Source organism: Proteus sp. PR00208 (assembly GCF_016238545.1).
In the GTDB taxonomy this organism is placed as follows: Bacteria; Pseudomonadota; Gammaproteobacteria; order Enterobacterales; family Enterobacteriaceae; genus Proteus.
The window spans coordinates 57,672-155,724 of sequence record NZ_JAEHQE010000006.1 but is presented as its reverse complement, the minus strand read 5'-3'; the positions used below and the strand labels follow the sequence as shown (position 1 = coordinate 155,724).

93 protein-coding genes and 1 tRNA gene (1 of these 94 running past the window's edge) are annotated in these 98,053 nt (G+C 36.9%); 46 read left to right on the top strand and 48 right to left on the bottom strand.

Features of this window, described 5'->3' with window-relative positions:
• The 3 genes from JEP36_RS06770 to JEP36_RS06760 all read left to right on the top strand — a co-directional run.
• The coding region (locus tag JEP36_RS06770) for a fimbrial biogenesis chaperone (RefSeq protein WP_198630009.1) at positions 1–669 on the top strand (669 nt) is incomplete at its 5' end.
• A complete protein-coding gene (locus tag JEP36_RS06765; RefSeq protein ID WP_198630008.1) occupies positions 659–3,028 on the top strand; it encodes a fimbria/pilus outer membrane usher protein in 2,370 nt (789 codons plus the stop codon). The genes JEP36_RS06770 and JEP36_RS06765, both read left to right, overlap by 11 nt.
• Before the next feature lie 21 nt (positions 3,029–3,049).
• Positions 3,050–3,613, top strand: coding sequence for a fimbrial protein (locus tag JEP36_RS06760; protein ID WP_198625665.1), 564 nt, complete (start codon positions 3,050–3,052; stop codon positions 3,611–3,613).
• A 97-nt stretch (positions 3,614–3,710) separates the two neighbouring features.
• Here JEP36_RS06760 and JEP36_RS06755 read toward each other — a convergent pair whose 3' ends face one another.
• The 3 genes from JEP36_RS06755 to JEP36_RS06745 are packed head-to-tail and all read right to left on the bottom strand — an operon-like array spanning position 3,711 to position 6,893.
• Positions 3,711–4,043 carry a YdbL family protein gene (locus JEP36_RS06755; RefSeq protein WP_198620009.1) on the bottom strand — a complete coding sequence of 111 codons (333 nt, stop codon included), beginning with the start codon at positions 4,041–4,043 and terminating at the stop codon, positions 3,711–3,713.
• Between the two features lie 10 nt (positions 4,044–4,053).
• Entirely contained in the window at positions 4,054–4,260 is a 207-nt protein-coding gene (locus tag JEP36_RS06750; RefSeq protein ID WP_100159376.1) for a YnbE family lipoprotein, read from the bottom strand.
• The gene (locus tag JEP36_RS06745; protein WP_198630007.1) at positions 4,257–6,893 is read right to left on the bottom strand and encodes a YdbH family protein; all 2,637 of its coding nucleotides are present in this window, start codon (positions 6,891–6,893) and stop codon (positions 4,257–4,259) included. Before JEP36_RS06745 ends, JEP36_RS06750 begins: the two co-directional genes overlap by 4 nt.
• A gap of 149 nt (positions 6,894–7,042) precedes the next feature.
• Between JEP36_RS06745 and JEP36_RS06740 the strand changes: the two genes are divergently transcribed.
• Positions 7,043–8,041, top strand: coding sequence for a 2-hydroxyacid dehydrogenase (locus JEP36_RS06740; RefSeq protein WP_109372260.1), 999 nt, complete (start codon positions 7,043–7,045; stop codon positions 8,039–8,041).
• 89 nt (positions 8,042–8,130) lie between these two features.
• Here the strand turns inward: JEP36_RS06740 and JEP36_RS06735 are convergent, their stop codons facing one another.
• From JEP36_RS06735 to JEP36_RS06725, 3 genes are all read right to left on the bottom strand, one after another.
• Positions 8,131–9,729: a methyl-accepting chemotaxis protein gene (locus JEP36_RS06735; RefSeq protein WP_198620007.1), complete on the bottom strand. Its 1,599-nt coding sequence runs from the start codon at positions 9,727–9,729 to the stop codon at positions 8,131–8,133.
• Positions 9,730–10,249: 520 nt separating this feature from the next.
• Entirely contained in the window at positions 10,250–10,726 is a 477-nt protein-coding gene (locus tag JEP36_RS06730) for an NUDIX hydrolase (RefSeq protein WP_198620006.1), read from the bottom strand.
• Positions 10,727–10,792: 66 nt separating this feature from the next.
• On the bottom strand, positions 10,793–11,413 hold the full coding sequence (locus tag JEP36_RS06725; RefSeq protein WP_198620005.1) for a TetR family transcriptional regulator: 621 nt from the start codon (positions 11,411–11,413) through the stop codon (positions 10,793–10,795).
• 90 nt (positions 11,414–11,503) lie between these two features.
• Between JEP36_RS06725 and JEP36_RS17840 the strand changes: the two genes are divergently transcribed.
• The 4 genes from JEP36_RS17840 to fetB all read left to right on the top strand — a co-directional run bounded on the left by JEP36_RS17840 (position 11,504) and on the right by fetB (position 15,140).
• Positions 11,504–12,418: a helix-turn-helix domain-containing protein gene (locus JEP36_RS17840; RefSeq protein WP_109372256.1), complete on the top strand. Its 915-nt coding sequence runs from the start codon at positions 11,504–11,506 to the stop codon at positions 12,416–12,418.
• A gap of 182 nt (positions 12,419–12,600) precedes the next feature.
• Complete coding sequence (locus JEP36_RS06715) at positions 12,601–13,521, top strand: alpha/beta hydrolase family protein (RefSeq protein WP_198630006.1); 921 nt, start codon at positions 12,601–12,603, stop codon at positions 13,519–13,521.
• 144 nt (positions 13,522–13,665) lie between these two features.
• Positions 13,666–14,316, top strand: coding sequence for an iron efflux ABC transporter ATP-binding subunit FetA (fetA, locus tag JEP36_RS06710; protein ID WP_198630005.1), 651 nt, complete (start codon positions 13,666–13,668; stop codon positions 14,314–14,316).
• 50 nt (positions 14,317–14,366) lie between these two features.
• Positions 14,367–15,140 carry an iron efflux ABC transporter permease subunit FetB gene (fetB, locus tag JEP36_RS06705; protein ID WP_109372253.1) on the top strand — a complete coding sequence of 258 codons (774 nt, stop codon included), beginning with the start codon at positions 14,367–14,369 and terminating at the stop codon, positions 15,138–15,140.
• An 83-nt stretch (positions 15,141–15,223) separates the two neighbouring features.
• Here the strand turns inward: fetB and JEP36_RS06700 are convergent, their stop codons facing one another.
• The 5 genes from JEP36_RS06700 to JEP36_RS06680 form a co-directional block, all read right to left on the bottom strand.
• Positions 15,224–15,955 carry a DNA/RNA non-specific endonuclease gene (locus JEP36_RS06700; protein ID WP_232797488.1) on the bottom strand — a complete coding sequence of 244 codons (732 nt, stop codon included), beginning with the start codon at positions 15,953–15,955 and terminating at the stop codon, positions 15,224–15,226.
• A 620-nt stretch (positions 15,956–16,575) separates the two neighbouring features.
• Positions 16,576–17,019 carry a YcgN family cysteine cluster protein gene (locus JEP36_RS06695; protein ID WP_088495473.1) on the bottom strand — a complete coding sequence of 148 codons (444 nt, stop codon included), beginning with the start codon at positions 17,017–17,019 and terminating at the stop codon, positions 16,576–16,578.
• Between the two features lie 36 nt (positions 17,020–17,055).
• Positions 17,056–17,712, bottom strand: a complete 657-nt coding sequence (locus JEP36_RS06690) for a fumarylacetoacetate hydrolase family protein (protein ID WP_100159367.1) — start codon at positions 17,710–17,712, stop codon at positions 17,056–17,058.
• 53 nt (positions 17,713–17,765) lie between these two features.
• Positions 17,766–18,893 (bottom strand): lytic murein transglycosylase, encoded by a 1,128-nt coding sequence (locus JEP36_RS06685; RefSeq protein WP_109372251.1) that lies wholly within the window; start codon positions 18,891–18,893, stop codon positions 17,766–17,768.
• A gap of 24 nt (positions 18,894–18,917) precedes the next feature.
• A complete protein-coding gene (locus JEP36_RS06680) occupies positions 18,918–19,205 on the bottom strand; it encodes a YcgL domain-containing protein (RefSeq protein WP_069369136.1) in 288 nt (95 codons plus the stop codon).
• Positions 19,206–19,338: 133 nt separating this feature from the next.
• Between JEP36_RS06680 and minC the strand changes: the two genes are divergently transcribed.
• From minC to minE, 3 genes are read left to right on the top strand one after another with little or no spacing between them, the layout of a single operon-like run.
• Positions 19,339–20,040 (top strand): septum site-determining protein MinC, encoded by a 702-nt coding sequence (gene minC / locus JEP36_RS06675; RefSeq protein WP_109372250.1) that lies wholly within the window; start codon positions 19,339–19,341, stop codon positions 20,038–20,040.
• Positions 20,041–20,062: 22 nt separating this feature from the next.
• Entirely contained in the window at positions 20,063–20,875 is an 813-nt protein-coding gene (gene minD / locus JEP36_RS06670; RefSeq protein ID WP_109372249.1) for a septum site-determining protein MinD, read from the top strand.
• Between the two features lie 3 nt (positions 20,876–20,878).
• Entirely contained in the window at positions 20,879–21,148 is a 270-nt protein-coding gene (gene minE, locus JEP36_RS06665; protein WP_023582089.1) for a cell division topological specificity factor MinE, read from the top strand.
• Between the two features lie 356 nt (positions 21,149–21,504).
• Here the strand turns inward: minE and rnd are convergent, their stop codons facing one another.
• The 5 genes from rnd to JEP36_RS06640 all read right to left on the bottom strand — a co-directional run bounded on the left by rnd (position 21,505) and on the right by JEP36_RS06640 (position 28,134).
• Positions 21,505–22,623 (bottom strand): ribonuclease D, encoded by a 1,119-nt coding sequence (gene rnd, locus JEP36_RS06660; protein WP_198619999.1) that lies wholly within the window; start codon positions 22,621–22,623, stop codon positions 21,505–21,507.
• 99 nt (positions 22,624–22,722) lie between these two features.
• On the bottom strand, positions 22,723–24,411 hold the full coding sequence (fadD, locus tag JEP36_RS06655; RefSeq protein ID WP_109372247.1) for a long-chain-fatty-acid--CoA ligase FadD: 1,689 nt from the start codon (positions 24,409–24,411) through the stop codon (positions 22,723–22,725).
• A 301-nt stretch (positions 24,412–24,712) separates the two neighbouring features.
• On the bottom strand, positions 24,713–25,309 hold the full coding sequence (locus JEP36_RS06650) for a Slp family lipoprotein (RefSeq protein WP_198630004.1): 597 nt from the start codon (positions 25,307–25,309) through the stop codon (positions 24,713–24,715).
• An 87-nt stretch (positions 25,310–25,396) separates the two neighbouring features.
• The gene (gene tsaB / locus JEP36_RS06645) at positions 25,397–26,098 is read right to left on the bottom strand and encodes a tRNA (adenosine(37)-N6)-threonylcarbamoyltransferase complex dimerization subunit type 1 TsaB (protein WP_109372245.1); all 702 of its coding nucleotides are present in this window, start codon (positions 26,096–26,098) and stop codon (positions 25,397–25,399) included.
• A gap of 92 nt (positions 26,099–26,190) precedes the next feature.
• Positions 26,191–28,134, bottom strand: coding sequence for an ATP-dependent DNA helicase (locus JEP36_RS06640; protein ID WP_198625670.1), 1,944 nt, complete (start codon positions 28,132–28,134; stop codon positions 26,191–26,193).
• Between the two features lie 85 nt (positions 28,135–28,219).
• Here JEP36_RS06640 and JEP36_RS06635 point away from each other — a divergent pair, with 85 nt between their 5' ends.
• A complete protein-coding gene (locus tag JEP36_RS06635; protein ID WP_109372243.1) occupies positions 28,220–28,564 on the top strand; it encodes a RidA family protein in 345 nt (114 codons plus the stop codon).
• A gap of 138 nt (positions 28,565–28,702) precedes the next feature.
• Here JEP36_RS06635 and mdtI read toward each other — a convergent pair whose 3' ends face one another.
• From mdtI to zwf, 3 genes are all read right to left on the bottom strand, one after another.
• Positions 28,703–29,035 (bottom strand): multidrug/spermidine efflux SMR transporter subunit MdtI, encoded by a 333-nt coding sequence (gene mdtI / locus JEP36_RS06630; protein WP_198619995.1) that lies wholly within the window; start codon positions 29,033–29,035, stop codon positions 28,703–28,705.
• A gap of 2 nt (positions 29,036–29,037) precedes the next feature.
• Complete coding sequence (gene mdtJ, locus JEP36_RS06625; RefSeq protein ID WP_198630003.1) at positions 29,038–29,478, bottom strand: multidrug/spermidine efflux SMR transporter subunit MdtJ; 441 nt, start codon at positions 29,476–29,478, stop codon at positions 29,038–29,040.
• Between the two features lie 567 nt (positions 29,479–30,045).
• Positions 30,046–31,521 carry a glucose-6-phosphate dehydrogenase gene (gene zwf, locus JEP36_RS06620; protein WP_088495462.1) on the bottom strand — a complete coding sequence of 492 codons (1,476 nt, stop codon included), beginning with the start codon at positions 31,519–31,521 and terminating at the stop codon, positions 30,046–30,048.
• Between the two features lie 351 nt (positions 31,522–31,872).
• Here zwf and JEP36_RS06615 point away from each other — a divergent pair, with 351 nt between their 5' ends.
• Both JEP36_RS06615 and pyk read left to right on the top strand, forming a co-directional pair.
• Complete coding sequence (locus tag JEP36_RS06615) at positions 31,873–32,715, top strand: MurR/RpiR family transcriptional regulator (RefSeq protein WP_099075468.1); 843 nt, start codon at positions 31,873–31,875, stop codon at positions 32,713–32,715.
• Between the two features lie 231 nt (positions 32,716–32,946).
• Positions 32,947–34,389, top strand: a complete 1,443-nt coding sequence (gene pyk / locus JEP36_RS06610) for a pyruvate kinase (RefSeq protein WP_088495460.1) — start codon at positions 32,947–32,949, stop codon at positions 34,387–34,389.
• Positions 34,390–34,469: 80 nt separating this feature from the next.
• Here the strand turns inward: pyk and lpxM are convergent, their stop codons facing one another.
• The 3 genes from lpxM to znuA all read right to left on the bottom strand — a co-directional run bounded on the left by lpxM (position 34,470) and on the right by znuA (position 37,832).
• Entirely contained in the window at positions 34,470–35,444 is a 975-nt protein-coding gene (lpxM, locus tag JEP36_RS06605) for a lauroyl-Kdo(2)-lipid IV(A) myristoyltransferase (protein WP_198619994.1), read from the bottom strand.
• A 105-nt stretch (positions 35,445–35,549) separates the two neighbouring features.
• A complete protein-coding gene (gene mepM / locus JEP36_RS06600) occupies positions 35,550–36,875 on the bottom strand; it encodes a murein DD-endopeptidase MepM (RefSeq protein ID WP_198630002.1) in 1,326 nt (441 codons plus the stop codon).
• A gap of 12 nt (positions 36,876–36,887) precedes the next feature.
• A complete protein-coding gene (gene znuA, locus JEP36_RS06595) occupies positions 36,888–37,832 on the bottom strand; it encodes a zinc ABC transporter substrate-binding protein ZnuA (RefSeq protein WP_198630001.1) in 945 nt (314 codons plus the stop codon).
• A 74-nt stretch (positions 37,833–37,906) separates the two neighbouring features.
• Between znuA and znuC the strand changes: the two genes are divergently transcribed.
• Both znuC and znuB read left to right on the top strand, forming a co-directional pair.
• A complete protein-coding gene (gene znuC, locus JEP36_RS06590) occupies positions 37,907–38,632 on the top strand; it encodes a zinc ABC transporter ATP-binding protein ZnuC (protein ID WP_088495457.1) in 726 nt (241 codons plus the stop codon).
• Positions 38,625–39,410 (top strand): zinc ABC transporter permease subunit ZnuB, encoded by a 786-nt coding sequence (gene znuB, locus JEP36_RS06585; RefSeq protein WP_196532616.1) that lies wholly within the window; start codon positions 38,625–38,627, stop codon positions 39,408–39,410. The genes znuC and znuB overlap by 8 nt, the downstream gene beginning before the upstream one ends.
• Positions 39,411–39,504: 94 nt before the next feature.
• Here znuB and ruvB read toward each other — a convergent pair whose 3' ends face one another.
• The 6 genes from ruvB to aspS form a co-directional block, all read right to left on the bottom strand.
• Entirely contained in the window at positions 39,505–40,512 is a 1,008-nt protein-coding gene (ruvB, locus tag JEP36_RS06580; protein ID WP_099075472.1) for a Holliday junction branch migration DNA helicase RuvB, read from the bottom strand.
• Between the two features lie 12 nt (positions 40,513–40,524).
• Positions 40,525–41,145, bottom strand: coding sequence for a Holliday junction branch migration protein RuvA (ruvA, locus tag JEP36_RS06575; protein WP_075671063.1), 621 nt, complete (start codon positions 41,143–41,145; stop codon positions 40,525–40,527).
• Positions 41,146–41,248: 103 nt separating this feature from the next.
• Positions 41,249–41,770 carry a crossover junction endodeoxyribonuclease RuvC gene (ruvC, locus tag JEP36_RS06570; RefSeq protein WP_006536599.1) on the bottom strand — a complete coding sequence of 174 codons (522 nt, stop codon included), beginning with the start codon at positions 41,768–41,770 and terminating at the stop codon, positions 41,249–41,251.
• 124 nt (positions 41,771–41,894) lie between these two features.
• The gene (locus JEP36_RS06565; protein WP_023582074.1) at positions 41,895–42,650 is read right to left on the bottom strand and encodes a YebC/PmpR family DNA-binding transcriptional regulator; all 756 of its coding nucleotides are present in this window, start codon (positions 42,648–42,650) and stop codon (positions 41,895–41,897) included.
• A gap of 27 nt (positions 42,651–42,677) precedes the next feature.
• Complete coding sequence (gene nudB / locus JEP36_RS06560; protein ID WP_196532615.1) at positions 42,678–43,112, bottom strand: dihydroneopterin triphosphate diphosphatase; 435 nt, start codon at positions 43,110–43,112, stop codon at positions 42,678–42,680.
• Positions 43,113–43,115: 3 nt separating this feature from the next.
• A complete protein-coding gene (gene aspS / locus JEP36_RS06555) occupies positions 43,116–44,900 on the bottom strand; it encodes an aspartate--tRNA ligase (protein WP_109372234.1) in 1,785 nt (594 codons plus the stop codon).
• A gap of 267 nt (positions 44,901–45,167) precedes the next feature.
• On the opposite strand from aspS, the gene JEP36_RS06550 reads away from it, so the two are divergent.
• From JEP36_RS06550 to JEP36_RS06530, 5 genes are all read left to right on the top strand, one after another.
• Positions 45,168–45,566: an MAPEG family protein gene (locus tag JEP36_RS06550; RefSeq protein WP_023582071.1), complete on the top strand. Its 399-nt coding sequence runs from the start codon at positions 45,168–45,170 to the stop codon at positions 45,564–45,566.
• A gap of 187 nt (positions 45,567–45,753) precedes the next feature.
• Entirely contained in the window at positions 45,754–46,506 is a 753-nt protein-coding gene (gene cmoA / locus JEP36_RS06545) for a carboxy-S-adenosyl-L-methionine synthase CmoA (RefSeq protein ID WP_198625673.1), read from the top strand.
• Complete coding sequence (gene cmoB / locus JEP36_RS06540; RefSeq protein ID WP_109372232.1) at positions 46,506–47,480, top strand: tRNA 5-methoxyuridine(34)/uridine 5-oxyacetic acid(34) synthase CmoB; 975 nt, start codon at positions 46,506–46,508, stop codon at positions 47,478–47,480. The genes cmoA and cmoB overlap by 1 nt, the downstream gene beginning before the upstream one ends.
• Before the next feature lie 126 nt (positions 47,481–47,606).
• Entirely contained in the window at positions 47,607–48,422 is an 816-nt protein-coding gene (locus tag JEP36_RS06535) for a hypothetical protein (RefSeq protein ID WP_198619988.1), read from the top strand.
• Between the two features lie 235 nt (positions 48,423–48,657).
• Positions 48,658–50,232: an ATP-binding cassette domain-containing protein gene (locus tag JEP36_RS06530; protein WP_198630013.1), complete on the top strand. Its 1,575-nt coding sequence runs from the start codon at positions 48,658–48,660 to the stop codon at positions 50,230–50,232.
• 50 nt (positions 50,233–50,282) lie between these two features.
• On the opposite strand, the gene cutC is transcribed toward JEP36_RS06530, so the two are convergent.
• Positions 50,283–51,035 carry a copper homeostasis protein CutC gene (gene cutC, locus JEP36_RS06525; protein WP_109372229.1) on the bottom strand — a complete coding sequence of 251 codons (753 nt, stop codon included), beginning with the start codon at positions 51,033–51,035 and terminating at the stop codon, positions 50,283–50,285.
• A gap of 91 nt (positions 51,036–51,126) precedes the next feature.
• Positions 51,127–51,744, bottom strand: coding sequence for a VOC family protein (locus JEP36_RS06520; protein ID WP_198619986.1), 618 nt, complete (start codon positions 51,742–51,744; stop codon positions 51,127–51,129).
• 172 nt (positions 51,745–51,916) lie between these two features.
• Here JEP36_RS06520 and argS point away from each other — a divergent pair, with 172 nt between their 5' ends.
• Positions 51,917–53,647, top strand: a complete 1,731-nt coding sequence (gene argS, locus JEP36_RS06515; RefSeq protein ID WP_160230397.1) for an arginine--tRNA ligase — start codon at positions 51,917–51,919, stop codon at positions 53,645–53,647.
• Between the two features lie 142 nt (positions 53,648–53,789).
• Here the strand turns inward: argS and JEP36_RS06510 are convergent, their stop codons facing one another.
• The 3 genes from JEP36_RS06510 to JEP36_RS06500 all read right to left on the bottom strand — a co-directional run bounded on the left by JEP36_RS06510 (position 53,790) and on the right by JEP36_RS06500 (position 57,362).
• The gene (locus JEP36_RS06510) at positions 53,790–54,062 is read right to left on the bottom strand and encodes a hypothetical protein (RefSeq protein ID WP_198619984.1); all 273 of its coding nucleotides are present in this window, start codon (positions 54,060–54,062) and stop codon (positions 53,790–53,792) included.
• 1,023 nt (positions 54,063–55,085) lie between these two features.
• A complete protein-coding gene (murJ, locus tag JEP36_RS06505; protein WP_198619983.1) occupies positions 55,086–56,621 on the bottom strand; it encodes a murein biosynthesis integral membrane protein MurJ in 1,536 nt (511 codons plus the stop codon).
• A gap of 144 nt (positions 56,622–56,765) precedes the next feature.
• Positions 56,766–57,362: a TetR/AcrR family transcriptional regulator gene (locus JEP36_RS06500; protein WP_196532607.1), complete on the bottom strand. Its 597-nt coding sequence runs from the start codon at positions 57,360–57,362 to the stop codon at positions 56,766–56,768.
• A 104-nt stretch (positions 57,363–57,466) separates the two neighbouring features.
• Here JEP36_RS06500 and JEP36_RS06495 point away from each other — a divergent pair, with 104 nt between their 5' ends.
• Positions 57,467–58,114, top strand: a complete 648-nt coding sequence (locus tag JEP36_RS06495; RefSeq protein ID WP_198630000.1) for a GNAT family N-acetyltransferase — start codon at positions 57,467–57,469, stop codon at positions 58,112–58,114.
• Positions 58,115–58,209: 95 nt separating this feature from the next.
• Here JEP36_RS06495 and rimJ read toward each other — a convergent pair whose 3' ends face one another.
• Positions 58,210–58,791 carry a ribosomal protein S5-alanine N-acetyltransferase gene (gene rimJ, locus JEP36_RS06490; RefSeq protein WP_109372222.1) on the bottom strand — a complete coding sequence of 194 codons (582 nt, stop codon included), beginning with the start codon at positions 58,789–58,791 and terminating at the stop codon, positions 58,210–58,212.
• 197 nt (positions 58,792–58,988) lie between these two features.
• On the opposite strand from rimJ, the gene mdtH reads away from it, so the two are divergent.
• Both mdtH and JEP36_RS06480 read left to right on the top strand, forming a co-directional pair.
• Positions 58,989–60,191 (top strand): multidrug efflux MFS transporter MdtH, encoded by a 1,203-nt coding sequence (mdtH, locus tag JEP36_RS06485; protein ID WP_198619981.1) that lies wholly within the window; start codon positions 58,989–58,991, stop codon positions 60,189–60,191.
• A gap of 42 nt (positions 60,192–60,233) precedes the next feature.
• Positions 60,234–60,788, top strand: a complete 555-nt coding sequence (locus JEP36_RS06480) for a lipoprotein (RefSeq protein ID WP_198619980.1) — start codon at positions 60,234–60,236, stop codon at positions 60,786–60,788.
• A 109-nt stretch (positions 60,789–60,897) separates the two neighbouring features.
• Here the strand turns inward: JEP36_RS06480 and JEP36_RS06475 are convergent, their stop codons facing one another.
• The 4 genes from JEP36_RS06475 to ghrA form a co-directional block, all read right to left on the bottom strand.
• The gene (locus tag JEP36_RS06475; RefSeq protein ID WP_198629999.1) at positions 60,898–61,470 is read right to left on the bottom strand and encodes a TorD/DmsD family molecular chaperone; all 573 of its coding nucleotides are present in this window, start codon (positions 61,468–61,470) and stop codon (positions 60,898–60,900) included.
• 215 nt (positions 61,471–61,685) lie between these two features.
• A complete protein-coding gene (locus JEP36_RS06470; protein WP_198619978.1) occupies positions 61,686–62,294 on the bottom strand; it encodes a 2OG-Fe(II) oxygenase in 609 nt (202 codons plus the stop codon).
• A 237-nt stretch (positions 62,295–62,531) separates the two neighbouring features.
• Entirely contained in the window at positions 62,532–65,441 is a 2,910-nt protein-coding gene (locus JEP36_RS06465; protein ID WP_198629998.1) for a hypothetical protein, read from the bottom strand.
• Between the two features lie 197 nt (positions 65,442–65,638).
• Positions 65,639–66,580, bottom strand: a complete 942-nt coding sequence (gene ghrA, locus JEP36_RS06460; RefSeq protein WP_198629997.1) for a glyoxylate/hydroxypyruvate reductase GhrA — start codon at positions 66,578–66,580, stop codon at positions 65,639–65,641.
• Between the two features lie 317 nt (positions 66,581–66,897).
• Here ghrA and JEP36_RS06455 point away from each other — a divergent pair.
• Positions 66,898–66,985, top strand: a tRNA-Ser gene (locus tag JEP36_RS06455).
• A gap of 579 nt (positions 66,986–67,564) precedes the next feature.
• Positions 67,565–69,265, top strand: a complete 1,701-nt coding sequence (dauA, locus tag JEP36_RS06450) for a C4-dicarboxylic acid transporter DauA (RefSeq protein ID WP_196532601.1) — start codon at positions 67,565–67,567, stop codon at positions 69,263–69,265.
• Positions 69,266–69,351: 86 nt separating this feature from the next.
• On the opposite strand, the gene JEP36_RS06445 is transcribed toward dauA, so the two are convergent.
• From JEP36_RS06445 to hemA, 6 genes are read right to left on the bottom strand one after another with little or no spacing between them, the layout of a single operon-like run.
• The gene (locus tag JEP36_RS06445) at positions 69,352–70,275 is read right to left on the bottom strand and encodes a TIGR01212 family radical SAM protein (RefSeq protein ID WP_198619974.1); all 924 of its coding nucleotides are present in this window, start codon (positions 70,273–70,275) and stop codon (positions 69,352–69,354) included.
• An 8-nt stretch (positions 70,276–70,283) separates the two neighbouring features.
• Positions 70,284–71,138 carry a 3-deoxy-8-phosphooctulonate synthase gene (gene kdsA / locus JEP36_RS06440; RefSeq protein WP_109372214.1) on the bottom strand — a complete coding sequence of 285 codons (855 nt, stop codon included), beginning with the start codon at positions 71,136–71,138 and terminating at the stop codon, positions 70,284–70,286.
• Positions 71,139–71,195: 57 nt separating this feature from the next.
• A complete protein-coding gene (sirB1, locus tag JEP36_RS06435) occupies positions 71,196–72,005 on the bottom strand; it encodes an invasion regulator SirB1 (protein WP_036913468.1) in 810 nt (269 codons plus the stop codon).
• Positions 71,989–72,837: a peptide chain release factor N(5)-glutamine methyltransferase gene (gene prmC / locus JEP36_RS06430; RefSeq protein WP_198629996.1), complete on the bottom strand. Its 849-nt coding sequence runs from the start codon at positions 72,835–72,837 to the stop codon at positions 71,989–71,991. Before prmC ends, sirB1 begins: the two co-directional genes overlap by 17 nt.
• Positions 72,837–73,919: a peptide chain release factor 1 gene (gene prfA, locus JEP36_RS06425; protein ID WP_109372211.1), complete on the bottom strand. Its 1,083-nt coding sequence runs from the start codon at positions 73,917–73,919 to the stop codon at positions 72,837–72,839. The genes prmC and prfA overlap by 1 nt, the downstream gene beginning before the upstream one ends.
• Positions 73,920–73,947: 28 nt before the next feature.
• Positions 73,948–75,210 carry a glutamyl-tRNA reductase gene (hemA, locus tag JEP36_RS06420; RefSeq protein ID WP_109372210.1) on the bottom strand — a complete coding sequence of 421 codons (1,263 nt, stop codon included), beginning with the start codon at positions 75,208–75,210 and terminating at the stop codon, positions 73,948–73,950.
• Positions 75,211–75,450: 240 nt separating this feature from the next.
• On the opposite strand from hemA, the gene lolB reads away from it, so the two are divergent.
• The 3 genes from lolB (at position 75,451) to prs (ending at position 77,996) form a co-directional block, all read left to right on the top strand.
• The gene (lolB, locus tag JEP36_RS06415) at positions 75,451–76,089 is read left to right on the top strand and encodes a lipoprotein insertase outer membrane protein LolB (RefSeq protein WP_109372209.1); all 639 of its coding nucleotides are present in this window, start codon (positions 75,451–75,453) and stop codon (positions 76,087–76,089) included.
• Positions 76,086–76,961, top strand: coding sequence for a 4-(cytidine 5'-diphospho)-2-C-methyl-D-erythritol kinase (ispE, locus tag JEP36_RS06410; protein WP_198629995.1), 876 nt, complete (start codon positions 76,086–76,088; stop codon positions 76,959–76,961). Before lolB ends, ispE begins: the two co-directional genes overlap by 4 nt.
• Before the next feature lie 87 nt (positions 76,962–77,048).
• On the top strand, positions 77,049–77,996 hold the full coding sequence (prs, locus tag JEP36_RS06405) for a ribose-phosphate diphosphokinase (protein ID WP_036912921.1): 948 nt from the start codon (positions 77,049–77,051) through the stop codon (positions 77,994–77,996).
• A gap of 238 nt (positions 77,997–78,234) precedes the next feature.
• Here prs and ychH read toward each other — a convergent pair whose 3' ends face one another.
• On the bottom strand, positions 78,235–78,513 hold the full coding sequence (ychH, locus tag JEP36_RS06400; RefSeq protein ID WP_072068239.1) for a stress-induced protein YchH: 279 nt from the start codon (positions 78,511–78,513) through the stop codon (positions 78,235–78,237).
• Positions 78,514–78,857: 344 nt separating this feature from the next.
• Between ychH and pth the strand changes: the two genes are divergently transcribed.
• Positions 78,858–79,442, top strand: coding sequence for an aminoacyl-tRNA hydrolase (gene pth / locus JEP36_RS06395; protein WP_198619972.1), 585 nt, complete (start codon positions 78,858–78,860; stop codon positions 79,440–79,442).
• A 189-nt stretch (positions 79,443–79,631) separates the two neighbouring features.
• Positions 79,632–80,723, top strand: coding sequence for a redox-regulated ATPase YchF (gene ychF, locus JEP36_RS06390; RefSeq protein ID WP_023582042.1), 1,092 nt, complete (start codon positions 79,632–79,634; stop codon positions 80,721–80,723).
• A 93-nt stretch (positions 80,724–80,816) separates the two neighbouring features.
• On the opposite strand, the gene JEP36_RS06385 is transcribed toward ychF, so the two are convergent.
• Positions 80,817–82,634 carry a pentapeptide repeat-containing protein gene (locus JEP36_RS06385; protein WP_198629994.1) on the bottom strand — a complete coding sequence of 606 codons (1,818 nt, stop codon included), beginning with the start codon at positions 82,632–82,634 and terminating at the stop codon, positions 80,817–80,819.
• A gap of 271 nt (positions 82,635–82,905) precedes the next feature.
• On the opposite strand from JEP36_RS06385, the gene budA reads away from it, so the two are divergent.
• The 12 genes from budA (at position 82,906) to lhgO (ending at position 95,119) form a co-directional block, all read left to right on the top strand.
• The gene (budA, locus tag JEP36_RS06380) at positions 82,906–83,733 is read left to right on the top strand and encodes an acetolactate decarboxylase (protein ID WP_198629993.1); all 828 of its coding nucleotides are present in this window, start codon (positions 82,906–82,908) and stop codon (positions 83,731–83,733) included.
• A gap of 66 nt (positions 83,734–83,799) precedes the next feature.
• A complete protein-coding gene (gene alsS / locus JEP36_RS06375; RefSeq protein ID WP_198629992.1) occupies positions 83,800–85,473 on the top strand; it encodes an acetolactate synthase AlsS in 1,674 nt (557 codons plus the stop codon).
• A 305-nt stretch (positions 85,474–85,778) separates the two neighbouring features.
• Positions 85,779–86,207 carry a PPC domain-containing DNA-binding protein gene (locus tag JEP36_RS06370; RefSeq protein WP_198619967.1) on the top strand — a complete coding sequence of 143 codons (429 nt, stop codon included), beginning with the start codon at positions 85,779–85,781 and terminating at the stop codon, positions 86,205–86,207.
• A gap of 77 nt (positions 86,208–86,284) precedes the next feature.
• Complete coding sequence (locus JEP36_RS06365) at positions 86,285–86,866, top strand: ECF transporter S component (RefSeq protein ID WP_109372201.1); 582 nt, start codon at positions 86,285–86,287, stop codon at positions 86,864–86,866.
• Between the two features lie 2 nt (positions 86,867–86,868).
• Positions 86,869–87,570, top strand: a complete 702-nt coding sequence (locus JEP36_RS06360; RefSeq protein ID WP_198629991.1) for an energy-coupling factor transporter transmembrane component T — start codon at positions 86,869–86,871, stop codon at positions 87,568–87,570.
• The gene (locus tag JEP36_RS06355) at positions 87,564–88,406 is read left to right on the top strand and encodes an energy-coupling factor ABC transporter ATP-binding protein (RefSeq protein ID WP_198619965.1); all 843 of its coding nucleotides are present in this window, start codon (positions 87,564–87,566) and stop codon (positions 88,404–88,406) included. Before JEP36_RS06360 ends, JEP36_RS06355 begins: the two co-directional genes overlap by 7 nt.
• Positions 88,393–89,193 carry an energy-coupling factor ABC transporter ATP-binding protein gene (locus tag JEP36_RS06350; RefSeq protein WP_198619964.1) on the top strand — a complete coding sequence of 267 codons (801 nt, stop codon included), beginning with the start codon at positions 88,393–88,395 and terminating at the stop codon, positions 89,191–89,193. The genes JEP36_RS06355 and JEP36_RS06350 overlap by 14 nt, the downstream gene beginning before the upstream one ends.
• 78 nt (positions 89,194–89,271) lie before the next feature.
• Complete coding sequence (locus JEP36_RS06345; RefSeq protein ID WP_198619963.1) at positions 89,272–89,784, top strand: DedA family protein; 513 nt, start codon at positions 89,272–89,274, stop codon at positions 89,782–89,784.
• Positions 89,785–90,172: 388 nt separating this feature from the next.
• The gene (locus JEP36_RS06340) at positions 90,173–91,207 is read left to right on the top strand and encodes a TAXI family TRAP transporter solute-binding subunit (RefSeq protein WP_109372195.1); all 1,035 of its coding nucleotides are present in this window, start codon (positions 90,173–90,175) and stop codon (positions 91,205–91,207) included.
• A 12-nt stretch (positions 91,208–91,219) separates the two neighbouring features.
• Positions 91,220–93,187 carry a TRAP transporter permease gene (locus JEP36_RS06335; RefSeq protein ID WP_109372193.1) on the top strand — a complete coding sequence of 656 codons (1,968 nt, stop codon included), beginning with the start codon at positions 91,220–91,222 and terminating at the stop codon, positions 93,185–93,187.
• The gene (locus JEP36_RS06330) at positions 93,188–93,901 is read left to right on the top strand and encodes a FadR/GntR family transcriptional regulator (RefSeq protein ID WP_109372191.1); all 714 of its coding nucleotides are present in this window, start codon (positions 93,188–93,190) and stop codon (positions 93,899–93,901) included.
• 15 nt (positions 93,902–93,916) lie between these two features.
• Entirely contained in the window at positions 93,917–95,119 is a 1,203-nt protein-coding gene (gene lhgO, locus JEP36_RS06325) for an L-2-hydroxyglutarate oxidase (protein WP_109372189.1), read from the top strand.
• Positions 95,120–95,188: 69 nt separating this feature from the next.
• Here lhgO and JEP36_RS06320 read toward each other — a convergent pair whose 3' ends face one another.
• Entirely contained in the window at positions 95,189–96,067 is an 879-nt protein-coding gene (locus JEP36_RS06320) for a LysR substrate-binding domain-containing protein (RefSeq protein ID WP_198630012.1), read from the bottom strand.
• 171 nt (positions 96,068–96,238) lie between these two features.
• Here JEP36_RS06320 and bla point away from each other — a divergent pair, with 171 nt between their 5' ends.
• Both bla and JEP36_RS06310 read left to right on the top strand, forming a co-directional pair.
• Entirely contained in the window at positions 96,239–97,135 is an 897-nt protein-coding gene (gene bla, locus JEP36_RS06315) for a class A beta-lactamase (protein WP_198630011.1), read from the top strand.
• Positions 97,136–97,314: 179 nt separating this feature from the next.
• On the top strand, positions 97,315–97,539 hold the full coding sequence (locus JEP36_RS06310) for a hypothetical protein (protein WP_198629990.1): 225 nt from the start codon (positions 97,315–97,317) through the stop codon (positions 97,537–97,539).
• A gap of 103 nt (positions 97,540–97,642) precedes the next feature.
• Here the strand turns inward: JEP36_RS06310 and JEP36_RS06305 are convergent, their stop codons facing one another.
• Positions 97,643–98,053, bottom strand: partial view of an Lrp/AsnC family transcriptional regulator gene (locus JEP36_RS06305; RefSeq protein ID WP_023582027.1) — the 3' portion only. 54 nt of this gene lie beyond the right edge of the window; 411 of the gene's 465 nt are visible here — the last part of the coding sequence; the start codon falls outside the window, past its right edge; the stop codon is at positions 97,643–97,645.

The following is a 98,053-nucleotide window of genomic DNA, read 5'->3' as shown; positions in this document are numbered from 1 at the left end:
CTATTTATAATCATCCCTACTTATGGTTACGCATCAATAGAAATAAATAAGGATAAATTTATTTTTATTGAAAGTAAAGGTCAGGAGATTATTGAAATAAAAAATAACACAAATAATGATTATTTTATACAAAGCTGGATTTCTCATTATGATGAAAATAATGATACAGAATTACCTTTTATTATCACTCCCCCACTTTTTAAAATAGAAAAAAATGAAAACTATTCTTTAAAAATTTTTAAAACAGATGAAATAGAAAAAAAAGATCGAGAAACACTATATAAAATAAACATTAAGAGAATACCATTGCTATCTAATTCAGATGAAAATAGAAATTTATTACATATATCAATGAATTCTGTCTATAATTTAATATATAGACCAATATCAATAGAAAAAGGTGCAAAAGATGCTTATAAAAGAATTGAGTTTTTAAAAAATAAAAATAATGAATTTATTGTAAACAATCCCACACCCTACTTTATTACTTTGCTTAATGTTAGTTACAATGGTGTACTACTGATGAATAAAAGCAAAACCATACCTCCATTAAAAAAATACAATACAAAAAATATAATTAAAGAAGATGGATTAATTAAATGGAAAACAATTAATCAATATGGCGTGGAAATAAATGCAACAGATAAGGCCATAATAAATGAAGATTAAATATAAAAAAATGGAGTTCACTTTCTTTATTTTTATAATTATTTGCACCAAAGATGCTATCGCTCAGAATAATTTCCTCTCTCTTTATTCTAATTCATTTTCTAATATTAATGATGAAACGATTAAACTACTTCTTGAAGATAAAAAACCTGAAGGGTTTTATCATTCGATTATTCATATTAATAATAGAAAGAAAATGGCAAAGCTCCTTTATTTTAAAAATGTAGATAACAAGTTAACTCCTTGTCTTTCTATCAATGATTTAACTTCTCTTGGTATTGATACTTATTTTTATAAAATAACAAAAGAAAATCAGGAAATAACTCCTTTAAGCGATTATTCGATAGATTTTAAATACCAATTTTCCAATCAAAAATTAAATTTAATCATTCCGCAAAAAGCATTAATAAAAAAAACAGACTATGTCATCAATGAACAAGATTGGGATGACGGAATTACCGCATTATTCACTCAATATTCCTATTGGATTAAATATCACCAAAAAAAATCGACTGAGCAAAAACTTAATTTACACTCAGGTATTAACATGGGAGCTTGGCGTGTACGTAGTCAAAGTGGATTTAATTGGAATAAAGATCGTTATCAATCTAAGCTTTCATCAATTTACACCTATCGACAAATTAATTCTTTTTCTTCTCTTTTTTATGGAGGTAAATTTTCACCTACGACACGAATATTATCAAATGATAAAATTATTGGCTTTCAATTAATATCCAATAATTTAATTTCGAACAAAAGTCTTTATGCTAATAGCCCGATTATTGAAGGTATTGCTGATACACAAGCTCAAATTATCATAAAACAGGGTGATAAGATCATCTATGAAACAACGGTTCCTCCTGGCCCCTTTCTTTTAAATTCATTACCTTCAATAGGAAGTGAAAAACTCACTTTGGAGATCAAAGAAGCAGATGGAAGAGTAAAAATTTCGACACACTATTTTGCATCATTACCGAATCAATTAAATAAAGGAAGTTATCAATATAATATCATCTCAGGCACATTATCTGATCATCCAAATAACAAAAAATCTCTTTTTCTTTTAGGCGAATTTTCATATGGTCTAAGCCAAAAAATCACTTCTTACAGTGCAATAAAAAAACATGATAAAAGACAAACCTATTTATCTGGACTATCTCTAGATTTAGGTATTTTAGGTGGTTTAGCGACAAATATAAGTTATGAAAAAAATAACAATAATAAAATTAAATATCAATTTCGTTATCAGAAAAGTATTCCCATGACACAAACTCACTTTACTTCGGGAATGTCTTTCTATCATTATTTAGGTAATTCATTATCAAAAAACAATATTAAAAAAAACCATTCACTATCTTTATCTCAAAATATTAATGAGTTAGGCTACTTCTCTTTGCATTATCACGGTAAAACATACCATGATTCATCGAAAGAATTTGAAATTGGAGCATCCTTTTCATCCTCATTTAATAGGGTAAATTATCATTTAAAGTATGATTTAAAAAAAGAGAAATATTTTTCGGATCATTATTTTTCATTTAATTTTCATATTCCTATAGGTAATATTGAACATCATCATTGGATGAACAATCAAACAAGCTATCAAGTCAATAATAAACGTTATACAAATAGTACAAATATAGGCGGAGCATTGCTTAATAATAATTTAGGATATTCGATAAACTATCAACATACACATCACCCTAAAAGAAAATATAATCAATTTTCTGCTAATACACGCTATCAAAATAATTATCAATCTTATAGTTTCTCTGGAAATAAATCAGAAAATAATTATAATCTTAATTTTTCAATTAATGGTGCATTAGTACTTCATTCAGAAGGTATTACTCTGACACCCCGTTTAGGAAAAACCTTTGCATTAGTGAGTACACAGGGTATTACTGGTATTAAAACATCATTTTCATCTAATTTAGAAACAGATATCTTTGGTAACCTAATTTTAAATAACATCACACCTTATCGAATAAATAAAATCAAACTAAATGCGACTACACTCCCCCAATCCGTTGAAACCGAATATTACAGTAAGAGTATTATTCCTACATTAGGTGCAATATCTAAAATTACTTTTCCAATGAAAACAGGTTATCGTATTATTTTCAAATCAATAACGCCACTTCCTTTTGCTTCAACAGTTACCGTACTAGATAAAGAGGATAATATTATTTCCCAAGGATTGGTGACAGAAAATAATGTTATTTTTCTTTCTGGTATTCCTGATCATGGATTAATAAAAGTAAAATGGGGAGAAGATAAACAGTGTCAATTTAATTATAATTTGAGTTCCGATGAAAAGAAAAAAAACCTGATAAAAAAAGAAGTTAATTGTCTTTAATTCAAAACAAAAGTACTAAATATGAAAAATAAAAAACATTTCTTCTATTTAATTATAATTTTACTCTATTCATCATTTTCATTTTCATCAATACCAAGACGTGGTGATCACGATATTCCTCTAAGCTGTGATATAGATCATATTTATGAAAATACAAGTGATAGATTTTCTATTAACGGAAATGACTTTTCTTCATATGAGAAAGGAGAATTAGCGAATATTGATCCTCACATTATCCTTATTAATATAAAAGATTGTTCTAAGAGTAATGGGAATATTCGCTTAAAAATTGAAAATACGAGTATTGATAATACAACAGGTTACTTGAAAAATATGATTAGTGCTCCCGATGCAAGTAATAATATTGCTTTTCAATTATTGTACAATGAGGAAGAAAGACCCATCAATCTTAATAAAAAGAGCGAATTTACTGAAGAACTGACTGATGGAGAAGCTGAATTTTATTTTTTAGTTAACTATGTTAAAAAAGATAATATGCCTCCTGCATCCGGTTATATACGCTCAAACATTAATTTCATTGTCATGATCAATGACGATATTGTTAATTTTAGTGGTAATGATTAATTAGTCATAAAAATTAGCTACAAAAAAGCACGATAGAAATTTATAATATATCGTGCTTTAAAAATAAAATGAGGTTAAGTCTGTATTTAAGATTTAACTACTTCTTTACCCATTTTCCATTAATCCCCTTTACAAACTCACCTTCATTAGCTCTTGCGACTAATTTTTCACCTGCTAGTCGAGCAACAGAATCAGGTGTTACTTGGTTAGTTTTAGCAATTTCAGCATATTTTGCTTTTCTTGCTTGATTTATTTCATCAGCAAGTTGTTGAGCCTGCTTATTATTAGTTTGCACAAGCTCAATATAACCACTAAAGGTTTCCCCTACTAATCCTTGTGATCTTGCTTCATCAAGCGTTAATGCTATGGCATTTGCACTGCCTAAAGCTATCATTAGCGCAAAACTTAAGAAATATTTTTTATAATTCATCATTTATCCTTTAAAAAATGGCGCTGTTATTTTTTAAGAGATCTTCAACTTGTCGGTCTATTTTTACATTAATTTCATGTTCAATTTTTACATTCATATTAATGTTAATGGGCTTATCCGGTGTGGCGACTTCTAACCGAATACATCCTGTTAATGCTGATATTCCCATCATCAAAGCTGTTAGTAAGAATAGTTTTCTTAAGAATAATGGTTTCACTCTGACTCACTCCCTAAATCTGATAAGCTCTTTTCTAACCACTCTTCCAATTGTGAACCAAATCGTAAACTTCGCCATAATTGGAAGACATTTTCTTCATGTCGATAATTTAAATTAACTTGTCGACGTTTATCTTCTAGAGGATTCGTTCCATTGATTTCTGCTTCTAATACCAACTCACCCAAATTACTTAAATTAACGCGAGTCCAAGAACGGCTGATCTCTAAATAGCGTAACCATGCCATAGCAACGCCCGCAGACATATTATTTTCATCAATAGAATCCACAAAATCCTTATCAAGTCTTAACGTTAAATAAGATGAATTAGCCAGCCAACCATCTTTAATAATCCATTGGTTATTATTAATAAAAAACGGAAATTCACCACTAACTTTACCTGATGCCGCAAACTGCGTCACTTTTAACAAAGTAAAAAGATGACTTAATTGAATGTTATCAAGAGAAATAATCGCTGCATCATGTTGTGGAATTGTGAGTTTTGCCAATGAAATGGTTCCATCAAGCATAGCAACATTCACATTAGATAGAACTAACGGTTTATTTTCTGTTGCAGGGTAAAAACCTTGAAGATCAGCCGTAATATCCGTCATGTCAAAAAGATTATTAACACGCTTTATCCGTAACTGGACAGGCTGTTTAACACCTAATTGCCATTCGTCGCCATTTAAACGCCAAGGCAAAATAAAATCTAAACCTTCTAAAACACCATCTTTAAGCCACATTCCACCTTGTTTAACAACAAGATGCCCTCCTGCTATTAATCCTTGTTCTGGTGCAATAGAAAAATCTGCTTGTGTGTAAAGTTCACCTTTATCAAGAGTGATCCCTAAATCTTCAGGCAAGAGCGATTGAAAAACATTAATAGGTTGTGAAGGCCAACGCATTTGACCTCTTAATCTTGCGCCATCCCAACGCGTATTTATTGCAATAGGTCCTATATTGGGTTTAGCACTTAATTCGCCTTTTACATTAAAATTAAAAGGGGAATCACCATTAACTGTGGCAATAAAATCGGCCTTATCTAAAAAACCACCAGCAGGAAAATCAATACGTTGACTCGTTAATTTTAGTTTTCCATTAAATACAGGCTTTTTATCATCTCTTACCCAACGAAACGGACTTTCTAAAGATAATCGAGGAGCAGTCATCGTAGTATTTTGATATTTTAAAACATCAAAACCTGTATTGAGTTTCTCAAAACTAACCACTTTATCAGCCCAGTACCCTGTTCCTGCGATATCCCAACGTGCTTTTAAAGGTAATAAATCCCCTTCTCCCCAATAGCGCCATTGCCAAGTCCCATTGTCAGGTAAAAAATCAATCGCCTTACCTTGAAAATGAATACGGTAATCCCCCCAAATGCTATCTTGGGCAACGACTATCGCATTTAAACGACCATTAAAACCATTTGATGAAAGTGTGGTTCCAGCTAAAGGTAAACGAGCATCTGTGATGGTAAGCGTTTCAGTGAGTGGTCCTTTAAAACGAAACAAAGAGCCAGATTGAAATTCAACAGTAGGATCGGTCAACATGCCAGTGACTTTAACAGGTAATTGCGCACTGGCTTGCATTAATTCTTTATTAACAATACCAGTGATTTGAATAGGGATTTGTGCATCTAACCAATTTACTGCGGTTTCAGGGATCGATATTACTAAATTCCCTTTTCCCGCTTTGCCTTCTGTCATCACGTTTAATCGTGCAGTTAGTCTTAAATCCGCCAATCCTTTTTGCCATTGAGCGATATTAATATTTACACCGCCTCGCAAAGGTTGATCCAATCCAAACCATTCCCAACGACCTTGTTCAATCACTATATTTTCGGGTGTCACTTTCCAAGGTAATAAAGCCAATGCATGGCCACCACCTTGTTCAGCAAGCGAAATCGTGCCAGATTTTTCTACCCATTCAAGAATAATAACCAATGGGTGAGCGTAGTGAGACGTCAATAGTGTCGCATCAATGGTTCCTTTTTCTGGTAATGAAGCAACATCAAGAGGAAGCGCTATTTCAGCAGCAAGTTCAATGTTATTGTTATCAGGCAAATTCACTTTGAACCGTTTAATATCAAGCCATTGGTTATCTCTAATAAAAATACCAAGTTGTACATTTTCTCCTTGGTAAGTCATTAATCTTCCATTATTTTGTGTTCTTAATTGCAAAGAACCTTGATAACGCGCATTTTCTTTTAAGAGTACATTTTCGATGTTGACAAATAAATGAGGTATTGAAGTCAGTAGTGAATTTATCTCAAGAGGAACGGTTGCAGTTTCTTCTTGCTTACTTACAGGCATCATTGAAAAACATTGTTCATCAATGGCAAGTTGCTGGCTATTAAATTGCAGTTTATCAATCTGTTCTTTTTGATAAGAGAAAACAAAGTTATCAAGATTAGCTAAAGTGCAACTCTCTGTCTTTAATACGATGTTTTCAATTGAAACACCCATACGCTGTAATTTGGGCTGTGATAAAGAAAGAGTTACACCTTCAGGTAAGTAATAATGAGCAACAACAGGTAACCAACGAGGAATAGCCCCCCATAAAGCAGTGCCTATTAGGCCGGCGCCTAGTAGTATCGTCCCTGTCCATTTGATTGTTTTTCTTAACAACACATTATATTCCTTTTAAACAAACCTGAATCATCCACTTACCTCGTTAAATTGTTTATAATGATAGTATTAATTTCTTTCATATTGGGGCTGGATAATTCTTGTTTTTCCAGCCTCTGAATAAAAATTTAATCGAGAGTAGAGAAGACTGGATGAAAATCGTTTCCTATAGTACTAAACATTATGATCGTAAGCACATGGAATGGGTCAATCAACATAATGGATATCATTATGATATTGAATATTTCGATTTTAATTTAACAGAACAAACTGCAAAAAATGCCGTTGGCGCTGATGCTGTCTGTATTTTCGTCAATGACGATGCAAATCGTGCGGTTTTACAAGAACTTGCTAGCCTTAATATACGTATTCTCGCATTACGTTGCGCGGGCTTTAATAATGTTGACTTAGAAGCCGCCGCTGAATTAGGCATTACTGTTGTTCGTGTTCCTGCTTACTCACCAGAGGCTATTGCAGAACATGCTGTTGGTATGATGCTGTCACTTAATCGTCGTATACACAGAGCTTATCAACGTACTCGTGATGCTAACTTCTCATTAGAAGGCTTAACTGGCTTTAATATGCATAATCGTACTGCCGGTATTATTGGTACAGGTAAAATAGGATTAGCAACATTACGCATATTAAAGGGTTTTGGCATGAAGTTACTTGCCTATGATCCTTACCCAAACCAAGCTGTACTTGATTTAGGTGCCGAATATGTTGATTTGGCGACGATTTACGCAAACTCCCATGTAATTTCATTACATTGCCCATTAACCGCAGATAATCATCATCTATTGAATGAAACTGCTTTTTCACAGATGAAAGATGGTGTGATGATTATTAACACCAGTCGCGGTGCATTGATTGACTCTGCGGCTGCGATTAATGCATTGAAACAAGGCAAAATTGGTGCACTGGGAATGGACGTTTATGAAAATGAACGCGATCTTTTCTTTGAAGATAAATCAAATGACGTTATTCAGGATGATATTTTCCGTCGTCTTTCTTCTTGCCATAACGTGTTATTTACTGGGCATCAAGCATTTTTAACAGAAGAAGCCTTAATCAGTATTAGTGAAACAACTCTGCACAATATTAAAGAGATTGCTTCAGGTAATGAGTGCGTTAATCAGATCAAAGCTTAATTCTAGGCATTAAGAATAAATGTAATAAAAAGCCCCCTTCGCCATAGATTAGCCAAGGGGGCTTATTTTATTTATCATCGATACGACACTTATTTTCCTTGAGTGTCGATAACTTCTGTTGATTGTGTTGAATCAAAACGTGAAAGAATTTCGTTCTCTTCATCTACTGTAAATTGTGAAACCAATTTAGCTAATTGATGAGCTTCATCATCCATATTTGCTGTGATAGCTGCTGATTCTTCAACCAATGCTGCATTTTGCTGAGTAACGGTATCCATTTCACTGACGGCCAACGCTATTTGGTTAATACCCATGCTTTGTTCATTAGAAGCAAGGGCAATCTGTTGCATAAAGTCATTTACCTGATTAATGGTTGTAACGATCTCTGACATTGAACGTCCAGCTTGAGCAACCTGTTGCGAACCAACATGCACTTTATTAACAGAGTGCGTAATCAACTCATTGATCTCTTTTGCAGCTTCGGCACTGCGGCTAGCTAAACTGCGCACTTCAGACGCAACAACGGTAAATCCTCTACCTTGCTCACCTGCTCTTGCTGCTTCAACTGCCGCATTCAGTGACAAAATATTCGTTTGATTGGCTATGCTGTTAATAATGTCATTGATATCTGCAATTTTTTTCGCACTTTCAGAGATTGAAGACATGGTCTCTACCACGCTATCCATCACATTTTCGCCATTTTGAGCAGATGCCGTTGCTGTTAGTGCTAATTTGCTAGCTTCACGCGAGTTATCCGCATTTTTCTCAACTGTTGTTTTAATTTGCTCCATGCTCGCAACAGTTTCTTGTAATGCACTAGCCTGCTCCTCAGTACGGGAAGATAAATCAGTATTTCCTGTCGCAATTTCACTTGCACTTACACTGATGGTATTCACTGCATTTTTGACAGATGCGATCATATGGCTTAATGAATTTTTCATCTTATTCATTTCATTGAATAACTGACCAAATTCATTAGTACCATGATTCTCTACACGCATACTTAAATCGCCTTGGCTCATCTTACTAAATATGTTGATTAAGATTTTAATATTGCCAATAAACGTATGAGAGAACCAACGTAATATAAAGATAAATAAGAGAATAACGACAGTGCCAATAGAAATCGACACCAACATCAAGCGTTCTTGGGATGTTTTTGCAATATCGATATAGCTATTCTCAATGCCATTAGCAACAGCATAATATTGCATAGTAATATCATTTAGCTCATCCATTTTAACACTGGCAGAGTGTGTTGTTAGCTCACCTTTACGCAGTTTATCTAGTGCGCCAGTGAAGATATCCAGCAGTTCATCAAAACGCTTTGTCATATCATCGGCTAATTCTCGCCCTTCTTGGGTGAGTTTTTCCGTATCTGACCAACGATGGATCTCTTCACGCGTTATTTCAATATATTCCGCAGTTTGGTGAAAGTATTTTGCTGAGGGTTTTTCATTAACGCGTAATTGTCCATCTAACCCATTAATATTTGCCCTGATCACCGCCATTTGATATCGCGCTTTGCCCATAAGTAACATTTGCTGACTGAGGCTATTTGATGAAACGAAATTATTGTAGGAGCGAGTGGAAGCATCATAACTAAAATAAATAATGCTCATAATCAACGCAAACAAAATGGCCAGCATGACCTTAACGGTCTTTTCTATACTGATATTTTTAAACATGGTCATATTCCATCAAAATATACAGAGTTTGTTATCTGTACATTTGTAAGATATCAGAATGCACTCTTTCTCTGATAAAGAGCATATTCCCTAGTGTCAATAAAATAAGGCTAAGATTTATTCATTAGAATATAAAGGCACGTAGGATCTACCTTTGTTTATAATGTCGGTAATAATGAGAGAAAACTTTAGAGTATAGTGAAAATCATTTTTCATTTATGAAATAAACGATTGTTTTAGCCACCAAGATACAAATTAACTATATAATATCCCGCAATGAAGGTGATTTTACTCAGAAAAAGATAATTTATTAATTATATTTTAGTTTTTTTGATTTTATTTATATATTTTCATATTAAGTTTTAATAGGTATATTTACCTATTAACATTAATTAATTTAATTCTGAGATTAATTTACAGTGAGTTTTAAAAGTGTTTTATTTCCAATAAAAATAAAGCAGTTTCTAAAAACCGCTTTTATTGTTTATTTATTATGAGTAATTTAGCTTTATTAAGAAATTTAAATAATTTTTTCTATTAATAGTTTTTCAGTTAGTTCAATAAGTCTTATCACATTTAATGGGGTTTCTATTTTTCTGACTTCTTCCAAAGAAAGCCATTGGAAAGAATTATTTGTTAATCGGCTATTTTTTAGCGGCTTGCAAAGGTAAATCATATCAATGTGATAATGAAATCCTTGTTTTTTATCGTGGATGGGTTCTTTTAAAATGGCGAGAGGTTTTACAAGCTCAATAACATCATTGTTATTGAGGTTAAGGCTAAATTCAGGTTGATAGCAAAGACACTCACACAGTAAGCCTGTTTCTTCTTCTATTTCTCTTAATACTGCATCTTGTGGCTCTTCATTTTCTTCTATATGACCACCAGGTGGTAACCAACAACCTATTTTAGAGTGTAAATGGAGAAGGAATTTGCCCTGTTCATTGAATACAATGCCCGTTGCGGTGAAATGACTCTTAGGCACTTCTATTGTCATAATATTCTGATCCTTTACTCTATTTATTTTTACCCAATGTACATCACACCTATCATTATTTTTGTGCTATTTATGGTCTTTCACATTTATTGAAGATTGTTTCATTCCCATTAAAAAATCAGAAAATATCGTTTTAAAATCCTTACAAGCATTTTCAGGTAATGTAGTTTCATTTTTTAAATTAATCGCAATATGCGTAACAAATCCATAAATTAAATTAACGACAATATCAGGAGAATAGGTACAAATTTCTTGTTTATCATAAAGCGTATCTACACATTTTTTTATTCGAGGAATAAGAATTTGTGAATCAATTTCATCCCATTCCTTCCAACCTAAAACGGAAATTATTTCTTGTAGGGGAATAAGCTTATCTTTATGTTGATAAATATGATCAACACAGAAACTAAAAATAGCCTCTAACTCTTGCCATTGATCATCATAGGTAGGAATTTGAACCAGTTTTTCAACAACCTTATCAACCTGAAAAAGATAGCACTCTTTTAATAAGGCTTTCTTATTACTAAAGTGGTGATAAAACGCCCCTTTCGTTACTCTTGCGTGACGTGATATTTCATCAACAGAAACATCACAATAGTTTTGATTTATAAATAGTTCTTGTGCAGCTTCACGTAACGCAGAGCGCGTTTGCTCTGAATTCTCTTGTTGCCGTGATTTTATTTTCATGATAAAACCCTTAAAACATACCATAAGTATGTAATAATATATGGGTATCAGTTTCGTGTAAACTGAACAAAATATTTTCAGGAAATCATCATGTCATCTCAGTACAATGGGCTTATCCCCTCCAATACCTTATCCTCATTTAATATAGAAATTATCAAAGAACTCCTTCTCTGGATTGAGGTGAATCTGGAAAAACCGTTGTTACTTGATGATGTGGCAATTAAATCAGGTTACACAAAGTGGCACTTACAACGTGTATTTAAACAAGCAACGGGTTTAACGCTTGCTTCGTATATTCGAGGAAGACGTTTAACAAAAGCTGCAACAGAGTTACGGTTAACAAAGTTACCTATTCTCACTGTTGCATTGCGTTATCAATTTGATTCTCAACAGTCATTTACTCGTCGCTTTAAAGCAACATTTGGTGTTACACCAACGGAATATCGTAAACTTGATAATCTTTGTGGTAATAATTTCCAGCCCCCCATTAATTTTGATGTTATTGATTTACCTATTCCTAAGATTATGGAATTACCAGACAGTTATGTTTACGGCATGCAATATCAATATTTTTGCTCTATAGAAGATATTGGCAAATTACATGAAGATATTCGTCATCAATTTTGGAATGATTTTTTACTGTATACTGATAAAAATTTTACGGAAAGTACGGTGCTTATCTCATACCAACCCAATACTTTACGTAAAAATAAAATCCAAATTGATTATGAAATTGGCTTGAATAACTTAGATCATTTTACAAAAACCAGTGGTTTTAGAAAAAGAGTGATAGAAGGAGGACGTTATGTCCGATTTCAATTTAAGGGAACATTAGAAGAATATAAGCAGTTTGCGATGAAAATTTATTTTTATACGCTACCTGCATTAGGTTTATGTCGTCGCTTAGGCGCTGATATTGAAAGGTATGTCAGTATAGAAACTGATGTTGATTTAATGGAATTACCAAAAACCTTAGAGATTGATTATTTCGTTCCCATCCATTGATGATCCTCAAATAGCTTGAATTTTCAGGCTATTTTATTAAGAGCAGATTAATTTCATAGTGACTATCTGTGCGATAAATTTTTCATCACTTGTTTCTGTACAATAATTCACTAAATTAGCTGTTTACTTATTATTAAAATAAAATTTCGTATTACCTCCCTACAAAAACAAATAAGGTGATCATGCGCATTTCACTTCTATTTTTACTCTCTACTTTTTTGCTTCCTTCTTTTGCAAGTTATGCAAAAATATCGACACATCTACTCCCACGGAAAGATGGTAGTGAAATTAGCTATTACTTGGATAAACGAGCTGAAAAAAACCAAACTCTATTAGTATTAATGCAAGGCTCTGACTGTAACAGCATTAAAAATAACATGTTTATCCAAGAAACCTTTGGTCAGTGGTTACCAAATAGTGATGTTCTCATGGTGGAAAAATACGGTATTACCGCCCTATTACCTTATTCACAATATGATGGTGAACGTGTTGATTGTCCTAAAATCTATAAGCGTCATGATAATCCCAAGCAACGAATCGAAGATTATGAAGCTGTGTTAGATAAATTATCCTCACAGTATCCGAATATTATTTTAATTGGTGGAAGTGAAGGCGCCACGATGGTGCATTTAGTGGTAACTAAGCGCAATGATATTAAAGCAGCTATTGCGTTAAATGGCGGGGGTCGTTTTTTTCTTGATGATGTTCTTTATAATATCCGCCATACCACACCGAAAGAATACGTTGAAGATGCTCTAAATGGCTTTCAGCAATTTGCTGACGCAATAAAAAATAATCAAATAGATGATGAACAATTTATAAGCGAACACAGTAAAATATGGTGGCAACAATTTTTTACTATCGATTTACTCAAAGTCATTAAAAGTAATCAACACACCCCTGTATTAATTATTCAGACACTTAATGACACTAATGTAAATGTCGATGCATTTCATCAATTAAGCCAAGATATCAATCAGCCTAATGTGAAATTTATTAAATACAATAAGCTAGATCATGGGTTTTATAATGAACAAGGCGAGCGTTTAACGAATGAAATAATCAGCGATATACAGCAGTGGTACTCTCAATATACAAAATAATTTTATCTTTTTTATTGGCTCGCATTCTTATTATCCTATACTTCAATAGTAACAAATTTGCTTACTAACTGATTTAAAGCAGGATCTTTATATCGTTAATTCTGTATAATAATTATTATTCTCTCTTTTAAGTTTGGGATAAGAATGGAAAGCACGACTGCACTTTTACGTCTTGATAAAATAAGTTATCGAGTCGATAACAAAACTATCCTCGATGATATCAATTTTGAACTTCAACCTTCTGAATTTAAACTTATCACAGGCCCTTCAGGTTGTGGTAAAAGTACCTTACTCAAGATTGTCGCTTCTCTATTATCACCTACCAAGGGCTCAATTTTCTTTGAAAATAAAGACTATTTAACGTTGTCACCCGAAGAATATCGTCAACAAGTTTCTTATTGCACTCAAACACCTATGTTATTTGGTGAAACTGTTTACGATAACCTTAAATTTCCTTATTTCTTACGAAAACTCTCAGTGGATGATAAGAAACTAGCACATGATTTGGATTATTTTTGTTTACCTGAATCCATTATGAAAAAAGGAATTAATGAACTTTCTGGCGGTGAAAAGCAGCGTATTTCACTGATAAGAAATCTGCAATTTATGCCAAAAATCTTATTACTTGATGAGATAACAAGTGCATTAGATGAAGATAATAAAACAAAAGTGAATGATGTTATTCACCACTACGTTAAAGATCAAAATCTTGGTGTGTTGTGGGTTACTCACGATCAAAATGAAATAAAACACGCTGATGATGTGATTTTATTACCTTCTCACAATGATGCCTGATTTTTTATTTCTTTCTCAGTCATCCTTTTGTTATAAGCGAACATAATATTATGAACGAACATACGATAAGCAATGAATCTCTAATTTTCTCGCTTTTATTAGTTCTCGTGGCTATTTTTATTAGTCGCAAAGAAAAACTAGCTTTAGAAAAAGATATTATTTGGAGTACAGCAAGAGCCATTATTCAACTATTAATTGTTGGCTATGTCTTGACCTATATTTTCCATGTTGACCATTTTATTCTCACCTTCTTAATGGTGTTATTTATCTGCTATAACGCAGCTCATAATGCCAAAAAGCGAAGTAAATACGTTAAAGATATTTTTCTGATCTCATTTACTGCTATTACAACTGGGGCACTATTAACTTTAACTATTTTATTGCTCACCAGTTCTATTGCTTTTACACCAATTCAAATTATTCCTATTACGGGGATGATTGCGGGTAATGCGATGATAGCAACAGGGCTTTGTTATAATAATTTGGGTCAACGTTTTCAAAATCAACAACAGCAATTGCAAGAGATGTTAAGCCTTGGTGCGACACCTAAATTAGCCTCAATGAGTATTATTCGAGATAGCATTAAATCTTCATTGATCCCGACCGTTGATGCAGCAAAAACTGTGGGTATTGTGAGTTTACCGGGTATGATGTCAGGGCTTATTTTTGCCGGTGTTGATCCATTACAAGCTGTTAAATATCAAATTATGGTGACTTTTATGTTGATGGCAACAGCCAGTATTTCAACCATTATTGCTTGCTATTTAACCTATAAGAAGTTTTTTAATCAGCGACACCAGCTTATTAATCTTGAAAACCGCTAAATTATAGCCATTTAACTATATTGATAAAGGTCACTCAATTGAGTGACCTTTTTTATTACTTACTAAGAAATCGGTTTAAAATCTTATTTTAATACCGTACATCCCATTTTTTTGACTAACTCACCAGATTGAGATTTCACACCTTGAGCGCTTTCAGGTAATTGACTCCAGAGTGTTAGACCTGTACGTGCTTCCACTTCTGCCGCAGTTACTTGGAATTCACAGAAATTTGCTTTTTTCGGTGTTTGTTGATCCATAATAAACGCTGCATAAGAGGAGTTTTCAGGTGAATCATTTAGAAAAACCACTTTAAAATAAGCGCTTGGAATTGTGTGATCTTTATCTGTACTTGGCAATTTACCCATATCTCTTTCATAGATAGGGCCAGTAACTGTAAAGACTTTATGACCTTCTTTTGCCAAATTACGCTCTTGATCTTCTAATCGCACCCACGCACCTTGGTTTAAATCTGCTTTTTGTGGTGTGATATTCGAAAGATAGTTAAGTGCATTCCAGCCAGGCAACGCAGCCAATGAAGCTAAAGGCGCCTGATGACCACGGTCAACTTTTAATGTGGCATTGGCATTTTTGTAATCCGTTGGCGATAAGGTTTCATCATTACCTAAAGCTGGGTCTTTTTTCCAGTTACGTGCTTTACCACTACCAATACTGTCTTTAGTCACTAAATAAGCAACCCAGTCCGCAAACTTGGTTTCGCTATTATTATTTAATGTATAAACATCACGTTGAATTGTGGTTTCACTGCCTCCTAATGGACAACCAATACCACAGTTTTCATCATTCATTGCACGCATTGAAGTATCACGCGCAACGGCAGATGGTTGTGTTTCAAGATCAGGCCCTACCATCGTCTCTGAATTGGCATAGCTAGTTGAAACCATAAGAAGTGATAAAATAATCGGGGTAATACGTTTCATATAAAATTCCTTTTTATAAAATGAAGAAACAAAAAAACTCGCCGAAGCGAGTTTTGATGTTTTAGATAAGAGAAAATCCATTCTTCTCTTTTAGTGAATTCTGGTAATAAACGATAAAGAAAAGCGCATCATTTTAATATTGATGTGCTTTTCAATGACTGAATACGACTCAGAATTTTGCTATAAAATATGGAGGGAATTTTCACAGCACTAAAATGCAAAAAGCCCCGCATAAGCGAGGCATTTATTCATTTAGTTGGTGAAATTCAAATTTCCCACCATGAGAATAATCATGGACTATATTTCCCATCTCGTCAATAGATTTTCTTAAAAAGATTATTTGATGAATATTTTTTCTCTTATTGGCATCAAATCAGGAATTTTTTATCATTGACATCATGTCAATCGGTATAGCTGACCCAGCAATATCTATTGTCATTACTTAGCTCCTTTAACAAAAAGCGCCTATAAAGGCGCTTTTTAATGAAAAGAAGTAATTAACCACGCCCTTTCGGACGATTAAGAATATGATCTTCCCAATCTTCAACTTCCGTTTCTGGTACCGCAATATATCTTACGGAAATATTGCCTTGGTGCATTTTTGCTTTATTACCTGCAATAAGTGGATGCCAACTTTGTAACGTCTTACCCTCTGCTAACAGGCGATACGCACATGTCATTGGTAGCCACTCAAATGTTGGTAAATTATACCGTGTAAGCTTGATACAATCTGGCTCATAACGGAAACGATCTTCATAATTACTGCATTGGCAAGTTTTAATATTTAGCTGATTACAAGCGACATTGGTAAAATATATCTCATCAGTATCGTCATCCATTAACTTGTGTAAACAACACTGTCCACACCCGTCACAGAGCGATTCCCACTCATCATCACTCATTTCATCTAATGTTTTAGTCTGCCAAAAAGCCTGTGTCATCTCTACGTTATTACCTTATTGCTCATCTAATACGAATTAAATAACCCGCGTTGTCAGCTGATGTTCATTAACACTTAATACCAACATATCGCCTGACTCTAGAGGACCAACACCTTCAGGTGTCCCCGTTAAAATCACATCACCAGGACGTAGAGTAAAAAAGCGAGACATATAGCTGATAAGGGGTAAAACAGGGGTTAGCATATCACGACTGTTACCCTGCTGACGAATCTCGTCATTAACACGTAACATTAAATCCGCATTTTGCGGGTCGCCAAATGAATTGACAGGGATAAAACCTGATAATGGTGCAGAGCCATCAAATGCTTTACTTTTTTCCCATGGTTGCCCTGCTTTTTTCAATTTACCTTGTAAGTCACGTAATGTGAGATCAAGACCAAGACCGAAACCCGCAATTGCACGATCAACCCTATCTTCATTAGCTTGCTTAAGTGGCTGACCGATAAGTACCGCTAATTCAATTTCGTGATGAACCGCTCCCATATCTTTTGGGATAGCAATAGGTTGGCGAATATCACACATTGCTGTTTCTGGTTTGATAAAAATCACAGGCTCTTCTGAGCGAACGGACCCCATCTCTTTAATGTGATTTGCATAGTTACTGCCAACGCAAATCACTTTATTGACAGGAAAATCAAGTAACGCACCTTCCCAATCACGATGTTGATACATAATGTGTTCCTTTTAGGTAAATTGCTGTGTTTTATTTCACTATAAAAACGCGATTAGCTCGCGTTAGGTAGTGAATTTATTTTATTAGCAACGCCATCAGCCATTGTGACAATACTGAGGGCAAAAAAGTAAGAGCTGTTCCAATGCATAATCGTACGGAAGTTCTGTGTTACTAAATAGCTTCTGTGCAAATCATCATCAGGAATGATTAACCATACAGTCATAGCATCGTTCAATTGGCTATTTACAGGTAATTGAACACCCAACGCTTTCCATTGAGCGACCGTTTTTTTCTGTTCGGTCTTAATGCCTTCAAGCTGTTGGTTAAAATCTACCGATAAAGTAACCTGTTCTCCCCAAGGAAGTCCACTTTTCCAACCTTCAGTCGCTAAATAGTTAGCAGCCGAAGCAAATGCGTCTTCTTGAGTATTCCAAATATCGATTTTTCCATCACCATTGCCATCTGCGGCATAAGTTAGGAAGGAAGATGGCATAAACTGAGTTTGCCCCATAGCACCCGCCCAAGAGCCTTTGAGACGCTGTCCTTGAGGGATATGTCCTTCTTCAATAATCTCTAATGCTGCCATCAATTGACGAGCAAAAAGTTCTTCTCGACGGCCTTCAAACGCAAGCGTTGCAAGTGCAGAGACAACATCTTCTTTGCCTTGCACCTTACCAAAGCCACTCTCAAGTCCCCATAACGCAACAATATAGTTTGCAGGCACACCATATTTTTTGCTGATTTGTTCTAGGGTATCTTGATTCTCTTGATAAAGCTTAGCCCCTTGGTTTAAACGCCCATTGGTGACAATGCGCGGTAAATAAACATCGAGTGTGATTTTCTTTTCCGGTTGATTACGGTCTGATTTAATCACTCGTTCAATAAAATGTGCTTCTGAAAAAGCAAAATCTATTGTTTCTTGTTTATATCCCAATTGAGCTGCTTTCAATTTTAACGCTTCAACATAAGCAGGAAATTGTGCAGAAGTACGAGTTTCTTTAGGAAACGCTTGTTCTAACGATGCAACATTCACTTGTTTCCATCGAGGCATTTTTTGTGTTTCAACTGCCTTTTCCTCTGGTGCAGTAATTTGCCTTTCAGCCAATTTTTGTTGGCTATGAGTACACGCAGATAACATTAAACCGGAAACAATCACAGCGATGAATGAATATTTGAACATTTATGCTCCTTTTATCTCGATGATTTATTCAGTTTTTTCTGATTTTTTTAATTCATCTAAATAAGCATTTAACATACTTTCGACAGGGGGTGGAACTTGTAAGTAAAAACCCTGCTCAACTAATGCTTTTTTGACTTTTTCAATGTCAGCATGCGCTAAACGCTGTCTATCCGCGAGATTAAGCAACATTGAAAATTGTGGTTCGCCAAAACTTTGTAATAATTCGTCCGGAATTCGAGAGAAATCATCCTTTTTTTCGATGTATAAATAAGTTTGATCACGTTTGGTACTACGGTAAATTGCACAAATCATTTTCATTAAACTCTAATTATTAAAATAAGCGACTTGCCTGAATATTTTAGTAAATATAACATGCTTATATACTTTCGTAATATCGTCTCTGGTTTTTTGTGCCAGATTATAAAAAATTTACTGAGTCAGATAGATGTCAAACACGCCCATTGAGTTAAAAGGCAGTAATTTTACCCTTTCAGTACTCCATTTAAACGATGGAACACCGAAAGTTATTCGTCAGGCTATTTCAGAAAAAATTGCACAAGCGCCTCAATTTCTGAAAAACGCACCTGTGGTTATCAATGTCTCTGCTTTAGCAGATGAAAATATTGATTTTAAAAAACTGAGGCGAATTGTAGAAGATGCTGGCTTACGAGTCGTGGGAATTAGTGGTAGTTCAAACGCTCAACAGAAAGAAGCGATAATTGCCGCACAGTTACCTATCTTAAATGAAGGTAAAATAGTTAAGCCAAGCACTCAGGCAAATAACGATAAAACGAATGAAGCACCGACAGTTGTTCGTCAAAAAACAAAAATCATCCATACACCTGTGCGTTCAGGTCAGCGTATTTATGCTCAAAATAGCGATTTAGTCGTTATCAGTAATGTAAGTGCAGGCGCTGAATTAATTGCTGATGGTAATGTTCATGTCTACGGTGTGTTACGTGGACGTGTGCTTGCAGGAGCATCGGGTGATCAAGAGAGTCATATTTTTTGTACACATCTGTCTGCTGAACTTGTTTCTATTGCTGGTCAATATTGGCTAAGCGACCAAATTCCTACAGACTTTGTTGGTAAATCAGTACAACTGAGTTTGCAAGAGAATGAATTAACAATCGAGAACTTAATTTAGAGCATCGACAAGGAATCACTCCATGGCACGCATTATTGTTGTTACGTCAGGTAAAGGTGGGGTTGGTAAAACAACTTCCAGCGCGGCCATTTCTACCGGCCTCGCTCAAAAAGGTCATAAGACGGTTGTTATCGACTTTGACATTGGGTTGCGTAATCTAGACCTTATCATGGGTTGTGAACGTAGAGTTGTTTATGATTTTGTTAATGTTATTCAGGGTGATGCTTCTTTAAATCAAGCATTGATTAAAGATAAGCGTACAGAAAATCTATTTATTCTCCCTGCTTCACAAACAAGAGATAAAGACGCGCTCACTCGTGATGGTGTCGAACAAGTATTAGATGAACTTGATGAAATGGGTTTTGATTTTATTATCTGTGATTCACCTGCGGGTATCGAAAGTGGCGCTTTGATGGCTCTTTATTTCGCAGATGAAGCTGTTATCACCACAAACCCTGAAGTGTCATCAGTACGTGACTCCGACCGTATTTTAGGCATTCTTGCCTCGAAATCACGTCGTGCTGAACGTGGTGAAGAACCAATTAAAGAACATCTGCTATTAACACGTTATAACCCCGGTCGTGTTAACCGTGGTGATATGTTAAGTATGGAAGATGTCCTTGAAATTCTATGCATTCCACTCTTGGGTGTTATTCCAGAAGATCAATCTGTTTTACGTTCATCTAACCAAGGTGAACCTGTTATTTTAGATAGCGAGTCTGATGCGGGTAAAGCCTATTCAGATACAGTAAATCGTTTGTTAGGTGAAGAACATCCATTCCGTTTTATTGAAGAAGAGAAAAAAGGCTTTCTGAAACGCCTTTTTGGGGGGTAAAAGATGGCTTTACTAGATTTTTTCCTGTCGCGTAAAAAGTCGACAGCTAATATTGCCAAGGAGCGTCTACAAATTATCGTAGCAGAACGCCGCCGTGGTGATAGCGAGCCAGCTTATTTACCTGATATGAAAAGAGATTTATTAGGTGTCATCTGCAAATATGTGCAGATAGATCCAGAGATGCTTTCAGTTCAATTTGAACAAAAAGGTGATGATATCTCTGTATTAGAGCTAAATGTGACTTTACCTGAGAGTGAAGAACCTACAAAGTAAATCATATTTTACGCTTTACATAAGTCATTATTCACAGAGCCAGCCATGAACTATAATTAATTTGATTGGCTCTGTGTTTAATTATATACAAATTGAATACACCTGAATGCGCAAATAGCGCTATATCTCGTTGCTATTTTGATCATTGGTGATAAGTCAAAGGAGTTTTTTTATTCCGTTATAACGTTTATTTTACGCCCTGTTTATTTAGCTTATTAATCCGTATCACCTATTTTTTATAGGCGATTTTTTTGTGCGCAAAAAATAAGAGCCTCAAAAGAGACTCCTATTTATTGAACTAATGATACCGACTTCATTTCAAGTATTTGCTATTAGAAAATAAGCCGTTAACAAATTTAGGAATATTGTGCCAAAATTTCAGTGACTTTTTCTTCTAATAAGGCTTTACGCCAGCGTGAAGTAAGCTCAGGTTGCCCTTCTCTTATTTTCCAATGAACACTCAATAATTGATTTATTTGTCTTCTTGAGGCTAATAATTCAGGGTTATAACGCTTGTCTTCACTAATTTCTTGAATAACCGATTTGATTGCTTTAAACGCTTTTTTATAGTTTGGTTGTTCAATTAAATTGCCAATAGGCTCTGGGCAATCTTCATCTTTAATTTCTTTTGCCTTAGCAACAAAATCTAATAAGCGACGACCATGACAACGAATTTCTTGACCAGAAAGCGATAACGCATCTAATTCTGCTAGTGATGAAGGAAAATAACGAGCAACAGACCATAAATGTTCTTCTCTTACAACGAAGTTTAATGCCATATCACGAGATTTAGCTTGATTTAAACGCCACTGAGCAAGCATTTGTAAGCATGCTAGCTGTTGGCCTTTTAATTGCCATGCATTGCTAATATCACGATAGGCAAGCTCTGGTACAACCGTTTCTTGTCGACGTTCTGCAATCATGTTGCATTCATCTGCAATGGCATCCATATAGCCTGCTTCTTCAGCTTCTTTAATTAATTTTTCAGCTAAAGGTAGCAAATAGAAAACATCACCACTGGCATATTGGCACTGTTTTTCAGTTAAAGGTCGCGCTAGCCAATCTGTTCGAGATTCACTTTTATCGAGTGCAACATTTTCATATTTCTCAACTAATGTCGCAAAACCACAAGAAATGGGATGACCTAAGAATGCAGCAACGACTTGAGTGTCAATCATAGGTGTTGGAACACAGCCAAACTGGTGAGAAAAGACTTCGAGATCTTCACTTCCCGCATGGAGAAACTTCATAATGTCTGAGTTTGTTAGTAGCTCAACAAAAGGAGCCCAATCCTTAATTGCTAACGGATCAATAAGAGAGATCTGCTTACCGTCATACATCTGGATCAAACCAAGATGTGGGTAATAGGTTCGTATGCGGACAAACTCTGTATCTAAAGCTATTTGTGAAGCCTCAGAAGCGGCTTTACAGGCGGTATCTAATGCAGTGTCTGTCGTAATCAATTGATAATTCAAAACAGGTTTCTCTTATTTTTATGTCTAATGACTTTTTTATGTAATCACAAAAACGCCGGTATAAACCGGCGAAATTGAAAAAGGTTATTGAGTGTTGTATCAAGATTCAGTTGAGGTTTTCAACTCTTTTTCTTCATTTCTTAACTCTCTGCGTAAAATTTTACCAACATTTGATTTTGGTAATTCATCGCGGAACTCAATAATTTTAGGTACTTTATAACCTGTTAGGTAACGACGACAGTGTGTTTTTATCTCATCTTCTGTTAATGATGGATCTTTTTTCACAATGAAAACTTTAACTGCTTCACCTGAGTTTTTACTCGGTACGCCAATTGCAGCTGATTCTAAAACCTTAGGATGCGCCGTGACAACTTCTTCGACTTCATTAGGGTATACATTAAAGCCTGAAACTAAGATCATATCTTTTTTGCGATCAATGATACGAATAAAGCCTTCGTCATCCATTGTAGCAATATCACCAGTTGCAACCCAACCATCATGTAAAACTTCATCAGTTGCATCAGGACGATTCCAATAACCTTTCATTACTTGAGGACCACGAACCCACATTTCACCGCCTACAGTGCGGTCAACTTCGTTACCTTCATCATCCATAAACTTCACATCCGTTGAAGGTACAGGTAAGCCAATACTACCACTGTATTTTTTCAAATTATAAGGGTTACCAGTGACTAAAGGAGAACATTCAGTCAAACCATAACCTTCTAACAAATGTTTACCCGTTAACTCTTCCCACTCTTTAGCAACACTACTTTGAACGGGCATACCACCGCCAACAGAGAGGTTTAGTTTGGAAAAATCAAGCTGACGGAATTCTGGATTTTGTAACCAAGCATTAAATAAAGTATTTACGCCAGTAATTGCCGTGACAGGGTAACGTCCTAGCTCTTTAATTGTGCCTTTCACATCACGAGGGTTGGTAATAAGTAAATTTTTACCACCAATTTCAATAAAGAGCAGACAGTTTACGGTTAAAGCAAAAACGTGATATAGCGGTAACGCTGTAACCACCAGCTCTTTACCTACATTTAGTGCAGGTACATAAGCCGCTTTTGCTTGCTCAAGATTTGCCAACATATTGCGGTGCGTTAACATAGCACCTTTAGCAATACCTGTTGTTCCCCCTGTGTATTGCAAGAAAGCTAGGTCACTTCCTGTAATTTCAGGTTTGATATATTGCATACGATAACCAAAATGCATTGCTCTACGGAATGAAATGGCATCAGGCAAGTTATATTTAGGCACTAATCGTTTGATATATTTAACAACAAAGTCGACTAATGTTGCTTTAGGACGAGATAGCTGATCACCCATTCGGGTTAAAATAACGTGTTTAATACTGGTATTAAATACGATTTTTTCGAGCGTATGCGCAAAGTTAGAGACTATTACAATGGCATTTGCACCACTGTCATTTAATTGATGTTCAAGTTCTCTTGGTGTGTAAAGTGGGTTTACGTTTACGACAACCATGCCTGCACGAAGAATACCGAAAAGCGCGATAGGATATTGCAGTAAATTAGGCATCATTAAGGCAACACGATCACCTTTTTTTAATCCTAAGCCGTTTTGCAGGTATGCTGCAAAAGCACGGCTACGCTCTTCAAGTTTGCGATAAGTCATGACCTCGCCCATATTGATAAAGGCGGGTTGATCTGCGTAATTTGCGACAGCGTTTTCAAGCATCTCAGCAAGGGATGCAAAACGGTCCGGGTCAATTTCAGCCGGAACATCTGCCGGATAACGTTTAAGCCAGACTTTTTCCAAAGTAGTACTCCTGATTAATCGCACTTCTTGGGTTAATATTATGTTTCATTTTTAACAAAGTATTAACTCATCCTACCAGCACAAACAATTTTCTGTTGTGAAGATGCGAAGTGTGTCACTAAATATTTTATTTTTAGATTAACAAAAAAGAAGGCGGTCAAAACCGCCCTCTCTTTTATTTTTATTCAACTTTAATAACTCTATTAGATAGTTACCTAATATATTATAGATATTGATTATACACCGTTTCTCACAAATGGAGATAAAATATTATTTTGTCATGGAATCTAATACCCATTTTTTATTCTAAAACGGGCACAACCTGACCGGTTCCATATGGATATCCACCGTAACCGCCATATCCATGATGATAACCCCAATATGGGCCATCTCCATAATATCCCCATGTCATAACAGGTGCTGGCATAATGACTTGTTGTGTCAGCGTCCAACGTTTCATGCCCGTCACATCAATACGTAAAAATGGATAACTCGCTTCACCGACTTTGCCAGTTTCAACACCTTTAATAGTACCAACTACTGTTACATACTGATTTTTATAATCGGTAGGATCTAAGAAATGCATAACATTCGCATAGAGACGACCAATAGAAGGCTGTTGCAATTCGGGCGCAGCATCATATTGAGAAAGAGGCATAACAGCAATTTCTAGCTGTGTTGATGATTGAAGATTTTTAACATCAATCACACGTCCACCAAAACGCCCTTCTTGGCCAATATAAAGCTCAGGTGCAACAAAAACTCCATTTAAATCAGTAACAGGCGTTGCTGATGTACCTTTTATTGATTCAGGTATAGAGACGCATCCCGCCAGAAACAAAGCACCAGATAGAAATAGCGCTTTGTTTACCAAACGGTAGTTTAATTGTCTGTTCATAAACCACCTCATTGCAAGTCATTATTGACGTTACTCTATAGTACTATTATAGCTTTACTCTTCGATTTCTAATAGATACTCACAAATCTATTCACGACCGGGCAATTTTTTCCACGTCACTTCATTACGTAAATACACAGGCTCAGCGTCTTCAACTTTGGTTGCTTTACCTTCATGCCAAGCGGTTACAGCAAGGGGTAACATATCTTGTGCAGCAGGTAATGTAATCTCAGTTTCAACAACAGTGAAAGACAACGCTTTTTTTAAATCAGGATAAGCTTGCCAGCCTGTACCTGCCATTGCCCATGTTCCTGTTGTTGATTGTAATGCTTCAATAAACTGCTCAGGTTTCATCACCGCTTCAGTGTCTTCCCCCACCCAAGCACCTGCATCATTACGCTGATATTGAGCGCAATAGATTTCACCCATACGCGCATCGATTGCCACGAGAACTTGTTTAATACCCGTTGTTCTAAAGACACCTTCAGCCATTGTGGCAAGTGATGAAATACCAATCATGGGCAACTCAGCACCTAACGCAATACCTTGTGCAACACCAACACCAATACGAACGCCAGTAAAGCTCCCTGGGCCTCGTCCAAAAGCAAGTGCATCTAATGATTGCAATGTGATGTTTGCTTCTTCTAAGGCGCTTTTCACCATAGGTAAAATCTTTTGTGTATGTTCACGAGGTGAGATTTCAAAACGTGAAGCAACAACGCCTTCATTCCAAACTGCAACTGAACAAGATTCTGTTGCAGTATCAATTGCTAAAATTCGCAGTGACACGCCATAACTCCGGCAAATTCGATAATTAAAAGAGGAATAATAATATCATAATAGTGTTCAACAGAATAAACACACATTCTGTGCGATCGCTATTATGAATCCGATATTTCTTGTATTTCATTCTGCTGTGCGCGTTGGCTCAAAAATTTCATTGTTTTATCGAGTGAACGCGTTCGTGGTGATGGTGGCAGACTACTTAAAAAAACCTCGCCATATGCACGAGAAACCAATCTATCATCACAAACTATAATTGCACCATAATCGTGTACATCACGAATTAATCGCCCGACACCTTGTTTTAAACTAATAACAGCATCAGGAATTTGGACATCTTTAAAGGCATCTCCGCCCCGCAACTCACAATCTTCAATACGTGCTCTTAATAAAGGATCATCAGGTGCTGTAAAGGGTAATTTATCAATAATCACACAAGACAATGTATCTCCACGCACATCAACACCTTCCCAAAAACTTTGAGTCGCCACTAAAAGCGCATTTCCTGATGAGATAAATTTTTGCAGTAATTGCGTTTTACTCATCTCTCCTTGCATCAATACGGGTAATGGCAAACTGGCTTTGAATTCTTCGGCAAGTCCACGCATCATGGCATGTGAAGTACAGAGGAAAAAACAGCGACCTTGGTTTTTTAAAATAACAGGCGTGAGCATAGTAGCTAAACGTTTCGCCGTATAAGATTGATTTAATGGTGGCAAATAACGTGGTACACAGAGTAATGTCTGATGTTGATAATCAAACGGACTGTTTAAAATCAGTGTTGTCGCATTTTCTAAACCGAGCCTGTCTGTGTAATAAGACATCTGTTCATTTACAGAAAGTGTTGCAGAGGTAAACACCCAACTACTTTTATGTGATTTGATAAGCTCACGAAATTTATCGGCCACAGAAAGTGGCGTAATGGCCAGTAAAAAATGGCGACCATAACTTTCAAACCAGTAGCTATAACCCGGAATTGTGGTATCAATCAGGCGTTTTAAGCGATTGCGATAAACGGTGGCGCGTTCAAAAGCACTATCAAGTAATTGGCTTCGCCCTAACGAAAGTTTCATTACGTCATAACTCAGTTCTAAGGCATCATCCAGTAACGTAAGAAAACGTTTTGTTTCACCACCTTGCAATAGCTCACGTAAATTTCCACGATACCCCGTATCACCTAACGCTAAGCGAAAATCCATCACCATTTGCGTTAATCTATCAGCGCTTTTTTGCAACTGAACTTGATCACGGACTTCTGTGCGATAAGCAACTGTCATGTCTCTGGCGAGATCAAAAAGCTGTCTACTGGTAAGTTGTTGACCAAAATAGTGACTAGCGATATCTGGAATTTGATGGGCTTCATCAAAGATCATAATTTCAGCTTCCGGAATTAGCTCACCAAAACCAGTATCTTTAACGACAGTATCCGCCATAAATAAATGGTGATTAACCACCACAATATCCGCATCCATTGCTTTTTTACGTGCACTTAAAACATAACACTCTTTATAGCGAGGGCAATCACTGCCTAAACAGTTATCGTTAGTACTTGTGACTAAAGGCCAAACACGACTGTCTTCAGCCACGCTATGACAACGGCTCACATCACCATCTTCTGTCTGCGTTGACCATTGACGCACATACATTACATCAGACAAAACTTCAGCCTCGAGATCACCACCGCTCAGCATTTGCTGATCAAGCCTTTCCAAGCAAAGATAGTTAGAACGCCCTTTTAATAACGCCGTATTACCATCATAATTAATCGCTTCAATGATCGTGGGTAAATCTCGACTATATAATTGATCTTGCAAGGCTTTAGAGCCTGTTGAAATAATCGTTTTTTTACCCGAACGCAACGCGGGCACAAGATAAGCATACGTTTTTCCTGTCCCTGTACCCGCTTCAGCGATAAGTACACCTTGCTTATCAATAGTTTCCTCTATTGATTTCGCCATTTGTCGTTGAGCTTCACGGGGATGAAATCCTGGAATAGTTCGGGTTAAAATCCCGTTTTCTGCAAAATCGTCTGACACAGGCATACTCTTTTTATAAAATAAGACGTAAATTATGCCAGTGGATAACCAAAAGTACCACCTATGCCGTTAATACAAAGGAGAACTCATAATGACAATTAAACGTATCGACCCTGAAGATCGCTGGTCTGAAGCTGTTATTCATAACGACACAATTTATTACACTGCGGTGCCAGAAAATTTATCGGGCGATATTATTGAACAAACAGCAAACACATTAGCGGCAATTGACGTTTTGTTACAACGTGTAGGTTCTGATAAAACTAAAATTCTTGATGCAACAATTTTTTTAGCTAATAAAGAGGATTTTGCAGGAATGAATCAAGCGTGGGATGCATGGGTTGCCAAAGGTAGTGCACCAGTGCGTTGTACTGTACAAGCACAATTAATGCACCCTGAATATAAAGTTGAAATTAAGATTATTGCGGCTATGTAAATAGGTATTATTTATTGACCTGTTACGTTTATATAAAAAAGCTGAATTCATAAGAACTCAGCTTTTTAATGTCACTTATTTGCTGTAATAATTAGATTTTTTGTTTTATCAATATCTCATTTATTAAGTTAATTAGATTTAGGCAAATTTAATCATTATCATACCAACCAGTAATAATATAATTCCACCCCATCCTTTATAATTGAGTCGTTGATTAAATAAGATCCAACCCGCGGCAATGGTTGCAATAATTCCGAATGCTCCCCAAAGTGCATAAGCAACAGAAAGCTCTATCCCTTTGACTGCCATTGCCAGTGCACTAAAGGCACCTAATACACAAAACAGTGATAATATTCCTAATCCCATTCGGCTAAAACCGTTAGACATTTTTAAGAATATATTCGCGACAATCTCGAGCACTACGGCAAGTATCAGAAACGCACCATGCCACCATTCAAATTGAGCTAACATAATTAAGCCTCCTTGATATTGGCAGGAATTGGCTTATTCGCTCCTTTTACAGCACTGGCAACGTGCTTGGCTTTATCGGCAATACTTTTTACCGATTCTGTTGTTTTCTTAGCAACAGCCGATTTTTTAGTACCTGATTTTATAAGCGTGATCCCTGCAATTAACATTGCTAGACCACCTAATTTTAATGGTGAAAGTGATTCACCAAACCACAGAACGCTGAATGTCGTAATAATGACAATTCCAATACCTTCCCACAGTGCATATGCTACACCTAATGCCACTTTTTTAACGGCTATGGCTAAAAAGATATAGGAAGTGGCAATCATTAACCACATCACTATCATACCGGTGTAACCACCGCTTACACTGGCGTACTTCATCGATAAAGTACCGATAACTTCACAAACAATAGCTAATGCTAAAAATATCCAATAAATCATTTTTTCATCTCTCATACACATTTGAAATACGCCGAAACGTTTCTTGCGCAGAAGATAGAGAATATGTAGATAGTCTTTCTGGCGGCAATAGTAGCCAAACGTTAAGGCAACGTCATTTCCTGATAACTCAGGAATTAAGATGAGAGATTTCTATAATGCGCCACACCAGTAGTGTTCGCTGGATAAAATAGCAGAAAGGAATAACTTATAGGTAGAACGTTTAACTTTGACGCTTTTGGCGCTAGTCATGATTATTTATTCTTTCATCGCACAGACCATCCGCACGATATACTCCGAACCCTCATATAAGATGGTTAAATGTTACATGATATTTCTATCACGCCAAATTATTTAAAGCAATGCTTTTGAGGAAAATTTTTTAGTTAATTGGTTGGTTTTGTTTAAGTTTTAATTTCCAACTTAAATTAGATTGCATAGTTAATCAGTAGTTTTACGATCCTTCAGCGGTTTTATTCATCTAAAGCGCTGTATCTATGCTTAGAGGTAAAAAATACCCAGCAAAGCTGGGTATCTTAATCGTCGAATAAACAATAAAGACATTATTGATTATTCAATTTCATTCCAAGAACGACCATCACGAGTGATCATTGCAACAGATGCAACAGGCCCCCATGTACCAGCTTGATAGGGTTTAGGTAGCTCATTATCGCATTCCCATGCATTGATAATTGAATCAACCCATTTCCATGCTTCTTCCACTTCGTCACGACGCACGAATAGCGCTTGAATGCCACGCATGGCTTCTAACAATAAACGCTCATAAGCATCCGCTAAATGCGTTTGGTTGAATGTTTCAGAGAAACTCAAGTCCAGCTTAGTTGTTTGTAAACGGTGTTTATGATCAAGACCAGGTGCTTTGTTTAGCACTTCAATATCGATACCTTCATCTGGCTGTAAACGGATAGTCAGCTTATTTTGAGGTAACTCTTGATAAGTCTCACTGAAAATATTCAGCGCAGGCTTTTTAAAATAAACCACAACTTCTGAACATTTACTTGGTAGGCGTTTACCTGTTCTTAAATAGAACGGAACACCTGCCCAACGCCAATTATCGATATCAGCGCGGATTGCCACAAATGTTTCTGTATTGCTGGTTTTATTGGCACCTTCTTCATCAAGATAACCAGGTACTTTTTTACCTTGTACAAAACCACCCGTATATTGTCCACGAACTGTTTTTTCGCGAATATTTGTGTTATCAATACGACGCAGTGAACGTAAAACTTTCACTTTTTCTTGACGAATACTGTCAGCTGTTAAGTCAGCTGGCGGGGACATTGCAATCATAGTCAGGATTTGTAATAGGTGATTTTGCACCATATCTCGCATTTGACCTGCTTGATCGAAGTATCCCCAACGCCCTTCAATGCCCACTTCTTCTGCAACCGTAATTTGGACATGATCAATCGTTTTATTGTCCCAGTTGTTAACAAACAGTGAGTTTGCAAAGCGCAATGCTAATAGGTTTAAAACGGTTTCTTTACCTAAATAGTGGTCAATACGATAAATTTGAGTCTCTTTAAAGTATTTCGCCACGCTATCGTTAATAGAAACAGAAGACGCTAAATCTGTCCCTAATGGTTTTTCCATTACGACACGATTAGGCTCTTTATTTAATTTTGCATGACCTAGTCCCTGACACATTGCGCTAAAGGTACTTGGAGGCATAGCAAAATAATAGATAGCGGGTAATTTATCTTGTTTTAGATGCTTTGATAACTCAATGAAATGGTCGGTTTCATTAACATCAAGATTACAAAAATCTAAGCGATCACTTAAACGCTGCCAAATTTCAGGGTTAATTTCTTCTTTTAAAAAGGTTTTTAACGCTTCATGAGCGACATTTTTATATGCCTCAACATCCCAATCAGCACGACCGACACCAATAATGCGAGAGTCAGGGTGAATATATCCTGCTTTCTCCAATTGATATAATGATGGAATGAGCTTACGGCGTGCTAGATCCCCTTTCGTACCGAAGATAACCAGATCACAGGCCTGAGCAGTCGATATCGCTGCCATAGAACGTCTCCTCATGATGAGATTTTGTAATTTTGTTACAGAATTTTGTATTAATGTACTCTTTTGGATGTATTCAGTAAATACACTTGCACATATTAGTCTTTAACTTACCACACATATTGTAATGCTTCATTTTATGCCTAGCGTTTTATCCTTTCTTGTAACTTTACAACAGTTTTGTTTCTTGTTTTCAGCTTTGAAAGTTAGACACACGTCATACTTTAACGAAAAAAGCCCTGTTTACCGATGGTTTACACTGCAAGCCTTGTTCTTTGCGTAGTATATTTTCATAAAACCGTTATAGATTTCTCCTTTTATTGAAATTGGCAAAGCCAAGGATCTGTATATTTAATGAATATATTGGAAAGGGTTCAGTCTAATCTGGACATCTTGAGTAAATCAGAAAAAAAAGTCGCAGAGGCTGTTTTAACTGCGCCACAAACAGTTATCCATTCAAGCATTGCCTTAATGGCTAAAACGGCTGATGTCAGTGAGCCGACTGTTAATCGATTTTGCCGACGTATGGCAACAAAAGGATTTCCTGATTTCAAATTACAATTAGCACAAAGCATTGCCAACGGTACGCCTTATGTAAATCGTAATATTGATGATTCCGATACTGTCTCTTCTTATACCAATAAAATTTTTGAATCCGCAATGGCAGGACTTGAAAACGTTAAAAACAATATTGATATCGCAGCGATCAATCGTGCAGTTGATATTTTGACGCAAGCTAAAAAAATCTCTTTTTTTGGTTTAGGTGCATCAGCAGCCGTTGCTCACGATGCCATGAATAAGTTTTCTCGTTTTAATATTCCTGTCACTTATTTTGATGATGTTGTTATGCAACGTATGAGTTGCATAAATAGTACTGATGGTGATGTGGTCGTTATTATTTCACATACAGGACGTACTAAAAATTTAGTTGAAATTGCCAAAATCGCACGCGAAAACGATGCAGCGGTTATTGCTATTACAACTCCAGGCTCTCTTTTAGCCTCTGAAGCAACCCTTCCCATCTTGCTTGATGTGCCTGAAGATACTGATATTTACATGCCAATGATCTCCCGCCTTGCACAACTCACTATTATTGATGTTCTTGCAACAGGATTTATTTTACGCCGAGGACCAAAATTCAGAGATAACTTGAAGCGCGTCAAAGAAGCTTTACGTGATTCACGGTTTGATAAGTAATCGTTTTTAATTATTCTGTTAGTATAGTCACACTTCCAATTGTGCCCCTGACTAGATAAGTTTTTGAAAAATGGTAGCATATCTGCGAGCTAACTCTCGCATATAATGAAAACAGTAGTGTATGTTGCAATTAGCTTGAAGCGTTTCACTTAACATATTGGGTAAAACACAGTCTGATTTCTGTTTTATCCAATTGCCAACACCTTTCGTTCAAGGTCAACGGAGTAATACATGTCCAGACGGCTCAGAAGAACAAAAATTGTTACCACCTTAGGCCCAGCAACAGATCGTGATAATAACTTAGAAAAAATTATTATTGCTGGCGCGAATGTTGTTCGATTAAATTTCTCTCATGGTTCTGCGGAAGATCATCTTGCTCGTGCTAATCGTACGCGTGAAATTGCAGCAAGATTAGGTCGCCATGTTGCTATTCTCGGGGATTTACAAGGCCCTAAAATCCGTGTATCTACCTTTAAAGACGGAAAAGTTTTCCTGAATGTCGGTGATAAATTCTTGCTTGATGCGGCGCTAGAAAAAGGCGAAGGCAATCAAAATCAAGTGGGTATTGATTATAAAGGCTTACCAGCCGATGTGGTTCCAGGCGATATTTTACTTCTTGATGATGGTCGCGTTCAGTTAAAAGTCCTTAAAGTGGATGGTTTAAAAGTCTTTACTGAAGTGACTGTGGGCGGTCCTTTATCTAACAATAAAGGGATTAACAAACTGGGTGGTGGTCTCTCCGCTGATGCGTTAACAGAAAAAGATAAGCAAGATATCATCACTGCTGCAAAAATTGGTGTTGATTACCTTGCCGTTTCATTCCCAAGAACTGGCGAAGATCTTAACCTTGCCCGCCGTTTAGCCCGTGATGCTGGCTGTGAATGCCAAATTGTTTCAAAAGTAGAACGAGCTGAAGCGGTTGCTAATGATGAAATCATTGATGAAATCATTCTAGCTTCAGATGTGGTGATGGTTGCTCGTGGCGATTTAGGCGTTGAAATTGGTGATCCTGAGTTGGTTGGCGTACAGAAAAAATTAATTCGTCGTGCTCGTCAGCTTAATCGTGTCGTTATCACTGCGACTCAAATGATGGAGTCCATGATAACAAATCCAATGCCAACTCGTGCCGAAGTAATGGACGTTGCTAACGCCGTATTGGATGGTACTGATGCTGTTATGCTTTCAGCAGAAACAGCTGCTGGACAATATCCAGCAGAAACAGTCGCTTCAATGGCGCAAGTCTGCTTAGGTGCTGAGAAAATGCCAGCTGCCAATGTTTCTAAGCACCGTTTAGATATGGTGTTTGATACAGTGGAAGAAGCCATTGCAATGTCTACAATGTATGCAGCTAACCATATGAAAGGCGTTAATGCGATTATTGCGATGACTGAATCAGGTCGTACTGCACGCATGATGTCTCGTATCAGTACAGGCTTACCTATTTTCTCAATGTCTCGTCATGAGAAAACATTGAATCAGACTGCACTTTATCGTGGCGTAACCCCCGTTTATTGTAGTACTCACACTGACGGTATTGCCGCTGCTAATGAAGCAATTGGTCGTTTGCGTGATAAAGGTTTCTTAGTTTCAGGTGATTTAGTGCTAGTCACTCAAGGTGACCAAATGGGCACAGTCGGTAGCACCAATACATGCCGTATTTTGACTGTTGAATAACTCAGAGTCTTAAATATTAATAACAAAATGGGCACTTTATTAAGTGCCCATTTTTTATTTGGTTATTTCTTGTGCAAGAACTAGTCTAGGATATTCTCACGTGCATAAGGCTCTATTTCACCCTCTTTACGTGTCTTAAGTAATTTTAAGATCCACGTATATTGCTCTGGCGTTGGTGTCACTAGTGCTTCTAACTCTTCATTCATTCTGCGTGCAATGTACGCATCATCTTTATCTTCAATATCATCCATTGGTTCACGAACAATAATACTAAGCTGATGTGTTTTATGACAATACACTGGGAACAACGGTACGATAGCTGCTCGGCATACTTTCATTAACCGCCCAATCGCGGGTAATGTCGCTTTATAAGTACCGAAAAAATCGACAAATTGGCTATGCTCTGCACCGTGATCTTGGTCGGGCAGATAATAGCCCCAGTAACCTTGTCGCACAGAAGAAATAAAAGGCTTAATACCTGCTTCGCGTGAATGTAATCGACCATCAAAATGATGACGTGCTTTATTCCATAAATAATCAGCAACAGGATCTTTTTGGTGGTGAAACATCGCGGCCATCTTCTGACCTGTTGATGCTAATAGCATTGCAGGGATATCAACTGCCCAGCCATGAGGCACCATAAAAATGACATTACGGCCTTGCGCTTTAAAACGTTCAATAATTTCTAGCCCCTGCCAAGATGTGCGTTTTAATATACGCTCAGGGCCTCTTAAACAAAGCTCTGCTAACATCACAAAGGATTGGGGTGCAGTTTCAAACATACTGTCGAGTACATTTTCACGTTGCGTTTTATTCCATGTTGGAAAACAGTATCTCAAGTTGATATCTGCACGACGTCTTGCGCTTTTCGCTTTACGTCCAACAAAACGGCCAATAGAAGCAAGAAAGGGATCACGCCATTTTACTGGCATATAAGCCAATACACTTAATACACCTGCACCTAGCCAAGTTCCCCAATGACGAGGATGCAAATACGCACGGTGAAAAGTGGGCACATAACCCGCTTTGCTATCTGTATCTTTTTCTTTATTCATCAGATAATTCTCTGAATTGATACCCCTAATAGGCGTAAAAAACATTAAAACAAAAACGGATGATATCAATCATCCGCTTTTATGTCTTTAAAATCGTGTTTATTGTCAATCGGCTAGCACTAACTGAGGTTTAATCTCTTTTACTTTAGCAAGATATTCTTGTTTATCTTTACCTGTTAAACCGTCAGCGCGAGGCAATGTTGCCGTTAATGGATTGACTGCTTGTTGGTTGATCCACATTTCATAATGTAAATGAGGCCCCGTAGAACGCCCTGTATTTCCTGATAACGCAATTCTATCGCCACGCTTAACACGCTGTCCTGGTTTTACCAATAATTGACGTAAGTGCATATAACGTGTTGTGTATTGGCTACCATGACGAATAGCGATAAAGTTACCTGCAGCACCACTGTATTTAGCCACAATAACTTCACCATCTCCTGTTGCTAATACTGGAGTACCTACTGGCATCGCAAAATCAACACCTTTATGTGCAGCTAAACGCCCCGTAACAGGGTTAATACGACGAGGGTTAAATTGAGAGGAAACTCTAAATTGCTTCACAGTTGGGAAACGCATAAATCCACGTTCTAATCCACCCGCTTGGCTATCGTAGAAACGACCATCTTCAGCAAGGAACGCATAATAATCTTTACCCGCACTACGTAAACGGACACCAACTAGCTCACTTTGCTCGGTACGCCCATCAAGCACTTCACGAGAAAATAGTGCCGCAAATTGGTCACCACTTTGTAATTTTTTAAAGTCCACTTGCCACTGTAATGCTTTGGTAACGGCGCGTGCTTCAGCATTGGTTAAACCTGCATTTGTTGCACTGATAGAAAAACTCCCACGAATAACACCTGTGGTTACACTGTTCTTCCATTCACCTTTTTGAAACTCTTTTGTTTCTTTAAAACCCGTTTCGGTACGGGTATAAACGCGAGTTTCGCGACGAGAAACACCCCAGCTTAATTCTTGAAGCAATCCATTATCATCAAGTTCCCAGCTAATAGGTTGCCCTATTTTGAGGTTTCTAAGATCTTTATTTTGATTAGAGATAGTCGCGATATCCGCAGAATCAATACCAAACTGAGTCAGAATTGAACTTAATGAATCGCCACTAGAAACAATATAAGTATGGGGAACTTGCGCAACCGCAGTGCTTGTATCAGTGCCATCATCAGTATCAACTAATCCTTCATTGGTAAGCTGATCACTACTATCAGTGATAATGTCATCGGTATTTTCGCCTTGATTGGCAAGAGGCATTTGAATGCTGACTGGAACTTCTCGGCTTTGCTCATTTTGAAGTACCACAGGCCGCCAAATTGCGACGACCAAGGTTGCTGCAGTTAACGAACCAAGCATGATCTTATGTGGGAGTGGTAAACTTAAATATACCTGTGCAATGGATTTCTTCTGCTGCACGCTCTTAATTCCTTATTGTGTTTCATTCAGGCAGCTCGCATATTGGTTAGCTAGTTGGGTAAGGAATTTTACATAGCTCTCTTGAGTTAGAGCAATCCCACTTCCTAGGGGGTCTAATACACCCATTTTAACCCCAGTGCCTTTCGCCACTGTTTCTATTACTGTCGGCCTAAATTGTGGCTCAGCAAAAATGCAGGTTGCTTTTTGCTCAACCAACTGTGTTCGTATTTGATGTAATTTCTGCGCACCTGGCTGTATTTCAGGGTTGATCGTAAAATGACCTAACGGCTTTAAATTATAATGTTTTTCGAAGTAGCCATAAGCATCATGAAAGACAAAATAACCCTTATTTCTCACAGGCGACAGAATATTAACAAGATTCTTATCAGTTTGCTTGAGTTGTTCGCTGAATTTACCTAGGTTTACGTCCAGAAGTTCTTTTTTATCTGGATAGAGTGTAATTAACCTTTGGTGGATCTGTTTTGCAGACGACAACGCAATTTCTGGTGATAACCAGATGTGCATATTATAATCACCGTGAGAATGATGTTCGTGATTTTCCTCATGTTTATGCACATTGTCATCATCATCTTTCAATAAAAGTGACTTTATTTCGTCAGTTTCCGCTAAAGCCAACTTATGATTGTCAGTAAGTCTGTTTAATGGCTTATCTAAAAATACTTCCATATCAGACCCCACCCATACCATCAGGTCTGCGGAAGTAATTTTTTTCAAATCAGAGGGTTTTAATGCATAATCGTGTGGAGATGCCCCATCTGGTAATAAAACCTCCGTTGGTGTTACTCCATCAGCGATAGCCGCAGCAATAAATCCTAGTGGTCTGATGGAAACGACAACATCAGCCTGCACTGAAGCACTGAATGAGCTTATCATCGCTGTCGTTAAAAATGATTTCAATAAAAAACGATGCGCAAATTTGTTGTTTTTATGTAACATAGGAAGAATTCTCGTGAATCATCATTGGAAATGTTATATTATAACGTTTCAATGATTCTGCAAGTGCTAATTTTATGTCTGACTTGATTTGTTTAAAATCGGTTTGTGTTTCTTTTGGTGAAAGAGAAATTTTAAAAGATATCTCTTTTGATCTAAAAGCAGGCCGTATTCTTACTTTACTTGGCCCTAATGGTGCAGGTAAATCTACGGTTATCCGTTTAGTTCTTGGTTTATTAAATCCAACCTCAGGAAAAGTTGAGCGTCAAAACGCGCTACGAGTGGGCTATGTACCACAAAAACTCTATCTTGATCCCACAATGCCACTCACCGTTAAACGGTTTATGACACTAAAACCGGGTGTTCATGATAAAGATATTCTCCCTGCTTTAGAACGCGTTAATGCGGCTAAATTAATCGATCAACCTATGCAGAAACTTTCTGGTGGTGAGTCTCAACGTGTATTGTTAGCAAGAGCGTTGCTTAATCAGCCCCAACTTTTAGTTTTAGATGAACCCACTCAAGGTGTTGATGTTAATGGTCAATTAGCACTTTATGATTTAATTAATCAGCTTCGTCATGAATTAGGTTGTGCCATATTGATGGTTTCTCATGATCTTCATCTTGTGATGGCAAAAACAGACGAAGTCCTCTGTTTAAATGGTCATATTTGCTGTTCGGGTACACCTGACGTTGTTTCTTCTCACCCTGAATTTATTGCCATGTTTGGAAGCCGTGGTGCTGAACAACTTGGTATTTATCGTCATCATCACCAGCATAGTAAGGAGTGTCGTCATGATTGAGTTGCTGTTACCGGGTTGGATTGCCGGTATGCTCTTAGCAATGGCGGCGGGCCCTTTGGGCTCTTTTGTCGTTTGGCGTCGTATGTCTTATTTTGGTGATACTTTAGCTCACGCCTCACTACTTGGTGTTGCTTTTGGTTTGCTGTTTAACATCGAGCCTTTTTATGCTGTGATTGCAGTCACGCTTCTCCTCGCTATTTTGTTGGTCTGGTTAGAATTAAAACCTCAACTTTCTGTTGATACTCTTTTAGGGATCATGGCACACAGTGCGCTTTCTTTAGGGCTTGTGGTTGTTAGTTTAATGTCGAATGTACGTGTTGATTTAATGGCTTATCTGTTTGGTGATTTGCTGTCTGTAAACTATCAAGACGTTATCAGTATTTTTATTGGTGTTGTGATTGTTTTATTTGTGATTATTCGCTCATGGCGTCCACTACTTTCCATGACAATTAATCAAGATATGGCATTTGTTGATGGTGTGAATATTCAACGAGAACGCTTAAAGCTAATGATGATCACCGCATTAACCATTGGTTTAGCCATGAAGTTTGTCGGTGCGCTGATCATTACCTCGTTACTGATCATCCCAGCTGCAACAGCACGTCGTTTTGCTCGTTCTCCAGAACAAATGGCTCTGATTGCAATCGCGGTTGGTATGTTAGCCATTACAGGCGGTTTAACCTTCTCAGCTTTCTATGACACTCCAGCTGGCCCGTCTGTAGTTTTAGCAGCGAGTTGCCTATTTATCTTGAGTTTATTTTCACCTACTAAACAGTAAGATAACAAATTAAGTTTGGATAAAAAAATACCCCTCGTTGTTAATTATTTCACCGAGGGGTATTTTTTATCTATTTTCTAATGATGATAAGAAATTAATCTTCCATAATTCGATTAAAATGACGATAGGCATGATTAGTGGCAACACGGCCTCGTGGTGTGCGCTGAATAAAACCTTGCTGAATTAAATAAGGCTCTAATACATCTTCTATGGTTTCACGCTCTTCACCAATAGCGGCTGCAAGGTTATCTAATCCTACGGGGCCACCCATAAATTTATCAATGATGGCAAAAAGGAGTTTACGATCTAAATAATCAAAGCCTGCCGCATCCACATTCAACATATCAAGCGCTTTAGAAGCAATCTCTTCATCAATGGCACCATTACCCTTTACTTGGGCAAAGTCTCTCACACGGCGCAATAATCGGTTAGTAATACGCGGTGTGCCTCGTGAACGCATCGCAATTTGACGAGCACCTTCGTCTGTCATCTCTAATCCCATAAAACTGGCACTACGAGAAACAATATGTTGAAGATCGTCAACATTATAAAACTCAAGACGTTGAACAATACCAAAACGGTCACGCAATGGCGATGTTAAAGAGCCCGCTCTTGTGGTTGCACCCACTAAGGTAAATGGAGGTAGGTCAATTTTAATTGAACGAGCCGCAGGCCCTTCACCAATCATGATATCAAGTTGATAATCTTCCATTGCTGGATAAAGAATTTCTTCAACAACGGGTGAAAGACGATGAATTTCATCAATAAATAATACGTCGTGAGGCTCAAGATTAGTTAGCATTGCTGCTAGATCACCCGCTTTTTCAAGCACAGGACCTGATGTCGTGCGTAAATTAACCCCCATTTCATTAGCAATGATATTTGCCAATGTGGTTTTACCTAATCCAGGAGGTCCAAAGATAAGCAAATGATCGAGCGCATCATGACGCAATTTAGCCGCCTGAATAAAAATCTCCATTTGTTCACGAACTTGCGGTTGCCCAACATATTCGGCAAGAGATTTAGGACGTATCGCCCTATCAATAATTTCTTCTTCAGGTTGTTGAATTTCTGCTGAAATCAGGCGATCTGCTTCAATCACAATGTGTTACTCCTAAATAGCCGCGCGCAACGCTTCTTTGATAAGCGTCTCGCTATCTGTACCCAGTTTTGCCACTTTGCTGATCATTTTTGCAGCTTCTTGTGGTTTATAGCCTAGTGCGATTAATGCAGCAGAGGCTTCGGCTTCAATATCTGCCGCTTTTGGTGCTTTAGGTGAAGTACTTTCTGGTAATTCGATGTCACTATTTTCGAATAAATCACCATTAAGACCTTTAAAGCGATCTTTCATTTCAACAACTAAACGCTCAGCTGTTTTCTTACCTACACCCGGTAATTTCACTAGTGAAGTGATAGATTCATTTTCAATCGCGGTTACAAATTGGCGAGCAGACATGCCAGATAGAATGGCTAATGCGAGTTTAGGCCCTACACCATTCACTTTAATTAATTCACGAAAGAGTGCGCGCTCTTGTTTTTGGTTAAAACCATAAAGTAATTGAGCATCTTCACGTACGATAAATTGCGTGTAGATAATGGCTTCTTGACCAATATCAGGCAATTCATAAAAACAGGTCATTGGCATATTGATTTCATAACCCACACCATTACCTGCCTCGATCAGCACCACTGGTGGCTGTTTTTCAAGAATAATTCCTCTGATACGACCTATCACCCTAACGCCTCCGCAAATATAATTACGTCAAGTTTATAACATAAAAAAAGCTGGACGTATATCCAGCCTGTAAAAAACCAAAGACATTTACCAAGATAACAACTTATCTTAACCGACCTCGTGTTAACACTAATCGAGGATCACCCACACGTAATAAATTTTGGTTAAAATGACAATGCGTGATAGCAATCGCCAAAGCATCAGCAGCATCTGATTGTGGTGCCGCAGATAGTTTTAGTATTGAGCGCACCATATGTTGTACTTGGCTTTTTTCAGCGGCACCCGTACCCACAACGGTTTGTTTAACTTGGCGAGCCGCATATTCAAAAACAGGTAAATCATTGTTTACGGCTGCGAGTATCGCTACACCTCGCGCTTGCCCCAGTTTTAATGCGGAGTCAGCATTTTTAGCCATAAACACTTGTTCAACGGCAAACACATCCGGCGAAAACTGAGTAATAATTTCGCTAACACCAGCATAAATGCGCTTAAGTCGATTGGGGAGATCGGGAACTTGTGTACGAATACAACCGCTTCCCAAATAGATAAGTTGACGCCCTTGCTGTCGAATTACGCCATAGCCTGTAACACGCGAACCGGGGTCTATACCTAGAATGATAGCCATATCAATTCCTGTTGCCGATATGGTCGATGGCGAGAGAAAAGAGCAAAAAAATCTGCTCTGCTCTTCTCTTCGCACTTTTAATAACAGCGTTAAACACCGTTATTTTCGATAATCGTTAGAACGATTACAGGATATCTTCCAGTTGTTTTGCAACTTCGTCTGAGATATCACCGTTGTGATATACTTCTTGCACGTCATCACTGTCTTCTAACATATCGATAAGACGCATTAATTTTGGTGCTGTTTCAATATCTAATTCAGCTTTAGTCGATGGGATCATTGAAACTTCTGCTGATTCAGCAACAAAACCTGCTGCATCCATTGCATCTTTTACTTCACCAAAAGATTCTGGTGTAGTGTAAACATCAATAGCGCCATCATCAAAGGTTTCAACGTCGTCAGCACCTGCTTCTAACGCAGCTTCCATAACGGCATCTTCATCAACACCTGGTGCGTATGAAATTACACCTTTTTTGGTAAACAGATAAGATACAGAACCATCAGTTCCTAAGTTACCACCTGTTTTGGTAAATGCATGGCGAACATCGGAAACAGTACGGTTACGATTATCACTTAAGCATTCAACCATCACAGCAGTACCTGCTGGGCCATAGCCTTCATAAATGATGGTTTCCATATTATCGTTTTCATCATTACCCACACCTCGTGCAATTGCACGATTTAAGGTGTCACGAGTCATGTTGTTCGATAATGCTTTATCAACTGCCGCACGTAAACGCGGGTTAGTTGCAGGATCACCACCACCTAAACGTGCTGCTGTAACTAGTTCACGGATGATTTTAGTGAAAATTTTACCGCGTTTCGCATCTTGCGCTGCTTTACGGTGTTTTGTATTGGCCCATTTACTATGACCTGCCATGAAATATCTCCAAACGTGGTCTAATCATTAAATAACAAATTCTTCAATCGCTTGCTGATTACTGGCGGATTTTGTTAATTTTGCCGCCAGTGACGCGTCTAACCATTGGTATTGCGAATGCTCAGTTAGCACAATATCTCGCTCTGCGGGCAGTGCTAACGTAAACCAATGTTCCTGACAATGAGTAACATCTGGTGCATAACGATGCCGAAAATGTGCAAAAATTTCAAAAAGAATTGAGCGATGGCAATCCACCAGCTCAAGATTTTCTTTTATGATATCAATTCCAACTTCTTCTTGCACTTCGCGCAACGCTGTTTGAAAAGGCGTTTCACCCTCTTCTAAACTGCCAGTCACAGATTGCCAGAAATCAGGATCATCTCGACGCTTTAGCATAAGCACCCGTTTGGTCTTTTTTGCATAAATAACAACTAAAACGGATATCGGGCGCTTATATTTCATCATTTACTCTTTATCTTCGCTAACTTCTTTTTGAGTGACTGCAATCGCTAACTCTTTTAAAGAATCTTCATTAGCAAAGCTTGGTGCATTAGTCATTAAACACGCAGCGGCTGTTGTTTTAGGGAAAGCAATAACATCACGGATGTTATCAGTACCTGTCAACAACATCACTAAACGGTCTAAACCAAATGCTAAACCTGCATGTGGTGGAGTACCAAATTTAAGTGCATCTAATAAGAAACCAAATTTCTCTTGTTGCTCATTCGGTGTAATACCTAAAATGCTAAATACCGCTTGCTGCATTTCATTACGGTGAATACGCACTGAACCGCCACCCACTTCATAACCATTAATCACCATATCATAAGCATTTGCCACAGCACCTACCGGATGTGCAGTCAATTCAGCTGGTGATAAGTCTTTTGGTGAAGTAAATGGATGGTGCATCGCACTTAAGCTACCAGTTTCTTCATCTTCTTCAAACATTGGGAAGTCGATGACCCACAATGGTTTCCATGCATTTAAATCAGTCAGTTCAAGATCACGACCGACTTTTAGACGCAGAGCGCCCATCGCATCACTCATTGTGCCTTTACGACCCGCACCAAAGAAGATTAAATCGCCATCTGTTGCGCCAGTTGTTTCCAAAATAGCGTTAACAACATCGTTAGTCAGGAATTTAGCGATAGGGCTTTGTACACCTTCAATGCCTTTCGCGCTTTCGTTGACTTTCATCCACGCAAGACCTTTAGCGCCGTAAATACCAACAAACTGTGTATATTCGTCAATATTTTTACGGGTTAATGCTGCACCACCCGGTACACGCAATGCGATAACACGGCATTTTTCATCGTTGGCAGCTTGTGCAAATACGCTAAACTCAACATCTTTGACTAAATCAGCGATGTCTTTAAGTTCCATTGGGTTACGTAAATCTGGTTTGTCTGAACCATAACGACGCATTGCTTCAGCAAAAGTCATTACTGGGAACGCACCTAAATCGACATTAAGAATATCTAACCATAATGCATGGATCATACGCTCCATCACTTCGCGCACTTGATCTGCACTCATGAAAGAGGTTTCAACATCGATCTGGGTAAATTCAGGCTGACGGTCAGCACGTAAGTCTTCATCGCGGAAGCATTTTACGATTTGATAGTAACGATCAAAGCCAGACATCATTAACAGCTGTTTAAAAAGCTGTGGTGATTGAGGTAATGCGTAGAATTTACCTTTATGTACACGACTTGGTACTAAATAGTCACGCGCACCTTCTGGTGTCGCTTTAGTCAGCATAGGGGTTTCAACATCAAGGAAACCTTCACCATCCATAAAACGGCGAACAAAGCTTGTGATTTTAGCACGGGTTTTTAAGCGATCTGACATTTCAGGGCGACGCAGGTCTAAATAACGATATGTTAAACGACGCTCTTCGGTATTTGTTTGATTGCTATCTAACGGTAATGGCTCTGAACGGTTAAAAATAGACAGAGATTCTGCCGCTAACTCAATTTCACCTGTTGCCATATTTTTATTAACTTGGCTATCAGGACGAGCGCGTACTGTTCCTGTGACTTGAATACAAAATTCATTACGCAGTTCTGAAGCCTGAGAAAATGCCTCTTTCTGCTCTGGGTCAAAGAAGACTTGAACAATACCTTCGCGATCTCGCATATCAATAAAGATAAGTCCACCTAAGTCACGGCGACGGTTAACCCAACCACAAAGAGTCACTTTTTGGCCCACATGGGCGCTATTCAACTGCCCACAATAATTAGTACGCATACAATATCCTTTTACTCAGCTTGTTGTGCTTTCTGCTGCGGAAATTTTGGCAATAGTCTTTTTCGAGTAGTGTCAAAAAAAAAGGCAGACATTATAACGAAAATTCTTCCTGGAGATAAGAGTATAGACCTAGTTTATATGATACATCTTTTCAAGGATTTGCTAATCCCCAAACAATTAATTAATAATAATTATTTATAGCGACAGAAGTCGCTTTGAGGTTTATCATTAAATTCGCCGTTTTTTGGCTTTGGCAATGGAGAAAAGATGGTTAGCTCGCTTTACATCGTACTGGGCGCACTATTATTGATTAAATTGTCCCTCAATGTCGTAAAACTCAGAACACAATATCGGGTTGCTTATGGCGATGGTGGCTTTTATGAATTACAAACAGCCATCCGTGTTCACGGCAATGCGGTAGAATATATTCCGATTTCCATGATCTTATTACTGGTCATGGAAATGAATGGTGCTTTTGTTTGGATGGTGCACATCTGTGGCTCAATTTTAATCGCAGGTCGCTTTTTACACTCTTATGGATTAAAACACCGTGAACTTCGCTGGCGCCGTTCAGGTATGGCAGCCACTTATTTATCGATGGTATTGATGATCATTGCTAATATTTATTTCCTTCCTTGGATACAAATCTTTTCCTTTTATTACTAAGTCCTCGCGGGAATAACATGATCATCCATGATCAAAACCGACATCCTTGCTGTTGTGTCTAATAACGGCAAGGTATCAAAAAGGTTTATTTATTTTTTCCAATTTCTTTCTAAATAATGCAACTTTGTGAGCACCGTCGCTTCTGGTAGAATGCTTGCTTCTTTTATTCCTTAAACCTATTTTAGTTATGTCGAATTCAAAATCATCACAACAAGACAGCTTATTTGCGACACCTATTGCTAACCTTGGTGACTGGCGCTTTGATGAAAAAGTCGCTGAAGTGTTTCCTGATATGATAAAACGCTCAGTACCAGGTTATTCTAATATCATCTCCATGATTGGTATGCTTGCAGGTCGCTTTGTTACGCCCAATAGCCAAGTCTATGATTTAGGCTGTTCTTTAGGTGCAGCAACCCTTTCCATGCGTCGTAATATTGATGCTGCTGGCTGTAAAATTATTGGTGTTGATAATTCACCTGCCATGGTAGAACGCTGTCAGCGCCATATTGATGCCTATAAAGCAGATACACCCGTTGATATTATTGAAGGTGATATTCTTGATATCGAAATTAATAATGCCTCAATGGTAGTGCTTAATTTCACCTTACAATTCTTAGCGCCGAACGATCGCCAAATATTATTAAACCGAATTTACCAAGGTCTTAATCCCGGTGGCGTGTTAGTGCTTTCTGAAAAATTCAGTTTTGAAGATAAAGAAATTGGTGAGTTGTTGTTTAATATGCACCATGATTTCAAACGTGCTAACGGTTACAGCGAATTAGAAATTAGCCAAAAACGTAGCATGTTAGAAAATGTTATGCTGACCGATTCTGTTGAAACGCATAAAGCTCGCTTACATAATGCAGGTTTTCCACATACAGAAGTTTGGTTCCAATGTTTTAATTTCGGCTCTCTTTTAGCGATTAAAGGCAATAATTAATGATTAATTTTGGCTCGTTTTATCAACTTATTGCGCAAGATGAGCGCTTATTTCATTGGTTAGATACATTACCGGCTCAATTATCAGAATGGCGTTCAAATGCGTTACACGGTCACTTTTCTTCTTGGGAAAGAATGCTCGATGGTTTGCCAGAAATTACGCCTACTGAGATTGATTTGAAAAATGGTGTGATTGCTCAACACACTCCAGCATTAAGTGCTGGCGAGCAACTAGGATTAAGTAACGTTTTAAAAAATTTAATGCCGTGGCGTAAAGGTCCATTTTCACTTTATGGCGTCAATATCGATACAGAATGGCGCTCTGATTGGAAATGGGATCGTGTTTTACCCCATCTTTCACCGCTTGAAGGCCGTTTAGTATTAGATGTGGGTTGTGGCAGTGGCTATCATATGTGGCGGATGTTAGGTGAAGGCGCAGAATTTGTTGTAGGGATCGATCCTACTCAACTTTTCTTATGCCAATTTGAAGCTGTCAGAAAATTATTAGGTAATGACCAACGCGCACATTTAATTCCTGTTGGTATTGAGCAAATGCCAGAATTAAATGCCTTCGATACTGTATTCTCAATGGGTGTACTTTATCATCGCCGTTCACCACTTGATCATTTATGGCAATTAAAAAACCAATTAGTTTCTGGTGGCGAATTAGTGTTAGAAAGCCTTGTTGTTGATGGTGATGAATTTCAATGCCTGATCCCTGGTGAGCGTTATGCACAAATGCGTAACGTGTACTTTATTCCATCTGCAAAAATGCTAAAGGTTTGGCTAGAAAAATGTGGTTTTAAAGATGTGCGTATTGTTGATGAAAATACGACATCACTTGATGAGCAACGTAAAACAGATTGGATGGTAACAGATTCATTAGATGCTTTTTTAGATGCTGATGATAAAACAAAAACTGTTGAAGGTTATCCCGCACCAAAACGTGCCATATTAATTGCCACTAAGCCTTAATTTTTTATCTAAATTTAAAGGGGTATCAAGTTATTAAATATCCCTTTCTTTCATAATATTCATCTTGTTTTTTATTAAAGACACTTTATACGCCCCTTATTTGCAGATAAATGATTAAAGAAAATTATGGCAAAGACACCAAAGAGCAAAGTTGCTACCCAAAAGGAAATAACACAAAAAAAACAACACGCTCTTTTGCAAAAAAATAAGCGTCAGCAATATGATGATCCTATTTTTTCGTCCTTTATAGAAACCACATCAGCAAAACGCCCTCCACTAACTCCATTACAACAAGGGGTACAACTCTTTTTTTCATTATTTGACTATGCCACACAACTTTTATATATCGCTTTTATTATTACCGTTTGGTGGTTTCCTGAACATTTCTCAGTTCAAACAATTTATAATCTAACCGTTTTATTTTTATTTGAATTTATTCTCGTGCATTCAGGTGTTTTTATGGCTGCATTTGCTCGTACTAAGCTTGTTTTTGCTCTTATTCCTTTTTATGGGATATTTGCTCTTATTATCAATAGTATGATTATGGGTGATGAAAACCTGATTATTTGGCTTTATGCTGTAATTGTTGCTAATCGAATTATCAGTGGTTATCAAGTGAAAACTAGAGAAGAAATGGGAAAGAATTTATTCTATTCTGCACTATTAGTTTTAAATTTTATGCTGTGCCTTTTTTCTGTCATGATTTTTAAGTTTCTAGTCCCTTACGGTGGATTAACGCCCCAATATTTAAATGAAATTAACTATCTCTATTTAATTCCACAGCACAGCGATTATTTTAATGTTCCACATATTGGTATGGCTTACGGCACATTATTCTACGGTATTCCTTTAGCTTGCATTGCCTATATTAATATATCATCGATTTATAAACGTATAATGTTTAGAATAAAAGCACATAAAATAAGAACCACACAAAGATAACCTTATTCGGCGCTTGTTGTTTATCTTTATTCATGTTTAAATACGCGCGTTATCACTCCAATTATTTCTCTTTTTAAGAAGGCACTTCCCTACGATGAACTAAATTCTGCCAGAAAATTATTTCAAATACCTTTTAGGTATTCATTTTCTGTTACTGGCAGACAATAATTTATTTCGTCGCATCTAGAAAAAAGATCTCGGCTGTCTGCCACCTATTTCTCTTAGGAGGTCGATGATGACAATAGCCTGTCATTTTTCACAACTTACTGTCGAATTTAATCAACAAGCTCTTTTTCCACCATTAACTCGCTCACTGACTTGTCAGCAAAATGCATTAATTGGCCATAACGGTAAAGGAAAGTCTGTACTATTAAGATTATTAGCACAAAAAATATTACCGACTTCGGGTCAAATTAATTGGAATATGCCTTTTGTTCACGTTGAACAATTAACGCGATTACAGGGTGATACACTTGCTCAAGCGTTAGATATTCATGAAATTTATCAAGCATTCCAACGCGTTGATGACGGTATTGCCACATTAGAAGATATTGAGTTACTCGATGGCAAATGGCAACTCCCTGTCATGTGGCAGAATTTATTAGATTCAGCACAACTTCCCGTCGCATTAGATACCCCTATTGCGCATCTAAGTGGTGGAGAACAAACACGTTTAGCACTTTGTCGCGCTTTTTTATGTGAAGAGAGCTTTCTACTGTTAGATGAGCCAGATAACCATCTTGATTATCAAGGACAACAATGGCTAATAAAACAATTAGCTCAGCACAAAGCTGGCTCTCTTATTGTTAGCCACAATCGAAACCTGCTTTCGTATGCTGATACCATTCTTGAGTTAAGTGAGAAAGGCTTATTAGAATATGGTGGAAATTATACGTTATATGAGGCACAAAAAAGTGCGGAAATAACATCATTGGAAGCCGCAAGTGATCGACTAAACAGCCAAATTAAAAATGAGAAACGCCAGCAACAAGCAACATTGCAAAAAGCAGCACAACGGAAACGACAAGGCGAATCAATTAGGCAAAGTGGCTCTCAGTGCCTACTTTTACTGGATATGCAAAAAAACAGAGCAGAACAACGCCAATCTGCCGTAGCAAAACGACATCAACGCGTAATTGATGATATGCAATCTCAAAAGCAAGGTATCGATGAGGAAAAAGCACATGTTCATCAGCAAAAAATGGTATTGAATTATCAAAGTGATGGCCATCGTTTAAATGTATTTGTTAATAATCTTCAACTTCCATATGGTTATCAGCACCCTATTTCATTTTCAGCTTACGGCAATGAGCATTGGCATATTAAAGGTAAAAATGGCTGTGGAAAATCAACATTACTAAAATGCTTGATCGAACAATTTGTACCGCTTTCTGGTGAGTTTCGTCTCAACAAAGACTATTGTTACCTTGACCAACATCTTGCTTTACTTGATAAAACATTGCCAGTTGCACAAGCACTACACCAATATCAACCCGCGATTTCTGTCGAGCAATGGCGAACTCGTCTTGGAATGTTGAGAATTAGAGGTGATAAATCTTTACTACCACTTGAAAAACTCAGTGGTGGCGAGCAATTAAAAGCAACGTTATTGGCTTTAACACACAGCCCAAAACCACCAGCAGTATTATTACTTGATGAGCCAGATAATCACCTTGATATCGAATCCAAACAACTATTGGAAAATCTACTTGTTGAATATCAAGGCACATTGTTACTGGTTTCGCATGATGAAGCCTTTGTTGAACGCTGTGGTATTACACATACGCTGTTATTAGGCGAACTTATATAAAAAAACTGCGCCATAAAAGGCGCAGTTTTAAAATATTTAATCCGTATCAATCAAGATGCTAATGGCGCATAAATACTCATAATATCTTTCATCGCTTCAACTGTATCTTCATCCACACAGTAATGCGTAAACTCATCAACCTCACTGTCAGAGCTCATAGTTACCCCCGCTTTTCGATAAATCATGGTTGAAGGTGCCACTTTTCCTGCTGAGCTATGAATTTCTTTCAATCCTGCATCTAGGAATTTTTGGATATTGCTGAGTCTTACACCAGCGCCCGCCATAATTATAGGGCCTTGTGTTTTTTCATTTAACGTGCGTAATAATGGCAAACCTAATTCTGCATTCGCCTGCTGTCCTGAGGTTAAAATACGAGCAACACCTAGCTGAGTCAGTTGTTCTAGCGCTAATAATGGATTAATGCACATATCAAAAGCACGATGAAAAGTAATGGCTAATGGACCTGCAAGCTCCATTAAAATTTCCATTTTAGGCAAATCAATATGCCCTTCTTCATTTAAAAGACCAACAACGGCACCTGAAAATCCCATATCACGGATCAAACTAATATCATTTTTCATTGCTGAAAAATCAGCTTGTGTATAACAAAAATCACCACCACGCGGGCGAACGATAGGATGAACGGGAATACGAACCAGATCCCTGACTTGTCGTAGCATTCCAAAGCTTGGTGTAATACCACCTTCTGCTGGACTCGTGCACAGCTCTATTCTGTCTGCGCCTGCTCGTTCTGCTACCAACGCACATTCAGCGCCAAAACAACAAATCTCCAATGTAGCCATATCATCCCTCTCCATCCTTAATAAAGAAAGTAATCAGAAAATAAATATCATTTCTTAGCGATTACTAACAATAGTTGTCGAATCTTGTAATTCATTCAATTCTGCCATCAGAATTTTGTGCTGACACAAGCAAACTATTTTCTGAAAGTGTCGAACAACACTCACTTTCAACGATTTCAAGTAACGAATAAGGATGATACTTCACGGTGACTTTTCCATTAGAAATAGCCACCGTTGGATTGGGTAAACGTTCTTTCTCACCTTTAGGTTCGCTGATTTTTAAGCTAACACTCTCAGGTAACGTTTCGGGTAAAAAAGACATCACTTTATCCACTAAAAAAGCGGGTTCAACGGAGATCACTTGCTCAATATGCTCCCAACCTTGGTATTCATATTTTTTATTTGTGGGGAAAGGCAATTCAACAATCGAAACAGATTGATTTAGAATAGTTAGCGGTATTTCTAATTGAAATAGATATATTGGGCGCCCATTAATCACATTATCAGAAATACACTTTCCACACTGGCTTAATCCTGTTCGCCACTGCTCCGCTAATGCTAAATCGTGACAACGTAACGATACGTGATCAGTGTGATAGATGGATAAATCTATGCCCAAACTATTGACAAATAGTGTCATATTTTCTTCAAACAAAGAAAGCTCGTGAGTTAAATCATTTAATTGAGGAATTGAAGAAAATAACACCATTTTGAATAACCTTAATGAAAAAACAGAGAAAAAACCTTAAAGATAAGGCCTAGATGGTAGCATGTTCTAGCCGGAATATGTTATAAATTCAAGGTTAATCCTAATTCTTTATAAGAAACCTGTCAGACTTTTGTCGTCAGGTTTTATTTTCTCAATAATTTAAGGTAACCCGGTGAATATTCAGGCTTTTCTTTCAGAAAAAATCAGTGTGGCAATGTGTGCTGCTGGCGCACCCGCTGATAGCGAACCTCTTGTCCGTCAGTCAGCCAAAGTACAATTTGGTGACTATCAGGCAAATGGTGTCATGGGAGCTGCAAAAAAAATGGGGATCCCACCCCGACAACTCGCAGAAAAGATCCTAGAAAAGCTCGATATTACAGATGTTGCAGATAAAGTTGAAATCGCAGGCCCAGGTTTCATCAATATCTTTTTATCTCCACAATGGGTTGCAAAGCAAGCTGAAGACGCATTAGCAGATGAACATCTAAACGTAACACCCGTCGAACCTCAAACTATTGTTATCGACTATTCATCTCCGAACGTTGCAAAACAGATGCACGTTGGTCACTTACGCTCAACCATTATTGGTGATGCAAGTGCGCGTACTTTATCTTTCTTAGGTCATAATGTTATTCGTGCTAATCACCTTGGTGATTGGGGTACGCAATTTGGTATGTTGATTGCGTATTTAGAGAAAAAACAGAATGAAAATGCCGCTGATATGGCGTTATCTGATCTCGAAGAGTTCTATCGTGAAGCGAAAAAACACTATGATGAAGATGAAGTATTCGCAGAGCGTGCCCGTAATTACGTAGTGAAATTACAAAGTGGTGATGAATACTGCCGTACAATGTGGCGTAAATTAGTTGATATCACCATGCAACAAAACCAAGTGACTTATCAACGTCTTAACGTCACATTAACCGAAGACGACATTATGGGTGAAAGTCTTTATAACCCAATGTTGGCAGGTATTGTTGCCGATTTAAAAGCAAAAGGTCTTGCAGTAGAAAGTGAAGGCGCAACGGTTGTTTTCCTTGACGAATATAAAAACAAGGAAGGCGAACCTATGGGTGTTATCGTTCAGAAAAAAGACGGTGGCTACCTATATACAACGACAGATATTGCTTGTGCAAAATACCGTCACGAAACATTACATGCTGACCGTGTGCTTTATTATATCGACTCTCGTCAGCACCAGCATTTAATGCAAGCTTGGACAATCGTTCGTAAAGCAGGCTACATCCCTGATTCAATGTCACTCGAACACCATATGTTCGGTATGATGTTAGGTAAAGATGGTCGTCCGTTTAAAACTCGTTCTGGCGGCACTATTCGTTTAACCGACTTGCTGGACGAAGCTCAAGAAAGAGCCCGCGCATTAATCGCTGAAAAAAATCCAGATATGGATAAAGACGAATTAAATAATGTTGCTCGCGTTGTGGGTATTGGTGCTGTTAAATACGCTGATTTATCTAAAAACCGTACCACAGATTACATCTTTGATTGGGATCTGATGTTAAGTTTTGAAGGTAACACAGCACCGTATATGCAATATGCTTATACTCGTGTTGCTTCAATCTTCAAACGTGCAGAAATTGATGAAAATGCGTTAACGCAACCTATCGCACTAACCCAATCCCATGAAAGACAGCTTGCATTACGTTTAGTCCAGTTTGATGAGACGATTATGCAAGTTTCTCGTGAAGGAACGCCTCACGTTATGTGTGCTTATCTTTACGATCTGGCACAAGCTTTCTCTGGCTTTTATGAAAACTGCCCTATCTTATCTGCTGAAGATGAAAACACTCGCCAAAGTCGTCTAAAACTAGCTCGTTTAACCGCAAGAACCTTAAAACAAGGTTTGGATACTTTAGGTATTGAAACAGTAGATAGAATGTAATTCATCTCTATTTTCAAATAGTAGTGATAAAAAAACCGATGGTATTAACCATCGGTTTTTTATTATGCGTTAAATTTTAATTCAAGATAGCTAAAAACACGACAAACAATGGTTTAATAAAACTTCCAATGCTATTTAATCATTAATCTTCGTTAGCAGTTATAACATCCTGACACAATAGCCCTCTAATATCTTTTACCTCAATCCAACCATCGACACTGTCTATTGGCTTACTAGGGCTGTATAAGCGGTCATTGACGTCTTTAGCGGTGAAAGCAAGCTTCTCATTAGTTTTGTCGAATACGCCAATACAGTTAACTGGAGTGAGTCTTGAGGTATTAATTTTTCCGTCAGCAGTACAACCTGCAAGAAATAACGTAGCTAGTGATACAGAAATGATAATTGCTTTTTTCATAGTAGCTCCTTGACACTCTTATTTTTATTTTTACCAAAAATCACGCAGTGATTATTTAGTGGTCTTTAAACTAGAAATACCTAATGATTTATAACTACTTTGAGTATAACGAATAAATAGAGAAATATTTGAGTTATTGAGCTATTAATAAAAAAATAAGAGATATTGAGAAGGACTAGAAAAGAGAGGGAAAAACAGAAAACAACGGCGGATAAATGAAAATAATAATTAGTGTACCATACTGAATTTTCAGTAATCTAATTATCTACTAATAATAGATTTAGCATTAATTTCATTATTCACGCGACTTATTGTTTACTGCTTATCCCCAGCAATCGTGTTACCTATTTGAAGCGCAGACAAAATAGATATGATCACTTTCAGTAGTACTGAACGATAACAAGCAAATAACTTTACAGTCACGGTTAATCTACCTGAATAAAGAAATAATAATATGTCTTAAATCAAAAAAATTAAATGTTTTAAAATATACTGCAATATTTTGAAATATTTGCAATATCTCATCATTAAGTAAGAAATATTTAACAGATGTGTCAATTTTTAAACCTATACGACATAAGAGAGTTTATCTAAAAAAAGATAATTCGTCAAACCGTAAGTGCTTAGAATATAGTGTCTATTTTTTTACTTTATGTAGAATCCCACTGCTAATAAACAAATTGTCTAAAGATATTCGATATGATTAATGTTTAGATAAACTTATCAATAACGATTAAAAAACACTTTCAGATGCCGAAAAACTGTATAAATCATTTAGAAATTGGAAAAAAAATTTAATAAAAAAATAGTGAGAAAAAAGATTTTTGCTTTTTTTCTCACTATTTTTTCTTTTTAAGGGTAGCCAGATCCGCGTAACTAAATGCGAGAAGTGTGATCTATATAACATTATAAATAGTCTAAAAATAGAGAAAGGATCTAAATGAAGAGAATTACATTGAAAAAAATATTGTTAATTTTGCAACTCCTCGCTTTTATACAAAAACGAGGAGTCCATGTTATCAGTTATAAAGCACGTAGTGAGAAATGGCGAGGTCTAAACCCTAGTGCATACAGCGCAACAAAATAACTTCCTGCTCCAGCTACTACAACTAACAACAAGCGTAAGATGCGCATTAGCATATTGCCAGTATCCCAACTTGGCATGATCCACAACATTCCAACTAATACTGCCCCCATTACGGCAAGCGCAATAACAAGTTTTAATAAGAACACTGGCCAGCCAGCCAAAGGCTGATAGATATTTTTCTTACGGATCTGCCAAAACAACATAGAGGCATTAAAACAAGCCGCAATACCTATTGAAAGTGCAAGCCCCACATGTTTCAAGCTACCAATGAATGCAAGGTTCATTAATTGTGTGAGAATTAATGTCGCAATCGCAATTTTTACTGGTGTTTTAATATCCTGACGAGAATAAAACCCTGGTGCTAAGATTTTTATGATAATCAGTCCCATTAACCCAACACAGTAAGCGATTAGCGCTTGTTGTGTCATTAGTGCATCATGAGCATTGAAATTACCATACTGGAATAAAGACGCTGTTAAAGGCCCAGATAATATCGCTAAACCAATAGTACAAGGCAGTGCTAATAAGAAGCACAGTCTTAATCCCCAATCCATTAATTTTCTATATTCTTCAGTATTACCACTGGCAAAACTCTTAGATAATGAAGGAAGTAAGATTGTACCTAATGCAACGCCTAATACCCCTGTCGGTAGTTCCATCAAACGATCTGCGTAATACATCCAAGAAACTGAACCAGAGACTAAGAAGGAAGCAAAAATAGTATTGATAATTAACGATATTTGGCTAACCGAAACCCCTAAAATAGCAGGTCCCATCAGTTTCATCACGCGCCAAACACCGCTATTTTTAAATGAAATACGTGGCAAAACAAGCATACCGATTTTTTTCAAATGCGGTAATTGATAACCCAGTTGTAATATTCCCCCAGCAACAACCGCCCACGCCAATGCCATAATAGGAGGATTACAATAAGGTGCGACCACTAAAGCGAAAAAGATCATGCTGACATTGAGTAGCGTTGGTGCAAAAGCGGGTACTGAAAAACGATTCCAAGTATTTAAAATAGAGCCGGTCAATGAAGCCAGTGAAATAAGAAAAATATAAGGAAAGGTGATCCGTAATAGATCGGTCGTTAATTGAAATTTATCAGGTGAACTACTAAAACCCGGTGCTGTAACATAAATCACCCAAGGCGCAGCAATAATACCAATCACGGTGACCACGGCTAAAATAAGCGTCAGCATACCCGAAACGTAAGCAATAAAGGTACGCGTTGCCTCCTCACCTTGCTGATTTTTATATTCTGCCAAGATTGGAACAAATGCTTGAGAAAATGCCCCTTCTGCAAAAATACGCCGCAATAAGTTTGGCAATTTAAAAGCAACAAAAAAGGCATCTGTTGCCATACCTGCGCCAAAAATACGCGCAATAATTGCATCACGAATAAATCCCAGTACCCGTGAAAATAAGGTCATAGAACTCACCGCAGCAAGTGATTTAAGTAAATTCATAAAGTCATTCTAATTTTTGTTGAATGGAATAAAAAGAAAGGGACTATACTCCGTCTCTAACATCGAAAAATCAATCTTCAATTAGCTAAGAATATGCTGACTCTGCTTATCTTCGACTAATCCAAGCGATTAAAAAATAGCTATTTATGGCTTTGTCAGCATTTTTCTCAACATCGATTCCAACATAACGTGATCCTCACCCTCATTAAATTCAGGATCGATAATATTTCTTCCCATAGAGCCATCTGCGATGACTAACAGCCATGTTGCAATTTTCTCTGGCTCAAGTGTTGAGTCTATCTGCCCTTTTTTAATACCGTTTTTCAGCATCGCAATCAAACGCTGTTTGTTGTTTCTTTCATTTTCAATAAAAATCTCGTGAATGCTCGCATTACGCGATGCTTCAGCAAAAATTTCAATACTAATGCGCGCATATTCGGGGTGATTATAAAGCGCTATAATTTCCTTCATTAAATCGATGATTGCTTGAATACACTCTTCTTCGGCTTCATAGCGACAAAAGATATCGTCAAACAGTTGTGCATCTTCTAATGCAATCGCCTCAATAATCGAATTCTTATTCGGAAAGTAATGAAATACATTCCCAGGGCTCATACCTGCTTCATGACAGATTTCTGCTGTTGATGTGGAGTGAAAACCTTTTACAGCAAAGCAACGTATTGCAGCATCAATAATATGCTTCATTTTCGCTTTTTGTTTTTCAGTAACAGTCTTGTTCATAACATTAAAAATCTCTGGACAAAATAAATTAGACTGATTAGTCTACAATCAACTAGACTAAACAGTCTAAAAAGTTAACCCTATTATTGCAGAGTAACGATATCATGCAATTACTTAATGAACACTATCAGCTTCGTGTTGCAGAACCTTCAGATACTCCTGAAATTATTCAATTATTTGCACAAGCATTTCGTTTTAAATTGAACGCATTTAATATTGATAGCACTAATCCTAACCAACGTCGGCAATTAGAGGCTATTTGGAATTCATTAGCATGTAAAAAAAATAGCCAACAATTTGTTGTCATTGATGATGGAAAGATAATTGCAACATTTTGTGTGGTGATAAAAGAAAACGACTTTATTTCAAATCCCTTTATTAAAACACCTTTCTTGGATCATTGGCGTTTTGGTATCGCTCATTATATTAAGCAAAAGATTTTCTTTTCTTTATTTGATTATATACCAAATGAAAATGAGGCTTATTTGGCTCATATTGCCGTTTTATCATCATATCAAGGACATGGTATTGCTTACGCTATACTTGATTGGATAACCCAATATAGTAAAGATGTTCTGAGAAAAGCGTTTTTATCACTTTATGTCGATATTCATCATGAAGGTGCACTTTATTTGTATCAAAAGAATGGGTTTTATATTGAAAAAGAGGAATCATCACGCTTAACACAGTCTATTTTCCATATTCAACATTGGTACTATATGTTGAAAAAAACCGACTTAATGACCTATTAAATATCTCTATTATCATTAAAGAGTGGCTAAAAGCACTGACATAAGGCATTTTTAATATAATTATAAACAGTGCTTTTCTTCCATGATGACCAATATTAACGTTTAAAATAAGTTCGCGTTGTTAATGCAGTTAGTACGTGATCTCGCCACTCTTGATTAATTTGTAGATAGTTTTTGGCGTACCCTTCCCGTTCAAAACCATGTTTAGCTAATAGGTTTCCACTGCGTAAATTATGAGGCATATAATTCGCCATAATACGATGCATCCCTTGCTGTCGTTGCATATAACGAAGTGTTTCCGTTAAGGCTTCCGACATATAGCCCTGACCTTGCCATTTTTCACCCACTGAATACCCTAGAAAACAAGCATTAAAAGCGCCGCGCATAACATTGCTGTAATTAGCAACACCAATAATTTCATCTTCATTTTGTGTTAATAGCAGAAAATGAAAAGCACTTTCTTGTCGGTGCAGTTCGTTCATATATTGTAAGCGGTGTTCCCAACCAGAGGGTAGGTAATGTGTTTTATCTCTTACGGGTTCCCACGGAATTAAAAAGCGACGATTTAATGTATAATAATCGGCCAGTCTTTCAGCATCTCTCTCATATGCTAAACGAATTACCATTCTTTGTGTTTCAAAACGAATTTTAGGAATTCCGCCACGATAACCAAACATTACGATCTCATTATCCTTTGATATAAATAAGCCTAATTCTGAAGCAACTCTTCTTATTCTGCCACTAACCTTAATAAAAAAATATCATCTTTAATTTACTAGGAATTATGTACATTTAGAGACAGAATAGTCGAAGAAATAAATTATTTCATTCCCCCCTTATTTTATTTAAATTATTTGCTTATTGATGGTGAGTAATGGCGCTGGTAACACAAGCCCGTACTTTGGGTAAATACTTTCTCCTCGTTGACAATATGTTAGTTGTCTTAGGTTTTTTCGTCGTTTTTCCGCTTATTTCTATTCGTTTCGTCGAACAATTAGGTTGGGCTGGTGTTATTGTCGGCTTTGCTTTAGGGCTTAGACAATTAGTACAACAAGGCCTTGGTATTTTTGGTGGTGCTATTGCAGACCGTTTTGGTGCAAAACCAATGATAATAACAGGCATGTTATTACGAGCTTCAGGTTTTGCTTTAATGGCAATGGCAGATCAACCTTGGATACTTTGGTTATCTTGCATTTTATCTGCATTAGGTGGGACTTTATTTGATCCACCTCGCACAGCGCTAGTTATCAAATTAACCCGTCCTTATGAACGCGGTCGTTTTTACTCTTTATTATTAATGCAAGATAGCGCCGGTGCCGTTATTGGTGCACTCATTGGTAGCTGGTTATTACAGTATGATTTTCATTTAGTCTGCTGGGTCGGTGCTGGTGTTTTTGTTATCGCCGCCTTATTTAATGCTTGGTTATTACCCGCTTACCGTATATCCACAACCCGAACACCAATTAAAGAAGGATTAAAACGCGTATTTCTTGATAAACGCTTTGTCAGTTATGTCTTAACGCTGACAGGTTATTTTGTATTATCCGTTCAAGTCATGTTGATGTTTCCTATTATCGTCAATGATATTGCGGGTACGCCAACTGCCGTAAAATGGATGTATGCTATTGAAGCCCTACTTTCTTTAACATTGCTTTATCCTATTGCGCGCTGGAGTGAGAAACGCTTTAAATTAGAACAACGTTTAATGGCGGGCTTATTTTTAATGAGCATCAGCATGTTCCCTGTTGGTATGATCCATTCATTACAAAGCATCTTCTTGATTATTGGCCTGTTCTATCTTGGTACTATTACCGCAGAGCCTGCTCGCGAAACATTAAGTGCATCACTTGCTGATCCTCGCGCTCGTGGTAGTTATATGGGCTTTAGCCGATTAGGCTTAGCATTTGGTGGTGCAATTGGATATACCGGTGGTGGATGGATGTATGATTTAGGTAATCAATTTGATATGCCTGAATTGCCTTGGTTCTTACTAGGAACCGTAGGTTTAATAACACTTTATGCATTACATCGCCAATTTAATCGTAAAAAAATAGAAACAGCCATGCTTACTCCCTAAAGATCGGGTAAACTCTTAGTTATCAATGATCAAGGAGTGTTTATGAAAGTAATTTTTCTAACAGCTATATTAGTATTAACAAGCTTAGTCACAGGGTGTGATCAGCTCAAGCAATTTGATGTAAGTGAAAATCTTATTAATGACTATATCAGCCAAAAAATAAATCTCCAGAAACATATTGGTGAAGATGAAGTTGTATCCGCTGATATTAAATTGAGCAATCTTTCCATTCAAATTGGTCGTACTGAACCGGGTAAAATTAGTCTTTCTGGTACAACCGACCTAACAATTAATTCATTCTTTGGCAAAACAAACGCTAAAGTTGAGCTTACGTTATCAGGCCAACCTTCTTATCAAGCTGATAAAGGAGCGATATACATAAAATCAATGGCTATTGATAGTTACAAAGTCTCTCCAGAAAAAATGGATGCAGTGGTTGTAGCATTAAAACCTTATTTAGAGACAACCATCGCAACTTACTTTGATAATCAACCTGTTTATGTTCTTAATCCAGAAAAAAACAGTGCTGAAGCAGCCGCGTTTAAACTGGCTAAAGGAATTGAAGTTAAACCAGGTAAATTTGTGATCCAACTCTAATAGTTACGCGAGTTGATTAAAAATATTTATCGTGATTAATGAGAAAGGCAAACCTAATGGTTTGCCTTTTTTATGAATAATAAAATACTTTTACAAAGAAATATTTATATTACTCTGCATCTATCTCATCACTATCTTCATCATCAGAGAGTTCTTCGCGTAATGCTGATAATGCACCACGCGCAATACCTGCTAATGTGCGATAAAAACCACTTGTTGCATGAGCTTCTACTTTACCTAAAAATGTTCCAGCCCAAGGTAGCAGGTATTCATCAAATAATTGTATTTGTGCTAATACTTCATCTTCCGCAGAGTTATCTTCAAGCCATGAAGCAGCAAGCAATAAAGCGCCAAAACTGTCTGTTGCACTTTCAGCAACAGGCATCCCTCTTGTGACTAAGAATTGGCGAATATCGTCTTCTTTGATCTCTTCATAATCATGGGCATAAACAGACACCGTTGGTGCTTCACCACCAAAAAGAGATTGATAATCAGCTTCAACAATAGCCAAATCTTTGACACTATTTTTTAACGTATTAAAGAGTTCATCTTGCTCTAATGGCCACAGCTGACTCAGTTTCCCTTCACTAATCATTTTTATAATTGGCGCTAAGATTGGATCATTGGGTTCACGTTGAAATAATGTACCTAAAAGACGACAAACAATCGAAAACTCATTCATTTTATTTTTACCCCATAAAGTTTGGCGTTATTGTGCTTTTAATAGTAAGAAAATCAACTTTTTTCGTCATATCTCTTTTATTGTTAATATTAACCTTACTATCTCTAATCACTTAAAACAGAAAAAGCGCGCTCTTATTATTAAGTCTTTTACTTAATATAAGAAACGCGCCTAATCCCATGCTATTTTCCAACAGCAATTATTTTGCCAATTAATTAGCTGGCGATATCTAAAAAGTTATCTCGCACGCCATTTACTCTAAACCAACCAGCAATACTGACTCTCTCTTTATTAGTAGGAAGGACTTCATGAGGAAACTGCTCCGAAAGGAAAACAACCAAACGCCCACCCTTTGGTGCCACAGTTGCCAGTTCTTTATCTTCCAAATCATAAATAACTAACTCACCACCGTCTTCTTTTGTCCAAGCCTCATTAAGATACAACACGGTAGTTAAACGGCGAGTGACATTTTCTTTAAATGCATCGAGGTGTTTTTTATAAAAAGCGCCTTTCTCATAACAGGCAAAATGTGCTTCGTATTCAAAAAGACCTAAATAAAACTCTCGGTTAACGGCACGCTGAATAGACTCCATTTGCATTAAGTAATGCTGAACGGGTATTCCCATTTCAGGTTCTAGCCAACGTATTTTATCACTTCGAATTGTTGTTTCTGCAAGTCGATTCTCATGACGACCAATACGCGCTTGTTGTGCATTACCATCAAAACAAGCGCGCAATTGTTGAACAGCCTCTGGTGTGAGGAAATCATCCCATACACACCATCCTTTCTCTGCTATTTGCTCAAGAAGTTCTGCTATATTCATTAAGTATATTGTCTGATAAACATGGGAAACTACCTTATATCACCAAGTTAAGCAAAATGACAATTTAATAAACTTATCTTTTCGATAACATCAATTAATTAGAGATAAATCTCATAAAAATCAAAAATAATAGATCAAACAAAACTTAACACTGCTTATCTTTTTCAAACCCTCATTTTTTCAAGGGTGATTTTATAAGTTACATTACACTAATAATAAACAAAATGAATGATTTACTTAGTAATAATAACTAGTTGATATTTTATCCATTCGCTCTTCATCTTCATTATAAATATAATTAATATTCCCTTTAACTTGAGTATGTATAATCGCTTTTTTATTTCCTAATCGCACAAACCCTGTCGGCAATGTCTTCTTTTTGTACGAAAGCTCACTAACAGATTTAATATCTGTAGAGGCAATTTGATATTCAACCTGAGTAAACTGCTGTTTATATCTAGTATATAAATCATCCAGTTTTTCTTTGATTTTATTTAAATCAATCTGTTCAGAATTTCTACTCTCTTCAACAAATTGATTTATTTCATTTTGTAAATCAGAACGCAGTGAGCGCCCCTGTCTATTTAGCTGATAATTTGCTGTAAAATAAGGCTTAAATTTTTCATTCATATTATCTTTTGTTTGAGAAGACAATGTCTCTTTTCTTTCCTTTAATGAGGATAAAAAACGATCAATGTTATATTGTCTATTTTCTTTTGTTATTTGATCCTGAAAAATATCTTCTTTACTTTGAGATAGAACAGTAATAGATTTTTTATTACTATCATCTTTTAATTTATTAATTGCTTTTTTATCTGATGATAAATTTAAATAGATGCTATCCAATTTAGATATACTATTAGAAAGATGATATCTCTCTGGATATTTTTCTAATAATCTATTTATTTTTAATACTCTTTTATAAATTCCTTTTATATCTTTTTTATCTTGATCCAATTTTTCTGCGCTTATTAATTTCTCACTTTTAAAAAGTGTAAAACTTAATAAGCTATTTATTCTTTTTTTCACCATTAATTCGAAATCTTTTACGGACGTTAATGGATACCACTGAATAACATTATCAGCATTCGTTGTAGAAGGCGTAAACTTCAAATCACGATAAATATCAACACCAAGTTCTAATAAGTTGAGATCAAGCCTTTTTGTTTTTTTTGTAATATCTGTTTTACCATAATCGATAAATTTATTAATATTTAAATTTAACTTTAATAAATTGAAAATAAAGTTTATACCAATAGCATTTCTGGGTACAGTTAGTTCCATATTGGGATTAACCATGACATCAACATCAAAACTCACTTCATTTCTTGCCTCAACACCCATTGAGATGCTTATGCCTTGATCAATTTCAAGGGTAGATTTATCGATTAATTCATTTTCACTTTGATTTAACCCTTGATTAATAAATTCTGAAATATTATTAATATCAAGGCTAAATGAAAAATTAGATTTTTTAGTATAAGTGGCACTTAATAAAGCACTTGCCATGACTGGAGTAACAAAGCCATAGTCAACATTTTCTAAATCCCATCTTTTTTCATACCCACCAATACCCGCAGATAAGCCTGCAACAAAAAGATTCTTATTATTATTAATAAAAGAAAAAGTGATCTTATTATCTTCACTTTTTGATAATGTGATAGAGTGCGACTTTACATAAGAAGCTAATAGAAAGGCGTTAATCCCTATATTATTTGGCAGTTGAAAAGCATTAATACCAAAAAAAGCTTTAACATCATTATGGTGGTTAATTGTAATATTTTCTTTCTCTTTAAGGTCTTTTACTAATGAATAAATCACATCACCTTGTGTTACACCATTTTTGACACCTTTAACTATACGATTTAACACATCATAGCTTTTTCCTATATTTTCTTTAATACCATATAATGCCATTGGCTTGCTGTTATATGCAGAGGTTGAAGAATTAATAAGCTGTTTTATATTACAAAATAATCCTCTAAAACCAGGATCAACAGCTTTTGCAATATTTTTCATCATTGCTTTATATTTTTTTAATGCATATTGCTCTTTAGCTTTACTAATATGTAATCTAGAATTATCAATAAAAGAAGAGAAAAAAGGAATATGTTGGCTACTGAAATTACCTATTGTTTGAGTAGAAAATGGCTGCCCAGAATGATAATTATTATAATTATTCTCACCTACCATTGAGTAAAATGATAAAGGTGGCTCCTGTTTTAAACGAGTAACCTCATACTGATAATCTTTAACCGCAAAAATATTCAAAGGGTCAAGGTAGTATATTTTTATTTTATTACCTTTATCCACAACGAGTTGGATTTGATTTAATATTGGTTTTATTGCTAATATTTTATCTGTATTCTTTAATGGAATTTTTATTTTATGCTTTTCAATTTTAATATCATGTTCAGTTTTAGCACTGTCAGTTTGATCATCTATTGATTTTAATATCGCAGGCAATCCAGATGTAAAAAGTTGGTTATCTTTAACTTCAATTGTAATATTTAGACCTTCACGATTAATTTTTAATATATTATTCTCTTTTGATTCTGCAATATTATTGATACTTGATAATTCTGGCTTTAGGTTATCGTCAACTATATATTTTTCATACTCAACGATAAAGTTACTCCCAATAGTATTTGATGAGACATCATTTAAACTATATTCATTTTCGACTCTGTTAAATTTAATTTTATAAAGGTCACTACTATTATCTATATTGCTATATTTATTTCCAATCAAAAAACCATTAGAATCAACATAAAGCTCTTTGAATTTCATATTATCACCACTTTGAGATTCTATATTAAAAACATTATATTTAAACCCTCCTTTAAAGTGTTTTTGATATAATCCTGTAAATAAGTCATGTGTTTTACCTTTAATTAAAATTAAGGAACCATCATCTGAAAGTGTGATCCCCATATTATTAAACAAAGGTGTATTTGTTGATCCTAAATATACATAGTTATTAGCATTATTTAAGCTAAATTGCTTTTCTCTTTTTTGTTTATCATGATTTTTATGGTAGATACTATTACTATTAGCTAGCCCTTCTATTGAAGTTTTCTCTTTTTTCCCATAAAAAGTACCCATAGGTATTAGTTTACTAGGAATTATCTCTATTTTATTATTCATGTATACCTCATTACATTCAAATCATGAGGTAATAATTAATAAGATAATCTGCAAACGATATCTTTTTACAACCAGATTTTTATGACATTATATAATAATCAAAAAAAGTACTTTTTTTGAAAGCTCAGACAAAAAAATAGGCAACAAACTAAAGTTTGTCGCCTATTATCTAAAATTAAAATATAAATAAAATAGACTTAGTAACCACTCTTCATATCAACCACACCAAATGGTGCTTCTCCTTTTTCAATTCTCTGAATATTTTCAACAATCGTATCCATTGCAATAGAAGGAATGGTAAAAGCCGCAATATGTGGCGTAATAGAAATACGAGGATGAGTCCAGAATGGGTGCATACCCGCTAAAGGCTCCTGAGCAAAAACATCAAGTGTTGCATCAGCAATATAGCCTTGATCTATGGCTTCTAATAAATCTTGATCGACTAAATGCGCACCACGAGCAAGATTAATTAAATAAGAAGACGGTTTTAATTGCTCAAAGAGTGAAAAATTCAAGATACCATGCGTTTCAGGCGTATAAGGCAATAAGTTAATCAGCAAATTACACTCTTTGAGAAAATTACTGAGTTGCTCTTTGCCATAAAAACTTTCAACATTTTTAATTTGTTTTTCACTGCGACTCCAGCAACGAACTTTAAAACCTAATTCCGCAAGTTTAGTTGCGACACTACCGCCTAAAGCGCCAGCACCTAAAACACCAATCACAAAATTATCATAAGAGTGTGCAGGAAGCTGTTTCCATAAACGTTGTGATTGTTGGCGTTTATAATCATCCATACGGCGAAAGTAATACATCACTTTAGCAATGGCATATTCTTGCATTTGAAGCCCCATACCAGTGTCTTCTAAACGCATAACAGGAACACCTGTTGGCAATGTGCCGGGCTTTTGCTGTTCTTGTTTTAAAATAGCATCAACACCTGCCCCTAACGCAAAAATACCTTTAAGGTGATTACGACTTGCAAGCATTTCATAAGGAGGAAGCCAAACCATGGCGTAATCAGCAGGTTGATTATCGCTAGGTTCCCAAATGCGTATATTGGCATCAGGCAAACGCGCCTTCATACCGTTGATCCATGTTTCTGCGTCAAAAAAAGGATGATAATAAATAATATTCATTTTGCCTTCCTCCAGCATTTTTATCATAGGGTGCGAGGGTTGCGTTCTTATTTCAAGTCTCTTTGTATAAGTTGTTAATAAAAATGTTGAGAATGTTAACCAGTTAACGAAAATATCCATTCTTTTTTCAATACGCCAATCTATACGTGTATTGGTTTACTGTATAATTTGTCTAGCATTTGTGCATATTGTTTTTTATTTGACTGCTTAATAGAAAAGTTAAAGGAAAAATGCATTTAGCTGTTGACGCTTATGCTCCTTTTCCCTATAGTAGCGCCCCGTTGAGAGATGTTAAGTACATATCCAACAAACAATACGGTGAGATGTCCGAGAGGCTGAAGGAGCACGCCTGGAAAGTGTGTATACGGCAACGTATCGAGGGTTCGAATCCCTCTCTCACCGCCATATTCTAAGATAGAGCCTAGTTTTTTAGCTAGGCTCTATTTTTTTGTTCTAAAAACATACACTTTTAGTCTCGTTTTTCTTCACTGAGTTATTTATATCCATCACTCTTCTTTTTTTGATTAGATTATGGTTAGTATACAAAGCATTTTTTATTTTACTTTTTTGCTTAATCGTTTTATTTAATAATTCCTTATCACTTAATAATCTCTGATAATTAATTTTAATGAATCAAAACAACTTATCTAGTTGTTATTTATGTCTATCCGATTTTTATGACATAAAAAGGTTTTTATTATCCTATCTATAAACGACATTTATTCTAAAATAAAACGCTTTTTATAGTTTTAAAATAAATTTAAACTTTATTTTCAAGCAAGCAACAGAATAAATACAATAAGATACATTACATTATCTATTTATGTTAACTTATTAGTTTAATTGATTTTATTTCTACTAAGCCTTAAGATATGCATTAATAATTTGATGTATCACATTATTATCAGCGAATAAAAGCGATATCCTCTCTTTTCCTTATCGCCGTTATTCGGCATCTGACTTCTTATTTTGGTTTAATCCTAAATGAAAACTCATAAAGTTAACCGGGTTCGCCCCTTTAGTGCATTTATTGATGCATGTGTAAAAGAGCCTTACTCTTTTGCGCGTTTATTAAAAGATATTATTGCAGGGATCACCGTCGGAATTATCGCGATACCTTTAGCCATGGCTCTGGCAATTGGTAGCGGTGTTCCTCCGCAATACGGTCTTTATACCGCAGCTATTGCCGGTATAGTTATTGCTGTTTCTGGTGGCTCACGATACAGCGTTTCAGGCCCTACTGCCGCATTTGTTGTGATCCTTTATCCTGTATCACAACAATTTGGTTTAAGTGGCTTATTGATTGCTACGCTTATGTCTGGCGTGATCTTAGTGGTTATGGGATTAGCTCGTTTTGGTAAGCTTATCGAGTATATTCCTGTTTCTGTAACACTTGGATTTACCTCAGGGATTGCTATTACAATTGCCACGATGCAAGTAAAAGACTTTTTTGGTCTTGAATTAGCACATGTGCCAGAAACCTATATAGATAAAGTTATTGCTTTAGGCTCTGCATTACCGACTATTCATATTGGTGATACGCTTATTGGTCTGACAACTCTGTTTGTTTTAATTTATTGGCCTAAGCTGAATTTACGTTTACCTGGGCACCTACCTGCTTTAATCGCAGGTACTGCGGTAATGGGTATTGTGAATATGTTCGGTCATGACGTTGCAACAATTGGCTCGCAATTTAGCTATATGCTTCCTAATGGTACAACAGGGCAAGGTATTCCACCTATTTTGCCCCAATTTGTTTTACCTTGGAATTTACCAAGTTCAGGTTCATCACTTGAATTAAATTGGAGCACTGTCTCTGCTTTATTACCCGCAGCCTTTTCAATGGCAATGTTAGGTGCAATTGAATCGTTATTATGTGCGGTTGTACTTGATGGCATGACAGGCAAAAAACATCACTCTAATGGTGAATTAGTGGGACAAGGGATTGGTAATATTGTCGCACCTTTCTTTGGTGGTATTACAGCAACTGCCGCTATTGCTCGTTCAGCAGCTAACGTGCGTGCGGGCGCAACATCGCCAGTTTCTGCTATTGTTCACTCGTTGTTGGTGTTGCTAACTTTACTTGTATTAGCTCCTTTTCTTTCTTATTTACCTTTAGCCGCAATGTCAGCATTGCTGTTAATTGTTGCATGGAATATGAGCGAAGCACGTAAAGTTATTGATCTTATTCGACATGCCCCTAAAGACGATATTATTGTCTTAGTATTATGCTTATCGCTCACCGTTCTCTTTGACATGGTGATTGCAATTACTATCGGTATTGTGTTGGCGTCACTGTTATTTATGCGTCGTATTGCCAATATGACCAAAATAACTGAATCCCCTTATACTGATGATGATAAGCAGTTATTAGTTGTGCGTGTTAATGGTCCATTATTCTTTGCCGCTGCTGAACGTATCTTTAATGAGTTACGTGAACGTAGTAAAGGTTATAAAACCGTTATTATGCAATGGGATGCTGTTCCTGTATTAGATGCGGGGGGATTACATGCGTTCCAGCATTTCGTTACTGATGTAAAACACGATACCCATGTGATTGTGTGTGATATACCTTTCCAGCCATTAAAGACACTGGCTAGAGCAAGAGTCACGCCAATTGAAGGTACACTGAATTTTTATCCTTCATTGCAAAAAGCATTGGATGATCTGGAATTAATTCAGTAGTTGTTTATATTTTTAAGATAAAAAATTAACGCCTTTAATCAATATTAAATAAAGATTAAGGGCGTTTTTAATTATGAGTAATTCACTTAATAAGGAATAAATGCTTTACCTATTCCACTTCCTTGCACACCTTTTTTTAATAAATCTTGATAAAGTGCATTCATACCCAACCAATGGTTTTCACACCACTCTGGGGCTAATAAAGTGGGTTTTCTGGCACTGGCACATACGCGGTGATAAATAATGTCAGGAGGAGTATGGCGGATCATCTCACCCGCGGTATAAACATATTGTTCTTGTGTTAATGCGTTTATTCGCCCCGCTTTCCACGCTTTAGCTATCGTACTGCCTTCGACAATATGTAAAGGATGCAATTTAAGCCCATCAGTGCCTGTCTCAACCACACGCTCTAATGTTTGCATATTAAGCAGATGATCTTCTCGTGGCAGTCCAACAATAAGATGTGTGCATACTTTTAAACCACGACGGCGAGCTTCGCGAGTCGTCGCTTGATAACATTGAAAATCATGCCCACGATTAATATGCTTTAATGTTTTATCATGAGCCGTTTGTAAACCGAGTTCTAACCATACTTCATAGCCTTTATCACGATAACCTTGTAATAAATCTAATACGCTAACAGGAACACAATCTGGTCGAGTTCCCACACATAACCCCACCATATCCGCTTGTAATAATGCGGTTTCATATAAGGTACGTAAGTATTCTACTTCGGCATAAGTACTGGTATAGGCTTGAAAATAAGCAAGATAACGGTGTGCGCGGTTAATATTTTTAGCTTGTAATGCAATTTGTTCTTCAATGGAGTGATATTGCGTTTGCTCATCAGCAAAAGAAGAGACATTACAAAAAGTACAGCCACCTCGCCCCAATGTGCCATCTCGATTAGGACAGTTGAAACCGCCATGAAGGGTGATTTTATGAATTTTTTCGTGATAACGGCGCTGAAGATCAGCGCCGAACATATTAACAACCGTATGAAGTTGCATAATGCATTTTATTTGCTGGTATCTAGCTCTGGGAAACTTTTTACCACTTCATCAATCGCTTTAATTTGCGCTAGGAAAGGCTCTAATTTAGCCAGTGGTAACGCTGATGGGCCATCACAACGAGCATTATCTGGATCTGGATGAGCTTCAAGGAATAGACCTGCAAGACCAACCGCCATACCTGCACGAGCTAGTTCTGCAACTTGTGCACGGCGTCCACCTGATGCTGCACCAAATGGGTCACGGCATTGCAGTGAATGTGTTACGTCAAAAATAACGGGTGCGCCTTGAGAAGCCTGCATCATAACGTGGAAACCTAACATATCAACTACTAAGTTATCGTAGCCAAAGTTACTGCCGCGATCACATAGAATAACTTGGTCGTTGCCGCCTTCTTTAAATTTATCGACGATATTTCCCATTTGACCAGGGCTTACAAACTGAGGTTTTTTCACGTTGATCACAGCACCCGTTTTTGCCATCGCTTCAACAAGATCAGTTTGACGAGCTAAAAATGCAGGTAATTGAATAACATCGACAACTTCTGATACAGGCTGAGCTTGTGCAGCTTCATGAACGTCAGTAATAATTTTAACGCCAAAAGTTTCTTTTAACTCTTGGAAAATTTTCATCCCTTCTTCTAAGCCCGGACCACGGTAAGAGTGGATTGAAGAACGGTTTGCTTTATCAAAAGAGGCTTTGAATACATAAGGAATATTCAGTTTTTGAGTGACAGTGACGTAATGCTCACAAATACGCATGGCTAAATCGCGCGATTCTAATACATTCATGCCACCAAAAAGCACAAATGGCAGGTCGTTTGCTACCTTGATATCACCAATATTCACCACTTTATGTTGCATATTTATCCCTATACTGTTTGTAATGTACTGTGTTAATTAAGTACGTTTCTTAAATTTTTAATGGAGAACAATAGGATTTTGTTCTATCGAATGAATTTGGATTTTGATCATCTCTGAAATAGGATCTTCAGGGCATTGCTCAACAAAATAGTTTAGGTCAGATATTGCCACATGGTTGCACTCTAACTGAGCAAAAATAAGTCCGCGATCACGTATTTCGTAAGGATCTTCAGGATCAAACATTAATACCGTTTCACTGGCTTTTAATGCTTGCTCCATATTCTTTTCTTCCATTAAAGAAACTTTCAATGTATCCAAAAGTTTACGAATAATAGAACTGTATTCTGATTCTTCTAAATCTGCCTCTAATAGTACAGAAGAGCTACCTACATTCCCTTTTAACCAAACTTCTAAGGTATGTTGCGATAGATATTCACCATTTATTGGGTTTAAAAATAGCGGTTGTTCATTAGGAATATCTATTCTGATAATAAGTTGTGTAGGAAAGATAACTGGTACTAACGGTAAATTTAACGCTTGTGCGATATAAATAAGAATCGAACCCAGTGAAACAGGAGAGCCTACATGAGTCGCTAATACTTTATCTAACCATAAAGTATCAGAAAGGCAATATTTGCCACTTGCACCACTAAAGTGCCACTGCTTATAAAACAGTTTTAGCAATGCTTCTATCTGCTCTTTAGTATTTCCTTGTTGAGGAATTTCAGCTTCTGCTTGTTCAACTAACTGCGCCAGTTGATAACCAACAGAAGTGGTTGGAAAATCAGGTCGAATAGCCTGAGAGATAAGGATCATGCCCTTAACTAAAGGGGCTTTATTAAATTCGTAATCAGCTATGGTTTCTATCATAATTCCAACGACCTACTGTCACTCGCTCATTACCGCCATAATCACGGAAAGTTTCCACACAGCAGTAACCCTTATCAATAAAAATATTGCGTACACCTTCGCCTTGTTGCCAACCGTGTTCCAGTAATACCCATCCATTATCAGTTAAAAACTGTCGAGCAGTTTCAATGATAATTTCGATATCAGCAAACCCATTTTTGCCAGCAACTAATGCAGTTAAAGGTTCAAAACGAACATCCCCTTGATGAATATGCTCATCATTTTCATCTATGTAAGGAGGATTACTGATTATCATACCAAATTGATACCCAGAGAGTGAACTAAACCAACAACTTTCCATAAATTCTGTGTTGGTTAATGCTAAATTGGTCGCATTCTCTTGTGCTAATGCCACGGCTTCAGCTTGAAAATCCACACCAATAATATGACAATCTGGGCGCTCAGATGCCATTGCGAGCGCAATAGCACCTGTTCCTGTTCCTAAATCAAGAATTTTTGTTGGTTCCAATGGGAGTTTTTCTAACGCTTTTTCAACAAGACATTCGGTATCAGGACGGGGGATTAATGTTGCGGGTGACACTTTTAACGGCAATGACCAAAACTCCCTTTCACCCACTAAATACGCGATGGGCTCACCTTTAATGCGTCGAGCAAGTAATTGTGACAATTGCGCTAACTCGTCTGACGAAAGTACCGTTTCATTAAAGGCAATTAAATAAGTACGGGTACGTTGTGTTACGTACCCAAGTAAAATCTCAGCATCGCGTTTAGGGCTGTCACTTTCAATTAATTGCAAGGCTGCTTTACGCAGCCATTGTTCATAATTCATTAATTCAACTCAGAAAGTGCAGAAAGCTGATCCGCTTGATATTCGGTCACGATAGGCTGAATTAATGGATCTAACTTTCCTTCCATCACTTCATCTAAGCGATAAAATGTGAGGTTGATACGGTGATCAGTTACACGACCTTGCGGGAAGTTGTACGTTCTGATTCGGTCAGAACGGTCACCAGAACCCAATAAGTTACGACGTTCAGAAGCTTCTGCTTCTTGGCGTTTTTGCATTTCAGCCGCACGAATACGTGCACCTAATACAGACATCGCTTTAGCTTTATTTTTGTGCTGTGAACGTTCATCCTGACATTCCACCACAATTCCTGTTGGAATATGCGTAATACGGATAGCAGAATCAGTGGTGTTAACGTGCTGACCACCCGCCCCTGAAGAACGGAATGTATCTATACGTAAGTCACTTGGACTGATTTCAGGTAATTCAGCTTCTGGCACTTCAGCTAATACGGCAACCGTACAAGCAGAAGTATGAATACGGCCTTGAGATTCTGTTTCTGGTACACGTTGAACACGGTGACCGCCTGATTCAAATTTCAATACACCATAAGCGCCATCACCCACAACTTTTGCAATAACTTCTTTATAGCCACCATGCTCACCTTCGTTAGCATTCATGACTTCAATACGCCAGCGACGTGATTCTGCATAACGGCTATACATACGGAATAAATCACCCGCAAATAATGCTGCTTCATCGCCGCCTGTTCCTGCACGAATTTCAAGGAAACAGTTAAATTCATCATCAGGATCTTTAGGTAACAACAGTACTTGTAACTGTTGTTCTAAATCATCATTTAATGCTCGCGCTTCTTTCAGCTCTTCTTGTGCCATCTCTTTCATTTCAGGATCATCAAGCATCATTTCTGCTGCTTCGATGTCGTCTTGCACTTGTCGCCATTGGCTAAAACAAGCCGTGACGTCAGTTAATTGAGAGTATTCTTTTGAAAGCGCACGAAAACGCTCCTGAGAGGCAATAACATCAGCTTCTGACAGAAGTGCCTGAATTTCTTCATAACGCTCTTGTAGAGCTTCCAACTTAGCGACAATAGAAGGCTTCATTCGTAGATTAAGATCCTGTTAGACAAAGTTAATTATGGGTAATACCCAAACTTTCACGTAATAGATTCAGGCGTTCAATATCACCATCACTGGCAGCCTGTTGAAGAGATTTTGTTGGTGTGTGAATAAGGCGATTCATCAATTGATGAGAGAGCTGTTGGATAACTTTTTCTGCATCCGCTCCGTTTTGTATCAATGTGATAGCTTTTTCTGTCATTTCTGCACGTAACATTTCAGCACTGTCTCGATATTCTCGAATCGCACCCACAGCACCTTGTGCCCGTAGCCAATCCATAAATTGCCCACTTTCTTGCTGGACAATATGTTCTGCTTGAATTGCTGCTGCTTGGCGTTGTTCTCGGTTATGTTGAATAATCGCTTCTAAATCATCAACGCTATAAAGATAAACGTTATTTAGCTTTTCAACATCTTGTTCAATATCACGGGGAACTGCAATATCCACCAGCAACATTGGCTGATTACGACGTTTTTTAAGCGCCCTTTCAACCATTCCTTTACCAATAATGGGTAATGGGCTTGCCGTAGAACTAATGACAATATCCGCTTGTGAAAGACATTCATCAATCTCTGATAATGTAATCACTTCGGCATCAACTTCATTAGCTAAACGTTGAGCACGCTCTTTTGTTCGATTCGCAATGATGATTTTTTTGACTTGATGTTCACGCAGATGACGAGCGACTAACTCTATTGTCTCGCCAGCGCCCACTAACAAAATAGTCAAAGAAGATAACGATTCAAAGATTTGACGCGCTAGCGTACAAGCTGCAAAAGCGACAGAAACCGCATTGGCACCGATTTGTGTCTCTGTTCTCACTCTTTTCGCAACTGAAAAAGATTTCTGAAACAAACGTTCCAGCTCTGAAGAGAGCGAGTGATAGCTTTGAGAATCGGCAAAGGCTTTTTTAACTTGCCCTAATATTTGAGGTTCACCTAATACTAGAGAATCTAAGCCACTTGCCACTCGCATTAAATGGCTGACAGCTTGATTATCTTGATGCCAATAAACACTGCTTTTCAGTTCATTTGGCTCTATTTGGTGATATTGACATAACCAGCGAATAAGCTGTTCATGACTATTTTCTTTGTCTTCCATACTAAGATAGAGCTCAGTACGGTTACAAGTAGACAGCACAACACCGCCTCTAACAGCGGGTTGCTGTAAGAGGTTATTTAAGGCATCACCCATGGTATCGGGAGAAAAAGAGACTTTCTCGCGTAAAGCAACGGGGGCTGTTTTATGATTAATACCTAATGCTAATAACGTCATATCAACTATATCGAGTTATGAATAAATACCGCCTCGCGACTTGACTTAGTGTAAACCTAAAACAGCGCATTTAGTATGGACTCTTCATTTCCGACATTCTACTTGATGAACAGATTCAATAAAAGAGCTTACTTGAGTGATAGGAGATTTCTATACACAATTTAACGAAATATCGTTATATCATAAGGTTTATGATACTCTTTTTTTTAACTAATAACGAATTAAAGGAATGTCTCAGCTATGCGTTCACGCTTTTTTTCAACCAAACAACTCCTGCGCCTTATCCCGCTAACGGCGTTGTTGCTGAGTGCCTGTAATCTAAATCAGATAAAGACTCAAGGTTCGGCATCTGATAATGATGTGCAATGGCAAGCTCGCCAACAAGCATTAAAGAAAATTTCACAATACGAAACCCGAGGCGCTTTTGCCTATATTGAAGATACCAATAAAACCTATGCCCGATTCTATTGGCAAGACAAAGCGGATGAGCGTTATCGCTTATTGTTAACCAATCCTTTAGGTACAACAGAACTCGATTTAAATGTTATGCCTGGTGTAATTGAAGTTACTGATAATAAAGGCAAAAAATATTATAGCGATAACCCTGCTGAAATGATCTACCAACTTACAGGAATGGTTATTCCACTGAAAAATCTGCGTGCTTGGCTTGTGGGTTTACCAGGTGATGCAACTGATTTCGAGTTAGATGCTAATCATTTATTAAAATCTGTCACATTACCTGCACCTGAAGGCGATTGGATTGTGACTTACCAAGCTTATGATTCAAGTACCACACCCAACCTGCCACAACGCCTTGAGCTAAAACAAGGTGAACGCACTATCAAATTAAAAATGGATAACTGGGATATACAGCAATGACACTAAGTTGGCCTTCTCCTGCCAAATTAAATCTTTTTCTCTACATTACGGGAAAACGCCCTGATGGTTATCACAATCTGCAAACGTTATTTCAGTTTTTAGATTATGGCGATACATTAACCATTACACCTCGTGATGATACCCAGTTAACTATCTTGACGCCGATTGATGGCGTAGAAGATAAAGATAATTTAATTATTAAAGCCGCTAAATTACTGCGTGATTATTGTCAACAACATAATATTTCTTTGCAGTATCACGGTGCAGATATCAGTGTTGATAAAAAACTGCCTATGGGAGGTGGTTTAGGTGGAGGCTCCTCTAACGCGGCAACCACATTAATTGCACTTAATTACCATTGGCAAGCCGGTTTAAGTGATGAAACGTTAGCTGAATTAGGCGTTAGTTTAGGTGCAGACGTCCCTGTTTTTGTAAAAGGTCATGCAGCGTTCGCCGAAGGCGTTGGTGAAATTTTGACCCCCGCAGAGCCAAAAGAGCAATGGTATTTAGTCGCACATCCCGGAATTTCCATTCCAACACCGACAATCTTCACAGATCCAGAATTAAAACGTAATTCTCCTATTCGCTCTCTTGGCGCATTATTAAAGGCTCCGTTTGCAAATGACTGTGAAATGATCGCAAGAAAACGTTTTCGTGAGGTTGAATATCTGCTTTCGTGGCTGTTAGAATATGCACCGTCACGCTTAACTGGGACAGGTGCCTGTGTGTTCGGCGAGTTCGACTCACAAGTTGCCGCCAGTGAAGTGTTAATTAACGCCCCTGAGTGGGTGCATGGATTTGTAGCGCAAGGCGTCAACATTTCTCCTCTGCATTTATTCCGCTCAAGGATACCTGTGTTATTGCACCCGTAAGATGATGTTTACAAACCCTATGTTCATAAACACGTTCTTTACAGGTCAACAATATCTCTCTCTGGACGCAAGCCTGAGGTTTTTCTCGTGCCCGATATGAAGCTTTTTGCTGGTAACGCAACCCCGGAACTGGCTCAACGTGTTGCCAACCGACTCTACACTAGCCTAGGAGACGCGGCTGTAGGTCGTTTTAGCGACGGTGAAGTCAGTGTGCAAATCAACGAAAACGTACGTGGTGGTGATGTATTTATCATTCAATCAACCTGCGCACCTACTAATGATAATTTAATGGAATTAGTGGTCATGGTTGACGCATTACGTCGAGCTTCCGCTGGTCGTATCACTGCTGTTATTCCTTACTTCGGTTATGCCCGTCAGGATCGCCGTGTTCGTTCAGCCCGTGTTCCTATTACGGCAAAAGTTGTTGCGGATTTCTTATCTAGTGTAGGCGTAGATCGTGTTTTAACCTGTGACTTACACGCAGAACAAATCCAAGGGTTCTTTGATGTACCGGTTGACAATGTCTTCGGCAGCCCAATTCTTTTAGAAGATATGCTTCAAAAAGATTTGGACAACCCTATTGTTGTTTCTCCAGATATTGGCGGTGTTGTTCGCGCTCGTGCTATCGCTAAACTTCTGAATGACACTGATATGGCTATCATTGATAAACGTCGCCCTCGCGCTAACGTTTCTCAAGTTATGCACATTATTGGTGACGTTGCTAACCGCGACTGTATCCTTGTTGACGATATGATCGACACAGGCGGTACATTGTGTAAAGCAGCTGAAGCGCTGAAAGAACGTGGTGCTAAACGTGTATTTGCTTACGCGACTCACCCAATCTTCTCTGGTAATGCTGTTGAGAACATCAAAAGCTCTGTTATTGATGAAGTGGTTGTCTGCGATACAATTCCGTTATCAGCAGAAATCAAAGCATTAAATAAAGTCCGCTCATTGACCCTTTCTGGCATGCTGGCTGAAGCAATTCGTCGCATTAGCAATGAAGAGTCAATCTCTGCGATGTTTGAACATTAATTTGTTATAACATTCATTGCAATTTGAGATAACTAAACCCGCTATAGCATTTGTTATAGCGGGTTTTTTGATGTTTTTTTCTAGATTAAGAGAATTTTAGGCAACAAAAAACCCGTTATCATTAAACGGGTCTATAGGTGTGTATTACAACGCATAATGACAACTATTATTCACTTAACATCAGTTTTTAATTTCTTGTTATTTTTATCTATTCTGATATTCATTTGTAATAATAACATTATGGATAACGGTGATTGTCATGACGACGATAACGTTCATCATGGTTACGTAACCACCAATATCTTTCTGCTATTGTTTCTCTACCACCAATACGGGCGCCAGCTAACCAAACTAGAGCACCAATAAAAATCCCCATTAAAGAGATATCCGCTAGAAATTCAGGGAGCCCTAATGGGAAAATATGGCTAAGAAGCGTATAACCAAGACTACCGAGCATCACAACCATCCCCGTAGCCATACATAAATTACCGACTGCAAATGCATGTTTATATTTCATGTTGCACCTCCAAGCGCGTCGTCAGACGATTCAACAACAAAATACATCGAATAACCTTTTATTCTTTGCAGTTATTATAGCCATAAATACTAAGAAGTTATTGTCGAAGGGATCACATCGCTCCGAAATTTATTGACAATTCTTAACAAAAAATGTGTTTTTTTCTTTCAAAAGAATAAAACAGCGCCGATTTTGTTATTTTCGCTCTTTTTGTTAAATCAAAAAATTAACATTTCCTCTGCTTATCATTTCAAAAAACATTCTATGTAATCTATTTTGTGCTTCTGAGCTTAGACAGGTAAACTATGGGCTTTCTTTTAAGACGATAACAGTGAAAGGCTATTGTGAGTAAAATTAAACTTATCGTCGGGTTAGCAAACCCCGGTGCAGATTATGCCCAGACTCGTCATAATGCGGGTGCTTGGTATGTTGATTTATTGGCTCAACGCCATCAACAATCTCTAAAAGAAGAGAGTAAATTCTTTGGTTACACTGCGCGTATTAATTTGAATGGTAATGATGTTCGATTATTAGTGCCTACCACTTTTATGAATTTAAGTGGTAAAGCGGTACAAGCAATGGCAAATTTCTATCGCATTGAGCTTGATGAAATTTTAGTTGCACATGATGAACTCGATTTACCACCCGGTGTTGTCAAAATGAAGCTAGGTGGTGGCAATGGCGGTCATAACGGATTAAAAGATATTCAAAGTAAGTTTGCTAATAATCCGAACTTCTATCGTTTACGCATTGGTATTGGTCACCCTGGTGATAAAAATAAAGTGGTTGGTTTTGTATTAGGCAAACCACCCATGAGTGAACAAAAATTAATTGATGACGCTATTGATGAAGCACTTTCATGCACAGAGATTCTCATGCGTGACGGCTATGAAAAAGCCATAAACCGCTTACATAGTTTTAAAGCTTAATCAGCATTAGTAAGCAAACTCAATTACTTTCAAGTTATTAAGTGGGTAAATCACCCTCTTCTTTTGCGCGATTAATCCCTGATGATTTAATCAATCGGGGATTTGCTCTATAATAGCGCCAAATTTTTTTTAACAGCACACAACAGGAACACTCCCTCCTGTTGTTTTTATGTGACAAGGTGAACGTTTATGGGATTTAAATGTGGTATCGTCGGTCTGCCTAACGTAGGGAAATCTACACTGTTTAATGCCTTAACTAAGGCAGGTATTGAGGCAGCCAACTTCCCATTCTGTACTATTGAGCCAAACACAGGTGTTGTTCCAATGCCTGATCCTCGCTTAGATAAATTAGCTGAAATTGTTAAGCCACAGCGTATTTTACCTACAACAATGGAATTCGTTGATATTGCGGGTTTAGTAAAAGGCGCATCTAAAGGCGAAGGTTTAGGTAACCAATTCCTAACTAATATTCGTGAAACTGAAGCGATTGGCCATGTGGTTCGTTGTTTTGAAAACGACAATATCATTCACGTTGCGGGCAAAGTTGATCCTGCTGAAGATATCGAAACTATCAATACTGAACTTGCCCTTTCTGACTTAGATACCTGTGAACGTGCAATGCACCGTAATCAGAAAAAAGCGAAAGGTGGCGATAAAATTGCTAAAGCAGAAATGGAAGTGTTAGAAAAATGCTTACCGCATTTAGAAAACGCGGGCATGTTACGTGCTTTAGATTTAACTGAAGAAGAAAAAGCGACTATTCGTTATTTAAGCTTCTTAACGTTAAAACCAACAATGTATATTGCAAACGTTAATGAAGATGGTTTTGAAAATAACCCTTACCTTGAAACCGTTCGCAAAATCGCAGAAGCAGAAGGCTCTGTGGTTGTTCCTGTTTGTGCTGCGATTGAAGCAGACATTGCTGAATTAGAAGATGCTGAGCGTGAAGAGTTTATGCAAGATTTAGGCATCGAAGAGCCCGGTTTAAACCGTGTTATCCGTGCGGGTTACGCATTACTGAACTTACAAACTTACTTCACTGCGGGCGTTAAAGAAGTACGTGCATGGACAATACCAGTAGGTGCAACAGCACCACAAGCTGCAGGTAAAATCCATACTGACTTTGAGAAAGGCTTTATCCGCGCTCAAACTATCGCTTATAACGATTTTATCACTTACGGTGGTGAGCAAGGTGCAAAAGAAGCCGGTAAAATGCGTGCAGAAGGTAAAGAGTATATTGTTCAAGACGGCGATGTGATGAACTTCTTGTTTAACGTGTAATTCTCGTTATTACAAAAAATACATTTTCTTAATTAAGCCCCAAAAGTTGATCTCCAGCTTTTGGGGTTTTTATGCTTTTGCAGTAAATAAGTATTATCTCCACTGTGGTGGTATCATCTTATTAAAAATAGAGCCACAGCGCATTTCTCCATATGCGCTCATTCGGAAATAAAGACCAGTTGTTTCAGTGGTCTCTTTACCGCTTCCCACTAAATCAGACATAAAATCATAATAATCATAGCCCATTAATTCTGCATTTAATTTATTAGCTTTATCTATTAATGCATAAGCATAAAGTTTCAATACTTGAGGTGACTTATTTCCCAAGCCAAATACATCGTTAGATGCATATTTAACAAATATAATTGCAAGGCACAGTAAGTATTTAGACTTTTCTTTATCCTTTAACCCGTTCAATTCAAAAATGTCACATATTTGTTGATAATGTTTATTTTTGAGTGATGTCATTGAAATATTGGTTTCTGGGATATCTATTAATTCTTTTAAAACCAAATATATTTTAGTTTGCTCTTTCTGATCACGTTCAATTAATTTGTCATTAACCTGAATATGATTACCAATGAAAGCAGAATTGAATCCTTCAGCGTAACTATCAAAATTTGATGCTAGTTTCTTAAATTTCTCACTCAGAGCAAAATCATTATAATTCTCTTTAAAGATCTTAAAATCTTTATTAAATAAAACATAAAGATTGCTTTCGTTAACCTTCTGCAATATTTTATCGTTATAAAGATAAAATGAATTCCACTGTGTATCCGCTTTTTTAAGGTCGGCAAATAGCATTTTATTTAATTCGTTATAGCTTGTCACCATCGTTTTATTTTCATTAATAATAATTATATTATTAGCGTCTTTATTATCCCAATCAACCTTTTCATCATTAACAGTTTTATGCTTTTCATAAAAGGATCTTACCCTTTCTAATTTAAGATATTTATCATATAAAGTTCTAGATTTTTCTTGAATATCTAATTCTTTATGATAAAGAGCGACTGCCATTAAATTAATAAATTTTTTATTATTTTTCAATAGGAAATCATCCTGTTCTTGATCATTAAAAAACTTGGAAATAATATCCAGATATAACGATACGTGCTTTAGTGCTATATGTTTTTCATTATTATTAGTTAGAGTTAATTGATCAAGCAAAGATTTAACAGAATCTCTAATCTCTTTATCTTCCAAATAATATTCTTTTGAAAAAATGTAATCCAGAAATGAGTCAATATGTTGTACATTTACATAATTTTTATCCCAAAAATGCACTGCTTTGATTAATTTCTTGACGAGATTTATTTTAATATCAGAATATTTATCATCAATACTTCTGAGAGTATTAAGTATTGCTTTCTTAGCCGGATCATCAATTATTTTTTCACCTACACACGCTCTATCCATATATTTTATTTTTTTAAATTTTATTTGCGCACCATCAAGCTTGGCATTCGAAAAATCAGCATCATTTGCCTTGATTTTAGTTCCACTCAAATCACTATTTGTAAATTTCGATCCCTCCAAAAAATAACTACTTAAATCAACATTGGAAAGATCATAATTTGAAAAATCCATATTTACTTTAGAGAATTCATAATGAAATTTTTTTAAAGTTTCAAAACCTTTATGCCTAATATCTTTATCTTGATATGTTTTTCTTTGCTCAATTCCAGCTAATTTTCCAAGCAGTTTTTTGTATTTAATGGCTTTATTTATATTAAGTTCTTGATCCTTCTTTTTATAACAGAAATTACACTCAACAGTTGTTAACTTTATATTCAATATCTTTCTTGCGAAAGATAAGTTCTTAAAAGAAGGATGATAATCTGCCAGATCAACAGCGGCTGTAGTATCCTTAGCTAAATGAGCCTTTAGATATGTAAAAACTATATTCATAATAGTAGCCTATATAATTAACTATGTATCGTAAGTGACGATAACAAGCATTTATGATTTCTACTTTAATAAAGTAACCACCATTCAAATAACTTAAAAAAAACCATTCAAATAACTTTATAAAATAATCACCACACACATCTAAAAAATAGTAAATTATCATTAATATTTTAATAACAATAAAAACATTTGAATTTTTTATTCACGAGACTAATAATTAAATTGATAGTCAATTAATGACCATCTTTATCAAATAAGGATCAGTTGCATTATGAATTATAATTTAAGCCATAATATGCGAGATAATAGCGATATAGCCCATAATAAAAATAGTAGTTGTCAATGTAGCCAAGAGATAGTAACCAATCTAAATAATTATATTAATAATCATCCCGAATGTACTATTTATCAGAATTCATTAATGAGCAGCTTAATTGCCGGCGTTTATGATAGTGATGTTACTATTACTGATTTATTAAAACAGGGTGATTTTGGTTTGGGCACCTTTAATCAACTTGATGGTGAATTAGTTGCTTTTGATAACAACGTTTTCCAATTACGTTCTGATGGCAGTGCCCGTAAGGCATTAGACTCTCAAAAATCCCCTTTTGCTGTGATGACCTTTTTTAATTCTGATATTGAACATTCGTTTTCTTACGGCGCCTCACAACAAGAAATACATAATACAATCAATCAGTATGTTCCTTCCGATAATCTTTTTTGTGCAATTAAAATTGAAGGCGAATTTGAATTAGTCAAAACACGTACTGTTCCTCGCCAAGAGCCTCCTTACCTTCCCATGTTAGAGGCAATAAAAAATCAACCTATTTTCACGTTTCATAACGAAACCGGTATTATTGCAGGCTTTCGTTCACCACAATTTACGCAAGGCATGAATGTTGCTGGATTTCATGAACATTATATTAATCAACAACGTCAAGGTGGTGGTCATGTTCTTGATTACTATTTAAAATATGGCACCTTAAAAATCGGTGTTATTTCTCGCCTTACCATCGACTTACCCTGCCAAGCTACGTTTCTGCAAGCTAACTTAATGCCAGACAATCTGCATCAGGCAATAGAAAAAGCTGAAAATTAATCTAGAAGCCTCTTAGCTTTATTACCCGCTTGTATTTTATTCACTTGCAAACTCAAAGAAGGTTATATGAACACTCATCATTGGAAATGTGGTGCAGATTTAGTCGTCAAACAATTAGAGCAACATGGCATCAAACAAGTATTTGGTATTCCAGGTGCAAAAATCGATCGTGTATTCGATTCGCTTGTTGATTCAAATATTGAAACTGTGGTTGTTCGTCATGAAGCGAATGCGGCATTTATGGCTGCGGCAGTCGGACGCTTAACGGGTAAAGCGGGAGTCGCTATCGCTACATCAGGGCTAGGATGTTCTAATCTTGCAACAGGCATTGCAACGGCAACTTCTGAAGGTGATCCGTTAGTCGCATTAGGCGGTTCAGTAAAATCGGCGGATAGATTAAAATTGGTTCATCAAAGCATGGATACCGTTACCATGTTTAATCCTATCACTAAATTTTGTGCTGAAATTGATTCCTCAAAATCAATCTCTGAAACAATGGTCAATGCGTTTCGTCATGCAGAATCAGGAAGACCTGGCTCTGCTTTCTTAACATTTCCAATGGACATTTTAAATAATGCTGTTGATAGCCCAATATTAGTGCCTAAATCTAATCTGGGTGGAGCAAACAATGATGCAATAAAAGAAGCGGTTACCTTATTATTAATGGCAAAAAACCCTGTCATTTTATTAGGTTTGCAGGCGAGTTATCCTGATAATGCATTATCACTGCAAAAACTACTCGATATTTGCCCTCTCCCAATTGTGGGAACTTATCAATCAGCAGGCGCTATCGCTCAACGCCATTTTCCTTTATTTGCTGGTCGCATAGGTTTATTTAATAATCAGCCAGGCGATGAATTACTTTCCCATGCTGATTTAGTCATTACGTTAGGTTATAGTCCAATCGAATATGAACCTTCATTATGGAATCACAACAATGCCAATATTATTCATATTGATGAAATTCCAGCTGAAATAGATCTAGCTTATTGCCCTGATTTAGAATTAACCGGCAATATCAAATTAACTCTCGATAATTTAACTCAGCGTTTCGCTAAACAATCCACATCTCAAATTACACTCTCAAATAACACTCGTCAGGTTTTAGAAAAAATTCGCCAGCAAAGAGAAACGCTGCAACAAAATAGTTATTTTAGGCAAGGTAGTCCTATTCACCCTTTAACCATTATTCATGAGATGCAAGATATTATTGATAACGATGTAACACTGTGTATTGATATGGGGAGTTTTCATATCTGGTTAGCTCGTTATCTTTATAGTTTTAGAGCAAGACAAATGCTGATTTCTAATGGTCAACAAACTATGGGTGTTGCATTGCCGTGGGGAATTGGTGCCTCTTTTGTTCGTCCTTCTGACAAAATTATTTCTGTTTCTGGTGATGGTGGCTTTATGCAATCTTCAATGGAATTAGAAACTGCGGTTCGTTTAAATACAAATATCCTACATATTATCTGGGTGGATAACGCTTATAATATGGTCGAAATGCAAGAAAAGGAAAAATATGGTCGTTATTCTGGCGTGAAATTTGGCGCAATTGATTTTAAACGTTACGCGGAATCCTTCGGAGCTAAAGGGTTTTCTGTTGAATGTGCTTCTCAATTACGTAGCGTTTTACATGAAGCAATGGCTGTTGATGGCCCTGCTGTTCTTGCTATTCCTGTCGATTATAGTGATAACGCTAAATTAATGGAACATATTGATTATAATTTGATTATTTAGTTATCTTACTTAAACGCCCTATTTAGAAAAATAAGGATGAACATTCTCCTTTCATCCTTATGCCCTTCTTTGTTTTTCCATATTTTATTCTTTTGATACAAAACAATTTCATTGTTAATAAAAAGTTATTATCTATTTCCTCTTTCGTTTTTTTTATTAATAATACATTATGCGAGTTTTGTGCATAAAAATGAAAGTAGATAATAAAAATAAACTAAGTCTTATCTTATCTGAAACGGTCATTTTAGTGCTTACAATAACCATAATAAATTAAATATAGACATTCAGTTATTAGGATAATCACCATGCCACACACCTCATTACTTTATTCCAATTCTCGATTTATTCCACTTCGCCTTCTCCCTAATGAAGATGTGATTATGGCATTACGACAGATGATTAAAGAACAAAACCTGAAATCGGCATTTATTGCAGGTTGTGTGGGCAGTTTAACAGATGTGGTATTACGCTTTGCAGGACGTGAAGAAAATCGCTATCTTACGGGTAAATTTGAAATTGTTTCACTAATTGGAACATTAGATGACCAAGGTGAACATTTGCATTTAGCGGTTTCAGATGAAAATGGATTAATGTGTGGTGGACATATGATGCCAGGTTGTACAGTGCGCACAACGCTAGAACTCGTTATTGGTGAGTTAGAGCAAGTGACTTTTAGCCGTCAGCCTTGTGAACACTCTGGTTATGAGGAGTTGGTCATCACACCGCGTAAATAGCCTTTTTATAAAAAGAGCGTTATTGATGCAGAATAATAAAACCAATAGTCACTATCCTTTGTAAAGGTTTTTAAACTATGTCTACAACTCCTCTAATTTCGAGCCGTACTCTTGTGCTCATTGTTGTTTCTATTGCAATAAATATGATCGGTGGTCAAATCACCTCAATGGTCAAACTTCCTATCTTTTTAGACTCCATCGGCACGCTTATCTGTGCCTTATTAGGTGGTCCATGGGTTGCATTATTTACTGGATTATTAACCAACCTGTTATGGGGATTAATTAGTGGCCCAATGGCTGCTGCATTTGCACCTGTTGCCATGATGATAGGATTAAGTGCAGGTTTATTAGCGCGTGCTGGTGGTTTTCGTTCATTAACTCGAGTTATTGGCTCAGGTATTATTATTACTTTAGCGTTAATGATTGTCGCTGTTCCAATTCGGACTTATTTATTTGGTGGTGCCACAGGCAGTGGCGCAGATTTCTTTGTCGCTTATTTTCATGCAGTTGGTGAAGGGCTTATTGAATCTGTTGCAATTACTGTTTTAGGTGCAAATCTCGCCGATAAAATATTATCAGCGATTATTGCTTGGTTATTAGTACGTCAATTACCACAAAAAACACAACGCAACTTCCCTGCAATGGCTAAGGTTCGCTAATAATGCATCCCTTTACCTCATTGGCATTATGGCTTTGGCTAAGTGCCAGTGTGCTGTTTTTATCATTAAGCTTACCACTGCTGATAATTAGCAGTGGTACTTTTATTAGCTTATTACTTTGGAACGCCTCTCGCTGGCGTTGGCGCCTTATTGCATGGTTGATGATCCCTATGGCGATAGGCCTATGGTTAGTTCATAGCGGTTGGTTTGCTTATTGGTTAACAGGTGGCATTTTAGATACCAGTAAACAAGCTATGGCAATAACGCTATGGCTAAGATTATTAGCAATAATAAGCGGTGCTCAATTGTGGTTGCAGTACACTTCAACCGAACAATTTATTAGAGCCTTATTTGCTAGCCGTCTACCTATGAGTCTTTCCTATTTATTAGCAGGGCCTTTGTTACTTGTAGAACAATTACGCCAACAGTTACACAATATAAGAGAAGCACAATTAGCACGAGGTGTACCTCTTGATGGTTCATTCTGGCAACGTCTAATAACATTGCCTGCTATTGTCTTGCCACTTATTAGCCATGTATTAAGTGATTTAACTATTCGTAGCGCTGCATTAGATATGCGAGGATTTCGTATTATTGCAAAACGTACCACGCTTTCTCCCCCTGTCGATACACCACTACAAGAGATGTTACGCTATTTTATTTTACTGCTTATCTTTGTTGAAGGAGCTATTTGGCTATGGTAATAAATCTTCAGCAATTTAGTTTTACTCCTAAAGACGATGAGCAACCTATTATTGGCCCTATTGATCTACAATTAAAGCAAGGAGAATGGCTTGTTGTTTTGGGAGGAAATGGCAGTGGAAAAAGCCTTCTTGCCCAACTACTAGCAGGTTGGCATCCCGATTTATTAACAGGCTCAGTGCAAGGCTTGGGAATTGTACAAAATATTGCTCTGGATAAAAGCCGATTAGTATCACTAGCCCCCGGTAGACAACTCGTTCAACAATCTCCTCAATTACAACTTTCAGGTTGTGCTTTTACAGTAGAGCAAGAGATTGCTTTTGGCCCTGAAAATTTAGGGTTAAGTGATAATGAAGTTCGATTTCGCGTAAAAGAAGCAATGATATTAACGCAATGTGACAGCCTTCGTTTCCGCCACCCTTCTACACTGTCAGGCGGAGAAGCGCAGCGTGTAGTCATTGCAAGCGCTCTTGCCATGCACCCTAAATTATTATTGCTTGATGAAGCATTTAGTCGTTTAACACCAAATGCAACACAACAATTACAGCAACGCATTAAACGGTACGCACAAGAGCACACATGTAGTGTGATTATTTTTGAACGCAATTTATTGCCTGCAATAACACTTAGTGAACAATTTTTATTGTTAGAAGCAGGCACAATAAAAGCAGCAGGTGCTTTAAAAGATATATTTCCTTTCTTATTTACAACAATTAATGCTCCTGATGCATGGTTAGCTTTAAATTGGTTAGTCGAAAACCATCATTGGAAAAAAAATATTGTAAATAACGATAAGGCCTTACTTAAGGCTTTTAAGGAGTTTTATGTTACAGCTTGATAAAGTGACTTATCGTTGGAGTGAAGATGTTCCACCGTGTATTTCTCAATTATCTTTAACATTAAATCAAGGTGAATGGATAACACTCGTTGGTGATAATGGTGCGGGTAAATCAACACTATTACGTTTAATTGCAGGATTGTTAACGCCTAATGAAGGTGAGATAAAACTCAATAATCAGTTATTATCTCAAATGAAAGCACAGCAACGTGCTCAATATATTGGTGTATTATTCCAAGAGCCTGAACGACAAATATTTCATAACACCGTAGAAAAAGAAGTTTCTTTTGGCTTGAAACAACGCAAGTTTTCTAAAGAAGAGATTAAAAAACGTTTGGATGAAACATTAATGCTTTGCGGTTTAAGCAATGTCGCTGATGTTCATCCTTTAGATTTACACGCAGGTCAACGTAGAATGGTTGCCGTTGCAAGTTTGAGTATTCTATCCCCCAAAATATTACTACTTGATGAGCCGACTCGCGATTTCGATGCACATTGGCTAACATGTTTTGAGAACTGGCTTCAGATACAAAAAACATTAGGTACATCTGTTCTTGCGATTAGCCATGATCTTGATTTTACGGCACGTCATTTTCAGCGGGTTATCCATTTATCATCAGGAAAATTAATTGCTGATGGTGCTCCTGAAAGTGTATTAATGAGCTCAACGTTGCAATCCCTTTCAGATATACCCGCACCTACGTTATACTCATTAAGTCAGAAATTAAAATTACCAATAAAAAACAGCCCTGTTGAATGGGCTAAAATGTTAATTAAGAATAAATAGAAATCATAATATTAGCTCATAATAATCTTAAGACTTATCTCTATTATTATCATTTATTTTGCTGCTGGAGATAATTAAATGGAAATCTTTCACATGGTATTAGACTCATTGAGTCACTTATCTCCTATTACCCTATTCTTATCTATTATCTTAATCACGGCTGGAAAATCGACCATCGGTATTTCTTCATTTTTGCCACCAGCATCTTTGATGTTGATCTTTATTTTTGGTGCCTGTTTACCACTTTACTCCCCGATATTTCTTTGGTTAGCAACCAGTCTTGGTGCCTTATTAGGTTCAATTTTAAGCTATGAATTGGGGTGTTCAATTTATCGTTTTCCTCGTCTTAAATTGTGGGTTAAGCGTTATCAATCAAAAATAAATCGAGTTCAACAGTTATTAAAAAATAAAACGTACTATATTTTGTTTATTTCTCGATTCTTAGCTGTCTTTCGTTATTTAACACCCTTTAGTGCAGGCTTATTAAAATTACCTGCTTATGGTATTTATATCACTAGCGCTATTTCTGCATTGGTGTGGTCTGCAATGTTTATTCTAATTGCAACAGGAGTGCTCTCTATTGCATTATAGGAATACTGATTAATCCTTAATTTTACTTATTTTCTTAATTCTCAAACTCATCTATTTTCACTTTTTTTCGCAAAATTGTTTAAATTTCTACCAACTTCTCTTTTTTTCATTTTATTTTTTATTATCGATAAATAGGCTATTTTTTAGCTCATTTTATCGTTTCCCTAGCAAGTTATTGATATTTTCTTTTGTGTTTTATGACTATCACCATAATTATGATTAAAAATTGCATAATTACTATGTTGATCACAAATTGTTATTTTCTTGTTTAAATTTCATTACGCCACCTCACAATTCTTTAACTTTCTTGTTTTCTATAAAAGTTGTCATGTTGTATACAAGTTAGTGTGAAACATTCACCTGCGTTTTTATGTACAGGAACAACATCATGAGAATAAGAAAAACAAAGCTTGCCATCGGTATTGTTGCTGTTATTGCTGTTGTCTCATTAGCAGTAATCGGCAAAAAAGAGAATGCGAATAAACAATTTCTCTCTGTAGCAACCGCTTCAACAGGAGGAACGTATTATCCGATGGGAGTGGGTTTAGCAAACGTATGGAGTACACATCTTAAGGACAGAGGTGTTCAAGTAACAGGACAATCTTCAGCGGGATCAATAGAAAATATCTATTTAATGCAGAAAAATGAAGCTCAACTTTCAATTTTACAAAGCCTTTTAGCCGTAGAGGCTTATGAAGGGGTGCGTAATTTTGAAGGCAAACCAGAAAAAGATCTGCGTTCAATTTCTATGTTATGGCCTAATGTTGAGCACTTTGTTTTAATGGATAACAAAGTAAAAACGGGCACATTAGAAGATATTCGCGCGACTAGCTTTTCTGTGGGTCCTCAAGCCAGTGGTACTGAACAATCCACGATTATTATTCTTCAAGGCGTGAATTTAACTAAAAAAGATATCACACCTGAATATCTTGGATATGGCGATACCGTTTCTGCCATGCGAGATGGCCGCCTTGATGGTGGTGCATTACCTGCTGGGGTGCCAGCTTCTGCGGTAACTGATATGTACGCAAGTGGTGTCAGTGCAAAATTACTCGAAGTCACGGATAAGCAACTTGATGATATCAATCATGTAGCGAATTCATGGTTTCGTTTTGAAATCCCCGCCAACACCTACCCTCGTCAAACTGAAATGGTCAATACGATTGCTCAACCTAATATCTTAATGACCACAACCAGCATTGATAATGATCTGGTTTATGAGTTGACAAAAACTATGTTTGAGAACCTTCCAGAGGTTCACCAAGTTCACAGCGCAGCCAAGTACATCACCACAGAAAATGCATTAAAAGGTGTTTCTGTACCATTACATTTAGGGGCTTACCGCTACTACAAAGAAATCGGATTAGAGATCCCTGATTATCTTATTCCACCTGAAGCTCAAACGCAGACTAATAATAAATAACAGGAGTGAGTTATGACTAACAATGACCACCTAACTCCGGTAGAGCCACCTGCATTAGATAAAGAAGCAAGCTCCGGCAATCGCCAACTTGCAGGTATTTACCTGAAAATTACCACGACTCTTGCAATATTAATTTCGCTTTACGCTATTTATTCCAACGCATTATCAAATACTCAAGAATTTTACCGTAATACTATTTTTCTTAGCGGTATTTTAATTCTAGGCTTTATTCTGTTTCCATTCTCTAAGCGTTTTTCAACGCCTAAATTTAATGGATGGGATTATCTTTTTATTGCTTTAACATTAATCAGTTATGGATATTTTTTCTTTAATTACGTCGATCTTCATGTTGTAAGAAAAAGTATTCCCAACACTACCGATTATGTCATGGCAATACTGGGTATTATTGTACTGTTTGAAGCAGCAAGAAGAACCACTGGGTATTTCATTCCAGGGCTTGCAACTTTTGCCATTATCTATGCTTTATTTGGTCAGTATTTTATGGGTATTTTCGGTCATGCCGGATTTTCTGTAGAAAGATTGTTATACCGTTTATTTATGACCAGTGAAGGTATTTTTGGGATCACCCTTTCAACAGCCTCGACAGCGATTGTTGTCTTTATTCTTTTTGGATCGTTCTTAAGTGTCAGTGGCGCAACAGCCCTGTTTAATGACTTAGCACTTGCTCTTGCGGGTCGTCGCCGAGGTGGTCCTGCTCAAGTCGCTGTTATTTCATCTGCATTAACAGGTTCATTAAGTGGAAGTGCTGTCGCCAACGTAGCAACAACGGGGACTTTTACCATTCCTTTAATGAAAAGCATAGGATTAACGCCTCGCTTTGCGGGTGCCGTAGAAGCAACAGCATCAACAGGCGGTATGATAATGCCACCTATTATGGGTGCTGCCGCATTTATTATGGCGGGCTTTTTAGGCATTTCTTATACCACTATTGTTATTGCAGCGATTATTCCAGCGTTGTTATATTACGCAGCTTTAATTATGGCGATTGATATCGAAGCCAAAAAACAAGGATTAAAAGGTTTAAGTAAAGAGAATATTCCACAAGTTAAAGCGGTATTAAAAGCGCGTGGTTTATTATTACTACCTTTAGTTATTGTTATTGGCACTTTATTAGTGGGTAAAACACCTATTTATGCAGGCTTCTTAGGTATTCTGACCATTATTGTCGCAAGTTGGATAACGCCTGATAAATCAGTCCGTATGACATTAACTAAAGTAGCTGACGCCTTAGCGGAAGCGGCTCGTGGATCTGTTCAAGTGACTGTCGCTTGTGCTGCAATCGGTGTCATCATCTGTGTTGTGACAATGACAGGTATCGGTGCAACATTGGCATTCAATATCGTCTCAATGACAGATAACACATTATGGATGATCTTATTAGTCGTTATGCTAGTGTGCATTGTATTAAGTATGGGTTTACCTTCAACGGCGTTATATATTGTCGTAGCCGTTACAGTGTCACCTATCTTAATTAAAGCGGGTGTTATGCCTTTAGCGGCTCACTTCTTTGTTTTCTGGTTCGGAGCTTTATCCAATATTACACCACCCGTAGCATTAGCAAGTTATACCGCGGCCAGTATTGCTAGAGCTGATCCAATGCAAACATCATGGGATGCGGTTCGTTTAGCACTTCCCGGTTTTATTATTCCGTTTATTTTAGTCTATAACCCTGCTTTACTGATGCAAGGTGATAATTTAGGTGTACTTTCAATTGGATTAATGATTATTAGTGCATTAATCGGAATTTATGCACTCAGTATCGCAACGGCAAACTTCTGGATGATTAAAACAACATGGTTTGAGCGTATTGCATTTGCAGCAGCGGCAATTCTAATGATTAAACCGGGCTTATATACCGACCTTTTAGGTGTCGCCTTGATCCTATTAACGGGTGCATTCCATTTATTACGGTCTAAAAAACAGTTAGCCAATATGGAGCATGCATCTGGAGAAAACTAGATGATACAAAAGATCTCACGCCAAAAAGCGTCGCATCAAATTCTTGAGCAGATAAAGCAAAATATTAGTAACGGGACTTACCCTATTGGTGAAAAGTTACCCTCTGAAAATGTACTTGCTGACGCCTTTGGTGTCAGTCGAGTTCCCATCAGAGAAGCATTAGGTGTCTTAGAAGCCAGTGGCATAGTAACTTCACGCCAAGGGGGTGGTCGCCGTGTAATTGACCATTCTATACTCAGTAAATATGAACCATTGGTAATGGAAATTGCTTGCCCTGAAGAGATAGATTCACTGCTCGAAATGCGTGAGGTCATTGAACATGAAGCGGCAGCTATTGCCGCTTTACGTCGAACACCAGAAGAATTACGCGCTATCGAAAACGCCCACGATGCCTTTGTTTTAGCAACAAGACAGAACAAAAGTATTGGTCATAAAGAGGACTATCAATTTCATCGTTCTATTATGGTTGCCTCTCATAACTCTTTTTTTGTCCAGATCTTAGATAACTTACACGAACTCTACCTTGGCGTATTAATGTATTCGCTAAGTAAAAACAAAGGACGAGATACTGAAATTGAGCGAGTGATTGCGGAACATGAGGCAATTGTCGAATCAATACGCCAACAAGATCACGATGAAACAAGCCATAGAATGCGTCTTCATTTAACCAATGTACGTGGCAAATTAAAGCGATTACAACAAGAACCCTGTTAATTTAAAATTTATAAAATGGATAATATTATGGCTTATGACGTGATTATTATTGGTGCGGGATTAGTTGGATTAGGGGTTGCAAGTGCGCTACAAGAGAGTCAACCTGAGCTGAAATTGCTAGTGATTGATAAAGAGTCAGGCCCTGCTGCTCACCAAAGTGGGCATAACAGTAATGTTGTTCATTCCGGTATTTATTACACACCAGGGAGCCTTAAAGCAAGGCTGGCAAAACAAGGCAACATTACGACATATGCGTTTTGCCAACAACATAATCTCTATTATGATCGTTGTGGCAAAGTTATTGTTGCTACCAATGAAAAAGAGTTAAAAGCGTTAGAAAATATCTATCAACGTGGCATTGAAAACGGGCTTGAAGTTATCAAAATGACTGAATCTGAACTTAAAGTCAGAGAACCTTATGTCAATGGTATCGCGGCTCTATTAGTTCCTGATGCAGGTATTGTGAATTACCCTGAAATTGCAGCAAAACACGTTGAAATTATTCAATCACGAGGCGGTGAATTTGCATTTGGACAAACGGTGACAGCAATTAATGAAACCGATGATACTGTTACTGTCACAACATCCAATAATCAATTTACAGGTAAATGGTTGATTAATTGCGCCGGCTTATTTAGTGATCGTATTGCTAAAATGGCAGGTTATGACACAGGAATGAAAATAGTCCCATTCCGTGGTGAATATTTTATGCTTAATGCTAATAAAAACTACTTAGTAAACCATCTTATCTACCCTGTTCCTAATCCTGATTTTCCTTTCTTAGGTGTACACTTTACGCGTATGTATAACGGGCATCGTGATGTTGGACCTAACGCAGTATTAGCATTTAAGCGTGAAGGCTATAAAAAAAGCGATATTAACTTAAAAGATCTCACTGAAGTGCTGACTTATAAAGGATTTTGGAAAATTGCTGGAAATTATTTAGGTGAAGGAATGGCAGAGCTTCGCCGCTCATATTCACGTAAATTATTTACTGCAAATGCACAGAAACTCATTCCTGATTTACGTGAAGCAGATATTCATCCAGGTCCTGCGGGTGTTAGAGCCCAAGCGTTAACTCGTGAAGGGAAATTAGTAGATGATTTTCATTTTGTAAAAGGCAAACGCTCGCTACATGTTTGTAATGCTCCATCACCTGCTGCAACCGCATCTATTGAAATAGGCAGAGAAATAGTAAAAGAGCATTTTTCTTTGTAATTGAAAAAATATATGCAAGTAAAAACAACAAATGGCACTGAGATTAATCAGTGCTTTTTTATTTTTATATCATTCACTGATTTCTTTTAGCGCTTCATTCATTAGCCATTGTTGAAATATTTCCATTGATGCTGTCATTGGCTTTGATTTTAAATATGTTAGCCAATATTTTCCCAATTCAACTTCTATTTTAAAGGGTTGTACTAACTGACCATTTTTAATTTCTCTTGAAAACATTTTTGCTGGTGCTAATGCAACTCCCCCTTCATAAATTGCGCTTTCAATCATTAAGCGTGAAGAGTCAAAAATAGAGCCTGTTATTTTTATCGGCGGCATCTTTGCTTTTTCAAACCATTGTAACCACTCATCTTCTCGATAAGAGCGATATAAGTTTTCATTTATTAAATCTGTCGGATGTTGTAAACGTTTCGCTGTATCTGATGAACATAACACCGTTAATGGCGCAGAAAATAACGCTTTATTATGTGTCAATGGCCATAAACCTTCACCAAATCGAATCGCAAAATCTAATCCTTCAGTAGCCAAATTAACCACATTATTATTTGTTCTTAAATTTAATTCTATTCTTGGATATAACTGCCTAAATTCAGCTAATCTAGGTAATAACCATCCCACCGCAAATGTGCCAACAGCCGCAATTGAAACAACATCGCGATATTCACCACGTTCAAATTGCTTAAATACACGCTCAATATCACTAAAAGCCGTTGTTAACACAGAAAATAAAATCTGGGCATCATCCGTCATTTCTAAGCCACGGGGTAAACGCTTAAAAAGAATAACGCCAAGTCGCTCTTCTAACATTCTCACTTGTTGGCTAACAGCACCTTGAGTGACATACAGCTCTAATGCCGCTTTGGTGAAATTAAGGTGCCTTGCTGAAGCTTCAAATGCACGTAATGCATTTAGGGGAAGATGAGTTCGCATAATATTTTTAGCCATTAGATTTTCTATAGGCTAAGGTGATTTATTATCGATTGTCAATAAATCAATTAAATAGGATATTGCACCTCATAAATAAACGGCTCTATATCTACTCAATAACTGTCTATTTATATTGATATTTTCTTTATTAACTTAATATGAGCAACAATGACTATGTTTAAAACAACATTTCGCCAAACAGCGACGATTGCAGTTTCATTAATATCTCTATTGGTATCTCCAATGTTATGGGCTAACACCAATAATACGATTGAAGAGCAATTAAGTACGCTTGAAAAATATAGCCAAGGTCGTTTAGGTGTTGCTTTAATCAACACGGAAGATAATTCACAAATAACATATCGTGGTGAAGAACGTTTTGCGATGGCAAGTACAAGTAAGGTTATGGCTGTTGCGGCAGTTTTAAAAGAGAGTGAAAAACAAGCGGGATTATTAGATAAGAATATTACAATTAAAAAATCCGACTTAGTTGCTTACAGCCCTATTACAGAAAAACATTTAGTAACAGGAATGTCTTTAGCTCAATTAAGTGCTGCTACGTTGCAATATAGCGATAATACAGCAATGAATAAAATCTTAGATTATTTAGGTGGTCCAGCCAAAGTCACTCAATTTGCACGTTCAATTAATGATGTAACTTATCGCCTAGATCGTAAAGAGCCTGAATTAAATACAGCAATTCATGGTGATCCTCGTGATACGACTTCTCCAATTGCTATGGCTAAAAGCCTTCAAGCATTGACATTAGGTGACGCATTAGGTCAATCTCAACGTCAACAGCTTGTTACTTGGTTAAAAGGCAATACAACAGGTGATCACAGTATTAAAGCGGGTTTACCAAAACACTGGATTGTTGGGGATAAAACTGGCAGTGGTGATTATGGTACGACTAATGATATCGCCGTTATTTGGCCTAAAAACCATGCACCATTAATTTTAGTGGTCTATTTCACACAACAAGAACAAGATGCAAAATACCGTAAAGATATTATTGTGAAAGCCACAGAGATTGTAACAAAAGAATTTTCCAATTTATCTCAAAAAAAATAAATTTCTTTATTGATAATCTTAACAGGAAATTAAATATAATAGAGCTACTTATTAGCTCTATTATTACAAGAGTACACGGAACAATATAAGTAAAATAACTTAAAGATAAAAAATTAGACTGTAATAAATAAGCCTAATATACTTAATTCTATTAAATGGATTTATTTTAAGGAAGTAAGATGTCCGATTTTTTTGAGTTAATTGGTGAGTTATTATCGTGTGCAGGTCAAATAACTCTTACACAGATCAGACTTTGTATCGTCATTCTTACAATATTAATGTTAATTATTGTCTCTTTATGTACTTGGTCATTTGATATCTATTTTATTGGTGCATCATTATTTATTTGTATGTTGCTTTATACACCAGAAATATATCGTTTTATTAAAAGCTGGATAATTTAACTTATAGTTATAAAAAAGCCTCCGTTAACTTTAACTAGAGGCTTTCTCGACTAAGAATATCGTGTGATAATTTAAAATCAACTAAACCTAACTGTTTAGAAAATTAAAGTGGCAAAGCAAAACTCACTTTTACCGTTTCCATTGGTACTTCTGTTTTTATACTTTGGATGCTTGGAATTTGTGTTAAATAATCGGCATGGAAGCGACGATACGTTGCTAAATCTTTCGTCACAATTCGAATTAGCGCATCGCATTCGCCTGCCATTAAATGACACTCAACCACTTCAGGTAATACCTTGATAGCCTTTACAAATTCTTCAATAGTTTCAGCATCTTGTGCTCTAAACCAAATTCTTGCAAATAAAGATAACCCTGCATCAACCTTACTACCATCTAATACAGCAACATAACGAGTGATCACACCAGATTCTTCAAGTAAACGCACGCGACGAAGACAAGGAGAAGGTGAGAGTCCAACCTCTTTTGCCAGCTCAATGTTCTGGATTTTGCCATC

What these genes read in the sequence shown, in the direction of transcription:
- JEP36_RS06475 (WP_198629999.1), bottom strand. Translation starts at nt 61,470, where the DNA reads ATGAATGAGTTTTCGATTGTTTGTCGTCTTTTAGGTACATTATTTCAA.
- JEP36_RS06340 (WP_109372195.1), top strand. Translation starts at nt 90,173, where the DNA reads ATGAGAATAAGAAAAACAAAGCTTGCCATCGGTATTGTTGCTGTTATT.
- JEP36_RS06635 (WP_109372243.1), top strand. Translation starts at nt 28,220, where the DNA reads ATGACAATTAAACGTATCGACCCTGAAGATCGCTGGTCTGAAGCTGTT.
- JEP36_RS06385 (WP_198629994.1), bottom strand. Translation starts at nt 82,634, where the DNA reads ATGAATATAGTTTTTACATATCTAAAGGCTCATTTAGCTAAGGATACT.
- JEP36_RS06370 (WP_198619967.1), top strand. Translation starts at nt 85,779, where the DNA reads ATGCCACACACCTCATTACTTTATTCCAATTCTCGATTTATTCCACTT.
- minE (WP_023582089.1), top strand. Translation starts at nt 20,879, where the DNA reads ATGGCTTTACTAGATTTTTTCCTGTCGCGTAAAAAGTCGACAGCTAAT.
- minC (WP_109372250.1), top strand. Translation starts at nt 19,339, where the DNA reads ATGTCAAACACGCCCATTGAGTTAAAAGGCAGTAATTTTACCCTTTCA.
- JEP36_RS06350 (WP_198619964.1), top strand. Translation starts at nt 88,393, where the DNA reads ATGTTACAGCTTGATAAAGTGACTTATCGTTGGAGTGAAGATGTTCCA.
- cmoB (WP_109372232.1), top strand. Translation starts at nt 46,506, where the DNA reads ATGATTAATTTTGGCTCGTTTTATCAACTTATTGCGCAAGATGAGCGC.
- lolB (WP_109372209.1), top strand. Translation starts at nt 75,451, where the DNA reads ATGCGTTCACGCTTTTTTTCAACCAAACAACTCCTGCGCCTTATCCCG.
- bla (WP_198630011.1), top strand. Translation starts at nt 96,239, where the DNA reads ATGTTTAAAACAACATTTCGCCAAACAGCGACGATTGCAGTTTCATTA.
- dauA (WP_196532601.1), top strand. Translation starts at nt 67,565, where the DNA reads ATGAAAACTCATAAAGTTAACCGGGTTCGCCCCTTTAGTGCATTTATT.
- aspS (WP_109372234.1), bottom strand. Translation starts at nt 44,900, where the DNA reads ATGCGTACTAATTATTGTGGGCAGTTGAATAGCGCCCATGTGGGCCAA.
- JEP36_RS17840 (WP_109372256.1), top strand. Translation starts at nt 11,504, where the DNA reads ATGTCATCTCAGTACAATGGGCTTATCCCCTCCAATACCTTATCCTCA.
- mdtI (WP_198619995.1), bottom strand. Translation starts at nt 29,035, where the DNA reads ATGTTAGCTCAATTTGAATGGTGGCATGGTGCGTTTCTGATACTTGCC.
- JEP36_RS06510 (WP_198619984.1), bottom strand. Translation starts at nt 54,062, where the DNA reads ATGAAAAAAGCAATTATCATTTCTGTATCACTAGCTACGTTATTTCTT.
- JEP36_RS06765 (WP_198630008.1), top strand. Translation starts at nt 659, where the DNA reads ATGAAGATTAAATATAAAAAAATGGAGTTCACTTTCTTTATTTTTATA.
- JEP36_RS06500 (WP_196532607.1), bottom strand. Translation starts at nt 57,362, where the DNA reads ATGAACAAGACTGTTACTGAAAAACAAAAAGCGAAAATGAAGCATATT.
- JEP36_RS06365 (WP_109372201.1), top strand. Translation starts at nt 86,285, where the DNA reads ATGTCTACAACTCCTCTAATTTCGAGCCGTACTCTTGTGCTCATTGTT.
- JEP36_RS06480 (WP_198619980.1), top strand. Translation starts at nt 60,234, where the DNA reads ATGAAAGTAATTTTTCTAACAGCTATATTAGTATTAACAAGCTTAGTC.
- JEP36_RS06530 (WP_198630013.1), top strand. Translation starts at nt 48,658, where the DNA reads ATGACAATAGCCTGTCATTTTTCACAACTTACTGTCGAATTTAATCAA.
- JEP36_RS06695 (WP_088495473.1), bottom strand. Translation starts at nt 17,019, where the DNA reads ATGACACAGGCTTTTTGGCAGACTAAAACATTAGATGAAATGAGTGAT.
- rimJ (WP_109372222.1), bottom strand. Translation starts at nt 58,791, where the DNA reads ATGTTTGGTTATCGTGGCGGAATTCCTAAAATTCGTTTTGAAACACAA.
- ispE (WP_198629995.1), top strand. Translation starts at nt 76,086, where the DNA reads ATGACACTAAGTTGGCCTTCTCCTGCCAAATTAAATCTTTTTCTCTAC.
- JEP36_RS06360 (WP_198629991.1), top strand. Translation starts at nt 86,869, where the DNA reads ATGCATCCCTTTACCTCATTGGCATTATGGCTTTGGCTAAGTGCCAGT.
- JEP36_RS06690 (WP_100159367.1), bottom strand. Translation starts at nt 17,712, where the DNA reads ATGTATCAACATCGTGATTGGGAAGGTGCGTTACTTGATTTTCCTGTC.
- JEP36_RS06535 (WP_198619988.1), top strand. Translation starts at nt 47,607, where the DNA reads ATGGCAAAGACACCAAAGAGCAAAGTTGCTACCCAAAAGGAAATAACA.
- JEP36_RS06550 (WP_023582071.1), top strand. Translation starts at nt 45,168, where the DNA reads ATGGTTAGCTCGCTTTACATCGTACTGGGCGCACTATTATTGATTAAA.
- JEP36_RS06700 (WP_232797488.1), bottom strand. Translation starts at nt 15,955, where the DNA reads ATGCGTGCAATGAATGATGAAAACTGTGGTATTGGTTGTCCATTAGGA.
- JEP36_RS06755 (WP_198620009.1), bottom strand. Translation starts at nt 4,043, where the DNA reads ATGAATTATAAAAAATATTTCTTAAGTTTTGCGCTAATGATAGCTTTA.
- ychF (WP_023582042.1), top strand. Translation starts at nt 79,632, where the DNA reads ATGGGATTTAAATGTGGTATCGTCGGTCTGCCTAACGTAGGGAAATCT.
- JEP36_RS06615 (WP_099075468.1), top strand. Translation starts at nt 31,873, where the DNA reads ATGAATATATTGGAAAGGGTTCAGTCTAATCTGGACATCTTGAGTAAA.
- JEP36_RS06520 (WP_198619986.1), bottom strand. Translation starts at nt 51,744, where the DNA reads ATGGTGTTATTTTCTTCAATTCCTCAATTAAATGATTTAACTCACGAG.
- JEP36_RS06565 (WP_023582074.1), bottom strand. Translation starts at nt 42,650, where the DNA reads ATGGCAGGTCATAGTAAATGGGCCAATACAAAACACCGTAAAGCAGCG.
- znuC (WP_088495457.1), top strand. Translation starts at nt 37,907, where the DNA reads ATGTCTGACTTGATTTGTTTAAAATCGGTTTGTGTTTCTTTTGGTGAA.
- murJ (WP_198619983.1), bottom strand. Translation starts at nt 56,621, where the DNA reads ATGAATTTACTTAAATCACTTGCTGCGGTGAGTTCTATGACCTTATTT.
- ychH (WP_072068239.1), bottom strand. Translation starts at nt 78,513, where the DNA reads ATGAAATATAAACATGCATTTGCAGTCGGTAATTTATGTATGGCTACG.
- JEP36_RS06760 (WP_198625665.1), top strand. Translation starts at nt 3,050, where the DNA reads ATGAAAAATAAAAAACATTTCTTCTATTTAATTATAATTTTACTCTAT.
- mdtH (WP_198619981.1), top strand. Translation starts at nt 58,989, where the DNA reads ATGGCGCTGGTAACACAAGCCCGTACTTTGGGTAAATACTTTCTCCTC.
- alsS (WP_198629992.1), top strand. Translation starts at nt 83,800, where the DNA reads ATGAACACTCATCATTGGAAATGTGGTGCAGATTTAGTCGTCAAACAA.
- prmC (WP_198629996.1), bottom strand. Translation starts at nt 72,837, where the DNA reads ATGAATTATGAACAATGGCTGCGTAAAGCAGCCTTGCAATTAATTGAA.
- JEP36_RS06335 (WP_109372193.1), top strand. Translation starts at nt 91,220, where the DNA reads ATGACTAACAATGACCACCTAACTCCGGTAGAGCCACCTGCATTAGAT.
- nudB (WP_196532615.1), bottom strand. Translation starts at nt 43,112, where the DNA reads ATGAAATATAAGCGCCCGATATCCGTTTTAGTTGTTATTTATGCAAAA.
- JEP36_RS06330 (WP_109372191.1), top strand. Translation starts at nt 93,188, where the DNA reads ATGATACAAAAGATCTCACGCCAAAAAGCGTCGCATCAAATTCTTGAG.
- ruvC (WP_006536599.1), bottom strand. Translation starts at nt 41,770, where the DNA reads ATGGCTATCATTCTAGGTATAGACCCCGGTTCGCGTGTTACAGGCTAT.
- prfA (WP_109372211.1), bottom strand. Translation starts at nt 73,919, where the DNA reads ATGAAGCCTTCTATTGTCGCTAAGTTGGAAGCTCTACAAGAGCGTTAT.
- JEP36_RS06725 (WP_198620005.1), bottom strand. Translation starts at nt 11,413, where the DNA reads ATGAAAATAAAATCACGGCAACAAGAGAATTCAGAGCAAACGCGCTCT.
- kdsA (WP_109372214.1), bottom strand. Translation starts at nt 71,138, where the DNA reads ATGCAACATAAAGTGGTGAATATTGGTGATATCAAGGTAGCAAACGAC.
- JEP36_RS06680 (WP_069369136.1), bottom strand. Translation starts at nt 19,205, where the DNA reads ATGATTTGTGCAATTTACCGTAGTACCAAACGTGATCAAACTTATTTA.
- cmoA (WP_198625673.1), top strand. Translation starts at nt 45,754, where the DNA reads ATGTCGAATTCAAAATCATCACAACAAGACAGCTTATTTGCGACACCT.
- cutC (WP_109372229.1), bottom strand. Translation starts at nt 51,035, where the DNA reads ATGGCTACATTGGAGATTTGTTGTTTTGGCGCTGAATGTGCGTTGGTA.
- JEP36_RS06445 (WP_198619974.1), bottom strand. Translation starts at nt 70,275, where the DNA reads ATGCAACTTCATACGGTTGTTAATATGTTCGGCGCTGATCTTCAGCGC.
- pyk (WP_088495460.1), top strand. Translation starts at nt 32,947, where the DNA reads ATGTCCAGACGGCTCAGAAGAACAAAAATTGTTACCACCTTAGGCCCA.
- ghrA (WP_198629997.1), bottom strand. Translation starts at nt 66,580, where the DNA reads ATGAATATTATTTATTATCATCCTTTTTTTGACGCAGAAACATGGATC.
- JEP36_RS06640 (WP_198625670.1), bottom strand. Translation starts at nt 28,134, where the DNA reads ATGCCTGTGTCAGACGATTTTGCAGAAAACGGGATTTTAACCCGAACT.
- fetA (WP_198630005.1), top strand. Translation starts at nt 13,666, where the DNA reads ATGGAAAGCACGACTGCACTTTTACGTCTTGATAAAATAAGTTATCGA.
- minD (WP_109372249.1), top strand. Translation starts at nt 20,063, where the DNA reads ATGGCACGCATTATTGTTGTTACGTCAGGTAAAGGTGGGGTTGGTAAA.
- JEP36_RS06495 (WP_198630000.1), top strand. Translation starts at nt 57,467, where the DNA reads ATGCAATTACTTAATGAACACTATCAGCTTCGTGTTGCAGAACCTTCA.
- JEP36_RS06345 (WP_198619963.1), top strand. Translation starts at nt 89,272, where the DNA reads ATGGAAATCTTTCACATGGTATTAGACTCATTGAGTCACTTATCTCCT.
- mdtJ (WP_198630003.1), bottom strand. Translation starts at nt 29,478, where the DNA reads ATGATTTATTGGATATTTTTAGCATTAGCTATTGTTTGTGAAGTTATC.
- JEP36_RS06715 (WP_198630006.1), top strand. Translation starts at nt 12,601, where the DNA reads ATGCGCATTTCACTTCTATTTTTACTCTCTACTTTTTTGCTTCCTTCT.
- JEP36_RS06355 (WP_198619965.1), top strand. Translation starts at nt 87,564, where the DNA reads ATGGTAATAAATCTTCAGCAATTTAGTTTTACTCCTAAAGACGATGAG.
- JEP36_RS06740 (WP_109372260.1), top strand. Translation starts at nt 7,043, where the DNA reads ATGAAAATCGTTTCCTATAGTACTAAACATTATGATCGTAAGCACATG.
- fetB (WP_109372253.1), top strand. Translation starts at nt 14,367, where the DNA reads ATGAACGAACATACGATAAGCAATGAATCTCTAATTTTCTCGCTTTTA.
- znuA (WP_198630001.1), bottom strand. Translation starts at nt 37,832, where the DNA reads ATGTTACATAAAAACAACAAATTTGCGCATCGTTTTTTATTGAAATCA.
- lpxM (WP_198619994.1), bottom strand. Translation starts at nt 35,444, where the DNA reads ATGAATAAAGAAAAAGATACAGATAGCAAAGCGGGTTATGTGCCCACT.
- lhgO (WP_109372189.1), top strand. Translation starts at nt 93,917, where the DNA reads ATGGATAATATTATGGCTTATGACGTGATTATTATTGGTGCGGGATTA.
- budA (WP_198629993.1), top strand. Translation starts at nt 82,906, where the DNA reads ATGAATTATAATTTAAGCCATAATATGCGAGATAATAGCGATATAGCC.
- hemA (WP_109372210.1), bottom strand. Translation starts at nt 75,210, where the DNA reads ATGACGTTATTAGCATTAGGTATTAATCATAAAACAGCCCCCGTTGCT.
- JEP36_RS06470 (WP_198619978.1), bottom strand. Translation starts at nt 62,294, where the DNA reads ATGAATATAGCAGAACTTCTTGAGCAAATAGCAGAGAAAGGATGGTGT.
- JEP36_RS06650 (WP_198630004.1), bottom strand. Translation starts at nt 25,309, where the DNA reads ATGAACAGACAATTAAACTACCGTTTGGTAAACAAAGCGCTATTTCTA.
- JEP36_RS06730 (WP_198620006.1), bottom strand. Translation starts at nt 10,726, where the DNA reads ATGACAATAGAAGTGCCTAAGAGTCATTTCACCGCAACGGGCATTGTA.
- zwf (WP_088495462.1), bottom strand. Translation starts at nt 31,521, where the DNA reads ATGGCAGCGATATCGACTGCTCAGGCCTGTGATCTGGTTATCTTCGGT.
- JEP36_RS06465 (WP_198629998.1), bottom strand. Translation starts at nt 65,441, where the DNA reads ATGAATAATAAAATAGAGATAATTCCTAGTAAACTAATACCTATGGGT.
- JEP36_RS06735 (WP_198620007.1), bottom strand. Translation starts at nt 9,729, where the DNA reads ATGTTTAAAAATATCAGTATAGAAAAGACCGTTAAGGTCATGCTGGCC.
- JEP36_RS06685 (WP_109372251.1), bottom strand. Translation starts at nt 18,893, where the DNA reads ATGTTCAAATATTCATTCATCGCTGTGATTGTTTCCGGTTTAATGTTA.
- JEP36_RS06310 (WP_198629990.1), top strand. Translation starts at nt 97,315, where the DNA reads ATGTCCGATTTTTTTGAGTTAATTGGTGAGTTATTATCGTGTGCAGGT.
- JEP36_RS06320 (WP_198630012.1), bottom strand. Translation starts at nt 96,067, where the DNA reads ATGCGAACTCATCTTCCCCTAAATGCATTACGTGCATTTGAAGCTTCA.
- znuB (WP_196532616.1), top strand. Translation starts at nt 38,625, where the DNA reads ATGATTGAGTTGCTGTTACCGGGTTGGATTGCCGGTATGCTCTTAGCA.